Source organism: Motiliproteus sp. MSK22-1 (genome assembly GCF_001968815.1).
Lineage (GTDB): Bacteria > Pseudomonadota > Gammaproteobacteria > Pseudomonadales > Balneatricaceae > Motiliproteus.
Genome location: NZ_MIEQ01000044.1, coordinates 461374 through 576716, shown reverse-complemented (window position 1 = coordinate 576716; position 115343 = coordinate 461374). Strand labels below are relative to the sequence as shown.

At 47.4% G+C, this 115343-nt stretch carries 100 protein-coding genes and 4 tRNA genes (2 of these 104 only partly in view); 58 read left to right on the top strand and 46 right to left on the bottom strand.

Annotated features, from left to right (window positions below):
- On the bottom strand, positions 1-114 hold the start of the coding sequence (locus BGP75_RS13215) for a DUF2278 family protein (protein ID WP_076719170.1). It extends 657 nt beyond the left edge of the window; only the first 114 of its 771 coding nucleotides appear in the window; the start codon lies at positions 112-114; its stop codon lies off the left edge, out of view.
- A gap of 452 nt (positions 115-566) precedes the next feature.
- Between BGP75_RS13215 and BGP75_RS13210 the strand changes: the two genes are divergently transcribed.
- On the top strand, positions 567-1592 hold the full coding sequence (locus BGP75_RS13210) for a serine hydrolase (RefSeq protein WP_076719167.1): 1026 nt from the start codon (positions 567-569) through the stop codon (positions 1590-1592).
- 10 nt (positions 1593-1602) lie between these two features.
- On the opposite strand, the gene BGP75_RS13205 is transcribed toward BGP75_RS13210, so the two are convergent.
- Complete coding sequence (locus BGP75_RS13205) at positions 1603-2481, bottom strand: LysR family transcriptional regulator (protein ID WP_076719164.1); 879 nt, start codon at positions 2479-2481, stop codon at positions 1603-1605.
- A 342-nt stretch (positions 2482-2823) separates the two neighbouring features.
- Here BGP75_RS13205 and BGP75_RS13200 point away from each other — a divergent pair, with 342 nt between their 5' ends.
- The 8 genes from BGP75_RS13200 (at position 2824) to BGP75_RS13165 (ending at position 12626) form a co-directional block, all read left to right on the top strand.
- Complete coding sequence (locus BGP75_RS13200) at positions 2824-4008, top strand: acyl-CoA dehydrogenase (protein WP_076719161.1); 1185 nt, start codon at positions 2824-2826, stop codon at positions 4006-4008.
- Positions 4005-5216: a CaiB/BaiF CoA-transferase family protein gene (locus tag BGP75_RS13195; protein ID WP_076719159.1), complete on the top strand. Its 1212-nt coding sequence runs from the start codon at positions 4005-4007 to the stop codon at positions 5214-5216. The genes BGP75_RS13200 and BGP75_RS13195 overlap by 4 nt, the downstream gene beginning before the upstream one ends.
- 544 nt (positions 5217-5760) lie before the next feature.
- Entirely contained in the window at positions 5761-6792 is a 1032-nt protein-coding gene (locus BGP75_RS13190; RefSeq protein WP_076719156.1) for a TAXI family TRAP transporter solute-binding subunit, read from the top strand.
- Positions 6793-7056: 264 nt separating this feature from the next.
- Positions 7057-9195: a TRAP transporter permease gene (locus tag BGP75_RS13185; RefSeq protein WP_076719154.1), complete on the top strand. Its 2139-nt coding sequence runs from the start codon at positions 7057-7059 to the stop codon at positions 9193-9195.
- Positions 9196-9259: 64 nt separating this feature from the next.
- On the top strand, positions 9260-10474 hold the full coding sequence (lhgO, locus tag BGP75_RS13180) for an L-2-hydroxyglutarate oxidase (protein WP_076719152.1): 1215 nt from the start codon (positions 9260-9262) through the stop codon (positions 10472-10474).
- Between the two features lie 20 nt (positions 10475-10494).
- Positions 10495-11274 (top strand): SDR family oxidoreductase, encoded by a 780-nt coding sequence (locus BGP75_RS13175; RefSeq protein ID WP_076719149.1) that lies wholly within the window; start codon positions 10495-10497, stop codon positions 11272-11274.
- 280 nt (positions 11275-11554) lie between these two features.
- Positions 11555-12178 carry a LuxR C-terminal-related transcriptional regulator gene (locus BGP75_RS13170; protein WP_076719147.1) on the top strand — a complete coding sequence of 208 codons (624 nt, stop codon included), beginning with the start codon at positions 11555-11557 and terminating at the stop codon, positions 12176-12178.
- 172 nt (positions 12179-12350) lie between these two features.
- Positions 12351-12626 (top strand): hypothetical protein, encoded by a 276-nt coding sequence (locus BGP75_RS13165; RefSeq protein ID WP_076719144.1) that lies wholly within the window; start codon positions 12351-12353, stop codon positions 12624-12626.
- A 30-nt stretch (positions 12627-12656) separates the two neighbouring features.
- Here BGP75_RS13165 and cobT read toward each other — a convergent pair whose 3' ends face one another.
- The 8 genes from cobT to BGP75_RS13125 form a co-directional block, all read right to left on the bottom strand.
- The gene (gene cobT / locus BGP75_RS13160; RefSeq protein WP_076719332.1) at positions 12657-13754 is read right to left on the bottom strand and encodes a nicotinate mononucleotide-dependent phosphoribosyltransferase CobT; all 1098 of its coding nucleotides are present in this window, start codon (positions 13752-13754) and stop codon (positions 12657-12659) included.
- A 213-nt stretch (positions 13755-13967) separates the two neighbouring features.
- Complete coding sequence (locus BGP75_RS13155; RefSeq protein ID WP_076719141.1) at positions 13968-14732, bottom strand: alpha/beta fold hydrolase; 765 nt, start codon at positions 14730-14732, stop codon at positions 13968-13970.
- 110 nt (positions 14733-14842) lie between these two features.
- Entirely contained in the window at positions 14843-15466 is a 624-nt protein-coding gene (locus BGP75_RS13150; RefSeq protein WP_076719139.1) for an FKBP-type peptidyl-prolyl cis-trans isomerase, read from the bottom strand.
- A 157-nt stretch (positions 15467-15623) separates the two neighbouring features.
- A complete protein-coding gene (locus BGP75_RS13145; RefSeq protein WP_076719136.1) occupies positions 15624-16457 on the bottom strand; it encodes a M23 family metallopeptidase in 834 nt (277 codons plus the stop codon).
- A 138-nt stretch (positions 16458-16595) separates the two neighbouring features.
- Positions 16596-17939: an exodeoxyribonuclease VII large subunit gene (gene xseA / locus BGP75_RS13140; protein WP_076719134.1), complete on the bottom strand. Its 1344-nt coding sequence runs from the start codon at positions 17937-17939 to the stop codon at positions 16596-16598.
- A 108-nt stretch (positions 17940-18047) separates the two neighbouring features.
- Positions 18048-18722 (bottom strand): alpha-ketoglutarate-dependent dioxygenase AlkB, encoded by a 675-nt coding sequence (locus tag BGP75_RS13135; RefSeq protein ID WP_083704795.1) that lies wholly within the window; start codon positions 18720-18722, stop codon positions 18048-18050.
- Between the two features lie 3 nt (positions 18723-18725).
- Positions 18726-19610, bottom strand: coding sequence for a ribose-phosphate diphosphokinase (locus BGP75_RS13130; protein ID WP_076719132.1), 885 nt, complete (start codon positions 19608-19610; stop codon positions 18726-18728).
- Between the two features lie 158 nt (positions 19611-19768).
- Entirely contained in the window at positions 19769-21286 is a 1518-nt protein-coding gene (locus BGP75_RS13125; protein WP_076719130.1) for a thymidine phosphorylase family protein, read from the bottom strand.
- 182 nt (positions 21287-21468) lie between these two features.
- Here BGP75_RS13125 and purU point away from each other — a divergent pair, with 182 nt between their 5' ends.
- The 4 genes from purU (at position 21469) to BGP75_RS13105 (ending at position 25092) form a co-directional block, all read left to right on the top strand.
- The gene (purU, locus tag BGP75_RS13120; RefSeq protein ID WP_076719127.1) at positions 21469-22323 is read left to right on the top strand and encodes a formyltetrahydrofolate deformylase; all 855 of its coding nucleotides are present in this window, start codon (positions 21469-21471) and stop codon (positions 22321-22323) included.
- Between the two features lie 250 nt (positions 22324-22573).
- Entirely contained in the window at positions 22574-22987 is a 414-nt protein-coding gene (locus BGP75_RS13115; RefSeq protein ID WP_076719125.1) for a CBS domain-containing protein, read from the top strand.
- Positions 22988-23222: 235 nt separating this feature from the next.
- Positions 23223-24374 (top strand): DnaT-like ssDNA-binding domain-containing protein, encoded by a 1152-nt coding sequence (locus BGP75_RS13110; protein WP_076719122.1) that lies wholly within the window; start codon positions 23223-23225, stop codon positions 24372-24374.
- A 58-nt stretch (positions 24375-24432) separates the two neighbouring features.
- Positions 24433-25092, top strand: a complete 660-nt coding sequence (locus BGP75_RS13105; protein ID WP_076719119.1) for a replication protein P — start codon at positions 24433-24435, stop codon at positions 25090-25092.
- A 174-nt stretch (positions 25093-25266) separates the two neighbouring features.
- Here the strand turns inward: BGP75_RS13105 and BGP75_RS13100 are convergent, their stop codons facing one another.
- Complete coding sequence (locus BGP75_RS13100) at positions 25267-26310, bottom strand: DUF3549 family protein (protein WP_076719117.1); 1044 nt, start codon at positions 26308-26310, stop codon at positions 25267-25269.
- Positions 26311-26442: 132 nt separating this feature from the next.
- Between BGP75_RS13100 and BGP75_RS13095 the strand changes: the two genes are divergently transcribed.
- From BGP75_RS13095 to BGP75_RS13075, 5 genes are all read left to right on the top strand, one after another.
- Positions 26443-26742 carry a GIY-YIG nuclease family protein gene (locus BGP75_RS13095; RefSeq protein WP_076719114.1) on the top strand — a complete coding sequence of 100 codons (300 nt, stop codon included), beginning with the start codon at positions 26443-26445 and terminating at the stop codon, positions 26740-26742.
- Positions 26743-26867: 125 nt separating this feature from the next.
- The gene (locus BGP75_RS13090) at positions 26868-27569 is read left to right on the top strand and encodes a DUF1538 domain-containing protein (protein ID WP_076719330.1); all 702 of its coding nucleotides are present in this window, start codon (positions 26868-26870) and stop codon (positions 27567-27569) included.
- Positions 27569-28342 carry a DUF1538 domain-containing protein gene (locus BGP75_RS13085; RefSeq protein WP_076719111.1) on the top strand — a complete coding sequence of 258 codons (774 nt, stop codon included), beginning with the start codon at positions 27569-27571 and terminating at the stop codon, positions 28340-28342. The genes BGP75_RS13090 and BGP75_RS13085 overlap by 1 nt, the downstream gene beginning before the upstream one ends.
- 162 nt (positions 28343-28504) lie before the next feature.
- The gene (locus BGP75_RS13080; protein WP_076719108.1) at positions 28505-28855 is read left to right on the top strand and encodes a P-II family nitrogen regulator; all 351 of its coding nucleotides are present in this window, start codon (positions 28505-28507) and stop codon (positions 28853-28855) included.
- The gene (locus BGP75_RS13075; RefSeq protein WP_076719106.1) at positions 28852-29247 is read left to right on the top strand and encodes a CBS domain-containing protein; all 396 of its coding nucleotides are present in this window, start codon (positions 28852-28854) and stop codon (positions 29245-29247) included. Before BGP75_RS13080 ends, BGP75_RS13075 begins: the two co-directional genes overlap by 4 nt.
- A 119-nt stretch (positions 29248-29366) precedes the next feature.
- On the opposite strand, the gene BGP75_RS13070 is transcribed toward BGP75_RS13075, so the two are convergent.
- From BGP75_RS13070 to BGP75_RS13050, 5 genes are all read right to left on the bottom strand, one after another.
- Entirely contained in the window at positions 29367-29696 is a 330-nt protein-coding gene (locus tag BGP75_RS13070; RefSeq protein ID WP_076719103.1) for a YqcC family protein, read from the bottom strand.
- Positions 29686-31038 (bottom strand): class II 3-deoxy-7-phosphoheptulonate synthase, encoded by a 1353-nt coding sequence (locus tag BGP75_RS13065; protein WP_076719101.1) that lies wholly within the window; start codon positions 31036-31038, stop codon positions 29686-29688. The genes BGP75_RS13070 and BGP75_RS13065 overlap by 11 nt, the downstream gene beginning before the upstream one ends.
- Positions 31039-31301: 263 nt before the next feature.
- Complete coding sequence (locus tag BGP75_RS13060; RefSeq protein WP_076719098.1) at positions 31302-32228, bottom strand: LysR family transcriptional regulator; 927 nt, start codon at positions 32226-32228, stop codon at positions 31302-31304.
- Between the two features lie 276 nt (positions 32229-32504).
- Positions 32505-33419 (bottom strand): ornithine carbamoyltransferase, encoded by a 915-nt coding sequence (gene argF / locus BGP75_RS13055; protein WP_076719096.1) that lies wholly within the window; start codon positions 33417-33419, stop codon positions 32505-32507.
- A 91-nt stretch (positions 33420-33510) separates the two neighbouring features.
- Positions 33511-34722 (bottom strand): aspartate aminotransferase family protein, encoded by a 1212-nt coding sequence (locus BGP75_RS13050; RefSeq protein WP_076719093.1) that lies wholly within the window; start codon positions 34720-34722, stop codon positions 33511-33513.
- Between the two features lie 292 nt (positions 34723-35014).
- On the opposite strand from BGP75_RS13050, the gene grxD reads away from it, so the two are divergent.
- The gene (grxD, locus tag BGP75_RS13045; protein ID WP_076719329.1) at positions 35015-35344 is read left to right on the top strand and encodes a Grx4 family monothiol glutaredoxin; all 330 of its coding nucleotides are present in this window, start codon (positions 35015-35017) and stop codon (positions 35342-35344) included.
- 190 nt (positions 35345-35534) lie between these two features.
- Positions 35535-36137 carry a peroxiredoxin gene (locus BGP75_RS13040; RefSeq protein ID WP_076719090.1) on the top strand — a complete coding sequence of 201 codons (603 nt, stop codon included), beginning with the start codon at positions 35535-35537 and terminating at the stop codon, positions 36135-36137.
- A gap of 163 nt (positions 36138-36300) precedes the next feature.
- On the opposite strand, the gene rnt is transcribed toward BGP75_RS13040, so the two are convergent.
- Both rnt and pyrC read right to left on the bottom strand, forming a co-directional pair.
- Entirely contained in the window at positions 36301-36924 is a 624-nt protein-coding gene (gene rnt, locus BGP75_RS13035; RefSeq protein WP_076719328.1) for a ribonuclease T, read from the bottom strand.
- Positions 36925-37025: 101 nt separating this feature from the next.
- Positions 37026-38066 (bottom strand): dihydroorotase, encoded by a 1041-nt coding sequence (gene pyrC, locus BGP75_RS13030; RefSeq protein WP_076719088.1) that lies wholly within the window; start codon positions 38064-38066, stop codon positions 37026-37028.
- Between the two features lie 354 nt (positions 38067-38420).
- Here pyrC and BGP75_RS13020 point away from each other — a divergent pair, with 354 nt between their 5' ends.
- From BGP75_RS13020 to ald (BGP75_RS12965), 12 genes are all read left to right on the top strand, one after another.
- Positions 38421-39299 carry an OmpA family protein gene (locus tag BGP75_RS13020; RefSeq protein ID WP_076719083.1) on the top strand — a complete coding sequence of 293 codons (879 nt, stop codon included), beginning with the start codon at positions 38421-38423 and terminating at the stop codon, positions 39297-39299.
- Positions 39300-39574: 275 nt separating this feature from the next.
- Positions 39575-40798, top strand: coding sequence for an argininosuccinate synthase (locus tag BGP75_RS13015; RefSeq protein ID WP_076719081.1), 1224 nt, complete (start codon positions 39575-39577; stop codon positions 40796-40798).
- 126 nt (positions 40799-40924) lie between these two features.
- Positions 40925-42502, top strand: a complete 1578-nt coding sequence (locus tag BGP75_RS13010; protein ID WP_076719078.1) for a tetratricopeptide repeat protein — start codon at positions 40925-40927, stop codon at positions 42500-42502.
- A gap of 525 nt (positions 42503-43027) precedes the next feature.
- Positions 43028-43732: a response regulator transcription factor gene (locus BGP75_RS13005; RefSeq protein WP_158070109.1), complete on the top strand. Its 705-nt coding sequence runs from the start codon at positions 43028-43030 to the stop codon at positions 43730-43732.
- 316 nt (positions 43733-44048) lie between these two features.
- Positions 44049-45083, top strand: coding sequence for a hydroxymethylglutaryl-CoA reductase (locus tag BGP75_RS13000; protein WP_076719075.1), 1035 nt, complete (start codon positions 44049-44051; stop codon positions 45081-45083).
- The gene (gene fni, locus BGP75_RS12995) at positions 45083-46117 is read left to right on the top strand and encodes a type 2 isopentenyl-diphosphate Delta-isomerase (RefSeq protein ID WP_076719072.1); all 1035 of its coding nucleotides are present in this window, start codon (positions 45083-45085) and stop codon (positions 46115-46117) included. Before BGP75_RS13000 ends, fni begins: the two co-directional genes overlap by 1 nt.
- Positions 46118-46132: 15 nt before the next feature.
- Entirely contained in the window at positions 46133-47302 is a 1170-nt protein-coding gene (locus BGP75_RS12990; protein ID WP_076719069.1) for a hydroxymethylglutaryl-CoA synthase, read from the top strand.
- 27 nt (positions 47303-47329) lie between these two features.
- Positions 47330-48421 (top strand): mevalonate kinase, encoded by a 1092-nt coding sequence (locus BGP75_RS12985; RefSeq protein ID WP_143821049.1) that lies wholly within the window; start codon positions 47330-47332, stop codon positions 48419-48421.
- Entirely contained in the window at positions 48408-49337 is a 930-nt protein-coding gene (gene mvk / locus BGP75_RS12980) for a mevalonate kinase (protein WP_143821048.1), read from the top strand. Before BGP75_RS12985 ends, mvk begins: the two co-directional genes overlap by 14 nt.
- A 60-nt stretch (positions 49338-49397) precedes the next feature.
- The gene (gene mvaD, locus BGP75_RS12975) at positions 49398-50414 is read left to right on the top strand and encodes a diphosphomevalonate decarboxylase (protein WP_076719060.1); all 1017 of its coding nucleotides are present in this window, start codon (positions 49398-49400) and stop codon (positions 50412-50414) included.
- 47 nt (positions 50415-50461) lie between these two features.
- Positions 50462-52849 carry a DNA polymerase II gene (locus BGP75_RS12970; RefSeq protein ID WP_076719057.1) on the top strand — a complete coding sequence of 796 codons (2388 nt, stop codon included), beginning with the start codon at positions 50462-50464 and terminating at the stop codon, positions 52847-52849.
- A gap of 157 nt (positions 52850-53006) precedes the next feature.
- On the top strand, positions 53007-54128 hold the full coding sequence (ald, locus tag BGP75_RS12965; protein WP_076719054.1) for an alanine dehydrogenase: 1122 nt from the start codon (positions 53007-53009) through the stop codon (positions 54126-54128).
- Positions 54129-54228: 100 nt separating this feature from the next.
- Here the strand turns inward: ald (BGP75_RS12965) and BGP75_RS12960 are convergent, their stop codons facing one another.
- Positions 54229-54600, bottom strand: a complete 372-nt coding sequence (locus BGP75_RS12960) for a hypothetical protein (protein WP_076719051.1) — start codon at positions 54598-54600, stop codon at positions 54229-54231.
- A gap of 322 nt (positions 54601-54922) precedes the next feature.
- On the opposite strand from BGP75_RS12960, the gene BGP75_RS12955 reads away from it, so the two are divergent.
- Positions 54923-55354 carry a GFA family protein gene (locus BGP75_RS12955; protein ID WP_369832125.1) on the top strand — a complete coding sequence of 144 codons (432 nt, stop codon included), beginning with the start codon at positions 54923-54925 and terminating at the stop codon, positions 55352-55354.
- A gap of 62 nt (positions 55355-55416) precedes the next feature.
- Here BGP75_RS12955 and BGP75_RS12950 read toward each other — a convergent pair whose 3' ends face one another.
- Positions 55417-57546: a response regulator gene (locus BGP75_RS12950; RefSeq protein ID WP_076719046.1), complete on the bottom strand. Its 2130-nt coding sequence runs from the start codon at positions 57544-57546 to the stop codon at positions 55417-55419.
- Positions 57547-57967: 421 nt separating this feature from the next.
- Here BGP75_RS12950 and BGP75_RS12945 point away from each other — a divergent pair, with 421 nt between their 5' ends.
- The 3 genes from BGP75_RS12945 to BGP75_RS12935 all read left to right on the top strand — a co-directional run bounded on the left by BGP75_RS12945 (position 57968) and on the right by BGP75_RS12935 (position 62787).
- Positions 57968-59218 (top strand): TRAP transporter substrate-binding protein, encoded by a 1251-nt coding sequence (locus tag BGP75_RS12945; protein WP_076719044.1) that lies wholly within the window; start codon positions 57968-57970, stop codon positions 59216-59218.
- Between the two features lie 65 nt (positions 59219-59283).
- Entirely contained in the window at positions 59284-61743 is a 2460-nt protein-coding gene (locus BGP75_RS12940; protein WP_076719041.1) for an ATP-binding protein, read from the top strand.
- Positions 61744-61977: 234 nt separating this feature from the next.
- Positions 61978-62787 (top strand): ion transporter, encoded by an 810-nt coding sequence (locus BGP75_RS12935; protein ID WP_076719038.1) that lies wholly within the window; start codon positions 61978-61980, stop codon positions 62785-62787.
- A gap of 72 nt (positions 62788-62859) precedes the next feature.
- On the opposite strand, the gene ald (BGP75_RS12930) is transcribed toward BGP75_RS12935, so the two are convergent.
- The 5 genes from ald (BGP75_RS12930) to BGP75_RS12910 form a co-directional block, all read right to left on the bottom strand.
- Positions 62860-63978, bottom strand: a complete 1119-nt coding sequence (ald, locus tag BGP75_RS12930; protein ID WP_076719035.1) for an alanine dehydrogenase — start codon at positions 63976-63978, stop codon at positions 62860-62862.
- A gap of 485 nt (positions 63979-64463) precedes the next feature.
- Positions 64464-67214: an XrtA/PEP-CTERM system TPR-repeat protein PrsT gene (prsT, locus tag BGP75_RS12925; protein ID WP_076719033.1), complete on the bottom strand. Its 2751-nt coding sequence runs from the start codon at positions 67212-67214 to the stop codon at positions 64464-64466.
- A gap of 187 nt (positions 67215-67401) precedes the next feature.
- Complete coding sequence (locus BGP75_RS12920) at positions 67402-68322, bottom strand: PhzF family phenazine biosynthesis protein (protein WP_076719031.1); 921 nt, start codon at positions 68320-68322, stop codon at positions 67402-67404.
- Between the two features lie 108 nt (positions 68323-68430).
- A complete protein-coding gene (locus BGP75_RS12915) occupies positions 68431-69348 on the bottom strand; it encodes a DMT family transporter (RefSeq protein ID WP_083704793.1) in 918 nt (305 codons plus the stop codon).
- Positions 69349-69350: 2 nt separating this feature from the next.
- Positions 69351-69521 carry a DUF1127 domain-containing protein gene (locus BGP75_RS12910; RefSeq protein WP_076719030.1) on the bottom strand — a complete coding sequence of 57 codons (171 nt, stop codon included), beginning with the start codon at positions 69519-69521 and terminating at the stop codon, positions 69351-69353.
- Positions 69522-69789: 268 nt separating this feature from the next.
- Here BGP75_RS12910 and BGP75_RS12900 point away from each other — a divergent pair, with 268 nt between their 5' ends.
- Both BGP75_RS12900 and BGP75_RS12895 read left to right on the top strand, forming a co-directional pair.
- Positions 69790-71211, top strand: a complete 1422-nt coding sequence (locus tag BGP75_RS12900) for a PLP-dependent aminotransferase family protein (protein ID WP_076719025.1) — start codon at positions 69790-69792, stop codon at positions 71209-71211.
- Positions 71212-71472: 261 nt separating this feature from the next.
- On the top strand, positions 71473-73164 hold the full coding sequence (locus tag BGP75_RS12895) for a methyl-accepting chemotaxis protein (protein ID WP_076719325.1): 1692 nt from the start codon (positions 71473-71475) through the stop codon (positions 73162-73164).
- On the opposite strand, the gene BGP75_RS12890 is transcribed toward BGP75_RS12895, so the two are convergent.
- The 5 genes from BGP75_RS12890 to BGP75_RS27745 form a co-directional block, all read right to left on the bottom strand.
- Positions 73132-73722 carry a class GN sortase gene (locus BGP75_RS12890; RefSeq protein WP_076719023.1) on the bottom strand — a complete coding sequence of 197 codons (591 nt, stop codon included), beginning with the start codon at positions 73720-73722 and terminating at the stop codon, positions 73132-73134. The genes BGP75_RS12895 and BGP75_RS12890 overlap by 33 nt on opposite strands.
- An 11-nt stretch (positions 73723-73733) precedes the next feature.
- Entirely contained in the window at positions 73734-76022 is a 2289-nt protein-coding gene (locus BGP75_RS12885; RefSeq protein ID WP_076719015.1) for a marine proteobacterial sortase target protein, read from the bottom strand.
- Positions 76019-76243 (bottom strand): hypothetical protein, encoded by a 225-nt coding sequence (locus BGP75_RS12880; protein WP_076719007.1) that lies wholly within the window; start codon positions 76241-76243, stop codon positions 76019-76021. The genes BGP75_RS12885 and BGP75_RS12880 overlap by 4 nt, the downstream gene beginning before the upstream one ends.
- Complete coding sequence (locus tag BGP75_RS12875; RefSeq protein ID WP_076719005.1) at positions 76240-77037, bottom strand: OmpA family protein; 798 nt, start codon at positions 77035-77037, stop codon at positions 76240-76242. Before BGP75_RS12875 ends, BGP75_RS12880 begins: the two co-directional genes overlap by 4 nt.
- 220 nt (positions 77038-77257) lie before the next feature.
- Complete coding sequence (locus BGP75_RS27745; protein WP_076719003.1) at positions 77258-79540, bottom strand: NADP-dependent malic enzyme; 2283 nt, start codon at positions 79538-79540, stop codon at positions 77258-77260.
- Between the two features lie 420 nt (positions 79541-79960).
- On the opposite strand from BGP75_RS27745, the gene BGP75_RS12865 reads away from it, so the two are divergent.
- From BGP75_RS12865 to BGP75_RS12835, 7 genes are all read left to right on the top strand, one after another.
- On the top strand, positions 79961-81406 hold the full coding sequence (locus BGP75_RS12865; RefSeq protein WP_158070107.1) for a YcjX family protein: 1446 nt from the start codon (positions 79961-79963) through the stop codon (positions 81404-81406).
- Positions 81403-82440 carry a TIGR01620 family protein gene (locus BGP75_RS12860; protein WP_076719000.1) on the top strand — a complete coding sequence of 346 codons (1038 nt, stop codon included), beginning with the start codon at positions 81403-81405 and terminating at the stop codon, positions 82438-82440. Before BGP75_RS12865 ends, BGP75_RS12860 begins: the two co-directional genes overlap by 4 nt.
- Positions 82441-82626: 186 nt before the next feature.
- Positions 82627-82702 (top strand) — tRNA-Ala (locus BGP75_RS12855).
- 43 nt (positions 82703-82745) lie between these two features.
- Positions 82746-82821: transfer RNA gene (locus tag BGP75_RS12850), tRNA-Glu, on the top strand.
- Between the two features lie 113 nt (positions 82822-82934).
- Positions 82935-83010, top strand: a tRNA-Ala gene (locus BGP75_RS12845).
- Positions 83011-83066: 56 nt separating this feature from the next.
- Positions 83067-83142: transfer RNA gene (locus BGP75_RS12840), tRNA-Glu, on the top strand.
- A gap of 392 nt (positions 83143-83534) precedes the next feature.
- Positions 83535-84461 (top strand): TIGR00730 family Rossman fold protein, encoded by a 927-nt coding sequence (locus BGP75_RS12835; RefSeq protein WP_076719323.1) that lies wholly within the window; start codon positions 83535-83537, stop codon positions 84459-84461.
- Between the two features lie 78 nt (positions 84462-84539).
- Here the strand turns inward: BGP75_RS12835 and BGP75_RS12830 are convergent, their stop codons facing one another.
- Positions 84540-84893, bottom strand: coding sequence for a YkgJ family cysteine cluster protein (locus BGP75_RS12830; protein WP_076718996.1), 354 nt, complete (start codon positions 84891-84893; stop codon positions 84540-84542).
- 339 nt (positions 84894-85232) lie between these two features.
- Between BGP75_RS12830 and BGP75_RS12825 the strand changes: the two genes are divergently transcribed.
- Positions 85233-86393: a YHYH protein gene (locus BGP75_RS12825; RefSeq protein ID WP_198939355.1), complete on the top strand. Its 1161-nt coding sequence runs from the start codon at positions 85233-85235 to the stop codon at positions 86391-86393.
- Between the two features lie 89 nt (positions 86394-86482).
- Here the strand turns inward: BGP75_RS12825 and BGP75_RS12820 are convergent, their stop codons facing one another.
- Positions 86483-87013: a peroxiredoxin-like family protein gene (locus tag BGP75_RS12820; protein ID WP_076718990.1), complete on the bottom strand. Its 531-nt coding sequence runs from the start codon at positions 87011-87013 to the stop codon at positions 86483-86485.
- Between the two features lie 162 nt (positions 87014-87175).
- Between BGP75_RS12820 and BGP75_RS12815 the strand changes: the two genes are divergently transcribed.
- The gene (locus BGP75_RS12815; protein WP_158070106.1) at positions 87176-88021 is read left to right on the top strand and encodes an AraC family transcriptional regulator; all 846 of its coding nucleotides are present in this window, start codon (positions 87176-87178) and stop codon (positions 88019-88021) included.
- 110 nt (positions 88022-88131) lie between these two features.
- On the opposite strand, the gene BGP75_RS12810 is transcribed toward BGP75_RS12815, so the two are convergent.
- Complete coding sequence (locus tag BGP75_RS12810) at positions 88132-88800, bottom strand: DsbA family oxidoreductase (protein WP_198939354.1); 669 nt, start codon at positions 88798-88800, stop codon at positions 88132-88134.
- Positions 88801-89212: 412 nt separating this feature from the next.
- Here BGP75_RS12810 and BGP75_RS12805 point away from each other — a divergent pair, with 412 nt between their 5' ends.
- The gene (locus BGP75_RS12805; RefSeq protein WP_076718983.1) at positions 89213-91459 is read left to right on the top strand and encodes an NADP-dependent isocitrate dehydrogenase; all 2247 of its coding nucleotides are present in this window, start codon (positions 89213-89215) and stop codon (positions 91457-91459) included.
- Between the two features lie 314 nt (positions 91460-91773).
- Here BGP75_RS12805 and BGP75_RS12800 read toward each other — a convergent pair whose 3' ends face one another.
- From BGP75_RS12800 to BGP75_RS12790, 3 genes are all read right to left on the bottom strand, one after another.
- The gene (locus BGP75_RS12800; RefSeq protein ID WP_143821047.1) at positions 91774-92268 is read right to left on the bottom strand and encodes a hypothetical protein; all 495 of its coding nucleotides are present in this window, start codon (positions 92266-92268) and stop codon (positions 91774-91776) included.
- A 489-nt stretch (positions 92269-92757) separates the two neighbouring features.
- Positions 92758-92973, bottom strand: coding sequence for a helix-turn-helix transcriptional regulator (locus BGP75_RS12795; RefSeq protein WP_076718981.1), 216 nt, complete (start codon positions 92971-92973; stop codon positions 92758-92760).
- Positions 92974-92982: 9 nt separating this feature from the next.
- Positions 92983-93531, bottom strand: coding sequence for a DUF2975 domain-containing protein (locus tag BGP75_RS12790; protein WP_076718979.1), 549 nt, complete (start codon positions 93529-93531; stop codon positions 92983-92985).
- Positions 93532-93966: 435 nt separating this feature from the next.
- On the opposite strand from BGP75_RS12790, the gene BGP75_RS12785 reads away from it, so the two are divergent.
- The 3 genes from BGP75_RS12785 (at position 93967) to aroD (ending at position 97359) form a co-directional block, all read left to right on the top strand.
- Positions 93967-94821: a hypothetical protein gene (locus BGP75_RS12785; protein ID WP_076718977.1), complete on the top strand. Its 855-nt coding sequence runs from the start codon at positions 93967-93969 to the stop codon at positions 94819-94821.
- Positions 94822-95088: 267 nt separating this feature from the next.
- A complete protein-coding gene (locus tag BGP75_RS12780; protein WP_076718976.1) occupies positions 95089-95718 on the top strand; it encodes a LysE family translocator in 630 nt (209 codons plus the stop codon).
- Positions 95719-96579: 861 nt separating this feature from the next.
- A complete protein-coding gene (gene aroD, locus BGP75_RS12775) occupies positions 96580-97359 on the top strand; it encodes a type I 3-dehydroquinate dehydratase (RefSeq protein WP_076718975.1) in 780 nt (259 codons plus the stop codon).
- Between the two features lie 31 nt (positions 97360-97390).
- Here aroD and BGP75_RS12770 read toward each other — a convergent pair whose 3' ends face one another.
- From BGP75_RS12770 to BGP75_RS12750, 5 genes are all read right to left on the bottom strand, one after another.
- Positions 97391-98161, bottom strand: a complete 771-nt coding sequence (locus BGP75_RS12770) for an ABC transporter substrate-binding protein (RefSeq protein ID WP_076718974.1) — start codon at positions 98159-98161, stop codon at positions 97391-97393.
- A 61-nt stretch (positions 98162-98222) separates the two neighbouring features.
- On the bottom strand, positions 98223-98741 hold the full coding sequence (locus BGP75_RS12765) for a winged helix DNA-binding protein (RefSeq protein WP_076719321.1): 519 nt from the start codon (positions 98739-98741) through the stop codon (positions 98223-98225).
- 78 nt (positions 98742-98819) lie between these two features.
- Complete coding sequence (locus BGP75_RS12760) at positions 98820-100127, bottom strand: TRAP transporter large permease (protein WP_076718973.1); 1308 nt, start codon at positions 100125-100127, stop codon at positions 98820-98822.
- Positions 100127-100660 (bottom strand): TRAP transporter small permease, encoded by a 534-nt coding sequence (locus BGP75_RS12755; protein WP_076718972.1) that lies wholly within the window; start codon positions 100658-100660, stop codon positions 100127-100129. The genes BGP75_RS12760 and BGP75_RS12755 overlap by 1 nt, the downstream gene beginning before the upstream one ends.
- Positions 100661-101130: 470 nt before the next feature.
- Positions 101131-102105, bottom strand: coding sequence for a TRAP transporter substrate-binding protein (locus BGP75_RS12750; protein WP_076718971.1), 975 nt, complete (start codon positions 102103-102105; stop codon positions 101131-101133).
- A gap of 189 nt (positions 102106-102294) precedes the next feature.
- Between BGP75_RS12750 and BGP75_RS12745 the strand changes: the two genes are divergently transcribed.
- The 6 genes from BGP75_RS12745 (at position 102295) to BGP75_RS12720 (ending at position 109378) form a co-directional block, all read left to right on the top strand.
- Positions 102295-103029, top strand: a complete 735-nt coding sequence (locus tag BGP75_RS12745; protein ID WP_076718970.1) for a 5-oxoprolinase subunit PxpA — start codon at positions 102295-102297, stop codon at positions 103027-103029.
- Positions 103030-103040: 11 nt separating this feature from the next.
- Positions 103041-103724, top strand: coding sequence for a 5-oxoprolinase subunit PxpB (gene pxpB / locus BGP75_RS12740; protein WP_076718969.1), 684 nt, complete (start codon positions 103041-103043; stop codon positions 103722-103724).
- Positions 103724-104668, top strand: coding sequence for a biotin-dependent carboxyltransferase family protein (locus BGP75_RS12735; RefSeq protein WP_076718968.1), 945 nt, complete (start codon positions 103724-103726; stop codon positions 104666-104668). The genes pxpB and BGP75_RS12735 overlap by 1 nt, the downstream gene beginning before the upstream one ends.
- A 48-nt stretch (positions 104669-104716) precedes the next feature.
- Positions 104717-108073: an NAD-glutamate dehydrogenase domain-containing protein gene (locus BGP75_RS12730; RefSeq protein WP_083704790.1), complete on the top strand. Its 3357-nt coding sequence runs from the start codon at positions 104717-104719 to the stop codon at positions 108071-108073.
- A 230-nt stretch (positions 108074-108303) separates the two neighbouring features.
- Positions 108304-108849 (top strand): hypothetical protein, encoded by a 546-nt coding sequence (locus BGP75_RS12725; RefSeq protein ID WP_076718966.1) that lies wholly within the window; start codon positions 108304-108306, stop codon positions 108847-108849.
- 319 nt (positions 108850-109168) lie between these two features.
- The gene (locus BGP75_RS12720; RefSeq protein WP_076718965.1) at positions 109169-109378 is read left to right on the top strand and encodes a hypothetical protein; all 210 of its coding nucleotides are present in this window, start codon (positions 109169-109171) and stop codon (positions 109376-109378) included.
- A 239-nt stretch (positions 109379-109617) separates the two neighbouring features.
- On the opposite strand, the gene BGP75_RS12715 is transcribed toward BGP75_RS12720, so the two are convergent.
- Positions 109618-110514, bottom strand: a complete 897-nt coding sequence (locus BGP75_RS12715) for a LysR substrate-binding domain-containing protein (RefSeq protein ID WP_076718964.1) — start codon at positions 110512-110514, stop codon at positions 109618-109620.
- Between the two features lie 188 nt (positions 110515-110702).
- Between BGP75_RS12715 and BGP75_RS12710 the strand changes: the two genes are divergently transcribed.
- Positions 110703-111314 (top strand): LysE family translocator, encoded by a 612-nt coding sequence (locus tag BGP75_RS12710; protein ID WP_076718963.1) that lies wholly within the window; start codon positions 110703-110705, stop codon positions 111312-111314.
- Positions 111315-111367: 53 nt separating this feature from the next.
- On the opposite strand, the gene BGP75_RS12705 is transcribed toward BGP75_RS12710, so the two are convergent.
- The 4 genes from BGP75_RS12705 to nagB form a co-directional block, all read right to left on the bottom strand.
- A complete protein-coding gene (locus BGP75_RS12705; RefSeq protein WP_076718962.1) occupies positions 111368-112375 on the bottom strand; it encodes an ABC transporter substrate-binding protein in 1008 nt (335 codons plus the stop codon).
- Between the two features lie 372 nt (positions 112376-112747).
- A complete protein-coding gene (gene nagA / locus BGP75_RS12700) occupies positions 112748-113929 on the bottom strand; it encodes an N-acetylglucosamine-6-phosphate deacetylase (RefSeq protein WP_076718961.1) in 1182 nt (393 codons plus the stop codon).
- 2 nt (positions 113930-113931) lie between these two features.
- Positions 113932-114873 (bottom strand): BadF/BadG/BcrA/BcrD ATPase family protein, encoded by a 942-nt coding sequence (locus tag BGP75_RS12695; RefSeq protein WP_076718960.1) that lies wholly within the window; start codon positions 114871-114873, stop codon positions 113932-113934.
- Positions 114870-115343 carry the 3' portion of a glucosamine-6-phosphate deaminase gene (nagB, locus tag BGP75_RS12690; RefSeq protein ID WP_076718959.1) on the bottom strand. 315 nt of this gene lie beyond the right edge of the window, so the window shows 474 of its 789 coding nt (coding positions 316-789); its start codon lies beyond the right edge, outside the window; it ends in the stop codon at positions 114870-114872. Before nagB ends, BGP75_RS12695 begins: the two co-directional genes overlap by 4 nt.

Below are 115343 nucleotides of genomic sequence, written 5' to 3'. Positions count from 1 at the left end.
TTCACAAATTAAATTAAAGTGACTCATTCCCGAGTATTTAGATGTTTTCTCTCCTTCATCCTTTTTTATTGTTGCGTTTAAAACACCGTATATCTTATTTTCTGGAAATGGCATATCAATTCCTTTTTGATAAATTAGTTAAGCCAGTGAGTTCTGCATAAGGCCGCAGAGTATTAAAAATACTCCTGAATAAATCGCCTTCATTCCATTTCTCCTTGGCAGTATGAGGTATAGTTTAATAATCAACGAAACACAAAAAATATTGTTGCCGAGTGTTATTTACCCTGATTGAAAGCGAGACTTTCTGAGTTTTCATGGTGGCCAACGTTGTTGCTGAAGAACCTATAAGCAAATCCCTTGATCCCAAAGGGCGTCCCTGGAAAGGTTTTCTGCCGTACCATTAAAAATAAGCAGTCAGACAGCTTGGAAAGGACCTGTCACCTCGATACGATGTGTTGGGAACCTATGAACAAGTCCATTCGGCCTACAGAGAACACAATGGACTTATTTACAGAGTCCCAAGGTTTCTTGATAGAAAAGAAAACTGTTTATTTAGAGGGGCAAGAATGGAGTCGTCATTTCCAGACCTAACATGGAACATTCAGGGAGATCGAAAGGTGTCTGGTTGGTCTGGTGATAACCTGGATAAAGCAGAAGCGTTGGCGGAATCGATCGGATCAAATGCCTTGATGGTCATCCAGCATGGCCAAGTAATCCGCCAATGGGGTGATATCCAGTTCAAGTCCAGTATGGCTTCTGTACGAAAGAGTATTATGAGTGCGTTAATTGGAATTGCTGTCAACGAAGGGAGTTTGAGTCTTGAGGCGACACTGGCTGAGCTGGCTATTGATGACAAGCTATTGCTTACAGCGAGAGAAAAGTCAGCGACCGTTGCCGATCTGTTGAATTGCCGTTCAGGAGTCTATCATCCTTCTGTTTATGACAACCCGATAGGAAGACCAGCAAGAGCTGCTTACGCTCCTGGCGAGTACTGGTTTTACAATAATTGGGATTTTAATGTTTTGGGTTCTATTCACCGAAATGCGGTATCGATGAGTACCTCCGAGGCCATTGAAACTCATTTGGCGGCGCCATTACGGATGCAGGATTTTCAGCGTCCGGACTGTTTTCTGCTGGAAGGGGGTGAGTCTATCCATCCCGTCTACAAATTGAGAATGTCCTGCCGCGATCTTGCCCGCTTTGGGTTGCTTTATTTGCAGGGAGGAAAATGGAAAGGACGGCAGGTTATTCCAGAACAGTGGATTCTGGAAAGTACCTTTCCCCATACGGCTGATATCAGTAGTTACACCGATTTTGTTAAACACAAAGGTCGAGGTTATGGCTATATGTGGTGGACTGCGACGGTGGATGGTTTTGCAAAGGGGATTTATTCAGGTTTTTCCTGCTTCTATGCCAGTGGCTACGGAGGGCAGTTTCTGGTTGTTATTCCTGACCTTGATCTGGTTGTTGCTCATACGGTGGCTTGTGTTGATCAGGGCATAAGCCATGAACAAATGGGGCTTCTTTTGCAGCTGATCACCGCTGCGGCACCTCAACCTCATGGGCATTCTAATCACATCTCTGACTCTTAGTTAAGAGTTGTTATTGGAGTTTCAGGTTTTCTTGCAGGAATTCGGAAAATGCACGACTGGCTGCAGATAAATAGTGGCTTTTTTTCCACCCGAGTCCCAGCGGTAAGGGTATCCTCGGTTGAAATGGGATCGCGACCAAGCCTTCTTCCTCGTCGAGGATCATCGATAATCCGGTACTGATTCCTACTTTATTGAGAACCAGTGCTTTGAGTAGATCGATTAAATTGGTTTCAAAACGGATATCCAGGGAAATCTGAGCTTCTTTGGCATAGCGGCTGACGGCTTCTCGAAGGAAATAACCTTCGCGAAATAACACCAGAGGCTCTTTACAGAATGCTTCCAGCGTAATTGATCTGTGTTGAGCAAGGGGGTGCTGACTGGGTACACAGGCGAGGACTTCTTCTTCGAACAGCTCTACACAGCGTATCTGCTCGTGAGCCTTATCGGTTCTTACCAGGGCCAGATCAAGTTGTCCGTCCAGTAGCATTTGCTGTAATGATGCGGTTCCTGCCTCGATCAGATTAATGCGAACTCCAGGGTAACGCTGCTTAAATGCGGCCAGGACTGAAGGGAGGTAATAGGAACTCAGCATGCTGGACGCACCGAACTGGATCATCCCGGTCTCAATACCTTTTAAATCCTGAATCTCATGTTCGGCTTGTTGCACCGCTTCCAGGATAAGATTGGCATGTTTAAAAAGAACTTGCCCGTCAGCCGTTAAGGTCATCTGTCGTTCAGTTCGATTAATGAGTTTCAGGCCGACTTCTTCTTCCAGTTTTTTTATTGCCATACTTAAGGCAGGCTGTGCGATTCCAAGGCGGCTGGCTGCCTGGGTAAAGTTGCCAGCACTGGCGATTTCACAGAAGTAACGTAATCGCTTAATGTCCATAGGGGCCTCGTGCAGCGTCAAACAGCTATTGTCAGCTGTGGTCGCAATTGGTTGCTGCTATTTGTATGTATAGATCGTGTGTCGTTATTGTTCGTATGCAGTGATCAATGGTAGTAACTGGTCATTGTCGTTGTTATCAATAAAATTGATTGAAAATATAAAAACTATATATTGTATTTATTTTAAGCAATTAGCTACTGTTTAATCAGCTTTTGGTTTCCGATGGTTCACTTTGAGTCAATCTCGGTACAGTTGATACGTTAAGGTTAAGGCTCGATGCGGAGCCTTTTGAAAATAAAAAGTTTTCTAAATATACAGATATAACAATCACTGAGGTGCGATATGAGTAGTAGTCGAATCCCTTTCCAATGGGACGATCCTTTTTTTCTCGATCAACAACTGAGTGAAGAGGAGCGGATGGTTTGCGAGGCAGCACGGGATTATTGCCAGAATCAGCTGATGCCACGTGTTCTTGAGGCGAACCGCAACGAAATCTTTGATCCTGAAATCATGCGTGAATTAGGTGAGCTGGGCTTGCTGGGCAGTACCTTGCCAGAGGCCTATGGTTGTGCAAATGTGAGTTACGTTTGTTACGGTCTGGTTGCTCGGGAAGTGGAGCGGGTTGATAGCGGCTATCGTTCTGCCATGAGCGTACAGTCCTCCTTGGTTATGCACCCCATCTATGCTTATGGCAGTGAAGCTCAGCGTCAAAAATATCTACTCAAACTCGCTACGGGTGAGTGGATTGGTTGCTTTGGTTTAACAGAGCCAGACGCTGGATCTGATCCTGGTAGCATGAAAACACGGGCCGAAAAAGTGGCTGATGGATACCTGCTAAAAGGGTCCAAGATGTGGATTACCAATAGTCCTATCGCTGATGTTTTTGTTGTCTGGGCCAAGTTGGATGGAGAAATTCGAGGGTTTATTCTGGAAAAAGGAATGCAAGGCCTCAGTGCTCCGAAAATTGAAGGTAAATTCAGTTTGCGGGCTTCCATTACCGGTGAGATCGTGATGGATGATGTTCTGGTTTCTGAAGAACAGCTTTTGCCTAATGTTAAGGGTCTTAAAGGTCCCTTTGGTTGTTTGAACAAAGCTCGCTATGGGATTGCATGGGGATCTCTCGGGGCTGCTGAATTCTGTTGGCAAGCTGCTCGACAATACACACTGGATCGTAAGCAGTTTGGGCGCCCACTGGCAGCCACGCAACTGGTGCAAAAGAAGCTGGCTGATATGCAGACAGAAATTAGCCTGGGATTACAGGGTTGTTTGCGAATGGGTCGATTGATGGATGAAGATCAATGCCCGGTGGAACTAATTTCCATGATGAAGCGCAACAATTGCGGTAAGTCGTTGGAGATTGCGCGTGTTGCCCGGGACATGCATGGCGGTAATGGTATCGCTGACGAATTCCACGTTATTCGTCATGTGATGAACCTGGAGGCTGTTAACACCTATGAGGGCACTCACGATGTCCATGCCTTGATTCTGGGTCGAGCTATTACTGGTATTCAGGCGTTTAGCGGATGAGTGGTGCTTTAGATGGCTATCGGGTGCTGGATCTCAGCCGTATTCTAGCCGGTCCCTGGGCCGGGCAGATGCTGGCCGACTTTGGCGCCGAGGTCATCAAAGTAGAGCGTCCAGGCCGCGGTGACGATACCCGCGGCTGGGGGCCTCCGTATGTAAAGGGTGAAAAGGGGGAGGATACTCAGGAATCCGCCTACTTTCACTCGGCTAATCGCGGCAAACGTTCTCTCACCATTGATCTGTCTCATTCTGAGGGGCAGGCTCTGGTGCGCGAGCTGGTCGCGGAGTGCGATGTATTACTGGAAAATTACAAAGTCGATGGGCTGAAAAAATACGGTTTGGATTACGACAGTCTGCAGCAGATCAATCCGGGACTGGTTTATTGTTCAATTACCGGTTTTGGCCAGACAGGCCCTTATCGCCAAAGAGCGGGTTATGACTTTATGATTCAAGGCATGGGTGGCTTGATGAGTCTGACCGGAGAGGCTGAAGGAATGCCGATCAAAGTCGGTGTAGCATTAACCGATGTGATGACCGGTTTATATGCGGCCAATGCCGTTATGGCGGCACTGTTGAGTCGCGCTAAAACGGGGCAAGGCCAACATATTGATCTGGCTTTGCTGGATGTGCAGGTGGCGACACTTGCCAACCAGGCGATGAATTATCTGGTTTCAAAACAGACTCCGCAACGGCTCGGTAATGCGCATCCGAATATAGTTCCTTATCAGGCCTTTGCTACTCAGGATAGCCATATCATTCTGGCGGTGGGCAATGACGCCCAGTTTTCTCGTTTTGCTGAGTTGGTCGGCTACCCTGAGTGGGGGTCAGATGAGCGCTATAGGAGCAATAACGCCCGAGTCCTTCATCGAGAAAGTCTGGTGGCTCTGATAGCGGCCTGTTTACAGCGAAAAACGAGTGCAGACTGGCTCAAACAGCTCAATCGACTGGGTATTCCCTGCGGTCCTATCAACAGTCTGGATCAGGTTTTTAACGATTCTCAGGTACAGGCCAGGGGAATGGTGGTTCAGTTATCTCACCAACAAGCTGGCAGCGTCCCGTCAGTTGCTAATCCCATACGCTTTTCAAATACGCCGATCAGCTACCAGCAGGCTTCTCCCTTATTGGGAGAATACAGTGAACAGGTTCTACGGGATATTTTGAATAAAGATGATAAGGATATTAGACATCTCAAAGAATCTGGAATTATTTAGGACTCATCCTTCCTGGTTTTCCGATCGGTTGAGACAGGCAATGATCACCGGGTTTTGAGATTGTTTCCCCATCGTCAGTTTGAATTCTGTTATTGAGTCCCTTACCGGGTGCATCCTCCTGTTTTTGAATTTTAGGCAAGATATTGCCTATCCTGGCTATCATTTCACGAGTCTTTCTTTTTATTCCTGCTTAATCTAATGAGCTTGGCTGTTATTCGCCAGGAGTTCATGCCCGTTGTTGATAAAACTGGGAAGCATGGTAACAATTTCCAAAAAACACTCCTGAATGAGCAAAAAATTGCCGATCTGACGGGGTTTAGATAAGCAATAATTTGCTTGTTGCTTCGTTTACACACCTTCTTTTGTTTTTTAAATACTTTTTAATCAATGGATTAGAGTATATTTTCTATGTTGGCGCGAGTCTTGTAATGCCTTGAGGTGTAAGAAACCACAACACTAAAGGCGTCACTGAATCCAGTGATAGAAGCTGCTGGACATATTCAGTGATTACCTAATAAAAACAACTGAACTGAGGAAAAACCCGATGCATACAAGCAAGCGCAGATTTGTCAAAGGCCTGACCCTGGCTGTTACTTTAGGAGCGACGCTTGGCATGGCGTCTGTCAACCTGAAGGCGGCTGAAGCCAAATCCTATATTCTGGCCACTGCATCCACGGGTGGTACTTACTATCCTGTCGGCGTGGCCCTGGCAACATTATCCAAAATTAAACTGGAACCCAAGCACAAGATTTCCATGTCAGCCATCAGTTCTGCAGGATCGGGTGAAAACGTCAAGTTGCTGCGGGAAAATGAGGCACAGTTTGCCATTATGCAGGGACTCTACGGTGCCTGGGCGTGGAATGGCGAAGGTAAAGTGAAAAATAGCGGTCCGCAAAAGCAGCTTCGCTCTGTCACCATGCTGTGGCAAAACGTTGAGCACATTGCGGTACGTAGTAAGCACGCTAAAACCGGCACTGTTGATGATCTTCAGGCGATGAATGGCAAGAAATTCTCTATCGGCAAGCGCAACTCCGGAACTGAGGGGTCGGGCCGTCAAATTATGAATGGTCTGGGTGTTGATCCTGAGTCTTTTGATTTGGCCTATATGGGTTATGGTCCCAGTGCTGATTCTCTACAGAACGGTGCTATTGAAGGGATGAACACTCCTGCCGGTGTTCCTGTCAGTGCTGTTACTCGAGCCTTTGCTGCGCTGGGTGATGGCATAAGAGTGTTGGATTTTACTGATGAGCAGATGAAGAAGGCCAACAACGGCTATAACCTTTGGACCCGCTATGTCATCCCTGCCAACACTTACCCAGGGCAGACAAAAGACATCAATACTATTGCTCAACCTAACTTTCTGGCTGTCCGAGATGATCTGTCTGAAGATGATGTCTACATGATCACCAAGACTATCTACGAGAATCTGGCATTCCTCAACGGTATACACAAAGCAACCAAGGCGATGTCGATTGGAAAAGCGATTGACGGTTTACCCGTGCCTCTTCATCCTGGTGCCGCAAAGTATTACCGCGAAATGGGACATGTCATTCCTGAGCATCTAATTGCCGAGTAAAGGTCATTTGTTTTACGGGATACATTTATCGAATAGCCGCAGGCACAGGCGGCTGGTCTGGAAAAGCCAGGGAGGGCAAAGCGGTATTCTGAAGATCTCTCTTGTTGTAATGCTGCTATTGGCAGGGCTTCCGTACCGGCTATCAGCGCTGATTTTCAGTCAATGTTTATAAATTCCCACTGATTACAAGCATGATTAGAGACGATGATGTACTGCCAAGGTACGAAATGCTCATCCTGTTGAAGTGTCATAAGAGGTTACGATATGTCGGCCACTAATATAATCGATGATGAAACTCGGAAAAAACTCGACAGCTTTGAGTTGGCCACTCGCAGTGAAAGCAGTTTTTCGGGGAAGTTTGTTTACTGGTTAGGTGTTGGTTTTGCCCTGGCTCATGTGTATTTCAATACTATCGGGACTATGTCCGAACTCTGGGTCTCTGCCATTCACTTCGGTGGTTTCGCACTGATATGTGCTTTAACTATTCCGATGAAGAAGGGGGCTGCGCGCAGCCGTTGGGTACTGGGTATTGATCTGGTTATCGGTTTGATAGCTATAGGATGTGCTGCCTATCTGATCCTCTTTGAAAGCTCATTGTATGATCGGGGGGTGCATTTCAATAGCAGCGATTGGATCGCCGCCTGTCTGGCTATTGTTGTGGCGCTGGAGTTGACTCGTCGTACCACAGGCTGGTTTATCCCACTTCTGATAGTGGTGGCTCTGACCTATGTGTTCTGGTGGGGTAAGTATCTGGGAGGCGTTTTTAATTTCCCAGGATTGAGTTTGGAAACCGTCTTATTCAGGAGCTATTTTAGCGGCGAGGGGATGTTCGGTTCAATTGCGCGAATTTCCTGGACATTTGTTTTTATGTTTATCCTTTTTGGCGCCTTCCTGGTTAAGTCGGGTGCCGGGGACTTTATAATCGAACTGTCCCGGTGTGCTGCCGGACGCTTTGTTGGCGGGCCGGGTTTTGTGGCTGTATTAGGCTCCGGTTTAATGGGTTCAGTCTCCGGTTCTTCTGTGGCCAATACGGTATCTACAGGGGTTATCACCATTCCATTGATGCGTAAAGCGGGATTCCCCGCCTCTTTCGCAGCAGGTGTTGAAGCGGCTGCTTCTACGGGGGGGCAATTGATGCCTCCGGTGATGGGGGCCGGTGCCTTTATCATGGCTTCTTATACCCAGATCCCTTACCTGGAAATTATCGCCTATGCCGCGTTACCGGCATTACTGTACTTTTTATCCGTAGGTTTCTTTGTTCGCATTGAAGCTAAGCGCAGTCATGCGGGCTCTATCGAACTGAACACACCGCCCATTGGAGAAGTACTTAAGGGTGGCTGGCATTACCTGCTCCCCTTAGCAGTGTTGGTTGGTTTATTAATTTATGGGTTTACACCCACCTATGCCGCAGGCATCAGCATCGTTTCGGTTGTGCTGGCTTCATGGTTATCTTCAAAACCGATGAAGGCCAAGGATATTCTGGATGCTCTGTCCCAGGGTTCCAGGAATATGGCCAACACCGCAGTACTGCTGGTGTCTATCGGTCTTATCGTTAATGTCATTTCCACCACCGGCATCGGTAATACTTTCTCTTTGATGATTAATGACTGGGCGGGTGGCAGTTTGTTAATTACCTTGCTTCTGGTTGCCATCGCATCTCTGGTACTGGGTATGGGATTACCGGTTACTGCTTCTTATATTGTTCTCGGTACACTCTCTGCACCGGCACTGTATGGATTGATTAGTGAGAGCCATTTGCTTCAGATGATGGTGGATGGGAGCCTTCCAGAAGCGGCGAAATCTATATTCCTGCTGGCAGACCCAAGCCAGGCGGTGGCACTGGCTGAACCCATGGCCCGTGCTGATGCGACGGCCTTACTGGCTATGGTCCCCGGTGACTTCAAAGGTACTCTGATGGAAATGGCGCTTGATCCCAGAGTTCTGGCCATGGCGTTGCTGTCGGCCCATATGATTATTTTCTGGCTGTCTCAAGACAGTAATGTAACGCCTCCGGTTTGCCTGACTGCCTTTGCAGCAGCGGCGATTGCCAAGACTCCTCCGATGGCTACAGGTTTTACTGCCTGGAAGGTTGCCAAAGGGCTTTATATCGTACCGCTGCTATTTGCCTATACCCAGTTTATCGGTGGGACTGTTATTGAAATACTTGGCATCTTTACCTTCTCTTTATTTGGCATATATGCCCTGGCTGCGGCCATAGAAGGATTTCTGGAATCAAAACTGAATTTGATTTCCCGCGCAGTGGCGTTGGTACTGGGGGTTATCTTACTCTGGCCACATGAGCTATTGGTGTTGAACATATTGGCGTCGTTCATGTTTATTGGGCTGTTCTGGTACAGTCGTCGTGCTCAAGAGAGTTCGCTCGAAGCGCCGGAGACAGTCTGATTATTAATCGGTATCCAGGGCTGATCAGCTATAAAAGACATTTATCTATGAAAGATCTTTATCTATGACAACCACATACGATTATCTGATCATTGGGGGTGGCATTGTTGGATTGTCTACTGCCTGGCAGTTGCAGCAACGATATCCGGAGAAGAATATAGGGTTATTGGAGAAGGAGGCGGAGTTTGCCCAGCATCAGACCGGTCACAACAGCGGTGTGATTCATGCGGGGGTGTATTATGAACCCGGTAGCCTTAAAGCTCAGTTCTGCCGGCAAGGGGTTGATGCCACAATTGAATTTTGTCAGCAGCACCAAATTCCCTATGAACAATGTGGAAAATTGTTGGTAGCAACCACTCCCAGAGAATTGGAGCGCATGGAAGCGCTTTATAAACGGTGTCACGACAATCAATTGGATGTCACGCTTTTGGACCAGCAGCAGCTGGCAGAACGAGAGCCGAATATTCAGGGGTTGGGGGCCATTTTGGTGCACACCACCGGCATCGTAAATTACCAACAGGTATGTATTCAGATGGCTGAGTGTTTCAGGCAGCTGGGTGGTAAGACCTTTCTTAATACTGAAGTTAAATCCGCAACAGAACAGGACGACGGAGTCCAATTGGAAACTACTAAGGGGGCTTTTCACAGCCGCTTTCTGATTAGTTGTTCCGGTCTGATGGCTGATCGTATTACTCGAATGTTAGGGATAGAGACGGATTTCCAGATTATCCCTTTTCGTGGAGAGTACTACCGTCTTCCGGCGGACAAAAACAAGATCGTTAAGCACTTGATTTATCCTATACCTGATCCGGAACTCCCGTTTTTGGGGGTTCACCTGACACGAATGATTGATGGCTCGGTCACTGTTGGGCCTAATGCTGTTCAGGGGTGGAAGCGAGAGGGATATGGACGTATTAACTTCAGCATTCGTGACGTTCTCGACATGGTTTCATTTTCAGGTTTCTGGAAGGTCCTGAAAACCCATTTGAGAACCGGATTGATAGAAACCAAAAATTCCTGGTGGAAGCCAGGCTATTTGAAGCTGGTACAAAAATATTGTCCCCAGATCAAATTAGCAGATCTTCAGCCATACCCTGCCGGGATCCGAGCTCAAGCGGTGCTAAAAGATGGCTCTTTGGTGCATGATTTTCTTTTTGCAGAAAGTCCACGATCGCTGCATGTATGCAATGCCCCATCTCCAGCGGCAACCTCAGCGATTCCCATTGGAAATTACATCGTCGAAAAAATTGTTTCTCGACAGGATCACGATTCGGAATAAATTAGCTATCTGGAGGGTTTATGGATCTTGCTATTAAAGGCCGCAAAGCTATTGTTTGTGCTGCTTCCAAAGGGCTGGGACGGGCCTGCGCGTTTGCTTTGGCTCGGGAAGGCGTTGACCTGGTAATCAATGCTCGCACAGCAGGGCCGCTTGAAGCGACCGCAGAAGAGATACGCCGAGAGACGGGGGTAGACGTTGTTTCAGTCGCCTGTGATATAACCACTGAAGAGGGGCGTAATGCTGTGCTGAAAGCCTGCCCGGCTCCGGATATTCTGGTTAATAACGCGGGAGGCCCACCTCCGGGGGACTTTCGAGACTGGGAGGAAGAAGCCTGGAACAAAGCTTTGAATGCGAATATGTTGACGCCGATTTTCCTTATTAAGGCTGTGGTAGATGGGATGATGGAAAGAAAATTTGGCCGCATTATTAATATTACTTCAGCTGCAGTGAAAGCTCCTATTGCAGTGCTCGGTCTATCTAATGGGGCCCGAACCGGATTGACAGGGTTTGTTGCGGGGTTAGCGCGTGAAACCGTTGCTTCTAATGTCACCATTAACGGTTTGCTGCCAGGGCCTTTTGATACTGATCGGCTTAAGGTCACCTTTCAAGGGGCTGCTGATAAAACGGGCCAGACCATCGAGCAGGTTCGTGAACAACGCCGCCTGGGAAATCCTGCTCAGCGTTTTGGTGATCCTGAAGAGTTTGGAGCTACCTGTGCATTTTTATGCAGTGACAAAGCAGGTTTTCTTAATGGTCAGAATATTCTGTTGGATGGAGGAGCGTTTCCAGGAACACTGTAATCTTTTAGGCAAGTTGTCTGTAGGTCGCTTCAATGTCAAATGTGATCATGCGTGAGTACCCCGGAGGCTGTTGATGGGCTGGGTTATTTCACCAACCTTGGCTCTCCTTCTGGAATAATTGCGTGTCACCAAAGCGGGGCTTTGTCAGTGCTCAGTACATGGCATTATTATTGCCTAAGAGGATTGCATAGAGGGGGACACAGCAGAGCTGGTAACTCTGTTCTGATCCCATCCTCTGAATGCTATATCCGTCAGTAAATCTGGAGCTTAGATCTTTGCAATGAAAAATGCCCTTATAGTTGCTGAACACCCGTTATTCCGCCTGGCTATTGCGGATTTACTTAGAAAACAGAATATGCAGAAGATCTTTGAACAGAGTTCATTAGATTCTTGTAGTCCAGATATACCAATGGCTTATGATCTGTTGATTATCAGTGTTGAGCCTGGTGACAATTGTTTAATAGAACGCTTACTCCGGGAGCCTCGTCAATCTGGCGGACAGGTCGTGGTATTCAGCCAGGTCTTCGGTAAAAGGCATCGTTGTCTGCTAGCGGGTAATAAAGTTGATCTTTGTTTACCGGTGTCTGTGCACTGTGCTGTTGCAGAAAAGTATCTGGCAGAGATTATTGCACCTTCTGGATGCATAACCGGTATCAGCTCTTTACAGGATTCCCAGCTAACCGGGCGTTTTCTACCAGATCTTTATGACCTGACCAACAGTGAGCGGGTGGTGTTGTTTCACTTGCAGCAGGGCCTTAGTAATCGCGCTATAGCTGAGCGTATGAGTTTGTGTCTGAACACGGTCAAAGTGCATCTGTCCAGTGCCTGTAAAAAAGCCGGATTCAGCAATCGAACACAAGCGGCGTTGACGACTAATGATTTGATTAGTCTGGGGGCGCTGTAAATATCAGGCACTTATACCCGGGCTGTCATGAAGTGTTATGGATGGTCGATTGATACTTGATTCTGATCTGAGTTGCTATTGTGTTCTAATAGTGGAACTAACAGCAGTACGCTTTCCAGCAACACTGGGCAGTACAGAGCCTGATCTCGCACAATGACAAAAGAAGGTGGAGATGAAATCCAATCCGGATAAATTACTCAAAAAACATAGGGAGTTGGTACAATCTGACGGTCTTCGGGTGAACTCCCACGTGCAGAGAGAAGCCGATGACTGGTTTATTAATACCCTGATGATTGAAGGTTGCGATGTACCCTTTAAATACCGTCGTAAACAACGATACAAAAACCTGAAAGGTCAACGAGTCAATTTAACCTATTACCCTTCATCTGAAACCGTTGCCGGGTTTGAAATGGAAGTGATGAATATAGTCCGGATAAAAATTTCCTAGCGACGGTTACTGGCAGATCAAAGCCTGTGCTTAGGTGCAGCAAAGCTCTCGGGTAACTGTTTCAATTTCCTCCAGTAGACGATTGTGACTAACTCCTGCGGAGATAAAGGCGCTAAAGGCTGCGGCTCCAGCTCCTACTCCTTCTTTAACGAGTCCTTCTTCATAGCGCTGTAAGTTGGGTATTGAAGAGCGGTCAAAACTGAGGTTTGCGTAGAAGCTAGCCATTGGAAAGGGTAACTGATTTATTATTCCGGCAAGGTTGGCTGATGGGTCTTTAGCGACCCAGGCGGTAGTCGCCAGGGCAATATTGCTTAAGTTTCCTGAATGACCCTGCTCATACAGCCGCTGGATTAGCGCTGCAACAGCAGCCATTTGCGTTCCGCCACCTAAGACAACCGGCACTTTCAAGCTGGCCTCGAGGGCCATTAAGGCAATGGCAGGCTGCATCGGATCACCTATGGCCCTGACTATTTCCAGGGCCGGTTGGCTACTGCCTGTTAAAGTGGCTGCTTTCAGGGCTTGATCAACAACCGCTTCCTTTTGTCGATGGTTACCGCCTGGAAAAGAGGAGGAGACACTTCCACGAGCCTGGATTCCCAAACCTTCCAGCAAAGCGAGTGCTGTTGTCGTCCCGCCAGGAACGGATTCAGCAAGAATTAGCCATGGAGCCTGCTGGGCCAGCAGGCCGCCTGCTTGTTGGCAGTTTGTGATAAATTCCGCCTCATATGACAGTGCCCGACCGCTGGTTATGCAGCGCCCCGCACGTCCTGCCAGTGACAGAACAGGGGTTTTGGGTAAAATCTCGCATCCCGCGTCAATAATTAAAGGGTAACTTTGCTGTAACCTCAAGGCCGCAATGCTGATAACAACAGGACTAGGCGGTCCTTCGGGACTCTTGGGGATATCATCCAGGGATTTTGGTTGACCATGAATCAACGCTTCTCCATCCAGTGCTGCCGTATAGCGGCGTTTCTCTGGAGTGGCGCCAGCCGCTGAAATGCCAGGTATCTGTGCTGTTGCGGTTGATGCTAGAGTGCAGGTAAACAGTGGGGTTCCCTGCAGTTTACGGAGAAAGGTTTGGCAACTGTTTTGGTGAGCGACTATGCCTACACGTCTGTCACCTGGCATTTGAGTTGCTGAATTCATGTCTGAAGGCATTTTCGTCCTGTTTAACGAGGGAGTGGGTGTATCGTGCCAGAGATTATTACTCCACTCGAAGTGTAAGGAAATGCTTCTAATGCTAATTGCTTCAATGCGACCTGAATCGGCAGAGTCGCAGGAATGGTTATTTGAACGTTTAAACGTCGGGCCTGTGTGATAGGGTTTGAAAAACTGCTTATCTTAAGGCTGTTGCAAAAACCTCAGCAGTATTTTAGTAAAAACTGCCGGTTTTTCGGCATGAGGCCAATGTCCCACACCGTCTAGGATACGGGCGCTGGCATTGGGGAACAGGTGGGCGATAGTTGAACGGTGAGACTCCTGAATATAGTTGGAAACCCCGCCCTTAATAAAAAGAGTCTGCCCCTGGTACTTGCCTTTGCTTTGAGGCGCTTTGGCAAGTTGCTCATACTCTTTCTGCAGGCTGTCCAGATTCATTCTCCAGGCAAAATGGCTCTTGTCTCGATAAAGATTCTTTAATAAAAACTGCCGTACAGAAACTTCTTCTACATACTCTGCCAAGGCTGAATCCGCCTCTTTTCGAGAGCTGATCTTCTGTAGGTCTACGTTGAACAGTCCTTCAAAAACCTGGTCGTGGTGATGTGGATATTGCACCGGGGCAATATCCACAACCACTAGTTTACGGATTCTCCGGGGGTGGTCCAGAGCCAGTTGCATGGCTGCTTTTCCTCCCATTGAATGGCCTAGCAATAAAACCTGATCAAGTTGATGGTCGTCCAGAAACTCCAGTAAATCTGTGCTCATAGAGGGATAATCCATCTCGGAGCTCCAGGGGGAAAGGCCATGATTCCGCAGATCCACGGCATAGACGAGAAAATGTTCTGATAAGGCCTTAATTTGACCTCCCCAGTTTTCCAGTGTACCGAACAATCCATGGGCGATAACAAGAGGAGTCCCGCTACCGCTGACCTTATAGTGCAGTTTCATTCTGTGTAAACCAAATACTTAACTAGCAAGTTATATAACTAAAGCCACCTGATGCTGAACTCAGAAGGGGGGTTGAGTTCACAAAAGGCACTGAAACTATGGAATGCTGATTAAAGAATATCCAGCAGCTCTACTTCAAAAACCAGAGTTGAGTGAGGAGGAATGGCACCTTGAGCCCCTTGGCTGCCATAGGCCAGCTCAGAAGGAACGTGCAGCCTCCATTTAGAGCCAACATTCATCATCTGTAGCGCTTCTGTCCAGCCTGCGATAACACCGTTGACTGGGAATTCTGCTGGCTGACCACGGTCAACGGAGCTGTCGAAAATGCTGCCGTCTATAAAAGTACCGTGGTAATGGGTTCTTACTGTAGAAGAGGCTGTTGGCTTATCACCGTCACCAGCGACCAGAATTTCGTACTGCAGACCAGATTCTGTGATTTGAACACCTTCTTTCTTTGCATTTTCTTCAAGATATTTGATGCCTTCAGCGCCTGCAGCCTTTGCTTCTTCCGCTGCACGAGCCTGCATCTTCTCTTGTAGATCCTGAAACGCAGCTTGCAGCTCAGCTTCAGAAACAGGTGCCGCAACTCCTTGGAATGCATCAGCGAGACCGGTTTTTACCAGTTCGATATTCAGACCTTCAATACGGTTGCTTTTCAGCTGATCGCCCATCTGGCGGCCAATGCCGTAACTTACAATTTCTTCATTGGTGGTCGGTTTTAGCTGTTCGGACATGGAATCCTGCTCGTTAGTTTCAATTAAAACCGCGATTATATCAGTTTAAGATCTAATCATGGGGCTATAGTTTGTTTTTGACGACTCAATGTCATAGCAGAGATCAGCAACTGACTTGCTCATCTCTGACTTCAATTGATTGGGTTTGTGGTTAGAACTATTTGGATTCAACCATCAATAACGTTGGATCAATACGGGCGTTGTTAAGACTCACCCCCCAGTGCAGGTGAGGGCCGGTTACTCGACCTGTTGCACCAATGGTTCCTAGCTGGTCTCCTGTTTTCAGAGTTTCTCCCAGCTTTACGTCGATACGATTCATATGACAGTAAAGGCTGGTGAGGCCGTTACCGTGATCCAGAATGACTGTTCTTCCGTTAAAAAAGTAGTCACCGGTGGCGACTACCTTAGCGGGTGCCGGAGCGATTATAGGGGAGTTTTTAGGGGCGGCTATATCGAGACCGCTATGGGGTTTGCGTGGTTGATCATTAAAAAAACGCCTTAAGCCGAAGGGACTGCTGTGTGGCCCCTGGGCTGGCTTCAATAAGGTTGTAACCGGGGCATGGGTTTTGGGTTCTGACCAGCTCGCCAGAGCGGTCAGAATCTCTTTCTTCTCTTTGTTTATCCTGGTCATATCCAATGGGGTTGGATTGACTTTGCGTTTGTTTTTAATAACCAATCGTTGTTCTTTGTATTGCTTGCTCTCAATCTTAAAAGAGAGGTTATTGCCGTTAATGTTGACTGTTTCAGTACCGGCCTTGGCACTTAACGGAATACCCACCAGGGCAACCCAGTCCGCTTGGTCGGCGTAACGGGTTGCTGTCGCAGGCACTACCATGACCCGGTGTTTGCGATAGATGACCTTGGGTGATTCCTTACCCTGTAAGGGTAAATGAATGATCCCTCCTGGAACCGGGGAGTTCAGCGGTAATTCAAGGGCTGTCAGGTTAAAACTGGCAAGCAATAGCGGTAAGGCAGCCAACAGGTATTTCATCGAGTACAGCCTCTTATAGTCTTGTTGTTTAAAAGCACTGGTCTTTTTAAGGTGTTGCTACTTTAAATATGGGTGTTGATCGTTTGTTTCTGAATTGATTTCCAATTGTTAGCGGCAAGCGCTCAAGCTTAAGGTTCCTCAGTGATCCGCTTCGATTGTTTCGGTGACCTGGCATAGCAGACGGCCTTTGGCCAGACGAGTCTGCAAGGTATCTCCGATGCTTATATCGCTGGTGTTCCGGACAATATGTCCCTGCTGGTCTGAAACGATGGCATAACCACGACTTAGGGTGGCTAAAGGGCTGACGGCCTGCAGAGCATGACTCTGTGATGCCAGCTGCACTCGGCGCTTATCCAGTTGTAAACTCATTCCTCGTTTTAATCTCTGGTAAAGTTCTTGCTGCCGGGTTTGCAGGTAGTCAATTTTCCGATCAGGAGACTGCTGTGTTAAGCGATAATCCAAGTGAGACAATCGCTGTTGATAGAGGTTCAGGCTGTATTTGAGCTGGCGCTTTAGGCGAAGCTCAAGCTCATCTAATCTTTGAGCCTGTTCCTGAAGTCGTTGACCTGGATGTCGCAGGCGCTGGCTGGCACTCTTTAAGCGCAGGCTTAGTAACTCAATCCGGCGTTTAAACTGGCGGGCGAGTGCTTCTTCATAGTAGCGAAGCTGTCCGCCCAGGGTCTCTCTGTCCGGGCTTAGAAGCTCAGCGGCAGCAGAGGGTGTCGGAGCTCTTAAGTCGGCAACAAAATCAGAGATACTGAAATCAACTTCGTGACCAACAGCACTGACAATCGGAATGTCGCTGGCAAAGATAGCCCTGGCGAGTAATTCGTTATTGAATGCCCAGAGATCTTCCAGCGAACCGCCACCTCTGCCGAGAATTATTACATCACAACGGCCGTCCCTGTTGGCGAGGTTCAAAGCGTCTATCAATTGTTGTGGTGCTTCTTCGCCTTGAACGGCTACCGGAAATATACTCACAGGAATCGCCGGGAAGCGGCGTGCCAGAACGCTGACAATATCGCGCACTGCTGCGCCAGTGGGGGAGGTGATTACGCCGATATGCCTGGGTAAGGTCGGGAGCGGTCGTTTATGTTGCTGAGAGAACAATCCCTCCTGTTCCAACTTTATTTTCAGCGCCTCGAACGCTGCCTGAAGTGCTCCTGCACCGGCTTCTTCAAGGTAATCACCGATTAACTGAAACTCTCCACGACCTTCATAAAGACTGACTTTAGCTCGTAGTTTGACCTGGTCACCATTACGGGGTTTGTATTTGAGAAAACGATTGCGGTTTTTAAACAGAGCGCAGCGAACCTGAGCGCCTTGATCCTTCAGGGTAAAATACCAGTGTCCTGAACTGGGGCAGACGAAGTTGGATATTTCACCTTCGATATTCAGTACTGAAAAACCGCTTTCGAGTAACTGCCTGACCTGTCTGTTCAGTTCGCTGACGCTGAGTGTTTGTGTATTTTGTTGATGCACTAGGGTTTTTGTCCCGTTGGAGCTGTAAGCTGGTCGGTTATTAATATTGATTACCGGGGCTATGGTACACCTTGGGTGGCTCTGAACAAGTCCCATCCATAGCTGGAGTTAACGAGTTTGAACAATCTGCCGGAAGCTCAGGTTGATCCGTGGTGCAGTAGGTCTTTTGGTTTTAGGCAGAGCATGTAGCCAGTGTTGCTGTGTTTCTCCTGCCATTATCAACAAAGAGCCATGCTCCAACTGTAACTGATGTTGCTGATCTTTGTGTTTCTTATGACGTAAACAAAACCGACGCACAGCCCCCAGGGTCAAAGAGGCTATGATGGGGGAAGGGCCCAGTTCGGGTTCATTATCGGAGTGCCATCCAACGCTGTCCTGACCGTCCCGATAGAGATTTGCCAAAACTGAATTGAAGCAAACGCCGGTCTGTTCTTCGATCAAACCAAGCAGTTGGCAGAGTTCCCTTGTCCATGGTTGTGGCTGCAGGTTAAGGCCTGAATAACGGTAGTGAGCGTCTGTATCGCCGTACCAGGCTTGCAGTCTTGGAATAGGGACGGGGCGGCCGAACATCTGAATTTGATCCTGGCGCCATTCCAAGCTTTCTGTCAGTTGCTCCAGAAAGTGATCAGCTAAAGCCGACGACAAAAAACGGGCATCATAACTGACCACAGCATCAGTCAACCTGAGGTCGTTATGTTGCTGATGACTAGTCAGCTGAACAGAATCCGTCGGCCTTTCAGGATCTGCTGGTATTGGTGCTGATTTAGATGACGGTTGCTCCATCACTCAGTCTTTTGCCCATTGTGCCAGTGGAACCGCGAGCGCAGCGCTAACGTCAATTTGATTGGAAGGGTGAGGAATGGTGCTGGTACTGATGACTTCTGCCTCTTCTTGCAGCTCTGAATAGGCATTGTCAGCAAAGATGCCATGGACACCAATGCAGTATCCCCGATTCAAACCTGACTGGCGAAGTTGCATCAGGGTTGTCAGCATTGTCCGACCACTGGAAATAATATCGTCCACCAGTATAGGGGTGTGATCCTTCCAGGTTTTCAGTGAGGGCACATTGATCTCTACATCCCGATCGCCTTTACGGTTCTTTTCCATAACCAGAAAGGGGGCGTCGATCAGTTGCGCAACTTCACTGACCCATTGTTCGCTCTCGCTGTCAGGCCCCAAGAATAACGGTTGTTTGATGTGAGTGCCGACCCAGTCGGCAATCAGTGGGGCTGCTTTGACTATATGCGTCGGAATACTGTAGACCTCATCCAGAGAATGGATGCGGTGCAAATGTGGATCGATGGTTACCAGAAAATCCAGATAATTTGAGAGTAGCCTGGCAAACGGACGTGCATTGACACACTCTCCTGGCAGAAAACGTTTATCCTGACGCATATAGCTTAGATAGGGCGTTACCAGTGCGACTTTGCTTGCGCCAAGTTCTCTTAAGGTTTCTACCAGAAACAGCAGTGGCATGATCTTATCGTTAGGCTGGTATAGGTTACAGTAGACTATACAGGGGCGTTCCTGGCAATTGCTGTCGATACGCAGATAGGTTTCCTGGTCGGGAAAATATCGCTGGTTAATAACCCCTTCTTCAGCGTCGAGGTGCGCTCTTAGTTGTGAAGCCAGAACGGGATCGCTGTTGAGGTTAAAAAGCAGAGGGTTCATATATTTGATATCCTCGAAAGGGTAACTTTCTGTAATGCTAACTGTTTATCGTAAAACTGACAGTAACTTATCGTAAAACTAACAGTGACTTTGTTATGCCTGATCAAACGGGTCATAACAGGGAACCATTATTTCATCAGCCCGTGACCTTAACTCAGTCAGGGCGATACTGTAATCAGTTGTCTGTGGGTATTCAAATAGGCGACGGCATAGTCTAATTCACCCGGGCTTTCTGCATGGATCGTCAATAAGGTTTCACCTTTTTTTACTCGATTACCCAGTTTCGCATAAATCACCACGCCCGCTGCCGGGTCAGCTGGAGCTCCAGCAAGCTTTGCTGTCTGAGATAGTTGGCGGTTATCTATATTGCTGACCACTCCTGCTCGTGGACTGATCATATTGTAGCGGTAAGGGGCAACCGGTGGTTCTTGCAGACCTCCCTGGGCCTGACATATTTCCTGAAATTTCTTCCAGGCGGCGCCGGAATCTATAAGAGCGACAGCCATCTGGAAGCCTTTGTCTGGCTCTGCTTTACTGCACATTTCTAATAGTTCACCGGCCACTTCAGCGGCGCGAATTTTAAGGTCTTGAGGTGCATCTTTCTTGTTTTGTAAAACAGCCAGTATATCCCAGGCTTCCAGTGCTGGACCTATACCATTCCCCACCGGCTGGGAGCCATCACTAATCATGATACGTACTTTCAGCCCCAGGGTTTCGGCCACTGTTCGCAGTAGTGTTGATAATCGCTCTGCTGAGGCCTGATCTCTGATTTTGGCCGTAGATCCGACGGGTATGTCGATCAAAACATGTGTCGCACCTGCCGCCAGCTTTTTGGACAGCACTGATGCAATTAGCTGACCTTCACTGTCTATTTCCAGAGCTCTTTCCACCCGTATTAACAGGTCATCGGTTGGACTCAACCGCACTGATCCGCCCCATGCCAAACAACCTCCATGCGTTTTAACCAATACCCGGATCTGGTCGAGATCCAGACGAACATTGGTCAAAGTTTCCATTGTGTCTGCGGTACCGGCGGGGGAGGTGATTGCTCTCGAAGACGTTTTTGGCATACTAAGGCCTGCTGCTGCCAGAATTGGCACCAGGATCGGAGTTGTCCGGTTTCCAGGCAGACCACCGACACAATGTTTGTCTACAATCACCGGTAGATCCCATTCCAGTTTACTGCCGGCCTCCACCATGGCGCGAGTCAAATCAATAATTTCTTCTACATCGAGCTTTCCATCACCACAAGAGCTGATAAAAGCAGCCAGGTGGACATCAGCATAGCGTCCTTTCGCTATATCTCGAACAATGTCATCAATCTGGTCTCTGGTCAGCCTGTGACCAAATATCTTGGCACGGATGTGGGAGAGTGATTCCAACGGCTTGGGATGATATACCCAAACCTGATCACCGTCGGTCAATTCCATATGCGCCCAGGCTGATTCCGAAAACCCAATCTCCTGGTCCTGGAGTAAGCCATTGGTGACGATATGCAAGGTAGCAATAATTTGCTTGTCAGGTGACTCAACCCTGACTCTGGATAAAGCCGAGAAGCCTTCCGAATGACAAACGTGGCTGTCGGAGGGCAGGTAGATTGTTAGCTCCTGATGGGTGTCAATACCCATGCGGCGAGCTGCTAATGGTAGTAGGTGCTTACCTTTGCGATTGATCATAGCTGTCAGGTCACCGCTTTTAGCTCCTTCGTCTTTTTTGAGTATGCCTTAATTTTGCCGGTTCGCATATTGGTCTGCGGCAGTAGGTGTGATACGGATAATAAATTGTTAGAATCGCCGCTACTTTTTAGCGCAGGCTCTGGGCTGTTAATCACGTCCAGCTCCTTATAGAGAAGGATACTATGGAACCTAAATACAGACTGGTTATTTCTTGCCCCGACCGGCTTGGAATCGTAGCGATGGTCAGTAATTTTATTTCCAGTCACGGTGGCTCCATCGGTGATGCCAATCAGCATTCGGACAGCAGCACTGGCTGGTTTTTCATGCGGTACGAAGTTCGTGCCGGCAACATACCTTTTTCCATTGACCAGTTGCGCGAAGCTTTTGCACCGATTGCTCAGTCATTTTCCATGTACTGGCGGATTGAAGATTCTTCTCGTCCCAAGCGAGTAATGTTGATGGCCAGCCGTGAGGCACATTGTTTGTCCGATCTGTTATATCGGTATCACAGCAAAGAGCTGGATTGTGAAATTCCCTGTGTTGTTTCTAACCATGACGACTTACGTAGCATGGTAGAATGGCATGGTATTCCTTATCATCATATTCCCGTAGACCGTGATAACAAGGCAGAATCATTTGAGCAGGTTCGTAACAAAGTCAAGGAGTATGATATTGATACCATAGTCCTGGCTCGTTATATGCAAATTCTGCCGCCGGACCTATGTGAAGAATACGCTTCTCGAGTGATCAATATCCATCATAGTTTCCTGCCTTCTTTTGCCGGTGCAAAGCCTTACCACCAGGCCCATGAAAGAGGGGTAAAACTGACCGGCGCTACCTGTCATTATGTGACTCAGGATCTGGATGCCGGTCCCATTATTGATCAGGATGTCATTCGTATCAGCCATACCAATGAAATTGCCGATATGGTCAGGTTAGGCAGAGATGTAGAAAAAACGGTATTGGCGAGAGGGCTTCGCTGGCACCTTGAGGATCGTATTCTTGTTCATGGTAACAAAACCGTGGTTTTCAATTGAGTTAGGTTCTGTGGTCTTCGATTCAAAGTTACTATAGGCTGACCGCAGATACTGTTCCAGAGTACCATTGTTTGAATGGGATCTGATTTAGCGGAAATTTTTGGAACAGTGATTCTTGGTTAAGGGCGGTATTCAGGGATACTGAATCAGGGTACTAACGGCAGGTGACGGGTACCACTAATTTGAGAAGTATAAATCTTCATTCAGAAGTACGCTGGAATTTATCTGTTGCGAATAAGGAGCAGCAAGTATGTTGAGGTCTGTTAAAGTTCAGGACTACATGAGCACCCAGTTGATCACTTTCAAGCCGGAAACTGATTTGTTTCAGGCGATTAATATCTTTACTGAACATAATATTTCGGGTGCTCCAGTTGTCGATGATCGTGGTGAAATGATAGGAATGTTATCTGAAGTGGATTGCCTGAAAAGCATTCTTAGCTACACCTATCATGAAGAGGAAAAAGGTGGCAACGTCGGTGACTTCATGACCGATAAGGTAGATACCGTCAAGCATGATGAAGACATCGTTAATTTGGCCGACAAGTTTATTAATGGACCGCGCCGACGTTTTCCTGTCCTTAAAGATGGTAAATTAGTCGGACAAATCAGTCGCAAAGATGTGCTGCGTGCAGTTAAGGAGTTTGTGGGTCAGGAACAAAACTGACCCGAAAGGTTTCAAACAGACAGCTATAATCATCGAGGAGCAGGTTCTCCTCGATTTTTATTTGCCTGTCTGACCAGCTTGGCTCTTTCCTGGCTGTTGCCAGCCTGTTTGTCTGGTTCTCTTTTCTTGATCTGCGGTGGTGTATTAATTTCAGCAGCGCTCGGCAATATTCCCTGTGATGTGGTAAGCTCCAAACCAGTTATTTATCTTATTACTGGGGCCTTCTGAGTTGCTTATGAGTGCTCTTTTTCCTGAACAACCTATTCTGTTTTATCCGTCACTGGCAAAATTATATGGCACTGAAGAGGCTGTATTGCTTGCTATTTACCATGAGTTCGCCCGGCACCATGGTGCTGAGGATAGTGATGGAAGTCTCTGTTTCCTGGCTCGCAGGCGGGAATGGCAACAATTGGTTTCGTTTTGGGATGAAGATCGTTTAGCCGAGATTACCAATAGTCTCGTTTCTCAGGGTGTTATTGAAGCCGAATTTAATACTAATGGCAGTATTCGTATCACTATTGCTAATGTTGGAAGTTCTGATCAGACTGAATCTGCCAACGGTCAGCATACTGGGAGTGAGTCTAACATTCATGAGTCGGCAACTGAGCCTGTTGATTCTGAAAATAGTGCGTGTTTGGCCAGTGAATCAACAGAAGGCCGTTCGACCAACGCTGTTGATGAGAGAGTTCAGAGTTCTCCCCGATTCAAAGAATCTGTTGCCGGTAGTGCTTTGCAAACCCCCTCCTACCCTGGTGTTTCGGAGCCACAACTGGGTAGAAATCAGACCGGCGCTGTTGAAAATGCCGATTTTCCTGCTCAATCAAAGGCATATCAGGCAGTCAGGGAAACCCATCAGAGTGCTGCATCGAGTGTTCCGTCTCCGGAGCGGTTGAAAGCCTATAGTTCCCAGAATCAAGTTGCGGGCTCAATGTTGGAGCGAGGGCCTGCGCCGAGTTTTGGTGGCAGTGTTGGCTGGAGCCGCCCCAAGGATGATTTAGAGCATTTATTTGACCAACATGAAAAGCGTAATCAAAAACTGCATGAGATAGATATGGACTGGCGTCCCAGTCCAACAACCTATCAGATGTTGCAGCGGAAGAATATTTCAGCAGAGTTTGCTAACGGTCTTATTGATGAATTTATTGCTTACTGGATGCCGCAGGAAAAAAAGCGGGCTTCCTGGGATCCGTCATTTATTAAGCTGGCACATAGAGAATGGGCGAAAGAGCAAAACCGGCAAGGGCGTCTTGCCCGCCAGGAACAGAATAACCATGACAAGGTCGATACCGTAGAGGTTAGTGGTGAAAGATATCAATCAAATAATCGCGCAGAGAAACGCGAGCGGATTACAGAAGCAGTCATGGACATCAACAACATCGACTGGTGATACGTCGGAGCAACCACCTAAAGATCTTATTAGTCCAGAAACTAAAACACTGGTTAATATGATCTTTGCTCGTTTTATGACTATCTATGGTCATAAATTTAAAAGTGTTTTTGAAAATGAAAGTGAGATTCGAATTGCAAAGCGTGAATGGGCGCTGAGCCTGAGAGAGTACTCTGAGCAAGAGCTGGTTCTGGCGGTGACACGCTGTAAGGAAGAATTTGTCTGGATGCCGACAATCTCTGAGTTTCTTTCAGTCTTAAAGAAAGGCCTTGAGGATTTCGGATTACCTTCCACTTTGAAGGCCTATAATGAGGCCTGTCATCATGCAGATCGTCCGAGGGATCATACCTGGAGCCATGCCGCCGTTTACGTGGCCGGTCGTGAAACTGACTGGTATCGCCTGCGTGGAGAAGAAAAGTCTCAGGTTTACCCTGATTTTGAGTTCAATTACCGAAAAATTTGTCAGCGGGTTTTGGCAGGGGAGTCATTAGAAGTACCTTTGCCCAAAGGTCTGCCAGACAAATCCAGCAACACTCTTGCAGAATTTATCCAACAGTGGGAAAAGGATAACCCAGTGACACCGGAGCAGGCTGCGACCCTGCTCTATTATCTGCAAAAACCTAAGGGCAGTCCTGTTCGGGCGCATTTTAAGCAGCGTGCTGAAGAGCGGCTTGTCGATTGGGGTCTTAAGCTGGAATTGCCAGACGACTATCAATAGAGGACGCCGAGCAGACGACAAAGATCAGATGGCAATGCTGCTGGTAGCTCTGGTATTTCTGATAGTGATAATACTTAGCTTTCTTCCACCCCAGGTGCACCCATTTTTTCAGGTGGAGCAGAGGTGGAAGAAAAGGCCTCGTCAAGAATTAAAAAAACAGGCAGGTTGTTAACATTAGCCAGGTGCCTGAAAGAATGCGCCAATCGCACGGCTAAGATCGTCACTCCGTTTGGGATCGCGAAAACTCTCCATAATGATTCCGCGCATGCCGGGGATAAATACCAGGTCTCTAACCATCAGGTTAAAGCTTTGCTGTCCGGCAGAGTTTATAGACAAATTATTCATGAATGACAGGCGAATCTGACTATCTTGCAGATCCTTCCAGGCACGGCTTGCTATGGCAGCCAAGACCTCTATTTCCGGGCCGAAACGGCTGTTAAGTACGCGCAGCAATGCCTGTTGTCGCAATTCTTTGGAATGACTCTGGGAGATTGCCCGAAGTAGAGCCCCGACGGTATTAGGGCTGCTATCAGCTTGTTCTATAACCTGTAGCAGGCGGTCAAAAATTGCCTGGCTAATGGTATGGGACGGGATTTCATGTTCGAGGTTGGCACAAACGGCCTCTAATGGTGGAATGGGGAGCTTTGGAATCGCTTTTGTTACAAGTTCATCATTACCTCGTTCATCCAGTCTGGCTATAACATCGGCAATCCCCTGCAAACCAACCTGATCCCATTGGTCAAATCCTCTTAAGCCGCTTAGGTACTCCCGAGTCAGCTGATAGTATCCAGATGCAGATTGTTTCAGTATTTTACTGGCTCGGGCATGGAATGCCGCCATTTTTTCTTGATCAGGAGTAAAGGAAAAAGGGTTATCCTTGAGTGGGTCCTGCTCTCCTTCCTGATTGAGCAGCTGATTCCCCACTGTCTTGGCTAAGCGATTCAGAAAATCATCACGGGCTGCCTGTACCAGTAACCCTTGCTCGTCCAGAGGAAATTTTAAAAACCAGATCAGGTGTTGCTCCGGTTGTTTTGGGTTCCAGATCATAATGCCGATCCAGGCATGCATAACCAGCGGGAGCGGATAAGGGGTTTCTGCCATTTCAAACTTTAAGAACTGATCCTGAGATAGTTTGCTGATACGACGACCCATATCAAAACAGCGAAAGTTTGCGTCAGTCGAGCGAAGGAAGTCGGTCAGGGTTTGGATCTTATTCATAGAGGTGATTAACTAAGCCTTGTTTTTCCGAAACAATGATCAGAATGGTAAGATGGTCAGCTATTTTACCACTCCTGGATGACTATCGGGACTCCCCTTTTTGTATTAACAGCTTGAGTAGAGAAATAACGATTGAAGACAGCAAGCTCAAAACAGTCATCTACCTCACTTTGGTACCTCTATATCATCGAGACCGCAAAAGGGCGTCTTTACACCGGTATTACCACCAACGTACAGCGTCGGTTTATGGAACATTCCAAGGGTAAGGGGGCGAAATACTTCCGTCTTGATTCGCCAAAGCAGGTGATTTATCAATGTGAGTTTCCTGACCGCTCAAGCGCGACAAAAGAAGAAATTAGAATCAAAAGCCTGAGCCGGGGGCAAAAGTTGCTCTTGGTCAAGAATAGCGATGTAAATATTAGCAATCGCTAACGTCGAGGCTGCTAATGTGCCTATAATATTTGCCGCCAGCTATCGGTAGATAGTTTACCGGTCGCCAATGTTAGGACGAAAAGGATTCTGATTTGAAACAATCGTTACTCGCCCTTGCTCAGTCTATGCTTGGAAGCCTTCGGGATTTAGCACCGATTATCATTGTTATCGCCTTCTTCCAGCTATTCGTACTACAACAACCTTTACCAGACCTGATTGGTTTAATTACAGGCGTGTTGTTCGTCGTTCTTGGCCTGACTTTCTTTATCTATGGTTTAGAAATGGGACTCTTTCCGATAGGTGAGTCTATGGCGCATGCCTTTGCCCGAAAGGGAAGCGTTAAATGGCTGCTTGTCTTTGCCTTTTCGTTGGGGTTTGGCACAACCGTAGCAGAGCCCGCTCTGATCGCAGTGGCTGCTGAAGCTGCACAGGTTGCGGCTGGAGGTGGAGTTATTGAACAAAATGCAGAGGCCCAGGCCAGCTATGCCAACGGGCTGAGGTTTACCGTCGCATTATCCGTTGGCTTGGCCATTGTTATTGGGGTGTTGAGAATTTTGAAAGGCTGGCCGATTCAGTATCTTATTATTGGCGGTTACGTATTGGTCATGATCATGACTTTTATTGCTCCTGAGGAAATCATTGGTATTGCCTATGATTCAGGAGGTGTCACTACTTCAACTATAACGGTTCCTCTTGTGACTGCACTGGGGGTTGGCTTGGCTTCTTCGATTAAGGGACGAAACCCGATGATAGATGGGTTTGGCCTGATTGCATTTGCGTCGCTAACACCGATGATCTTTGTCATGGCTTATGGAATGGTTGTCTGATGGAACTACTCACAAGCTTACTGTCGATTTTATTTTCCACCATCAAAGATGTATTGCCGATAGCAGCAATAATATTTGGTTTTCAGTTTTTTGTTATTCGTCGACCTATTGCGAACTTACGTCGGGTTTTGATTGGATTTGGTTATGTGATTGTAGGGCTTGCTCTGTTTTTATTGGGTCTTGAAAAAGCATTGTTTCCTGTGGGTCGCTTAATGGCAGAACAGTTAACTGATCCTGCTTTTTTGCGGGATGGTGCTGCTGTTGTGGCGCTGCACTGGAGTGATTATTACTGGGTCTATATTTTTGCTTTCGCTATTGGTGCGAGTACAACTATCGCGGAGCCGTCCCTGATAGCGGTTGCTATAAAAGCCAATGAAGTCTCGGGCGGGAGTATTGGTGTCTGGGGCCTACGGATTGCTGTTGCGTTGGGAGTAGCCATTGGTATTTCGCTGGGCACCTATCGAATCGTTACCGGATTACCGATCCATTATTTTATTATTGCCGGATATTTTGTCGTTGTTATACAGACTTATTTTGCCCCCCGTTTGATAGTGCCACTGGCCTATGATTCAGGTGGTGTTACAACCTCTACGGTAACGGTGCCTCTTGTTGCAGCCCTTGGGCTGGGACTGGCAGAGACGGTGCCTGGTAGAAGTGCGTTGATTGATGGTTTTGGTTTGATTGCTTTCGCAAGCCTGTTTCCGATCATATCTGTTATGACTTATGCACAGTTATCCGAGTGGGTGCAGAAACGAAATCAAAAAAAAGCTTAAGGTTGATGATTGGGAAGGCAATAAAAGAAGCGACTGGTAGTCTCTGAAGGAGTCTTTCAGACGGCAGATGCTTTAAGCGAAGCAGGTTTTGAAGGGAAGAATTTTGGGGGCTAGGGTTTTGAGAAAGAGTGCTAATACGGGCGATGCCTTGGGGGGCAAGCTATGCATTTCAAATTAATTGTCGCTTTTGTTGATGATTCAAAGTCGGAGAAAGTGATGCAGGCGGCCAGGGAAGCTGGAGCTACCGGTGCAACCACGATTAATAACGCAAGAGGTGAAGGGTTAAATAGATCGAAAACGTTCTTTGGTCTAACACTCGAAACACAGCGTGATGTATTAATTTTTATTGTTGAAGAACATTTGTCTCGCAAGATCCTGGAAACGATAGCGGAAACAGGTCGGTTTGACACAGATCCAGGATCCGGTATCGCAGTGCAAATAGATATAGAGGATGCTGTCGGGGTTGCGCATCAGATGGAACAGCTAAGCCATTCGATTGAGGACAAGTTATGAGTAACAAAAAGTTGATTCAAGTGCGAGACATTATGAAGCCTCATTTCGCTATGGTGGATGGTCTGATTACCGTTCAAAAAGCGCTGGAGGACTGCAGAGCTAACAAGGTTACCGTTCTGTTGGTTCAAAAGCGTCATGACAATGATGAATTTGGTTTGGTGCTATTGTCAGATATTGCCAAACAGGTGCTCGCTAAAGATCGATCTCCCGACCGAGTTAATGTCTACGAGATTATGTCCAAGCCGGTGATTAGTGTTGCTCCGGATATGGATGTTCGGTATTGCGCGCGTTTGTTTGAAAACTTTGGTTTGTCAGTTGCGCCTGTCATTGATAATGGAGAAGTGTTAGGGATCGTCAGCTACGATGAAATCGTTTTGGAAGGATTGTTGTAAGGGTTTCGTTGTAAGGATTGAGGGATCGCTGTAAAAACATGAATTCTAAGCAGGTTCTGTGCAGGTTTTGGTACTGTTATCTGTGTTCGCTATTATTAATTGGTGTTCGGTACTGAAAATTAGTGTGGCAGCATCAGGGTTTCGTCAAATTGCTTAAGCAATACCAGAAGATGGCTGCAATCCTGACGCAGATCTTTAAAACTTTCTTCAGCAATCGCATGAATATTACAGTTACCGGGAAGTGGCAGACCGGTGTCCAGAAGTTCTTTCATTCTTGGAATCAGTATCCATTGCAGCCATTGATCCAGGCTTAGGGTGTCTATACAAAAGGGCTGAGTACTTGCCAATTCACGTTGATCCGGCTTTGATTCGCTCCAGAGATCGAGCAAGCGTAATGCCTGTTCGATCTCTGTTAGTTGTAACCGCAGCCTGTCGTGTCTATCTGCCACGAGAAGTTTTTAGCGTATCGGCAATCAAAAATGCCAGTTCCAAAGACTGATCAGCGTTCAGACGGGGGTCACAGTGAGTGTGGTAACGATCTGCCAGGCTCTCTTCTGTGATTTGGTAGGCGCCACCAATACATTCAGTGACGTTCTGTCCGGTCATTTCAAAGTGAACACCACCAGCACAGGTACCTTCGGCATTATGTACTTCAAAGAATCCTTTCATTTCCTTCAGAATGCTGTCGACAGCACGAGTTTTGTAGCCGCTAGAGGCTTTGATGGTATTGCCGTGCATTGGATCACAGCTCCACAACACCTGACGACCTTCTGATTTGACTTTTCGTGCCAGCGGAGCCAGATTTTCAATCACGTTCTCAGCCCCCATACGGGAGATCAGATTAAGACGTCCTGGCAGGTTTTCAGGGTTAAGGATATCAATCAAACGGATTAATTCGTCAGCCTGCATGGTAGGGCCAACCTTGACGCCAATCGGATTTTCAACACCACGAAGAAATTCGATATGAGCTCCGTCCAGTTGACGGGTACGGTCCCCAATCCATAGCATATGGGCAGAGCAGTCGTACCAACCGCCGTCTATGCTGTCTTCGCGTGTCAGAGCTTGCTCATAATTCAGCAGCAAGGCTTCATGAGAGGTGTACAGGTTAGTCTCTCTGATCTGAGGCGTGTTCGCTGAGTCAATGCCACAGGCATCCATAAATGCCAGGGCTTGGTCAATGTGGCTTGCCAGCGTCTGGTACTTTTCCCCGAGAGGGCTCTTATCGATAAAACTCAGATTCCATTTATGGACCTGATTCAGGTCTGCAAGCCCACCTTGAGCAAATGCACGAAGCAGGTTCTGCGTTGCAACTGACTGGTTGTAGGCATCCAGCAGGCGTCGTGGATCGGGTACTCGAGCCTCTACCGTTGGATTGATATCGTTAACAATGTCACCACGATAGCTTGGCAGTTCAAGACCGTTGATGGTTTCGGTATCTGCGGAGCGAGGCTTGGCAAACTGACCCGCCATACGTCCGACTTTTATAACCGGGCAACTGCCAGCAAAGGTTAAAACGACTGCCATCTGCAGCAGCACTTTGAAAGTGTCACGAATTTTATCAGGATGAAATTCTGCAAAGCTTTCGGCACAATCCCCTCCCTGTAACAAAAAGGCGCGACCTTCGGTGGCTTCTGCCAACTGTTCCCTGAGTGAGCGGACCTCACCGGCAAATACCAAGGGTGGACGACGAGCCAGAGTCGCTTCTACGGAGTCGACCACTGCTTGATCGGGATAGTTCGGTTGCTGAAGAATCGGTTTGCTGCGCCAGCTGTCCAGGGACCAAGTGCCCATATTATTAAACCTTATATTGTAAAACCTTAACCACTAAGCTTTCATGTTGCATTAAAAAATAAGCCCCCTAGTTTACGCATTGAGTTGCCAGATACAAGGCTGGGAGGGCTTTTGCCCTGAACTCCGGTTTTTTCTTCCGCTGGCCATAAGCGAACAGCTGGTTACTAAAGATTAAACCGGTATCAAAGAGTGCTCGTCAAAGACAGGGGGCTTTGCTTCTGGCTTTATTGAGCACCTGAAAGAGAAAAGAGTCGGGTCAAATCTTACAGGGATTTTACTGAAGTTCTGATACCCGCCAGATTTTTAAAAGATGTTTCTCGGGCGGTGGTCAGGAAATCACGCATGAATTCCGCATTTTTCTGGTCCTCACGTATGGCCGCGTGAAGGGTTGACCAGACGCCTTTGGCAGACAGCGGGCGAACGGCCACATAGTCTCGTTCAACATATTCAGTTAACGCCCAATTGGGTAAGGCGCTAACGCCTCGACCACTGGCAACCAATTGCAGCATCATCACCGTTAATTCCGCTGTCCTGATCTCATTGGGCTCAACGTCGACAGGATCTAGAAAACGAGTAAATACATCTAATCGATTTCGATCAACGGGGTAGCATATAAGAGTTTCAGAGATGAGATCCTGAGGCTCAATATGACTTTTGCGCGCAAGAGGATGTTTTTTCGAAATGGCCAGCTGGACTTCGTAAGCAAACAGTGGCTCATAAGTTATTCCATTGATTTCCTGTGGATCGGACGTGATAACCAAGTCCAGCTCTCCGCGGGCCAGAGCGGGTAAGGGGGAGAAGCTAAAGCCGCTGGCAAGGTCCATTTCAACCTCTGGCCAGTTTTCGCGAAAGCTGTCGATAGTCGGCATCAGCCACTGAAAACAGCTATGGCATTCAATCGCCATATTTAGCCGGCCGGTCTCGCCACCGGCTAGCCGTGCTATATCCCGTTCAGCATTACGCATCATGGGAAGGATGTCATCGGCAAGTAGCAACAGCCGTTGGCCTGCACTGGTAAAGCAGATGGGTTTGGTTTTTCGAATAAATAGTGAGCAGCCAAGACGTTCTTCAAGATCTTTGATCTGATGAGATAATGCTGATTGTGTTAGGAAAACTCGCTCAGCAGCCTCTACCAAGCTCCCGGTATCCCTCAGGGCTGCGAGTGTTTTTAGATGTCTTAACTCAATCATTTTAAATCCTCTTCGACCCGAACGTCTATTGTGATGTTGGCGGGGTTTTCATGCTGAACTGTCGATAGACGGCAAAATCAATATGAACAGAATTCAAGTATAGACTGATCGAAAGGTTTATCTACACTGAGGGTCGTGCAGAATTGCTTCTTAGAGCTGATTTTTTGATGCTAAGACTGAAAATAACTGCTGTGGAGTCTTTGGGGTTCTGACTATTGATCTCGGTGAGCTCATTTAGGAGAAAAGGCGGGGGGCAGCCCCGCCCTGGGGTTTGTATTAACTATTGTTGGCCGGTAACAGAAACTCCATCAGTGCTTTTTGTGCATGAAGACGGTTTTCCGCTTCATCAAAAACCACGGAGCGGGGATCGTCCAGCATATCCTCGCTTATCTCTTCTCCACGATGAGCTGGCAGGCAGTGCATAAAAATTGCGTCCTCATGAGCCAGATCCATTAGCGCAGGACTGACCTGATAGCCGACAAATTTCTCCATTCGCTCTTTCTGCTCTTCCTCCTGTCCCATTGAGGCCCAGACATCAGTTACGATTAAGTCAGCATCTTTAGCCGCTTCCTGAGGCGTTCGGACAATAGTCACTCGGTCAGCATTAGCTGCACAGAGAGTGGAATCAGGCTCAAAACCTTTCGGGCAGGCAACCACAAGCTGGAAATCAAGCTGGCGGGCTGCGTTAATATAGGAATTACACATATTGTTGCCATCACCAATCCAGACGACTTTTTTGCCTGCAATAGATCCACGGTGTTCGGTATAGGTCTGCATATCTGCCAAAAGCTGGCAGGGGTGATAGTCGTCAGTTAATGCGTTGATGACCGGTACTTTGGAATACCTGGCGAACAGTTCAAGTTTCTCATGTTCAAAAGTACGAATCATAATGATATCAAGCATGCTTGATATTACTCGTGCGCTGTCTTCAACTGGTTCGCCCCGTCCTAACTGAGTGTCCCTTGAGGATAGAAATATAGCCTGTCCTCCGAGCTGTGCCATACCGGCTTCAAATGAAACCCGGGTGCGAGTTGATGACTTTTCAAAGATCATTCCCAATACTTTATTTTTCATCGGCTCGTAGATTTCTCCGCTATTGCGCATAGCTTTGAGTACCGTGGCGCGGGCGATGACCTGCTGAAGTTCTTGCGGAGTAAGGTCCAGCAGCGTAAGGAAATGTCTGGTTTTCATAGAAAAGTACCTCGTCACCTCCGATATAATCGGAGGTGGTCTGATTTTTTTATTTGGCAGTATGTTTAGATATCTGGATAGTTTGTCTGAATTACGATCCCTGGGATCTAGGACTGTCGCGATCGTCTGCAGCAACAATTTTTATCAGCTTGGAAATAACACCGATGATAAGGTTTGCTTCGCTGTCGGTTAGGGTCAGAGGAGGTAACAGGCGAATAATATTACCTTCACCAGCAATGCTGATGAGGATCCCTTTTACCTTTGCCAAGACCACCAGCTCGCTGCAGGGGCGATCAAGTTCAATACCGATCATCAGTCCCTGACCTCGAATGTCACTGATGTAGTCTGCGCCAGCCAGTTCTGTTCGAAACCCATCCCGCATCAGGGCACCCAGCTCGGCTGCCCGCTGACAGAGTTTTTCTTTCTCGATGGTATCGATAACGGCAAGCGCTGCTGCACAGGCAAGCGGGTTGCCACCAAATGTTGATCCGTGATTTCCTGGTTTTAGCGTTTCAGCTGCCACTCCTCTTGCCAGGCAGGCGCCGATGGGGACTCCATTACCAAGCCCTTTGGCTGTAGTGACAACATCAGGAAGGATTCCGGTCTGCTGATAGGCGAAATAGCTTCCGGTACGTCCGTTCCCGGTTTGAACTTCATCAAGCATTAATAGCCATTGTTGCTCATCACAAACTTTGCGAAGTTCAGCTAGATAATTGTCTGCTGGAGTTCGTACACCGCTTTCACCCTGGATCGGTTCGACAAGAATAGCCACGATATTAGGATTGTTTTGAGCGATAGTACGAACAGCCTCAACATCATCAAAGGGTGCACGAACAAAACCTCCCACCAAGGGTTCAAACCCGGCATGAACTTTTCGATTACCTGTTGCACTCAAGGTCGCCAGGGTGCGTCCGTGAAAAGATCGTTCCATAACAATGATGGAGGGATTCTCAACACCTTTATTGTGCCCATACAGTCGAGCCAGTTTTATTGCCGCTTCATTGGCTTCCGCACCTGAGTTTCCAAAGAAGACGGACTCCATCTGAGAGAGCTTGCAAAGCTTTGTTGCCAGCTGCTCCTGTAGAGGTATGGTGTAAAGATTGGAGGTGTGCAGCAGGCGACTTGCCTGTTCGGTAATTGCTTGGGTTACTGCGGGGTGTGCGTGACCTAGCCCGCACACTGCGATTCCGCTGAGTGCGTCAAGAAATTTGTTGCCCTGAGTGTCGTACAGCCAGGAACCTTCACCTCTTTCAAAGGCAACCGAAAGTCTTGCGTAGGTGTTCATCAAAGGCGGTGAAGCCATAGAACCTGTCTCCCTTATAACGCAAAAAGGCAGCTGGTGCTGCCTTAAAAGCGCTTATTCTAGCGATTCTTGTCCGATGACGCAATCCAGCTTGTATGTCGGAAATTAGTTGAAAATCTCTCATCGTAAGATGAGTATAGACGGCCAGGATTGAAGCGGTAGTATAATTGCCTTGGAAAAAGGTAATTTTTACCTGACTAAAATGGTAGGTTTTGTATATAATTGGTGGTTTGCGGCTTTGCGTCAAAGGTTGCAATGCCCAAATTTGATATTGAAAGGCGTAGGTGAGCAAATGTCGACTGTTATCGAAACAATTAAAGACCAAATTGAAAGCAACACTATACTGCTTTACATGAAGGGGACTCCTAAGTTTCCCCAGTGTGGTTTTTCTTCCCAGGCATCCCAGGCGATAATGGCCTGCGGTGAAAAGTTTGCATTTGTTAATATTCTCGAGAATCCTGAGATCAGAGCAGAGCTGCCTAAATATGCAAACTGGCCTACATTTCCTCAGCTTTGGGTGAAAGGTGAGTTGGTTGGCGGCTGTGACATCATCGTAGAGATGGCGCAGTCTGGTGAGCTGGAAACTCTGATCAAGGAAGCTGCGGCGGCAACATCTGAATAAGACCGTTAGCAGTGCTGTGCAAAAGTCTTAGGGTGAACGGCTGAAAGGCTGCTAAGACTGGTTTAGGTTATATTTTATATAAGCTATGCTGTATATAAGTTGCATCGTGTGTCACTGTGTCGAGCATATATAGTACTGCGGCACAGCGTCATACTTCATACTATACATAATTGAAATGGAGAAGCTTGAAATGGGCGTACTCGTTGGTCAGGAAGCACCTGATTTTACAGTTCCAGCTGTGCTGGGCGATGGACAGATTGTTGATAGTTTTAATCTGAAAGAAGCGATTAGCGGTAAGTACGGTCTGGTATTTTTCTACCCACTGGACTTTACTTTTGTGTGCCCCTCAGAGCTGATTGCTCTGGACCACCGTATGGATGAGTTTAAAGCTCGTGGTGTTGAGGTTATCGGTGTTTCCATCGATTCTCACTTCACTCACAATGCTTGGCGTAATACTTCAGTTAATGAGGGTGGTATCGGGCCGGTTAAGTACACTTTGGCGGCTGATATCAGCCACTCAATCTGTAAGTCTTATGACGTTGAGGCTGCTGGTGGCGTTGCGTTCCGTGGTGCGTTTATTATCGATAAGAACGGCCTTGTGCGTTCTCAAATCGTTAATGATCTTCCGCTGGGTCGCAATATGGACGAGCTGTTGCGTCTTGTAGATGCGCTGCAATTCCATGAAGAGCACGGTGAAGTCTGCCCTGCTGGCTGGAATAAAGGCGATAAGGGTATGAATGCTTCCCCTGAAGGTGTTGCTGCTTACCTTTCTGATAACGCTGACAATCTTTAAAATTAGGCTCCTTGCTTAGTTGGAAAAGCCCGCATCAGCGGGCTTTTGTGTGTATGAGCCTGCCGTTCAGCGAAGGATAAAAGTCCAGAGCAGCCAGCGTGGGGGATGTCACCGGCGTTGCTCCGTCCACCGGAGTCCAGGAGAAGATTTTTCTTATCAGCTTTTAGGGTTCTTGGGTGCGAAGCACCATGTCCCAGCCTCCCAGTTCTTTCCATCGATTGACAATCAGGCTGAATAGCTCCGCGGTTTTTTCCGTGTCGTATTGGGCGGAATGGGCTTCTTTATTGTCAAAATCAATGCCCGCAACATCGCAAGCCCTGGCTAATACCGTCTGGCCAAAGGCTAATCCGGCTAAAGTGGCGGTGTCAAAGCTGGAAAAGGGGTGGAACGGATTACGCTTAATATTACAGCGTTCCACTGCAGCATTAACGAAGCCAAGATCAAAAGAGGCGTTGTGCCCAACCAGAATGGCTCGCTTGCAACCGCTGGCTTTTACCGCTTTGCGAATCGGCTTGAAAATGGCTTCGAGAGCGTCTTTTTCAGCGATTGCGCCCCGAAGAGGGGAGTAGGGATCGATACCCGTAAATTCCAATGCTGCCTTTTCAAGGTTGGCTCCTTCAAAAGGTTCAACATTCCGGGAAATCGCTTGCTCGGGGATTAGCATCCCTTCTTCATCCATATCCAGAATAACGGCAGCAATTTCAAGCAGTGCGTCTGTGTCAGCATTAAAGCCCGCTGTTTCAACATCGATGACGACTGGCAGGTAGCCGCGAAAACGCTGAGCCATCAATGGCTCAAAGGTGGGCGATTTAAAGCTCACGGAAATTCCTTAGTTCAGTTACTTATCACGGTTATTAACCACCAGGAGGACCACTCAGGCAATTCAGATTACTCTGGAAGGACCTGCCAGTGAATCGATTCGCCAGCTCGCAGTGGTACTATTCTATGATCACCAAAGGCCAGAGTGTTTTTCTGCGTCCATTGTTTTCTTTCCAGGGTGATCTGTTCTGTATTCCGGGGAAGTCCATAGAAGTCAGGACCATGGAAACTGGCAAAGCCTTCTAATTTATCCAGTGCTTGCATCATATCGAATGCTTCGGCATAGAGTTCGATTGCCGTGGTGGCGCTATAACATCCGGCGCAACCACAGGCTGCCTCCTTTGCGCTTTGAGCATGAGGGGCTGAGTCGGTACCCAGAAAAAACTTTTTATTGCCACTGGTTGCTGCTTCTAATAAAGCCTGCTGATGAGTGTTGCGTTTTAGAATAGGCAGACAGTAGAGGTGGGGCTTTATCCCGCCAACCAGCATGTCATTGCGATTATAGAGTAAGTGCTGTGGCGTAATTGTAGCAGCGATATAATCGCTTCCATTGGTCACAAACTCAGCAGCATCGCGGGTAGTAATGTGTTCCATTACTATTTTTAATTCAGGGAATCTGTCTGCCAGATTAATCAGATGGCGGTCAATGAACTGTTTTTCCCGTTCAAAAATATCGATCTCGGCATCTGTAACCTCTCCATGGACTAATAGAGGCATGCCTATCTCTTGCATGGCCTCCAGAGCCGGATGGATGTTTTCCAGTGCGGTCACTCCTGAGTCAGAATTGGTTGTCGCTCCTGCCGGGTAAAGCTTGGCCGCATGAACTATCCCGCTGGCCTTGGCGGCCTTTATCTCTTCCGGGCTGGTGCCGTCTGTGAGATAGAGCGTCATCAGTGGCGTGAAGCTGCGGCTTTCTGTTGGCATTGCCGACATGATTCTGTGTCTGTAGTCTTCGGCCTGCTTGGTATTAACAACAGGTGGCACCAAATTCGGCATGACAATCGCACGCCCAAAATAGCGAGCCATATCAGCTACCGTATTGCTAAGAACCTCATTGTCACGAAGATGGACGTGCCAATCATCAGGGCGGGTGATTTGTAGCCGTTGCATAATGATCCTTAGGTCGTAAACTTTAGCTGTCGTGATTGTATAGCTGGGTTTTACGATAATCAGAGTTTTACGACAGTATTGTCTTGTTACCTGAAACATTGCGGGTCGATGCAGTGTTTCATCTTCATTGTGTATTAAAATTACAGGGACCTTATATTGCCTTTCTCTGGAGTCAGGCTGATGAACGGCCGTTCTGTTTTATTCTGGGCGCTATTCTATCAGTGCTTGAATCAATGGGCTACAGGGGGAAACGGCGATTAAAGTTCAAGCTTGATTGGGCGATAATGTTTAAGGGCTCTTTGAATTTGGAAAGCCGCCCATTAACCTTGCCTCTTTAGATATTCTGTGTGGTCTATGAAGATACCTGCATTCACCTTTTTTCTTTTACAGTTTTTTACCGTTGTGGCAGGGCTGTTCTCGTTATCAGCGTCAGCTGTAACCTTTCGGGCATCGATTGATCAAACAGACTGGCAGTTGCAGTCTTCCAAGTTTGAGTGTCGATTGAGTCAATCTATTCCTGATTTCGGAACTGCTGTTTTTGAGCGTAAAGCAGGAGAGTCCCTGCAATTCGTGCTGGATTCCGCCCAGGCCAGTCTTCTTGGAAGGGAAACTCTGGTTGTGGCTGAGTCCCCTTCGTGGCTCCCCGGTAACTCCACCCGGGAAATCGGCAAGATTAAAAATAAGCCTAAGAGTCAGGTTAAGGTTGATCAGCAATTAGCCAATGACATTCTGGTTTCTCTTTACAAGGGACAGAGTCCTGCTTTTACCAATGCGCGTTGGCATGGTACAGAAGAACCGATAAAAGTTGCTATTTCTTCAGTGAATTTTCAGTCGGCCTATTCCAGTTATGTCGGTTGTGTTGCTGGGTTGCTGCCGGTGAACTACCGTCAGATAGCGCGATCAGCAGTTTTGTTTCCATCGGCCCAGTGGCGCCTTTCTGATGCAACCAAAAAACGCTTAGACCTTATCGCTCTTTATGTTAAGACAGACAAAAACGTATCTGCAGTCTTTGTGGACGGTCATTCCGATAATTTCGGACGCCGGTTGGCTAACCGGGATTTGTCGAGAAAGCGAGCTGAAGAAGTCATGCGTTATTTGGTCAAAGCCGGGGTTGATGAGGAAATGATGACTACTCGCTACCACGGTGAACGATATCCTGTCGTCAAGAATCGCGGTGAAGCTAATCGTGCCCGCAACCGTCGAGTAACTATCCGGCTTGAGCGAAACGACTAAATTCCTTTGAGGTTTCTGCTCCGCTCAACGTTCATGTTCTAGTCAGCATCCATGTTCTACTAGCGATAAGTGGTGCTTTTCAGTGTATAATCGCCCGGCTACGCTGTGATGACTATTGCCAGCGATGATCGTAATCGGTTGTTAGATCGGAGTTGCTATCGATCCCTGTTTTTGAGCAGTCGACAGTGGGTTGACGCTGTAAACGTCAATTTAACTGATGGCTGCCTGTGTTATTTATGCTGCTGATGCAGTGAAAGCCTGTTTCGGAGAATAGAATGTCTGATATCAATAAGGTTGTTCTGGCTTATTCAGGAGGCCTGGATACATCTGTAATAGTAAAGTGGCTGCAGGAAACCTATAACTGTGAAGTGGTTACTTTTACTGCAGATATAGGGCAAGGCGAAGAGGTCGAGCCCGCACGCGCGAAAGCTCAAGCGCTGGGTGTAAAGGAAATTTACATCGAAGATCTGAGAGAAGAGTTTGTTCGTGATTACGTCTTTCCAATGTTCCGTGCCAATACTATCTATGAAGGAGAGTATTTGCTCGGAACCTCCATTGCCCGGCCATTAATTGCAAAGCGTTTAGTCGAGATTGCTAACGATACTAACGCTGATGCCATTTCCCATGGTGCTACCGGAAAGGGTAACGACCAGGTTCGCTTTGAGTTGGGTGCATATGCACTCAAGCCTGGTGTTAAGGTGATTGCTCCCTGGAGAGAGTGGGATCTGAATTCCCGAGATAAGTTGATGGCTTACTGTGAGCAACACAATATTGCCGTTGATTTTAAGAAAGGTAAAAAATCTCCTTACTCCATGGACGCTAACCTGCTGCATATCTCTTATGAAGGTGGTGTGCTGGAAGATCCCTGGACCGAGGCAGAAGAAGATATGTGGCGTTGGAGTGTTTCTGCCGAATCAGCTCCTGACAAAGCAACCTATTTGGATCTGACCTACGTAAAGGGTGATATCGTAGCCATCAATGACGAAGCAATGTCGCCAGCTACGGTTTTGGAAACGCTTAACCGCATTGGTGGTGCCAATGGTGTTGGTCGTCTGGATATCGTTGAAAACCGCTTTGTCGGAATGAAATCTCGCGGTTGCTATGAAACACCCGGCGGCACAATTATGCTTCGTGCCCACCGTGCAATAGAATCCATTACTCTGGATCGTGAAGTGGCTCACCTGAAAGATGAGTTGATGCCTCGCTATGCGAAAATTATCTACAATGGCTTCTGGTGGTCCGAAGAGCGCAAGATGCTTCAGACAATGATTGACTACTCTCAGCGAAACGTTAACGGTAAAGTGCGGGTCAAACTGTACAAAGGTAACGTTGAAGTTGTCGGGCGTAGCTCAGATGACAGTTTGTTTGATGAGTCTATAGCCACTTTTGAAGACGACGCTGGTGCCTATGATCAGCAAGATGCGGCGGGATTCATTAAATTGAACGCACTACGCATGCGTATTGCTGCAGGCAAGGGGCGTAACCTCCTGGAAGACTAAAACTTTCATTGCCTGCTTAAATAAAAAGCCCTGAGGCATTCACCTCCGGGCTTTTTTTGTCTATTGTCAGTATGTTGAGACCTTAATTCGTACAAAATAAGTGGTAGGATCTCTAAGTAAATCAGAATGAGTGAAATTTTAGCTGGTAAGTCGGTTTTAATCGTAGCCAAGAAGTTGGATGAGCTGGGCACCTTGCGAGCGTTATTCTCTTCCCTTGGGTCGACAGACATCAGTGTGGCCTCTTCCGCCAATATGTCTCTTAACATGCTTCGAATTCGCCCTTATGACTTTTGCATTATTGAGTCAAAGCTGGGAGATAATGAAAAAGGAGGTCTGCAGGTCATTGAAGAGGCTGTCAGAGAAGGCTTAAAACCTGCTACCAGTGCATTTTTGCTAATCACTTCGGAATCCACGCAATCCCTTCCTAAAGATTCTATAGAGTTTGCTGCTGACAGTTTTATCAGCAAGCCCGTTGATCCGGAAAAACTGCGGCTACGAATGGAAAAGCTGGTTAAGTTAAAGCGAGCGGTTTATCCGGTTGAATCGGTGGTTGACCAAGGAGATTATGAAAAGGCGCTGTTGCTGATCCGTAAGTTGATTGCCAAATATGCTTCTTTGGAAGTTTACCTTGATCGCCTTAAAGGCCGTCTGCTGCTGGATATGAAAAACTACGATGAGGCCAGAAAGCACTTTAGGCGTGTAGCTGAAGACCGAAATTTGGACTGGTCATATCTGGGGATGGGAATCTGTGATCTCAATCAGGGATTTTATGGAGAGGCTCTTGCCCACTTTAATAGAGTACTGGAGTCGAATCCGGTCAGTATTGAAGCCTACGACTGGTTATCGAAAGTTTATCGGGGGGTTGGTAAAAACAAGGATGCTCAGGAGCTTCTGGAGAAAGCCGCCAGAGTGATGCCTACGGCGCCATTGATTCAATCGGGCCTTGGTAATGTTGCCAGTGAAAACAGCAGCTGGGAAGTGGCCATCGGAGCATTCAGAGAGGCCGTCAAATATGCCAAGCACTCCTGTCACCAGCACCAGAACAATTATTTTGGATTGGCCCGTTGCCTGCAGACCCGTCTGACCAGCGATGGCAGTGAACTGTCTTCCAGTGCTCAACAAGAAGCCGTTCGAACACTCGAAGACGTGGCTGAAGAATACCTGGATGATGATCACATCCGTTTCAGATCGCGCTTAATGACCTCCGAAACCTACAAACGTTCTGGAGATATTGCCCGCGCCAATTCAGCGGCTAAGCATGCTTTTGAAGTCTATAAGACTCTGAGTCAAGATCAGCAGGCGGAAGAATTGGACAATCTGATAGAGGGCGTTGAAGGAACTTCGATGCTCCAGACGGTTGAAGCATTCAAATCAGAATTTAATCGCAGGGTGTATACCGAAACAGAGTGGGGGAAAAATAACCTGAAAGGTATGGGTCTGTACCGTAAGGGACAGTTTTATGAAGCTTTCTGCTGTTTTGACAAAGCCCTGCATGCCTTGGATAACAGCCCGAGTATTTTACTAAACATGGTGCAGGCGGCCCATGAAATTATCCGTCAGGAGCCCGATCGTGCTCCTGAAGTGTTGTCACTCTGTAATGACAGACTGCTGAAAATGAGTATCGGTGCGCTGAATAGTAAGCAGCAGGAACGATATCGTGTACTTAGTGAGCGACGGGCTGAATTGATCTCTAAAAACAGTTAATACCGGTCGCTGGAAAGTTGATGATTGCCGGAGTTGTCACCCGGTAATTAAGAACTGCTGTTGGAATCTGCAGCTATCTATGCGTTGTTACAGGTACCGACATGATTGCCAGTGCCTGTCCCTGTAAAGCCTCTTAATAGCTAAATCCTTTCAATCTCTTTAGTCGTATTTTCAATCATATTTGCCGGTCATCAGTGTTTTTTACGGCATCACAGCCCGTGGGGTGTGATATAGTGAATTCACCGAACCATACAGCTGTCTACGGGTCATAGTTTCTGTAAGAATGTGATTGGGGGTGGCGCCTGTTCTATGCTTACGGGCATCTATGTGTGTAAATGATTATGTTTATAGCTGTCAAAAATTATAGATATTGGAGTTCAAGGATGAACTGATGCTTTGCCAGACAGTTGATGCTTAGCTTTTCGTAAGTATGGATGGGGTTGATGTATTGTTACAGCCTTGTTATTGCTAGCTGATATATTTATCAGCGTGTTGATGCGGGGTGTTAGATTTAAAGGAGATAGTGTGCTGCATATAGCTATCTTAGAACCAGGGCGAGTCCTGGCTGAGTCGTTGATGGACTGGCTTGAAGAAGCGGGTCACCGTTATACCTGCTGTTCAAATTTGCCTGAGTTTATGGCCTGTATCAGACAGCAGGGGTATGATTTATTGTTGGTGGATTTTCGCTGCCAAACGGCTGCTTGCTTTGAAGAAATAGAGGCTGGAGTCCTTAATAACGATCGGCGAATTCCTCTGTTGTTTATCAGTGAACCGGATTGTGAGGAAGAAATTGTACTTGCTCTGGCCCATGGAGCGGATGACTATATAGTCAAGCCACTTAAGCCCGAAGAGCTGGTTTCCCGTATTCATGTTTTGATTCGTCGTTTCGCCATTGTTGATGAGGAATCCAGAGCTGAGGTGCAGACCTACGGTCCATTTGTCGTAGATCACCAGCAATTGATTATTACTCGCGATGGAGAGCCCGTATCGTTGACCGGAAAGGATTTCAGGCTGGCGGATTTCCTGTTTCGTCACCAGAACCAGCTTTTATCCCGGCATCGTTTGCTTTCGGAAGTATGGGGAGTTAATCAAGACGTCAATACTCGTACTGTGGATATGCATATCAGTCGTCTAAGGAAGGCTCTGATGCTCTCAGGTACCGGCTATGAAATTCAAACAGTTCATCAGCATGGATACCGGTTGCAAAGCAATCAAAACCCACCGGAATAGATCTAGGTCATGCCTGTTAACGTCTTTGGGCGCAGGGTTGGTCCGAGCTGAGATTGCATTCGCTTTAGGCCACAGCTACAATCGCGGCTGCCTGCATTTTAGCAGAACGTACGCGCACAATAGTTGCTTTATTTAGTTACTGCTCCGCTCGATACTTTGGTGAGTATTTTGAAGCGGGGCTGTTCCGTCCCTGCATTGGTCGGGAAAGCTTTTGTCAGCAATTAGGCAAGTATGCTAAAAATCGAAGCCGATTTTAGCATCAGAGTTTTAACAACAGTTAGACCAATATTTTCCGTTGTTCCAGTATGCGAGTTTGATGAAAGCACATAAAATTACCACTGCTCCGGTTCCTATGCGTAATGTCGGTCCGCTAAAAATAGTGGGTGACGTTGTTAACGATGAAGTCATGGTGCCATTAGCGACCTACGAGTCCCCTCTATGGCCTTCTGTCGGGCGTGGCGCCCGGGTGACTAAGCTGGCCGGTGGCATCAGGGCCACTCTTGTCGATGAGCGAATGAGCCGCTCGATCTTACTGGAAGCGGATAATGCGACAGAGGCGTTGACTGCGCTCAACAGTATTAAATCCCGGCTTCCGGAAATGAATGAAGTGGTTTCCGGTTCCAGTCGTTTCGCTAAACTGATAGATATAAACAGTCAGATTGTGGCTAACCTTATCTATCTGCGGCTGGAGTTCACTACAGGGGATGCATCGGGTCACAATATGGTCACCCATGCGGCAGATCGGTTATTCCCATGGATTTTGCAGCAGTATCCACAGCTTCGCTATTCATCGATTTCAGCCAATTATTGTTCTGATAAAAAAGCGACGGCGGTTAACGGTATTCTTGGTCGTGGAAAATATGTCGTCACGGAAGTTATTATTCCCCGGGATCTTTGTCGGCGCCGACTTAAAACCACACCTGAAAAAGTGGTTGATCTGAATATCAAAAAGAATCTGATTGGTACCCTGATTGCTGGAGGGTTGCGTAGCGCCAATGCCCACTATGCCAATATGCTGCTTGCATTTTACATGGCCACGGGACAGGACGCTGCGAATATTATTGAAGGCTCTCAAGGGGTTGTTCACGCCGAAGTGCGTGATGGTGATCTCTACTTTTCCGCGACCCTGCCGAATTTGATTATGGGTACGGTAGGTAATGGAAAAGGATTGGCTTTTGTGGAAGATAACCTTCGTATGCTCGGTTGCAAAGAGAATAGAGAAGCGGGGGATAATGCCCGTCGTTTAGCTGTTATCTGCGGAGCGACAGTGCTTTGCGGTGAATTATCTCTGTTGGCTGCCCAGACTAATCCTGGAGAGCTGATGGAATCCCACTTGAAGCTTGAACGCTGATGTCTGATCCGACTAATAGCCGCAAGGTAGAGCATATTCGTGTTATTGAAAATGACAGCGAAACTGATCGCCATCAATATTACTTTGATCAGATACGGCTCAGACACCGGGCTTTACCACAGATATCCCTGTCAAATGTTGACCCCAGTTGTGAATTTTTAGGAAAGAAACTTGGTTTTCCTCTGCTTATCTCATCAATGACTGGGGGTGATCATGAGGTGCTTCGCCGTATTAATCGCAACCTTTCTTTGGCCGCTGAGGCGACCGGTGTTGCGATGGGCGTTGGATCACAACGGGTAATGTTTACCCATCCCGAGGCCGCTGACAGTTTCGATTTGAGAAAACAGGCGCCGACCACGCTGTTGATGGCGAATCTGGGAGCCGTTCAGCTCAACTGTGGATTTGGTGTAAAGGAATGTCAGGCTGCAGTTAACCAAGTAGGGGCTGATGCGCTTTTTCTCCACCTTAATCCTTTACAGGAGGCTGTTCAGCCTGAAGGCGATACCGATTTTTCGAATTTGGCTGAACGTATTGCGGAAGTGGCAAACGAACTCAGTGTGCCGGTTATTCTGAAAGAAGTGGGTGCCGGTCTTTCTCCTGAGGATATTAGTCTGGGGATGGCTCAGGGTATCAGGTATTTTGATCTGGCAGGATCAGGGGGGACATCCTGGAGTCGCATTGAGCATCATCGTAATCCTGCTGACAATGGTCTTGAACTAGGTCTAAGGTTCCAGGATTGGGGGATGCCTACGCCTTTGGCATTGAAGATGGCTAGATCCCATATGGAAAATGCAGTTTTTATTGCTAGTGGGGGAATCAGGACGGGCATCGACATGGTGAAATCTGTTATACTCGGCGGCTCGCTTTGCGGTCTGGCAGCACCATTTCTTAAGCCTGCCATGGAATCACCGGAAGCTGTGATTGAGGTTATTGAACAGCTCAAGCAAGAGTTTGTAACTGCTATGTTCTTGCTGGGAGTTTCGAATATCGAGGGTTTGCGCCTGAATGATGCGCTACTCTTGAGAGAGCAATAAGGACCATTTGAAAGTATGTCTGTTGGTATTGATGATATTAGTTTCTATACGTCGAACTTTTACCTCGATCTGAAGAGCCTCGCTGACGTACACAACATTGATGAAGAGAAATTCTACCTGGGTATTGGCCAGGAGAAGATGGGCATTGTTGCTGCTGATGAAGATGTTGTCACTATGGCTGCAAATGCTGCATTGCCACTGCTTGAGTCGATTGAGAAAGACAGTATAAGTACATTGATGTTTGCCACTGAAACCGGCATTGATCAATCGAAGGCAGCGGGAGTATACGTCCATCGTCTGCTTGGTTTATCTAACCGTTGCCGTGTGGTGGAGCTGAAACAGGCTTGTTATAGCGCAACCGCTGCGATTCAGATGGCTTGTGCTTTGGTGGCTCGTGATCCAGAGAAGAAAGTGCTTGTTGTAGCTTCGGATATTGCGCGTTACGATTTAAATTCGTCCGGAGAAGCTACCCAGGGCTGTGGTGCTGCTGCTATTTTGATTAGCGCTAACCCTCGCTTGTTGGAAATACACCCTGAATCGGGGCACTACACCGAAGATGTCATGGATTTTTGGCGGCCAAACTATCGTTCAACGGCGCTGGTTGATGGAAAATACTCAACCAAAATTTACCTGAAATCCCTAAAGCAAGCGTGGCAACACTATCAAGAAGTATCCGGTGCTGAATTTGAGCAGATGGATTACTTTTGTTATCACTTACCATTCACTCGAATGGCAGAGAAGTCACAATCTCAGCTCGCTCGCTATACCAAAAGTGAATGTTCAGCGGAGCAACTCAGCGCAAAAATCGACCCCAGCTTGCACTACAATCGTATCATCGGTAACAGCTATACTGCCTCGATGTATATAGGTCTGGTATCGCTGCTGGATAATGCTGAAGAAGATCTGTCGGGCAAGAGAGTGGCGTTTTTCAGTTATGGGTCCGGTTGTGTTGCAGAGTTTTATACCGGCACAGTTATGCCTGGTTATCAGCAGTTTCTGCATCGGGAGCAGCATCGACAGTTGCTTGATCAGCGTACCGAGTTGAGTTATCCCGAGTACCTGGAACTATACAACTTTGAATATCCGACAGATGGTGATGAGCATCATTTTCCTGAACAGACCAAAGGGCAGTTTCGCTTAGAGGGCATTAATCAACATAAGCGAATATATTCTGTCCGTGGGTAGTGGTCAGTAAATAATGGCCTGTAGATAGTGGCTCGTAGTTTAATATCGACAAGACCTGATTTGTCTGTTGTGGCGCAAGCTCCAGCCAAAGCGATTTTAAGTGGTGAGCACTCCGTTGTCTACGGGGCTCCAGCACTGGCGCTGGCTGTTAACTGCTATGCTCAAGCCAGGGTGCAGAGTATTGAATCGGCTGAGCTGGTTCTTCAGCTCACGGATTTAGACCGTTGTTTTCGCTACAACTGGCCTGAGGTGATTAAGCGTGCCGAAGACGCAGAGTCCCGGTATCAACGGTTTCTCCTGGGAAACTGTCCCATTACCGAAGTGCTTGTCGGTACGGATGACCTATATCTCTTTGCCATTGCCGCATTAATCAAAGATCTTTCTCTTAATCACTGTCCAGGAATCCTGCTTCAGTTGCGATCTGACATTCCGGTAGGGTCGGGTATGGGCTCCTCCGCTGCAACCGTTGCCGCTATGCTTATTGGCGTGGCAAAACTGATTGGGGTCGAGCTGACACAACAGCGGTTATATCAACTGACTCACCATGCTGAGCGTTTGCAGCATGGTCGTAGTAGCGGGATAGATCCTGCTGTCTGTTGCTATGGTGGGCTGATTCATTTTTCCGATGGTGTTATCGATCCGCGATCGCTGGAGTTTGGCGATGGGTGGTTCCTGCTTGACAGTGGCAAGCCTGCAGTTACAACCGGTGTTGGTGTCGAACAGGTCAGAAAGAACTTTGCAGGCAGTGATATTTGGGATGAGTTCTCACAGATTACCGGGAAAATGGCCACTGCCTTAAGAGAAATGAACCAAGGCCAACTGATTAAGCAGATACGTCTAAATCATCGGCTGTTATGTCGGATTGGTGTGGTACCAGATCCGATACAGCAGCTGGTCGCTGACATTGAGCAAGCAGGCGGAGCTGCTAAAGTCAGTGGTGCCGGTGCTGTGGCTGGTGATCAGGCTGGCCTGATTCTGGTTTATCATCCTCAATTATCTGAATCCAGCCTGAGCCATCTGGCATTACAACCTTTAAAGGTGGATTGCCTGGGCGCATGGGTACAGAATGCGGACTCGGTTGATGACCTAAGTTGTGATGGAGCAAATGATGATTATTAAGGCTTCTGCCCCTGGTACGTTGATGTTGATGGGTGAGCATTCCGTTCTAAAAGGCGAACTTGCAATTGCCTGTGCGGTAGAACAGCGTATTTTTGTCACACTTAAACCTATCGAGCAGAGGGAGCTGCAAATAACGTCGGTGCTGGGCGATTATCAGGACTCACTGGACTCTATTAAAGATAATACTGAACTGCGGTTTGCCCTACAGGCAGTCAGAGACGTTGCTGATCAGTTACCCAGTGGGCTCTCTCTAGTGATTGAGTCTGAGTTTTCTCACCAAGTCGGGCTCGGCTCATCTGCTGCTGTTACCGTCGCTATAACGGCAGCGATTGATCATTGGTTACGGGGTGCAGTAGATAAACAAGCGGTATTTGAACGTTCACTTGCCGCGATGCTGTCGGTGCAGGGACGAGGTTCGGGTACTGATATAGCGGCTTCTACCTATGGCGCTCTTATTGCCTATCGGGTAGAGCCGGTAGAAATTACCCCTCTTGCCTGTGTTCCTCAAATAGCACTATTCTATTGTGGTTATAAAACGCCGACACCCGAGGTGTTAGCCAGGGTAGAAAGTGAAGATCGGCGTTTTCCTGAGCTGTATGGGCAGCTGTACCGGTTAATGGGAAAGGTGACGCAGCAAGCAGTGGTTGCAGCCAGATCGCAGGATTGGCCGTTGCTGGGGCAGCTGATGAACTACTATCAGGGGCTGATGGATAGCCTTGGAGTTAATGATCGAAAACTGGCCGATATTATTTATCGGTTACGGGAATCTGACGGGGTTTATGGTGCGAAAATCTCGGGTTCAGGCTTGGGAGATTGTGTGATTAGCCTGGGGGAACTTCAACAGCTTGATATACCCTATGAGCAAATTCCCGTTCAGGTTGATTCCGATGGTGTGTTGGTCGATGTGATTGGGTGAATATTAAGTGGCCTGTTTTGAGCTTTATAGTTGTCTACATTAGGAGGAAGAGGTAAGAGTATGGATAAATCACAGGTTATTAAACGTTTTCTTCCTGCTAATACTCCCACCCCCGATGATCAGGCAGAGGCTTTTGCGGCCAGCAATATTGCCTTGTGCAAGTATTGGGGTAAACGTGATCGTGAGCTGAATCTTCCGATTAATCCAAGTCTTTCCGTTAGTTTGGCAGATTTGGGGACTCGTACCCGCTTGACTCCCATTGAAGGTAAGAAAGATAAAATCCGTCTCAATGGCAAGGTTGTGAACGGGAGCAGTTCATTTGCGACAAAGATTGTTGAATTCCTGGATTTATTTCGTTCTTCCAAAGCTGCTCGTTTGCAGGTCGATACCCATAACAGTATTCCCACTGCTGCAGGCTTAGCCTCCTCTGCGTCTGGCTTTGCTGCCTTGACCAAAGCGATCAATCAGCTTTATGGCTTTGATCTTGATCCCGCAATACAGTCGGCTTTTGCGCGGATGGGGAGTGGTAGCGCTTCGCGATCGATTTTTGACGGATTTGTTGAGTGGCAAATGGGGGTTCGGGAAGATGGTATGGACAGTCATGCCGTCCCTTTTGAAGAGTCCTGGCCCGAGTTTCGAATAGGATTGCTGACTCTGACTGAAGCTGAAAAAACAGTCGGCTCCAGAAGCGGTATGCAACGGACATTGGAAACGGCCCATCTCTATCAAAGCTGGCCACTGCAGGCCTGCGCCGATTTGGAAAAATTAAAGCAGGCCATCCGCGACCGGAATTTTGAGATACTTGGGCAAACGGCTGAGCAGAATGCCCTTTCGATGCATGCAACCATGATCGCTTCCTGGCCACCATTGCTTTACTGGCAACCGGAGTCAGTGGCTACCATGCAGCGTATTTGGCAGCTGAGAGAAAGCGGTGTATGCGTTTATTTCACCATGGATGCAGGCCCCAATATAAAGGTTTTATTCGAGGCAGGGCAGCAAGCAGTGATTGAACAGACGTTTCCTCAGGTGAAGGTTGTTTCTCCCTTTGCCTGCCAAACTCCTGTTGCTTCTGGCTAAGCAGTCCCGCATTTTTTTACTATTCCTATACGCCAGAGCTGTTGCTAATGCAGACCTTAGATGGCTTCGTGCTGACCCAGCATTATCATCAGAAGAAAGACGGACTGGAGTTGCAGTTCTGGCTTCATAGTGACAGTGGTCCTGTGCTTTACACCGTTGACTCCCAGGAAGCTGTCTTTTTTATTCGCCACTCGGATGTGTCTACTGTCAGAGAATTGTTAACGGGATTACGGAGCTGGCGTTATGGGGCTGTGGCGTTAAGATCGCTGGATTTTTCTGCAATTGAAGCCTTGTACTTTAAAGATATCGGCGAATATCGTGAAGCGATAAAGCGCATACAGGCCGCGTCAATAGATTGTTTTGAGGAAGATATTCGACCAACCGAGCGCTTTCTGATGGAGCGCTTCATCAATGGGGGTATCCAGCTTGAGGGAGCAGGCCATTCACGCTTTGGGGTGAGGCATTTTCATAACGCTCGTTGCCGGACTATCGACTGTACGCCGAATCTGAAAGTACTCTCTTTTGATATTGAAACCAGTATGCGAGGTCAGGAACTCTACTCGATTGGAATGGCCGGGCAGGTCGTGGCTGATAAGGACAGATCAAAGAGTCATAACTTTGAACTGGTATTGATGCGAGGTGAGGGAGATGAAAAAACCTGGCTCAAATACTATCAGGATGAACGACAACTACTGCAGGCGTTTATTGCCGCAGTGAGGGCATTTGATCCGGATTTATTGGTTGGGTGGAATGTTATTAACTTTGATTTGCGTTTTCTACAGAAAAAATCGGAGTCACTGGGTATACCGTTAATCTTGGGGAGAAAAGCTTCAAAGCTTCATTTGCGTGACACTAACACTAATTTTACCTTTGCTTCGTTGCCTGGCCGGGCGGTTATTGATGGTATCGACTGTCTTAAGGGAGCGACCTATCATTTTGAGAGCTACGCGTTGGATAATGTCGCTCGTGAGATGTTAGGACGGGGTAAGGATATCGATCATGTTGATAATCGTGGTGAGGAGATTACTCGACTATTCCGCGAGGACAAGCAGGCTCTGGCGCGCTATAACCTGGAAGACTGTCGTTTGGTTCTGGAGATTTTTGAGAAAGCAGGGCTAATCCGATATCTGGTTGCTCGTTCACGGATGACCGGTCTTCCTTTGGACAAAGTGGGCGGATCAGCGGCCGCTTTCGACAATCTCTATTTACCTCGTTTACACCGCCACGGTTTTGTTGCACCGGTTTACGCTTCTGGGGAAGGAGGGTTGGGCAGTCCTGGCGGTTATGTTATGGATTCATTACCAGGACTTTATGATCATGTTTTGGTGCTGGATTTCAAAAGCCTGTATCCGAGTATCATCCGTACTTTCAAAATAGATCCTATGGGGCTGGTAAAAGGCCTTGCCTGTGAGGATGAACAACAGCGGGTAGCAGGTTTTCTTCAAGCCCAATATCACCGCGACCAGCATATTCTGCCAGGGTTGCTGGAGCAGCTCTGGGTTCAGCGTGATTTGGCTAAAGCCGAATCCAACAGCTCTTTATCTCAGGCCATTAAAATCATAATGAATTCTTTTTATGGTGTTTTGGGCTCTAATCTGTGTCGTTTTTTTGATCAACGATTATCCAGCTCTATTACGCTGAGAGGACATCAAATACTGACGGAAAGCCGGGATTTTATTCAGCAATGTGGTTATACCGTTATCTACGGAGATACTGATTCCTTATTTGTGTGGCTTAATCAGAACTGCAAGCCGGGAGATGCAGATCAATTGGGACGGGGATTGGCTGACAGGTTAAATGTTTGGTGGCGAGAGCGGTTGCAGGATGAGTTTCGACTGCAGTGTTTCTTAGAAATCGAATATGAAACTCACTACCATCGGTTTTTAATGCCAACGATTCGTGGATCGGAGAAAGGCAGTAAAAAACGTTATGCCGGGATGATTGAGGATGAAGGGGGGGAGAAAAAACTTATTTTTAAGGGATTGGAATCGGTTCGCAGTGATTGGACTCCGCTTGCGCGTCAATTTCAACGGGAGTTGTACCGGCGTATTTTCGCTGGTGAGAGTTATCAGCAATATGTCAAGGATCTGGTTCAGAGCATGCTGGCTGGGGATCTTGACTCACTACTTGTTTACCGAAAGCGCTTACGGCAACCGTTGGAAGCCTATACCAAAAACCAGCCTCCGCATGTGCAAGCTGCACGCAAGGCAGAGAAAATCCGTTCACAACAGAACTTGCCGCCGCTTTATAAGCGGGGCAGTTCAATCGCTTATCTGTTGACGCTCAGTGGGCCTGAGCCGGTTGATTACCAGCAGTCGGTTATAGACTATGACCATTATCTGGAAAAGCAGATGGAACCGGTTGCAGACGGTGTACTACCCTTTGTTAACTGTTCATTTGCGGAGCTGACAGGGAAGCAGATTCAGCTTTTTTGATTGACCTTCTGGCTGAGCTGTTTCTGGAGAGTTCCGCTACGTCGCGCATTTTCTGGCCCAGATTGCTATTCCATTAAGCTGTTTTTCTGCATCTACTGGCAAGCTCGTTGTCTTTTCCTACACTTATTCATATTGGAAAAGGATAGGTGGAGACAAAATGCGCATCTCAATCCCCAAGGAAATAAAAAACCATGAATACCGAGTTGGTATGACCCCTGCTGGTGTTCGAGAGTTGGTTAGCCACGGGCATCAGGTGAAGGTCGGAGTGGATTGCGGTGCAATCATCGGCTTCTCCAACGATCTCTATCTAAATGCCGGAGCAGAGGTTGAAACGGTGGTGGAGGAGTTGTTTGATTGGGCTGAAATGATCGTCAAGGTTAAAGAGCCTCAGGTTGAAGAATATCAATTATTAACAAGCAACCACTGCCTGTTTACCTATTTGCATCTCGCTCCGGACCCCAAGCAAGCAAAGGGTCTGTTATCAAGCAACTGTACAGCGATTGCCTATGAAACGGTTACTGATGCTCTGGGGCGGTTGCCCCTCCTTGCACCCATGAGTGAGGTGGCCGGGCGTATGTCTGTACAGGCGGGAGCTCATTGCCTGGAAATTTCTCAAGGGGGTTGCGGTACGCTTCTCGGTGGCGTGCCCGGGGTATATCCTGGACGGGTAACCGTTATTGGTGGTGGTGTCGTCGGTATTAATGCTGCTCGTATGGCGTTAGGTTTAGGGGCTGATGTCACTATTCTGGATCGTAGCCTGGATCGACTGAAGGAGCTGGACGGAATCTTTGGTCCTCGATTAAAAACGCTGTACGCAACGGTGGATACCATTGAAGAAAGTGTTATCAGCGCAGATCTGGTCATTGGTGCAGTACTGGTACCCGGAGCTGCTGCGCCAAAGCTGGTAAATCGCCAGTTACTGACGAAAATGAAACCCGGCTCGGTTGTTGTTGACGTTGCGGTAGATCAAGGGGGTTGTTTTGAAACAACTCGGGCAACGACACATGCGGATCCCACCTATATAGAGGAAGGCGTGATTCATTACTGCGTTGCCAATATGCCGGGTGCTGTCGCACGAACCTCGACATTAGCATTAACCAATGCCACGTTGCCGTTTGTATTGGAACTCGCTGATAAAGGGGTAGAAGCTGCGTTGCTGGCGAACGAACCTCTAAGACAGGGTTTAAATGTATACCATGGCTCTATTACTCATCCAGGAGTAGCGGATTCACTGGGGTATCAGTATCTTTCACCGCTATCAGCTATTCAGAAAGATTAGAAACGCACTGAATGAGTTTCAGGTCTGCTCTGCATTCAGGCCGGCAGCACGGAAAATCCGAATGCTACCAGCCGTCTTGTAATCACTGAGCCTGACTTGATTAGATATTGCAGACCTGCCGTTCTATATGAGTTCGCAGGACTTCATATTCGCCAGGGCATTCCGGTAGGAAGAAGAGCTTGTAATGAGCGCGTTGGTTAACCATACGATTGCTGAGACCGGGTAAATCCTCCTGATAGCTGGAATATCTGTAGCTCATAGTTAGATGAATTACGCGAGTGCTTTTAGGGATGGTAATAGGCCCGTGCTCGATATTTTCACGGACTTTATCTTCTTTAATAGTATAGAAAGAGATTTCTGCGACTTCATTCAGGTTGAGCAAAAAATGGCTGGTGACCGGAATAACCATACCGGTTTCCATGCCATTGTGTTCCATTAAAATACCGCAGTTTTTCTTGATCTTAATAAACATGTAGATGTCCTTTGGATACACGACTTAGACGGGCGGCCCGACAGTTCCTATTCTGGCGCAAGTTCGCGCGCCTTGCCAGTACCAAAACAGATGAATTGTAATGACCAGAGATTCCAATTGATCTCAGTCTAGCTAACAGCATTTTGGGAATGTATGATCTTTGGGAACGTTTTGAGGTACTGAGGTAGTCTGCGAAAAAAGCGCTTTCGAATCCTGCGTTGTCGAAAACAGAATGGATATCATTTGCAGGCTCCCTGGTAACAGTGATACAGAATATTTCAGTGTATGATGCGTACAAGTATTACGTATGACTAAGGAGAGAATGATGTCGGAGACAGTTAAAGGGCATGGAAATTGCCTGTGCGGTGCGGTTAGTTTCACAGTAGGGGATATCAGCAAAAATATGGGGGCATGCCACTGTGATACTTGCAGAAAATGGGGTGGTGGCCCCTTTTTGGCTGTTGAGTGTGGGACTGATGTGACCTTTGGAGGTGAAGATAATATCTCCGTTTTCAACTCATCAGAGTGGGCACAACGGGGTTTTTGTAAACAATGCGGAACTCATTTGTTTTACCGGTTGCTGGAATCTCAGGAATACATATTGCCTGCCGGTCTGTTTGCTGATGACGAACAGTTCCAATTAGATCATCAAGTATTTATTGATCAAAAACCATCCAATTACTGTTTTTCCAACGATACAAAGAACATGACCGGTGCTGAAGTCTTTGCAATGTATGCGCCTCCAGCCGAGTAATGAGTAGCATTTGCTAAAGAGCTGGTGAACGACAGCAGAGAAAAATGTCTTATCTCAGATGTTCAGGCATTTTCTTTGCTGACTCGTTTAAATTCTTCAAATGTATCTTGGGATTCGGCCAGTAAGTCGACTACTCGTGGCCAATCAGGGATCTTTGATGCCTGATAGAGATCGGCGCTTAGACTGCACAAAGCGTTAGCGCCGACATTGGCTGAAGATCCTTTGAGCCGGTGGGAAAGTTCTGAAACTGTATTTTCGTTTTTCTCCGAGCTTGCCAAAGATAGCTGCTCCAATAATTTACCACTATCTCTGATATAGACCTGTAACACCGCTTCCATTAACGGTTTATCGTTATTCAAGCGGCCACTAAGCGCTGTTTTATCAAAGATTTGTTCTGTTTCGGTGTTGTCTTGAGTGTTTTTACTGGTTGTTTCTTCAGGTTCCTGTTCTTTTCGCGAAGCCTCAATTGCATGAGAAGCCTCAACTGCATGAAGTTTATGCGGGCTATGTTCTTTGCTATCTGCTGTAGAAGACTGGGAGGTACGGATGGAAGGTTTGGTTCTGGCCGATCCCCATTGCTTAACTATTCGGGAAAGCTCTTCCAGTTGAATGGGTTTAGAAATAAAGTCATCCATACCCGTATCAAGGCATCGCTGGCGATCACCGACCAGTGCGTGGGCGGTCGCTGCGACAATAGGAGGTTGCTTTATTTTATTTCCTAATGCTCTTATTTGCTGAGATGCTTCGTATCCGTCCATTACAGGCATCTGGCAATCCATTAATACCAGGTCATACTCCTGTGCCTGAACACAATCAAGCGCTTGCTGGCCATTTTCGGCTAATTCAACATTACAGTTCAGTTTTTGCAGCATGCATTGTGCAACCGTTTGGTTGACCGGGTAGTCCTCAACCAGCAGGACTTTTATCGGTTTGCCGGTATCGGTGTCGTGCCCCGTATTTTCGTTATCCGCAGCTGGCTTGCTATTGTTTTCACTGGCTATTATTCCAGCGTCTGTTTTAGAAAAATTACTGATGTCATGAATTTTAGAATATATGGAATTTCCTTCGTTACATATTTGCGCTATCAGCTCCTGTTGTTCGGGGGGAAATGATTGCTCTTTTAGGCGGTAGGTGGATTTCAGAATATTACTGAGATGAGAGCAGACATCGCGCGTTTTTCCGCTGATAAATTGCTCCCTGGCTTCATCTTTTGTTTCCAGTATTTGTTGCTTCTGAAGGAGTTCCTTGTTTCTCTGCTTGAGAATTGAGTTCATATGAACGGCCTGTTCTCCATGCTTTTCAGCCAGAACAAGCTCTTCCTTAAGCTTACTGAGCACTTGTTCGTGATGGTGCTCGGATAGCAGACTATTGCTAACTGATTTTTCGTACTGCTGGATAAGAATACCTAACTCATTATCTTGAATGGGACTGGTATCTACTGGTTTTTTGTTGGTCAGGCGATCCTGTAATGCCTGGATAGGCGTTTTCAATAAACGAGTAGCCTGGATATAAAGAATGACCACCGCAGTCAGAAATAACATCAGTACCATTAAAGTGGAAAGGGTTGCGATGTCGGTTATTTCGCCAGATGTACTCTTTGGATTAAAACTTAAAACTACAGCAGAATCACTTTTATCGGCCTTTTCTGTAAGAGTTGCAATAAACAGTTGACCACCGTCCAGTTGTCTTAAAGGGCTGATTGTTTGCTGGCTTAGCAAGGACCTCAGTGTTTCAGGGATAAGCCTGTTGCTGATCTCTGTAATTGGCACGCCTGCTAAATACTGTTGGCTGGAGTATTGAACCTTAGCGGGGTTTCCGCTAACGATCAGGATAAAATCAATTTCTTCAGACAGAGACAATTCGGTAACCAGTTTGTTCAGATTGCTATCGAATTTTGGCGTGTTAATGAGTGCCGAGATCGTTTCGATGATGCCACTGGCTTTACTGGATATGAGCTTTCCTTGGTTATGCTGATGCTCGATAAAAGATAACCATGCAGCAGAAAACAGGCTGAGGATCAACAACACCAGTAAGGGGGATATAAGTTTAAAGGGTAGTTGTTTGTAAACAGGGAACTGGGTTGGCAGAGGGGCTGTAACATCCATCTTTGTAGAATTATCCTGATTTTTATCGAAACCAGGGCTAGCTGAATTTTCCTGTTGCTCAGACGATCGGCCTTCTACCACATCCATCCATTCCACCTTGGAGTCCAGAGTATTTCTCAGAATAATCCTATGTAAATCTTCCTTCAGCCTAGTCGGGTTCGCAATTCTGTCAATTTCTGGCGTGTGGATTCTTAAAAGGATCATTTAAGCAACAACAGGATCAATCACAGTTGGTTGAGAAAGATATCTTGAACTAACCTTAACTGATGAGTTTGTGAATCCGTCTCTTGGGTTCCGGGGAGGGCTGGGGTTCAGAGTGAAAGGAGGCCGGCAGGCATCTGGTTAGCGGTCCGAAAAACCGTTAGCACAGAGAACGGATTGTTCTGAAAGTCCCGAAGAACTCGCTGAGTGCACAATGGAGTTAGTGCCGATTCCCTACTCTCTTCAATTCCATAGTGTGGTTCGAAAGCTTAATTGTGCAGGGTAGGGCGTGGTTTTGGAGGTGCGTATGAACTCTACTATCCCGGGTGATTTCTCACGAAGGGAATTTACAGCGTTAGTGGGACGCTATGGTTTAATGACGGTTGCCATGGCTGCGGCCGTGTTACCAAAACGGGGATACCCGGCGACGAATGAAGCACTGACAGCCACGGCAGGCTCTGTTTACAAGAAGCGTTTTAGTAAAACTGCGCGTCATTCATTGCGCTTTGGAGCTGCTCATTTCTCCCGACCGGGTTTGGCGATTATTCCGAATGGCTCGCTTCCTTTTGTGGCTGATCTGGAAGAGAGAACTGATGGAGAAATCCGGGTTGAGTATTTTGGCGGAAATCAACTTTGTCAGGAGCGTGCCTGTACTCGAATGGCGGTTCACGGTGAAGTAGATTTTTTTTCAGCTTCAACTCAGAATGCTTCTGCTGAAGCTCCTTATTTTAATATTTTCGACTTTGCTTTTCTTTGGCCCTCCAGAGCATCGTTATATTATTTCTTTTATCACCCTCGCAGCGAGGAACTGTTGCGAGCACCTCTGCGGAAGTATCATCATCTGCAGATGTTATTTTCTCATGCTGAATTGCGTGGTTTTATGATGGGGCTTAAACACAAAGATAAGCCCGATATTACTTCTGTCGATGGGCTCAAAGAGGCACGGGTTCGGGTAACTGGAACCCAATTAGGCCGGATTGCCATGAAACTGCTGGGTATGCAGCCTGTACCTGTTCCCTGGAGTGATACACTCCATGCCTTGAGAACGGGGGCTATCGACGGCGCTGAAACCTGGTCCAGCGCGGTGCCCTACGGCAGTTGGGGGCCTGTGATCAGTCAGGATGTCCAGAGCCGCTTTATGGCAGGTAACGCCATGACCTCAATGAACTATGACAGTTACTTGAGCCTGTCTGCAAGCTTGCAGGAAGCGGTGATGGAATCTGCTTATCTGACCCAGATAAATATCCACAAAACCAGTGAAGCCAAATTGCTTAGTGTGACCGGGATCAGCAACCCTCCTTTACCTGGTTCCTATTATCACCAGCATGGGATCCGTAATGTGATCTGGGGTGACGCGGAAATGGCCTATGCCCGGGAGCTGGCATCTCCGCTATCTAATCCGGAGCCCTGGCAGGCCTGGCGCGACAGGCTGAACAGGATGGCTGGAGGGATTGACATCTACAGCGAACTTTACAAAATTGCCAGGGAGTTGCCAGCCAATGTCAATGAGCTTGACGTGGAGCCGCGTCGTTGGTGGAAAAAGGCTGATGACTCCTGAGCAGTGCCTAAGCAGCACTCTTAACGGTTGACTATGAGTTGTTCTGACGATGACCGGGCCCGATTATGACCAGACATGTCCGTATATCGCCTTCGTTCCGTTGGTATCCGCTGCTATTGGTTGCTTTACCCTTATTTACCCTGCTGCTGGTTGTATTTTCCTTCCAGACAATTGAACAGACTCGCCATTTAGCGGTGGACTCTGCTACTCAAGTAGCAGATGAAGTGTCTCATATGATGCGTGAGCAATCTCTTTTGGTAGCGCAGGAACAGTTGACTGAAGTAGCGAAAACCACTGCATTGCAGGCTCAGGGAAAGGTGGAGCGAGCCATCAGCGTCGCATCGACGCTAGCTAAAGTACTTTCCGGTATGCGCCAGGCGGATGTTGCTGTAGACGTTGGGCGGGATTCTGTTAACAGTATTTTGAAGATACTACTGAAAAGTAATTCGGACTTTTTGGCGGCATACAGTATCTGGGAACCGGATGCGTTCGATATGTTGGATCTGGCTTATGCTAATGCACCGGGCCACGATGATACAGGACGGTTTGTACCCTACTGGTATCGAGATGAATTGGGCAGCATTGAACTGATTCCCACGCGTAATTACAGGGTCCCTCTTTCTAAGAGAGCGCTGCTTGATCCTGGTGTTATTGGCCCTGGAGATTTTTATCAGCGAGTGAAGAAGACACTCAGTCCCATCGTTCTAGCTCCCTGGTCTCGGCAACTGAACGAGAAGGATGTACTTGTGATCTCGGTTGTAATACCAATTCTTGTCGATCAGCGCTTTCTTGGTGTAGCCGGAGTAGATCTGCCAGTACAAATGTTACAGCAGTTAGTCGACCACCTGGCGTCGGAAATTCTGCCTGAGGACGGGCAGCTGACCGTTTTAAGTGATGCCGGCTCTGTCGTTGCCAAATCTGTCAGCGATAAAAATAGTAAGGATGCGACCGATGTCAGTATTCACAGTGACCATGAATTGGTGCAGAAAATCATTGCAGGGGTGCCGTTTCGGGAGTTGGATGAAGACACCCTAAGGGTTTTGCAGCCATTAAAATTTGGCGAGGGGTTTCTTTCCTGGGGGGTCTATCTTTCTTTACCCAGGAGTCAGGTGGAAGTTGGTGCCAGCTCCATTCACCAGAAAATGATGGCGGATGTCAGGCAGGTCGAGCAGTTTCTAAATGAAAAGAGTAAAACCGGTCTCTGGCGGCAGGCCGCAATTATCATAGCTTTGATACTGTTTGCCTTGCTTATTTACCGGCTAATGCGATCTCTGGAGCGTAAGGAGCGTGCTCTTCGCCAAAGTGAGGGGCGGCTGCAGGCGTTGTTGGATAATACGACGGCAGTGATCTATATGAAGGATCTTAATGGGCGGTACCTGATGGTCAATCGGCGCTGGTTAGAGCTATTTCATGTATCTACTGATCAAGTGCTCGGTCACACCGATTTTGAGTTGTTTTCAGCCGAAGTTGCAGAAAAGTTCAGAGCGAATGATATGTATGCCCTGAGACAGCAAAAAACAGTAGAAATAGAAGAGGCTGCCCCTCAGGATGATGGACTCCATACTTATATATCACTGAAGTTTCCGCTCTTCGATGCGAAAGGTCAGTGTTATGCCACCTGTGGTATTTCCACAGATATCACTGAGCGAAAAAAGGCGGAAGAAGTGGTTCAGCAACTGAATGCTGATCTGGAGCATCGGGTATTTGATCGCACTCAGGAATTGAGCGAGTCGCTGGCGTCATTGAAAAGCGCCCAGGCCCAGTTGGTTCAAAGTGAAAAAATGGCCGCACTGGGGGACTTGGTCGGAGGGATCGCCCATGAAGTTAACACCCCGCTGGGAAACGCGTTGACGGCTGCAAGTTCTTTGCAGGAAACTGTTGAAGGGCTATCCAGTCTCTATCAGAAGCAGAAGATGACTCGCTCCGATCTGGAATATTTTCTTGACCATAATAATGAGTCTGCTGAGATCTTGATGACTAATTTGCATCGGGCAGTAGAGCTTATCGAGAACTTTAAAGAGGTCTCTGTTGATCAATCTCACGTAGAGCTGCGCTCATTTGATGTGAAGGATTATCTTGAAAAAGTATTGCAGAGTTTGAAACCCAAGTTTAAACACACGAACCACGAGCTGGTCTTGGATTGCCCATACTCCATTGAAGTGACGCTTTATCCCGGCGCTTTTGCCCAGATTATCAGTAATCTGGTGATGAATTCCCTGATTCATGGTTTTGACGGGATTCAATCCGGTCGTGTTGATCTGAAAGTCAGAAGTGATAGTAACTATCTTCTGTTGGACTACCATGATAATGGCTGTGGTATCGAGCCAGATGTTCTATTGCGGATTTATGAGCCCTTCGTCACCACTAAAAGAGGGAAGGGCGGTAGCGGGTTAGGTATGAATATCGTCTATAACCTGGTGACTCGCTGCCCCGGTGGAGATATAGAATGTCGCAGTTCTCCGGGTGAAGGAGTGCATATTCGTATTCGACTGCCATTAGTTCTGCAAGATGACGAATACCGTTGACCGTCGATAAGGGTGATCCGAGCCCGGATGCATTCTCTTACGATTTCTATTAGCTATCCTGGCTCAGGTTTTTAGCGGATTGATGAGTTGTCCGGCGCTGTTGTGTTGATAACATTTGAGTGGCTGTGACAAAATAGCGACGCTTTGGTTGCTGGGGCTAATCGCGTTAATCGTAATCGTCTCAGACCCGCAGCTATTTTCTGTTATTAACTTTATGTTATGAAAAGCGGCATCATGAACTTTCAATCCCTGCAAAACTTCTCTCTTTCCCTTCGCAACAACAAGCTGTTTGAGCTTTTTGTTGTGGCAATAATCATTATCTCGGCACTATTGATTGGCGCTAAAACTTACCGGGTACCTGATCATTATCTATCGATCATTCGTATACTGGATTGGGTTGTTACGCTTATTTTCTTATTTGAAATTTGTATAAGATTTATTGCTGACGAAGAAAAGAAGCGTTTTTTTACCAAGGGCTGGAACATTTTCGACAGCCTGATCGTGATCATTAGCCTGATACCGATAGAAGACAGTGAAATGGCTTTTGTTGGTCGCCTGGTGCGAATTTTCAGAGTACTGCGAATGATCTCGATCGTTCCTGAACTCAGAGTATTACTGAATTCGTTACTCAAGGCTTTGCCACAGTTAGGCTATGTAGTGCTGCTGATGTTTATTATCTTTTATATCTATGCAGCAATCGGCAGTACCATTTTTGGAGCCATAAATCCTGAGCTTTGGAGAGATATTACTATTTCAATGCTGACTCTTTTTCGGGTGATGACCTTTGAAGACTGGACCGACGTCATGTATGAAACCATGGCTGTTTATCCATTTAGCTGGATCTATTATCTAAGCTTTATTTTCCTCACGGCCTTTGCGTTTCTCAATATGGTGATTGGTATCGTGGTCAGCGTGTTGGAAGATGAGCACGCCAAAGAGAGAGAGGAGAAAGAAGCTGCTGAGGGGAAGCCAACAATTGAGGATCTTTCCCGCCAAATAGAAGAATTGAAATTAATGATTAGTGAAAGCAGAAAAGTTGATTAGGCTAGCGAAAGCCGTTTATTTAAGCACAAAAAAGGGCACCTGATGGCGCCCTTTTTGGAATCCGTATTGGACTTAGTTGGCCAATACTTCTTCTGCAGGTGTGTAGTCATAACCTAGAACAGTGGCAACTGCTTCATAGGTAACCTGACCTTTGTGAACGTTGAGACCGTTACGCAGGTGAGCATTATCTTTTAGTGCCTGCTTGTAGCCTTTGTTTGCCAGCTGAATAGCATACGGCAGTGTGGCATTGGTTAAGGCGAAAGTAGAAGTACGCGCGACGCCGCCAGGCATGTTGGCTACACAATAGTGAATGACACCATCGACTTCGTAGGTTGGTTCTTGGTGAGTTGTTGCCTTGGAGGTTTCGAAACAACCGCCCTGGTCGATAGCAACATCAACCAGAACTGCACCTGGCTTCATCTTGCCCAGCATCTCGCGGGTAACCAGCTTAGGCGCTGCGGCACCAGGGATCAATACGGCACCAATAACCAGATCAGCATTAATGACACACTCTTCCAGAGCATCAAATGTTGAGTAAAGAGTCTTCAGGCCTGGACCATATAGATTGTCCAGCTCTTTCAGGCGATCCAGTGAACGGTCAAGAATCGTAACGTTTGCGCCCATGCCTAATGCCATACGCGCTGCATTGACACCAACAACACCACCGCCGATGACCACAACGTTAGCAGGAGCAACACCAGGTACGCCACCCAGCAAAGTACCGTTTCCTCCTTGAGCTTTTTCCAATGCGTGGGCGCCAGCCTGAATAGACATACGTCCTGCAACTTCACTCATTGGGGCGAGCAGAGGCAAAGCTCCCTTGTTGTCAGTAACAGTCTCGTAAGCAATAGCAATTGCTTTGGACTCAACCAGCAATTCAGTCTGCTTAGGATCTGGAGCCAGGTGCAGGTAAGTGAACAACAGCTGGTCAGGACGAAGCATCTGACACTCATTCGGCTGAGGTTCTTTGACCTTAACGATCATTTCTGCACGAGCAAAAATTTCTTCAGGAGTTTCAACAATCTCTGCACCAGCAGCCTGGTACATTTCATCAGTCAGGCCAATAGCCGTACCGCCATTCTTTTGAATCATGACCTGATGGCCATGGCCAACCAGCTCTCGCACACCCGCAGGCGTCATTCCGATACGATATTCGTGGTTTTTAATCTCTTTAGGTACACCGATGAGCATTGTTATTCTCCTGTGAATCGCTGTGTTTGTATATTTTCCATACTATCTAAAAATCATAAGAAATATTTTGCGTATTTGCTAAATATTCAGATGTATACTTTGGTTTTATTTTTAAAAGCAGCTTAATATACTGGTGCGCTGCATCAAACGCAGGTTGTTCAACTGTTTAAGGGTGACAAGGGTGTTGAGGGTGAGTGAAATGGCAGGCCGGAATATTCTGGAATCCTGTGGGCGGCTTTAATGGGCGTTTTGACCAAGGGCATTATATCGGGATGAAGGGGGCCTGATGAGTAGCCAAAAACCCGGAAGCGGGAAGGGTGAGCGCAATTCAATTGAAAAAAATCCTGTTGAAATCAGGTGCTTGTTTTTGCAGTTGTGGCTGCCGGATATGTATCTGGAGGTTTGCTGAACCTCCTCTCTCTGCTGTACAGAACCATCGGCGGAATTCCAACGGCAGAGGAGGAGGTTACATGGGGATGTTGAAGTTAGTTGGTTTCACTCAGCAGGGTTTTGGCCTGCTCTTTAAACGGACTGTTGCCAGCAATCAGCTTATTCAGTATTTGCTTAGCTTCCGAGAGCTGCTTCCCTTCGACGAGAGCTTTGGCCAAGTGGAAGCGAATTTCATCACTCTTGGGGGCTGCGAAGGAGGCTTCTTTTAACAAGTTCACTGCTTCATCAATTTCACCATATTGCAATAAAATCCAGCCAAGAGTGTCTTTGATATCTGCTCGATCCGGTGCCAATCGAAGTGCTTCTCGGGCATGTTCAATGCTTCTGTCGTCTTTCTGTTCCTGATAGAGCCAGGCAAGGTTATTCCAGGGCACTGGATTTTCCGGTTGCATTGTCAGTAATTTTTCATATTGCTGGATGGCTTCAGGAGCCTGATTCAGGCTCTGGTAAATTGTCGCTAGCTTAAATCGTACGCCAAACTCATCAGGGTACTTCTGTAGCCTGTCCGATAAGAGTTTAATGGCTTTTTCAGAATTCCCTTGCAGCTGATAAGCGCTGGCCAGAATTGATATAGTTTGCGGATCTCCGCCACCTTCTGTCGCCATTTCAAGAAACTTAACCGCATCATCGTGCTGTTTCAGATTCAGATGAATGTATCCGAGAAGTCTTGCAGTAACAGGGTTTTTTACAACCTCCCATAGTTTTTCAGCCTGGCTCAAGGCTTCTTCTAATTGTCGGTTTCTGAACAACAAGTCCGCATGTAACATTAAATTTGCAGCTTGATCAGGGGCGCGTTCGATTATCTGTTTGGATACTTCAAGCGCTTCTGCCTGTTTGTTCTGGTCTCGCAATGTTTCGGCGTACAGGCGTAGATAACTGGAGTTGTTAGGATAGGTTTTAGCCAACGAGCTGGCTATCTGTTCGGCTTTGACGAGTTCTCGTGTAGCCTTTAAGGTGGTGGCATACAGGGCAGCGGCATCCGGGTTTTGTTTGTGGCTTAAGTAGAAACTGTAGGCTTCATTCTTAGCTTTTCCTATCTCTCCTTGTTGAGTATAAAAACGAGCCAGGGTACTGATCGGCTGTATGGCGTCCGGCTTACGAAGTTTGGCTTTATTTAGCCAGGACAGCAGTTCTTTATCATCGTTCTGTTTGTCTGCAACAAAGGCCATGCCCATTAATGCTGCGAGATGATTTTCATCGTTAGTTAATATCTGCTGAAAGTTCTCACGTGCTTTATCCATCCGGTTTTGGCTAAGCTCAATACGTCCCAGCGCCATGTGTGCCATTGCATATCCCGGTTTTACCTCAATGGCCTGTTGGTAGCTTGCCCTGGCTTTGTCAGGATCACCTTGTCGAAGATTCACCATCCCCTGAAGTAAAAAGTAAATGGGTTGGTCAGGATTGGATTTAATGCGCTGTTCCAGGAACGAATGAGCGCTGGCAAAATCTTTCTGCTGAAGCAGAGCAACAACTCTCAAGGAATCATTCTGAAAATCACCTTCTTCCGTATCCCTTATCGCTTCCAGCGCAGAGTCTGATCTCCCCCCCATTATCTGGCTTCGAATCAGCTGTTTGCGAAGTGAGGAGAGGTTTGGATTTTTCTCCAGAGCACGAGATAAAAGCTCTTCTCCCTTATCCCATTCACCCAATGATAAATAAGAGTGGCCGGCAATGGCCATTGATCGGGCATCCGGGTCAGCCAGCTGCAGCACTGGCTGAAGCGTCTGCAGAGCTGCGTCAGGTTTTCTCAAGGCCTGTTGAGAGGCTGCCAACAGTCTTAAACCGTTGAGGTTGCCAGGAACCAGTTTGACGAACTCCAATAATTGCTTTTCGGCATTTTGATATTCTTTATCCATGTAAAGCGCGCTACCGGCTAACAACAGGGCTCTGGGGTGGTTAGGTAGCTGCTGTAGAATAGCTTCTGCACTTCGGTGGGCGGTTTTAAAATCACCCTCATGCATTGCAATCATTGCCGTTGAAAGTAGATATAGCGGAATTCCCCGATATTGTTCCGGTATATCGTTAAGATCCTCTCTTGCCTTTTCGTGCTCTTTCAGCATCAGATAGGCTCGGGCCCGGCTCAGTTTAAGGGCTTTAAACTCTGGCTTTTCCTCGATAATTTTATTGAGAATTGGGAGTGCTTCATCTGCTCTGTTGAGATCAAGCAACATACCGACTTTAAGTTGCTTTGCGTCCTGACCCACTTCGGGATTGTCTATGATGGGCTCAAGTATTCCGAGTGCTTCTTCCGGTGCCTGACGGGCTCTGGCGACCAGTGCCAGCCCCAGCGTTGATCTTGGTGTGTCGGCAATTTGCAGGGATTGATAGAAAGCCTGCTCAGCATCACTGAATTTACCTTTAGCTAGCTTTATGCTGCCAATTAATGACCAGCGAAGAGCGGGTTTGAGTGTCTCACTCCACTGCTGTTCAAGCAGAACCAAAGCTTGATCCAGTTTACGTTGTGCCAACTGGCTTTGGACTAACAGGGGAACCAGTTCATCGGAGTCAGCACCTAACTCTATGGCACGGGCCAGTTCTTTTTCCGCTGCGGAAAAATCTTTTTCGTCATAGAGAAGCTTTCCCAGTAGCGTGCGGCCTTGTTGATGTTCTGGTGTATCCTGCAACAGGTTTTTCAGCTGTATTATTGCAGCCTGGCTCTCACCACCGTTCTTGTAATCCAGGGCTTCTTGGTAAAGATCAAGCGCCATTAGCGGCATGCTTAGTGCCGATAACAACGATATGGCTGCCAACTTGGATTGCCAAGGATGAAATACTCCGTTTGCCATGTCCTATCCTTTAAATTGATGATTACGATCTTCTCGTGATAAACGATAAGAAGATAGTGCAGCGATTTAGCTGTGATCGCAACCATCAGTGTGGACAATGGGTTCAGCCTGGAAGGTAATTGATATCGAAGCTAAACTTCCAGCGCTATAATGTATGCCTGTTCTGACAGTTACTCTATATTCAGAATTAGTCAGATTGCAGCTGTACAAGAAAAGTTCCTTCGCTAACAAGTACGGCCTGGCCCGCCACATAGACGGCTTTTATGTCTGAGTTTTCGTAGAGCACATCCGTGTGAATGTAACTGGGGCGGCCCATTTCGACTCCCTGTTCAATACTGAGTTTTTGTACACCTTGACCGGGTAAGTTTCTGGCGATGATGCCAACCAAAGCTGAAGCGGCACTCCCCGTCGCCGGATCTTCCGAAATCCCGTGCATCGGTGCAAACATGCGCGCATGAATATCAGCTTTACGGCCTTCACGACAAAATAGATAAATATCCTGCAGGGTGTCGTTACCAAGATGCTGCTTGAGTGCAGCGCTATCAAGATCAGCAGCAGATACTGCGGCAAGGTTTTCAAGCTCTATCATATGGAAGGGTAAACCACAGGAGGCAATAAAAGGCTGGCTGACAATTTGTGCAGGCTGGACACTGAGTATTTGGGCGGCCGTTTGCTGAGTCAATGAGGAGGGCTGGCTTTCTGGTAGCTGTGCTGTTCGAAACCGAGCAACCGGTTCCTTTCGCAGACTTGAAGGTTTTTGGATCGTAACAGCAATGTCACCAACGCCTTCCTCCAAGATCAGCTCTATAGAGTTCGAGTCTTTTTCCTGTTCCGTCAGCATCCCCAGTTTAAACAGCAGCAAGGCTGTTCCAACGGTTGGGTGACCTGCAAATGGAATTTCTTCAGCTGGAGTGAATATCCTGACTGCATACCGATTAGGAGCTGTGGATTGGCCTATAAACACGGTTTCCGACAGGTTCAGCTCTTTGGCTAACTGCTGCATTAGTTGACTGTCGAGGCCTTCAGCATCAACAAATACAGCCAGGGGGTTGCCGCCAAAAGCGGTGTCTGTGAATACATCCAGTGTGTAATAACGTAATGAACTCATGATTGATCCTTGGTGATAGGGTTGCTGTCAGGCCGGGGACGTTGCTATCGCCGTAAATCGCCCCTTTGACATGTTTAATTTGTTGAAACATTGGATTCATATGTGGAATCAGCGTTTGCGGTAACCGACAAAAACTAATCCAACGACCAGTGCTGCGCAGAGTAGCGTGGACTTTTCCAGAATTTCGCCAAGCAACCAGCTGGAAGCGAGAAGAGTGATGAATGGCTGAATCAGCTGCACTTGACTGACACGGGTAACGCCACCTAAAGCCAGTCCACGATTCCAGGCAAAGAAACCGAGTAATTGGCTGATCAGGCATAGATACAGAAAGCTGCTCCAGCTCAGCACACTGATGTTTTCAAGCGCTGAAGGTCGTAACCACAATGAAACTGGAATCGTTATCGGTAGTGTCAGAACCAGAGCCCAGCAGATGACCTGCCATCCACCCAGCTGTTTAGATAATTGTCCACCGACAGCATATCCCCAGGCGGCAAGAATCACAGCTCCTGATAACCACCAATCTCCGGGTTTCCAACTGTCAAGACCGTTGCGTGCAGCGTAGGCAATCACTAGCAGACCTGCCAGCAAACTGCAGATCCAGAACAGCCGACTGTTCTTCTCACCTGTGATATAGGTGGCAATTGCGGCTGTCAATAGCGGCAGAATTGCCAGCATTACCCCTCCATGAGATGCTGGCAAAGTTTGCATGCCAAGGGCTGACATTAGTGGGAATCCTAACACGACCCCGATTGCAACCAGTGACAGCTGTAACAGTTGCGCAGTATTGGGGCGTTTGCTGGCGCTGGCCCACAGTAAGACGGCGGCAATAATCCCAGCAACCGCAGAGCGGCCAACACCGATAAAGATTGGGTCCAGTTCTGCTACTGCAATCTTTGTTGCTGGCAGGGTCAGGCCAAACGCCGTGACCCCGACCAGCCCTAACAACATCCCCTTTGTTTGATGTTGCTGTGCAGTCTTGGGTGTACTTCTGTGACTGGCTGGCTGCTGAGCTAGAATCTTTTCCATGATCAGGCTCTCCAGAACGGTTTGGTTGCTTCTAACAGGGCATCTGAACGGCTGATACCAATATCTTTTAGTTCGTGTTCACACAATGTTAGTAGTTGTTTACGTGTGCGGTACCTGCGGAGCAGGCGTTGCGCAAGTGCTAGCAAACGACGGAAAAATTCAATGCTTAACATGGCCTTGTCTCCTTGTTTATATTCCAGACAGGTTTTTATTAACAGTGACACCGTTAAAGAAGTGGTATCGGGTCTGGTTAATGGTGTTGAACATTTTAAAATTTATATTGATACCGTTACAGATTCAGAGAAATTAAATATCAAGCAGTACAGATTGAAAATCCTATCGCTGTCATGGTATTTTGCTCGTCATCTGTACTGTTTTCTGATTAGAGGCAGCAATCTGTACTCTAATTCCAGAAGCAAGAATCTGTAATGGCGATCTTTTATGGCTAGCAAACTGTATGAACAACTGGCTGGTGAATTAGCGACTCGTATTGAACAGGGCTACTACCAACCGGGAGATAAGCTTCCTTCCATTCGGGTGCTGAGCCAGGAACATGGTGTCAGTATTTCGACAGTACAGGAGGCTTATCGCCTTCTGGAGCAAAGTGGTATGGCCGAATCTCGACTTAAATCGGGCTATTACGTACTGGGGCGGATGAAAATGCCCAACCTACCGGATATCAGCCGTCCTGTTCAGCGCCCTCTTGAGGTGTCCCAGTGGGAGCTGGTGTTAAAACTTTTAGGCAGCCGGGAAGTCGAGGGGATGGTTGCTCTAGGCAAGGGGATGCCGGATGTCAGTGGTAGTACGCTCAAACCGCTATTACGTATCCTGGCCGATCTTAACAGACACAGTGATATCAGCAGCCTCTCTTATGACAATTTACGGGGTTCCTATGAGCTCAGACTCCAGATTGCACGACTGTCTGTTGATTCTGGGTGCCGAATGCATCCGGACGATATAGTGGTAACGACCGGCTGCCAGGAAGCACTCTCCTGCAGTATGAGGGCTGTGACTAAGCCGGGTGATATTGTCGCGGTCGATTCTCCCAGCTTCTATGGCTCTATGCAGACCATAAAAGCATTAGGTCTAAAGGCGCTGGAGATACCGACCCACCCGGAAACAGGCATTAGCCTTGAGGCCTTGGAACTGGTTTTGGATCAGTGGCCGGTAAAAACGCTTCAAATTACCCCTATTTGTAATAACCCTCTGGGGTATACCATGCCGGATGATCGAAAACGTCACCTGATCTCTTTGGCAAAAAAATATGATCTATCCATCATTGAAGATGATATCTACGGAGACCTTGCCTACCAGTATCCCCGGCCAAGAACGCTAAAATCCTACGATGAGGATGGGCGCGTGCTGCTTTGCTCTTCTGTTTCCAAAACCTTAGCGCCGGGTCTTAGAGTGGGGTGGGTGGCTCCCGGGCGCTATGGTGATGTATTACTGCATATGAAATACGTTTCCACGGCCGCCAGTGCTACGTTACCTCAGCAGGCTGTTGCTGAATTTATTGCTCAGGGCGGTTATGAGCGGCACCTGAGAAAAATGCGCGCGCAATACCAGCGCGGGCGTGATCGAATGATTGAATGGGTGGAACGTTACTTCCCTGAAAACACCCGCATCAGCTATCCGCAGGGAGGGTTCCTGTTATGGGTTGAATTACCCGAGGCCATCGATTCCGTAAAGCTTAACGATCGCCTTGAGTGCAAAGGTGTCGGTATTGCTCCAGGCGTACTGTTTTCGGCCTCTGGGAAGTACCGAAACTGTCTGCGGCTAAATTATGCCGAAGAATCTAACCGAAAAATTCAGCAATCGATTGAAGTTATTGGTGAAGAAATTACACAAATGTTGTCTGTGTAATAAGTCTCTGTTAACCCTTCAATCATTGTAAGCTGGTGTTGTTGCTAGACTTTTTGAGCCGGAATCAGCATGGAACAGGTCGTTTGATCTACACTTACACTATTAACCCTTTTTGTTCGTCGGATTTATCTAAAGCATAATCTGTCTGCAGTGGTGTAAGTGTGGTAATGGATCTCTAAGCTTGACTACTTAAATCTTAATATTTACAGCAATTTGAGGGTGAAGTACGGATTGTTCGAATCTGACAATGAGACTGTTGATATGAACACTCATGGACTTTTCTGGAAGATGGCACTCCCGGTTCTCGGGCTGTTTGTGATAGCAATATTATTTTTGATTTTCTATATCCCACAGCAGGTTGAGAAAAATGCTGTTGATAACGTGGTGCTGTCGGCTCAAAAAACGGTAGGTCAGTTTAAGACGTTACGTGGTTATTATACCAAGAGCATTATTAAAAAGGTGCTGGCTGGAAAAGAGATACGGCCTGCGATCGATCATAAGGATGAAGCCGGTAAAATACCACTTCCTGCAACGATGATTCATGACCTCAGTCAGTTGCTTGCAAAGGAAGGGCTTTCATTAAAACTCTACAGCGCCTTTCCGTTTCCTAACCGGGCTTCCAGAAAGTTGGATGAGTTTCAGGCCAATGCCTGGAAATCGCTGACGGCAGATCCCACGTCGGTGGTTGTCGGTGAACAGGAAGTCGGTGGTAAAAAAATAGTCAGTGTGGCCGTTGCCGATCTGATGGTAGCGCCTGGCTGTGTTGCTTGCCATAACGCTCATCCTGATACACCAAAGAATGATTGGAAGCTGGGGGATGTTCGTGGTGTATTACAGGTGGACTCTGATATAGCGGAGCAATTGGCCGCCGGTCGTGAAACCAGTCTTAAAATTATTGGCGTTTTAGTGGTGGTGTTGATATCGATTCTGGCGGCTATTTTTATTGTTTTCAAGAGAACCATTGGCTTGAAGCTGGGTTTGCTCAATGCGGCGATGGATGACATTGCTGAGGGGGAGGGGGATCTCACCCGGGAGTTGGAATTGTCGGGCAATGATGAAATCAGTCATTTGGCTTCCAGCTTTAATACGTTTGTTGCAAAAATCCGCGGGCTGATTGGCGAGGCTTCTGCGGTCAGTAGCCAGGTGGCCAGCATGGCTGATCAAATGACAGAATCGGCCAGTCAATCCAAGAATGCTGCATCTCGTCAGGATAATGAAACTGAAGTTGTGGCCACTTCAGTCAATGAAATGACCGCCACGATCCAGGAGGTTGCCCGTAGTGCTGTTGCAGCAGCGGATTCTGCGAAAGAGGCTCATGAAGCGACTTCTCAAGGTCAGCAGGTTATTGAGACTACAATGGAATCTATTGGCTCTCTTGCGGAGGAGGTTGAGAAAGCTTCTAACGTTATTGCAGCACTGAAAGGAGAAACTGAACATATTGGATCGGTAGTTGAGGTTATCAACAGCATTGCTGATCAAACTAATTTATTGGCACTGAATGCGGCTATTGAGGCTGCCAGGGCAGGTGAGCAGGGACGTGGATTTGCGGTTGTCGCGGATGAGGTCAGGTCCCTGGCGAGTCGGACTCAAGACTCAACCAAGGAAATTCAGGAAATGATGATGAAGTTGCAGCAGGGGACTGATGATGCTGTTTCTGTGATGGAGCGAGGCAGGGCAAAGGCCGCTGGTGGTGTTGAAACGGTAGGAGATGCCACGATTGCACTGTCCCAGATTCATACTGCAATCAGTCAGATTCTTGATCAGAACCGGCAGATAGCCAGTGCCACGGAAGAGCAGGGAGCGGTGTCTCAGGAGATACAGAATAGTATCCATAATATCAGCGAGGTAACCCATGAAACGGCTGAGGTTGCCCAGACAACTGCTCACAGCAGTAAGCAGTTGGCAGAGTTGGCGTCAAGGTTACAAGAGCTTATTGGGCGGTTTCGAATTTAGGTGATCAACTCCATCCGCCCAAACCAGATAACGTAAGGGGCCTCCACCAGCAATGCTGTCAAAGGGATAACAGGTCACCAACAGCAGGCCAGGGTCTTCGCTTCTGTCAGCTATGCTGGTCTGGGAGCTGTCCACAACTTCAACCCTGCTAACTTGATAATTGGCACTCCCTTCCTTGGTGTGCAGCTGAATATGGTGTCCTATCTCCAGCATTTGCAGAAAGCGGAAATGGGTATCCCTGTGGCCGCTGATGATCGACAGCCCTGCTGTCCCCGGAGATGCACTACCGCTGTTGTGGCCGGGACCGAAGGCAAGGGTTCGGCCGCTGTCTCCTGCCAGAACGATTTGATCAACCTCCAGACTGGGGACTCTTAATCGAGCGGTCGCATAGGTGTCAGCCCAAGGCCAGGGTTTCTGAGGTGTTTTACTTAAGTGCAGCTGTTGCCAGGAGTATTCCAATAATCGTTGCGCGAGCATTGCTTTTACCCAGATCCAGCTGCCGCTGGTTAGTTGCCATACACCAGTTATTATCAGTACCAGGATAAGTGCTCTCAACATCAGTTTATTCCCTATTCGCTGCGATATGGTGAAGCACTTGAAGAAGCCGCTGAAAAAATAACCAAGGGTGTTCGACCAGGTCGGTATTGTCCCAGCTTTATTAGCGCTGCAAGCACTAGCAAAATCGTTCCAATCAGCATATTTAATGGGGCTGGCGTTGCTGTTTTTGCCATCCTGAATACTTTTCCTTGAGTCCAGCCCTTAGGAAACTCTGTTTTGATGGATTGGCTATTGAGATCGGCATTGTCAGGTCGAATGGGAGTGATATCCACGGCAACAAGACTGGTGAATTTTGATACCAGATGGTGTTCCAGAGCCGTTTGAATGATTTCAGAACGGATATTTTCCCGCTCTTCGGAGGGGCTGAGTTGTCGGTAGTCATCCATCCGAGAGGCAATGCGCCTTCTGGCCCATAGAACCGATACCGCAGAGTTATCCTGATCCATGTGATGGGTTGTCTCAGAGGACTGCTTAAGAACTACGGTTTGTTGCCAGGTTTGTGCTCCCTGCTTACCACTTAACTGTAGTTTTTTGGGGAACTGGGTACCGCGAAAACTGATTAATAGCGGCTCACCAAGGTAAAGGTCAGGAATTCGATCTGGGTAGACCAGCATTTCAGGTCCGTTGATCTGAATATCTGTTAATTGCGGGGTCCCCAGTTTATTGAACAGTGTATCCATCTTTTTTTTCACCTCATCAGTGCTTCCTACGTAAGTGAAAGTCCCCTTACCTAATTGTGCGGCTTTATTCATAAAGTGACTATTGGGAGCGGAGCCTATTCCGACGGTAAACAGTCTTTGCTGTTTCAGACTGTTTTTGATCAGCTTGAACAGTGCGTCTTCATTGCCGACGGAACCATCGGTGATAAACAATACCTGTTCAACATAACCGGGCTGATCAGGTTGATTCAGTGCGCGTCTAATGGCAGCGGCCATTTCGGTACCGCCGTTGGCATTTAAGGAGTGAATAAACTGAATCGCTTTAGCACGGTTTTCTTTGGAGGCTGTCATGGGGCTGGGGTACAGGCTCCGTGTTTGGTTATTGAATACGATCAGGTTGAACCGATCCTTGTCGTTTAGGTGAGCAATCGCTCGAAGTATGCTGAGTTTGGCCTGTTCGATAGAGCTTCCGTGCATGGATCCTGAAATATCCAGAACCAGCGTCATTGATTTTGGTAAAACCTGCTGTTGGGTTTCATGTGATGGGGGCAGGACCATCAATAAGCCGTAGTGTTGTTTTTTCCCTGTGGGATCTTCCTTTTGTTGACTCAGCAGAGCAGCCTGAGGGCCGATACCCAGCTCTGGAGTCCAAATCAGTTCAAAGTCGCTGTCGGCAGGAACAGATTCTTGCGCTAACCGTATAGAGGCTTCTGAGGTGGATAAATGTACTGTTTTTATCGGCTGATAACTGCTGGATATGGCCTGTAGCGGAAATCCAGCTTTAATGTCCGCGCTGATCGTTACTCGATGAGGAATATACTCTCCTGGTTGCGCAACAGGAGGCGTAATACGATGGGCGTCAGGAACCTGATCCGTTGGTAGGCTCCAGCCCAAGGTAGTGCTTTCAATGACCCGGACTTTATTCTGATCCTGTAAGATAGTGGCTATTGATGAAGATGCTGTTGCCGAGGGTAGGGTTTCCCCCGGATTATCATTTCCGTTTAGGCCGTTGTGGTCGGCCTGGATACTGATAGGGGATTTTCCGGGGATGTAACGCGGTGCAACGACCATGGGAAACCGAAGCCTGAACTGGCCGCTGTCATAATGGGCCAGTTGCTGATACTCGATTTCAATTTCAACCGTTTCACCTGGACCGATATTGGCGACCGAGGTGGTAAATATATTGGGGCGCTGTTGCTCAATCAGGCTGGCTCGCTGGCCTCTTTGTTTGGCTTTATCGTAGGTTTTTCGAGCTTGGTTTCGCTCCTTAATCTGGCCTTCAATGATGCGTTCTCCCACTTTCATTCTTAAGTGGTCCACTGCTGCCTTTTCTGGCAAGGGAAAACTGTAAATTCCTTCCACCCAGGCATTGCTGTCATTCCTGAAGGACTGGCTCACGCTTGAGCGAACCAGCATGCCTGAGATTGAAAAATGTACCCTGGTTTGTTGTAACAATGCTGATTGGATACTGTTGTCCTGCCCCTGTAGCATTAGCTCGCCCAGATCAGATATCTGGCTTTGAGCAACCGCATGGATTGACAGCAACGCTATACCCAGCGACGCAACATAGGTTGTTATATGAGCTGTTGTCGAGCAAATAAAATACCTCAAAGCCTTTGATTGCTTGTTTAATCTGCTCATGGTTGAACCCTTTTCTGATTTTTGCGGTACAGGTGCTTCTCCTGATTGTTTTGTTGATTCTTGCTGTCAACCGTTCTGTTTTCGGGGTCTTTATTCTCCAAAATGTGGATATCTGCGTCCTTTAGATAGACATACTCGTTGTTGTAGGGCACTAATTGGTAGTGTTTCAGGTCATTGCTGTTGAACAGCATTTCGTCAGTGGCAGGTACGAAGCATTTCATAGGATCAGTCCTCTGCTGGCGATGGGGTGAGCGGTGGGAGCAAACCTGAATCTGATTTCCACTTTTCTATCGAAGGGTAATAACCCTGAATTTTGAGTGGATAGGGCATTTTCTTCCCCTTTTATTGAGAGGCTGATTTTTTGAGGGTCTAAGCCATGATTTATCAGTAAGGAGCTTAGGGCCCGGGCTCGATTCTCAGCCAGGGTCAGGTTGTATTGACGATTGCCCCGGTGGTCGGCATATCCGGTGAGATGCAGCTGAATTTCCGGATGGGTTTGTAGTTGAGCAGCCATCGCTTTCAGGCGTGGGTAGTAGTGGGGTTCAACGACCGCGCTATTGGTCTGGAAGTGAAAATCGATAGTGATGGTTTTCAGCAGAGCGCTTAATTGAGATTCATTGTTTTCATTGAATGGTTGATTTGCACGCTGTTCAGCAAGTTGAGGTTTTATTGGTTGACGATGGGCGTTTGCGTTGAGGAGCGCTGTCTGGGATTTTTTAAGCGCTGTCTGACTGCGCTGTAGCTGCGCTTTTTGCGCCCTTAATTCTGATTGGGAGCCTTGATAAGCTTGTTCCATGCCTGTTCCCCAACCTGCAACTCCACCAAACCCCGCTCCAATTACGGCGCCAACAGGGCCCGCAACAATGGCACCGACTACTGTTCCCAGCCCTAATCCCTGTTGCTGATTTTCTATTGCAGCAAGTGGTGCCGATTGAATGACCTCAGCGGCCAGAGCGGGGGAAGGGGCGATAACCAGTGATGCTGCGAACAGGCTGATGGCTGGCAAATTCTTCATGGCTGTATTCCTTAGGTGTCATCAGTTGATAACTGAATTACATCAGGATTCGGGCTTGAGGAATTGGAGAGAGAAAGGAAAGAAAGTGGAGAAATAATGGAGTTGAGAAAATATAGGCAAAAAAACACCGACTGCATCAACGGCAGTCGGTGCCTGTTTTTCTGCTAATTCAGCCAAACGATGGTTCGTTCACCTGAGCGAATAATCAGCGGGTAAAACCCTAAGCATGAATATCATCCAGCATTGACGCATCAGCAACGGCCACAGCGATCATGTTGAAGGTACTTCGGACACTGGTACTGGCCGTCAGTACGTGTACCGGCTTGGCTGCGCCGATCAGGATAGGCCCAACAGAAATTCCCCCACCCAAAGTCTTCATCAGACCGTAGGATATGTGTGCCGCCTCAAGATTAGGCATGATCAGCAGATTAGCCTGACCTTTTAATAGGGAGTCGGGAAAAACCCGTTTGCGTAGCTCTTCTGAGATAGCCGTATCGGCATGCATTTCACCGTCTACCAGCAGGCTGGGTTCCCGCTGTTGCAGCATCTGACGAGCAGTACGCATTTTTACTGATGAGTCCAGATCATTTGTGCCAAAGTTCGAATGGGATAGGAGTGCAACCTTAGGGTTGATTCCAAACCTGCGGGCCTCTTCTGCAGCCAGAATAGTCATTTCGACGATCTCTTCTGCCGTTGGATTGGGGGTGATATGGGTATCACCAACAAAGAACGTTCCTGTAGGCAAGCTGAGTACTGTGACCGTTGAAAGGTCGTGGATGCCCTCAGACATACCGATAATATCCCTGACATGCTTCAGGTGCAGCCTGAAACGACCATGGGCACCACAGATCATTGCATCAGCATCACCTCGTTGAACCATTATGCAGGCGATAGCGGTATTCTGCGTTGACATTATGCTTTTGGCTTCTGCTGGAGAAATACCCTTGCGGCCCATAATTGTCAGATAATCATGAACATAGCCGTCAAACCAGTCCCCACCAAGGGGGTTGATGACTTCGATATCAACGCCATCGCGAATACGCAGCTGTAGCTCTGTTGTTACTTCTTTAATGACATCAGGCCGGCCTACCAAAATCGGTTTGGCGATACCTTCGTCAACAGCTTGCTGTGCTGCCCTGAGTACGCGGGTACTTTCTCCTTCGGCAAAGACGACACGCTTAGGGGATTTTTTTGCCCGCTCAATTATTGGACCCATGACCTGACTGGAGCGGTAGGCATAACGAGCCAGACCATAACGATAAGCTTCCAGGTCATTAATCGGACGAGTGGCTACACCGGTTTCCATTGCGGCCTTCGCCACAGCAGGTGCCACAACACTGATTAATCGAGGGTCAAATGGTTTCGGAATTAAATAATCAGCTCCAAACTTAAGAGGTGCGCCACCGTAGGCCTTTTGTACGCGGTCGGTTGTTTCTGCCGTGGACAGGTCAGCTAACGCTTTGACACAGGCAACCTTCATCTCCTCATTGATGGTCGTTGCCCCTACGTCCAGAGCCCCCCTGAAGATAAACGGGAAGCAGAGTACATTATTGACCTGATTTGGATAGTCTGAACGTCCTGTGGCGATCACCGCGTCCGGGCGAACGGCCTTGACCTCTTCGGGTAAGATTTCTGGTGTGGGATTTGCCAGAGCCAGGATAATCGGCCTATCCGCCATTTTTTCAACCATTTCCGGCTTCAGTACACCGGGGGCGGACAGGCCAAGAAAGACATCGGCACCCTCAATGACCTCCCCCAGCGTTCGAGCATCGGTCTTTTGCGCATAGCGGGCTTTGTACGGATCCATGACCTCCGTTCGCCCTTCATAGACAACTCCGGCAATGTCTGTGACGGTAATATTCTCTTTGCGCACCCCCATATTGACCAGCAGATCCAGGCAGGATAGAGCTGCAGCTCCGGCCCCGGATGCCACCAGTTTGATATCGGCAATACTCTTGTTAACGACTCTCAGTCCGTTAAAGACAGCAGCACCTGCAACAATTGCCGTACCATGCTGGTCATCATGAAACACCGGAATATTCATTTGCTCTTTGAGCGCTTTCTCGATAATAAAACACTCAGGTGCCTTGATATCTTCAAGGTTAATGCCGCCAAAGGTGGGTTCTAAGCGAGCGACGGTCTCAATAAACTTGTGTGGATCAGTTTCGTCAATTTCGATATCAAAAACATCGATATTGGAGAATTTCTTGAATAAAACGGCTTTGCCTTCCATTACCGGTTTCGATGCCAGAGCGCCTATCGAGCCCAGCCCCAGTACAGCCGTACCGTTGGTAATCACACCGACGAGATTACTGCGGGCGGTAACGGTTGAGGCCTCTGCTGTATCGCGAACGATCTCCAGGCATGCTGAGGCTACTCCTGGAGAGTAGGCGAGAGCCAGGTCTTGTTGAGTGGCCATTGGTTTAGTGGCGACAATAGCGAGTTTTCCGGCTGGCGCAGTACGATGGTAGAGCAGAGCCTCTTCATCAAAGTTGCTTGCCATGGATTATTTTCCCCGAATTATGGACAGTTAACGTATTGAGTTAACGGCTGAACCAAGGGGCGGAAATGAATGCGCGTAACGAATAAGCGCAACCAAGTCCGAGCGTCTAGGCCCAGCTGAGTAACCCGCATTATCCGTTGTGTTGACAGGGTATGTTCTACGACATACTTCATCAGAATTGAAATCAGCCCGCTCAACCCCATAGAAGAGGGTAGGTAGCCAATTTCGAGCACATTATATAATGGTAAACCATACAGTTATATAGATCATTGGCGATTGCTGCAGATTTGTTTTGAGATATCAGCCCTTTTTGGTGTTAACTGATCGAAACCTCGGGTCGGCGTAAATATTAAACGGTTCAGTCAGTGGTGGTGTTCAAAATCTGAGCTGGTCACACTCTGAATGTTGATTGGGAAAGGGATGACTTTGAATAACCGATTATCGGCACTACTTAGTTCGGAAAACTTGGATAGGGCCAAAAGGCAGATCCGAGATGCGGTGAATACTGGACTTGATCGGCACATTCGCCTTGCGGTGACAGGGTTAAGTCAAAGTGGTAAGACTGTATTTATTACCGCGTTGGTTGATCAGTTATTGCAATCTCATGAATCCAGAGCGCTGCCTTTTTTTCACGCCTGTAATGACAGCCGTATTCTTGCCGTCAAGCAGCTGAATGCCGATACGGATACCCCACAGTTTCCTTATCAGCAGGGGTTGCAGGCCTTAAACAACGAGCCGCCCGGGTGGCCAGCTTCCACCTGTGATCTGTCTTCGGTTCGTTTGGCCATACGTTACCGGCCACGAAGCCGCCTGCACCGATTGGTTAGTGAGTCAGCCACTCTTTATCTCGATATCATCGACTATCCTGGCGAGTGGTTATTGGATTTACCGCTGTTACAGCTATCTTACCGAGAGTGGAGCCAGCAGCAACGGGAGTTGCTGGGCAAAGAGCCGAGAAAGAGTCTGGCGGTTAAATGGTTAGAGGCAGTTTCTTCTTTTGATAGCTGCGGGATTGCGGATGAATCCCGAATCAAGGCGTTGAGCGAACAGTACCGGGGTTTACTGAGTAGTTTCAGAGAGCAATCACAAAAATTAAGTCTGATACAGCCCGGACGTTTTATTCTGCCGGGGTCGCTGGAGGGCAGTGAGCTGCTGTATTTTTTCCCGCTGGTTATCGGTGATGAGACAACAACCGACAAATACCCCTCTGGTACGAATGCCGAGCTTTTGGAGCGACGTTACAACGCTTATCGGGACCAGGTTGTGGAGCGCTTCTATCAGGAGCACTTTTCACATTTTGATCGACAGGTGGTTTTGGTGGATTGCTTAAAGACCCTGAATCAGGGGCAAGCCTGTTTTGACGATATGCAACTGGCAATTACCCAGATTCTGCACAGTTTTAACTACGGTCGTGCTGGCTTTCTTCGCCGCCTGTTCAGTCCCAGAATTGATCGGGTTTTATTTGCCTCAACCAAAGCCGATCATATAACTGCTAATCAACATCATAACCTGGAACGTTTCCTTGAGTTGGTTGTGGATGAAGCGAAACGGGAAATTCTGTTTGAAGGAATAGAAACCCGAAGCATGGCGTTGTCGGCATTTCGCTCTACAGAGACTGCAGAAGCCATGGTTGATGGCCAGAAGCTTTCCTGCCTGAAAGGGTTCAGAAAAGGTAACCATGAACCCGTGGCATTGTTTCCCGGGGAGGTGCCGACGGAATTGCCCGGTGAGAAAGATTGGAGCGCAGAACGATTTAACTTTATTGACTTCGCACCCCCTCGATTAGCGCAGATAAAAGGAAAAGCCGCATCCCATATACGACTTGATCAGGCGCTGGAGTTTCTGGTGGGGGATAAATTCTTATGAGCAATCAACCCGATAATTGGACCAAAGCACGGGAAATTGATCCTGACCAGTTGATTGATAGCCGTGATGATCTGGAGATAACGGAGACACGCAATGCCCAGATGTTAGACCCCGAGGCGGTTATCGTTCTTCCAGAGACAGAAGAGCCACCTCCTGTGGTGGAAACCTCTGATGCTCCCCGGCGTGCTTCATTCTGGGGAAAGCTATTTGCCGGTTCCACTGCTATCGTGCTTGGTTCTGCCGTTATTGCTGAATGTTATCGATTGAGCAGTTGGGGCTACGAGCAGCACTGGCTTTTAGGAAGTTTGCTGTCGGCAGTGATGGTGACCTCGGTTATTGCTGGTGGAGTCTGGAGTCTCAAGAGTCTCAGGGGGTTGAGACAGCTTAAACAGCGAGAGGCTATTCGAGAGATGGCTGAAGAGCTTCAGCACAGCCATGGCCAGGGGAGCGCGGCTGGGCTGTTGGAAAAACTCTGTTTACAGACCCGGGGAACCCGGTTGGATGCGCCATTACAGCAGGCAATTACTGAAATTGACTCGGTCTACAAAGACGGAGAGATTGTGCGTTTTGTATCCAATCATGGATTTCAGGAAGCTGACCAGCGCGCGATGGAGCGAGTAAGCAAGCATAGTCTGGAGACAGCAGTGATGGTTGGGGTCAGTCCATTTGTTACTTTTGATATGTTACTCATTGCCTGGCGTAACCTGAAAATGATGAATGAAGTTGCTGATATTTATGGTGTTGCGCCAGGGAGTGCAACACAGTGGCGATTGATTAAGCAGGTTTTGCATAATCTGGCCTTCGTTGGCCTTACTGAGTTAACGATTGACGGTGGTGGTGCGTTGCTGGGCAGTTCCCTGACCACACAACTGTCAGCTCGTATGGGGCAAGGGTTAGGAGCAGGTTTAATGACTGGGCGGGTAGGAATACAAGCCGTTCGACTCTGTCGGCCATTTCCTTATGATACAAATAAACAACCAAGATTGGGGCATATCCAGAAACAGATTATGGCTCGGCTCAAAGACCGGTTATAAGTGCGTTTAGCCAATAGGATCAGGGTGTTATCACTGACTTGCGATAATTATCCGGCTCACAGCCTCTGGCACAGGATTTAGTTTGACGAAGGTTAAGGTGCTGCTACCTGACTCGGACTAAAAAAGCGAAAAAACTCCTTGATTCGAGATCCGGGAAGCCTATAGAATACGCCCACGTTTTGAGACGGGGCCTTAGCTCAGCTGGGAGAGCGCAACACTGGCAGTGTTGAGGTCAGCGGTTCGATCCCGCTAGGCTCCACCAAAACCTGAACCACTCAGGTAGCGGTATTCAAAACGGCTCTTGCGTCCCATTCGTCTAGTGGCCTAGGACACCGCCCTTTCACGGCGGTAACAGGGGTTCGAACCCCCTATGGGACGCCATTTCTGCTCTTTGAATGCAAGCGTATATTTTCAGAGCCAGGATTATGTTTTCAGGACATAGTTTGTGCACAAAAATAGTGCTTGTATCAAAAAGAGTTAAGTAAAGAGCATACGGGGCCTTAGCTCAGCTGGGAGAGCGCAACACTGGCAGTGTTGAGGTCAGCGGTTCGATCCCGCTAGGCTCCACCATAATCTGGATACTGTCCAGGTTAGTGATTTCGAATAAGTGTGATTTTAAATACAGTGTCCCATTCGTCTAGTGGCCTAGGACACCGCCCTTTCACGGCGGTAACAGGGGTTCGAACCCCCTATGGGACGCCACCTTTCCTGACTTAATTCCCTCAACATTTACCCTATACATACTCCCTTTGATTTTTTCGTAGTTACCGGCATTTGATTTTTATCCTTTCCTTTATTTTACGTGCCTGTCTGTGCAGAAAGGCCAGGCTCCAGGCTATAGAGTGATTAAGTCCGGTCTATCAAGTTTGATCTAAGGTTTCTGGCCTCTGCTGAATTACAGTCGCTAAATAACCTTGTTCAGGCTGTTGCGTTTAATAAGGCCTATACTGGTTACCAATTCAGAAAGTTTCAGCCTCCGATTTTTGTATTTATAAGTCGATAAATTATTGAATGCATTGACGAAGTGCGGTGCGTTATTGATGATCGTCAGTTGCCAGTGGGGTGAGGAAATGGTCAATTCAAAAGGTGACACTATGTCAAAAAAGGAAGAGACATCAAAGCAAGATGAAAACCCAGGCACGATTTTTCCCAGTGCTGCGGACGATGTGGCGATTGCCAGGCAGGTGGATAAGGGAGACCCGCATTTGGATTCTCCTGCTTATCGGTTAGCCTACGATGATCAGGAGTTTATTTTACGGGATGAAATGCGTCCGGTAAGGCTTCTGCTTGAACTCAGCAAGACCGAGTTAGCGCTCAATGCTCACAATATTAACAGTACCGTGGTTATTTTCGGCAGTGCTCGAACCGTTGAGCCTGAAGAGGCGGAAAAACAATTGTCGCAGGCGCAGCAGGCATTGCAGCTAGACCCTGACAGTCAGGCGGCCAAACGGTTGTGCCAGCAGGCGAAGGTTCGCCTTCGGCACGCGGGCTACTATGCTCAGGCCAGAAAGTTGGCGCAGCAGATTACTGAGCAATCACTGCTCGGTAAGATGCCGACCTTGCATGTGATCACTGGGGGCGGACCTGGCATTATGGAAGCGGCTAACCGTGGAGCCGATGATTGCGGAGGAGTGTCTGTGGGGCTCAATATTGTGTTGCCCCGAGAACAGCGGCCTAACCCCTATACCCCACCGGAACTTTGCTTTCGCTTCCATTATTTCGCTATGCGTAAAATGCACTTTTTGATGCGTGCCCGGGCTCTGGTGGTGTTTCCCGGTGGCTTTGGCACTATGGATGAATTGTTTGAAACCCTGACCTTAGTGCAGACAAAAAAAATAAAACCGATGCCCATCTTGTTGTTTGGTCGGGAATACTGGCAGCGCCTGTTGAACTTTGACGTGATGGTGGAAGAGGACATGATTGATGCTGATGACCTGAACCGTTTTCGCTATGTTGAAAGTGTCGAAGAAGCCTGGGACATTATTGAAAGCCAGGTAACCGATGGCGTAGCGGGAGTCTGAGGGTAAGAGTGATGAGCGCCATTTCCTTTTGCCAGTATCTTTAATCAGTACGGCTTAATCCACGCTTGTCAGGTATGACTAGAGAAGAACCTGCCGGGTTGTTTTATGGAAAGTATGAATCTGGCGTTCTATTTTGGGGTCGGTCATTTCTGAAGGTCCGCAACCATTAGGACAGGGCAGGCTTGCCGTTGTTCCAAAGAGACGGCAAATCAGGGGGCGTTCCTGATATACTTCGCATCCATTCTCACCGAGATATGGGCAGTTGAATTCGGACAATGCCTGATCATGTTCCTCATCGCTTTTAGTCGGTAGTCGGGCGACTTCATCAGACGATGCCGTGACTGGGCCGCAACAGTCATGGCAGCCGGGTGTGCAGCTAAAAGAAGGTATGCGTTCACGAAAAACCCGTATCTTTTGATCGTTTTTTGTCATTTAGGCGTCTCGTCCGGTTGTCGTAAAGTTGCTGGTTTGTATTTAGGCTGCAGTAGTGTCAGAGCGTACTGATAGAGAATATTGACAGGGCTTTTAGTGAACAATTTTCTTCAGCGGTATTGTACTTGTTTCTCCTTATTTAGACAGTCTGAAGACCCTGATAGGCTCGCAGAGAGGCTGATGGACTGATTCCCGGGTTAGTTGGGCCCTTTTTCATATTTCCCTCACAATCAGTATTCCATATTTGGCTATAGTCCCAGTAGTGGAGTGTTCTTAAAGTGCTTAAAAAGCTCTCTGTGTAATGCTCTGAAAACTATTGAATATTGTTGGAGCGGCTGAATGATGAAAGGAATAACTGCTACCCGTCTAAGCCTTTTTCTACTTGGTTTTTCCGGCGTTGTTGCGGCTCATCCGCCTCCGGAAGCTACCAGTGCATGTGCGAATCTTCAGCGCGGTAGCAGTTGTGTGCTAAAGCTGGGGCATTCTACTCTGGGTGGGCAGTGTCAGGCTCCAGCATTGAGCGCTCAGCTGGTTTGTGTTCCTGAAAACCGCCTGGCTTTTAACACTACAAAAAATTATCAGCATCAGGGGAATGGGTCTGAGCGGAGAGTCATGGCCAATCATGGGGAATTTCAATCGAGAAGCGGTTATCAGCGTAGGCGGGCAGTCAGAAAACACACCACTAATCAATCTCAACAGCCGCTGCAGACGATTGCTGCTGATTCTGCTCCGATAGCAAGCAGTCGGGTTTCCATTACCCTTGAAGGAGATTATCGGGTACTGCGGGCTAATGGCGTAGCAGCTCATACGACTGGAGCGTTTCCCAATCGAGGAAACCCCCACAGGATTCGAGAACAGAATTATGTTTACCGTATTCCCGCTAACCCCGAGTTGAGCGGAAAGATTACGCCGTTGGGATTGCATAACTTTGGGCTAGCTGTAAATGGTGTGCCATTTGATCCAGGCGCTGCTGAATGGTTTTTAGGTGACAGGAACGGTGATTGGCAATACGAGGCACTCTCTGGAGCCGTCCCGCTTGGAGTGGATGAAAACCATGCTCACGTGCAGCCGTCCGGAGCTTACCATTACCATGGTCTGCCGACAGGCTTGCTTTCAGAGCTGGATGTGTCAAGTCAGGCGCACTCTCCGATTGTCGGCTGGGCTGCTGATGGCTTTCCTATTTACGCTTTATATGGATACCAGAACAGGAAAGATAAAACCTCTGCTGTCGTTGAGATGACTTCAAGCCATCAGCTTCGCTCAGGCAGTCGTCCTGATCAGGGTTCCAATCCAGGAGGTCATTATGATGGCACTTTTCTGGCGGACTATGAATATATTGAAGGCTCGGGAACATTGGACGAATGTCAGGGGCGGATAACAGTGACGCCTGACTTTCCTGAAGGCACCTATGCCTATTTTCTGACCGAAGCCTGGGCAGTGATTCCGCGTTGCTATAAGGGGACTCCCTCCAAAGACTTCGTTGTTCAACGAGGCAGGTAGTTTTGTGTAGTAGGAAAATAGAGCCGGTTAGTTCGGTAACCGACTCGTAAACGCGGCAGATTCAAAGGGCTACAGTCCAGTCGATCCAGTTAAACCAGTTCTCCCCGAGCTGGATAGTCGTTTGCCAGTACAAAGCTCAGTGCTCCCAAAACTTCTCGGAAAAGAGGTCTTGCGAAGGGCATCGTGCTTATTTGACTCCAATAGAGTGTTTGGTCTGGACGGACTAAAAACAGGCCCGGTTCGCTAAACTCGGCAGGCTCTTCGATACCGATGGAGGTCTTACCCTTTCCAGCTGATCGATGCAGACCCCAGGCCTGGGCCTGCTCCGTGCTGACGCCGTAACCCAGGGTCAGATTTTTAAGTTCCCATTGTTGATTGGCTTCAATGGCACGCTCTTCCGTATCACTACTGAGGGCGAGAACAGAGACGCCGGCAGTCTGAAACTCCCCGGCTAATTTATCCAGCTCTTTAAGGTATTTGGCACAGATCGGGCAATGCAGGCCTCGGTAGAATACGATCATAGTAAAGTTTTTTGGTGTTTGTTCTGAAAGGGACCATGGACCTTGCAGCGTATTGACATCTAAAGAGGGGGTTGTCTGGCGAGGTTTAAGTACGTTCATCGATTTCTCCGGTTACTTAGTGTTTTAACACCATTCTTTTCCAGCTACGGAAAGGGATGTGAATGTAATAAGTCATTAATAAGAGTGATGTCTGGAAATGTAACCAAGAGAGATGTACGATTAGTACGCATAAACCCCTTTATATCTATCATATCGTACATTATGGATCGTTTATCTTCTTTACTGGATCTGTTCAGCCCTAAAGCACAACAAGTTGAGCTGATATCTGGAAAACAGTCTGGATTGCTGCTGCCGGGTGACTCAGCTATTGGATTGATTAATGATGGAGATGGTTTTATTAATCAGGGGCTTGGACAGGTTAATCCGAACCAGCAAGACAGAACCCGGATAAAACGGGGTGATCTTATCTGGGTGACCCAGGGCAGTCATCAACAGTTGTTTAGTGATGATGACCAGTTTCAGTTACTTTGTTGTCCTCTCTGTTTCGGTCCTGTCCGGCTTAATCCGCTTTTTGACATGTTGCCGCCAGTTGTTCGGATTCTGCAGGATGACCCGGCACGGCATGCATTAAATCCTGTTATTCAGCTATTGTTGCAGGAAAGTAGACAAAACCGGTGTGGACAGGAGACCGTTTTAAATCGATTGGCGGAAGTGCTGTTAGTACATGTTCTGCGTTTTTTAATGGAGCATCAGAAAATCGAAAAAGGGGTGTTGGCCGGGTTGTCTGATCTTCGCCTGGCCCGGGCGATCACTGCCATGCACCGCCAGCCTGAACAACGCTGGAGTGTAGAGTCTTTAGCGGCCGAAGCTGGCATGTCGCGTACCGCGTTTAATCAGCATTTTCGTGATACCGTCGGTTGTCCTCCTGGAGAATATCTGAGCCAGTGGCGTATGCGATTGGCTTGTCGGATGCTGGAGACCAATAAGTTGAGTATCAGTCAGATTGTTGACCAGCTGGGATACTTAAGTGAGACGGCGTTCTTCAGGGCCTTTCGGCGTCAGATCGGCGTGTCTCCTGGAAAATATCGTATGCAGGCGACTGCTTGAGGTTCAGGGCGTTTGTAAATAAATTGATCAGGTTCCGTCGGCCCTGTAGCCAAAGATCGGAGCAAGGGCTGTCTTCTGTTTTGAGAGGTTTATATTTGGCCAGTCGAGGATCAAAGTTCAGTCATGGATATTTCTATTTGCTCCTTAAGTACTTCTACTTCCTGAGCGCCTGAAAGTAGTCGTCGACCATTGAAGATAAATGCAGGAACTGCCTGAATACCATGGGCTAACCATGTGCTTTGTTCCTTTCTGACAATTTCAGCGAATTCCTGAGTTTCTAATACCGCAGCCGCCTTTTCTTCCTTAAGGCCGACTGATATCGCAGCTGTGATAAGTACATCATCCTGATCCAGTGCTTGCTGATCACTGAAATAGGCTTTAAAGAGCTGTTGCTGTAATTCGGTTTGCTTACCTTCTGAGTGGGCCCAGTACAGTAGCTGGTGGGCTTTAAAGGTATTGTAGATACGCATTTCGTCAAAGAAATTAAAGTTAAAGTTCAGCGAGGCACCGAGATCGGTGAGTTGCTGACGGATGCTCTTGCTGCCGTTGGAACTGGCCCCGTATTTCTCTGTCAGGTGCTCGCGCAGATTTTGTCCTCCCAGCGGCATCTTGCTATTAAGTTCAAAAGGCTGCCAATTCAAGTCGATGCTGAATTGTTCCGGGTAGCTGAGTTGCTCTTGATAGCGAGCCAAAGCTTGTTCGAGACGCTTGTATCCGATGACGCACCAGGGGCAGACAACATCAGAAACAATATCGATGTGCAGAGATTGTATTTTCACCACTCACTCCCTCAAACATTCATGCCAATCTTAAGCCGATTCGAACGGATTGATAGTACTCCCAGAAGATTTGCTTAGCTATCAAACGTCGATCTTTGATCGGCTATCGTTGCTTCTTTGGAAGGATAGCTCTGATTTATACTCTAAGTCTTGTTGTAAATTGACTACTCAATTATCATCTGTACCCTTATCAGATCCGGTTAATATTGGTCGAAATATAGTCTTTTAGTAGAATTTTTACAGAAAATGGCACTTTCGACTTTAGTGTTCACACCAAAGTGCAATACAATATGCCGCCGAATTTCCATTCCTTAGGCTTGATCTGTTGCTCTTAGGCTTTACAGCGGCAGTGGTAATCAAAAGTTACCGAATTCGAGTCCTTGGCCATCAGCCGGAAAACACAGGGGATACTATGACCACCAGCTCTCAGAATACAAACTCGCATACCATCTACTATACGCTGACCGATGAAGCGCCATCATTGGCAACCTGTTCTCTTCTTCCAATTGTCAGAACCTTTACCTCTGCCGCTGGCATAGGCGTTAAAATCTCCGATATTTCCCTGGGATCACGTATTCTGTCTGCATTTCCCGAATATTTAAGCGAAGATCAGAAAGTAGAAGATGGCCTGGCGTTTCTAGGCAAGTTGACTCAGGATCCGAGCGCAAACATTATCAAGCTACCGAATATCTCCGCGTCTGTGCCACAGTTGAATGCCTGTATTACTGAGCTTCAGGCGTCTGGTTACAAGTTACCTGATTTTCCAGAAGATCCTCAGACTGATGAAGAGAAAGCGATTCTGGATCGCTACTCAAAAATTCTCGGTAGTGCTGTAAACCCGGTGTTGCGTGAAGGGAACTCTGATCGTCGTGCTCCTTCCGCCGTCAAACAGTTTGTCCGAAAATTCCCCCATTCTATGGGTAAGTGGAGTATGGCTTCCCGTACTCATGCTGACTACATGCGCGGTGGAGACTTTTACTCCCACGAGCAGTCCGTCACTATGAGTGATGCGACGGATGTTCGAATTGAGTTCGTAGCAAAAGATGGTACGGTCACCGTTAAGAAAGAGCTGAGCCTGGAAGCCGGTGAAATCATTGACGGTATGTTTATGAGCGCCAAGGCTCTGTGTAAGTTTTTTGAAGAATCGCTGAACGATGCCAAAGAGTCTGGTGTTATGTGGTCCTTGCATGTTAAAGCGACGATGATGAAGGTTTCTCACCCCATTGTTTTCGGTCATGCAGTCACGGTTTTTTACAAAGATCTTTTTGAGAAACACGGTGCTTTGTTTGAGGAGTTGGGTGTTAATCCTAACAACGGTTTAAGCAGTGTTTACGAGAAGATAGAAGCTCTGCCTCGCTCCAAGCGTGAAGAGATCATGGAAGATATCCATGCCTGTTACGAGAACCGTCCCGAATTGGCGATGGTTGATTCTGTTAAGGGAATTACCAACCTGCATGTTCCCAGTGATGTGATTGTTGATGCCTCTATGCCAGCAATGATCCGTAACGGTGGCAAGATGTGGGGCCCTGACGGTAAGGCTAAAGATACCAAGGCCGTTATGCCTGAGAGTACCTACTCCACTATCTATCAGGAAATGATCAACTTCTGTAAAACCAATGGTGCATTTGATCCAACCACAATGGGTACTGTACCAAATGTTGGCCTGATGGCTAAAAAGGCTGAAGAATACGGTTCTCACGATAAAACCTTCGAAGTGGAAGAAGACGGAACCATGCGCATAGTCAAGGCTGATGGTACCGTGTTGATCCAGCATGAAGTTGAGAAGGGCGATATCTGGCGCGCTTGCCAAACTAAAGATGAGCCGGTTCGTGACTGGGTTAAATTGGCAGTTACTCGTTCACGCCAGTCGGATACGCCTGCTATCTTCTGGTTGGATCGTAACCGTCCGCACGATATTGAACTGATCAAAAAAGTAAATCTATACCTCCAGGATCATGACACCGAAGGTCTGGATATCCGCATCATGACTTATGTCGAAGCCATTCGCCGTAGCATGGAACGTATGATGCGTGGCAGAGATACCATTTCTGTGACGGGTAACGTATTACGTGACTATCTGACTGACCTGTTCCCAATAATGGAACTGGGCACTTCCGCAAAGATGCTGTCTATTGTGCCAATGCTGAAAGGTGGCGGTATGTATGAGACAGGAGCGGGCGGTTCTGCACCTAAGCACGTGCAGCAGGTCGAAGAAGAGAATCATTTACGTTGGGACTCTTTGGGTGAATTCATGGCCCTGGCCGTATCCCTCGAAGAGATGGGGATCAAGAATAACGATCCTCGTATTACTATTTTATCCAAGACTCTTGATCAGGCTACGGGCATGCTACTGGAGAATAATAAATCTCCTTCCCGCAAGACTGGTGAGCTGGACAACCGTGGTAGTCATTTCTATCTGGGAATGTATTGGGCACAGGCAGTGGCTGGACAAACGGAGGATGCTGAACTGGCAGCTCAGTTTGCACCTTTGGCTAAAGAACTGACTGACAATGAAGAGAAAATCATTGCTGAGCTAGCTGCTGCACAAGGTAAGCCTGCTGAGCTGGATGGTTACTTCCATGCCAAGCGTGAGACTGTTAAGAAAGTGATGCGCCCAAGTGCTACCTTGAACGCGATACTGGCTGCAGCCAATAGCTGATCTGATCAGCGGGTTGCTGAGGTATTGGCAGTCTGCGATCTATTGCTGTAACAAACGTTGTCGCGGCAAATAGAAAGCCCAAAGCAGTATAGCTGCTTTGGGCTTTTTCTTAACCCAGAGCCTGACATCGATCACCATGACTGCTGGCGGGTTGGGGCAGTAGTATTTCCGGAACGGAGACATTCGGTGATTGCTGGAAAGCGAAAAGGGTTGATCTGTTGGCTGGGGATTGTGATCTGAAAGACTTGCATTAATCTATGGTTTTCATCGGCGATACAGTCAGCAGCTTAAACAGATGCCTTTTAATTGACACTCTAGTGAACGGTCTGTCCAAAGCTTTCATCCAAGATAGTTTTATTACTGAGTTCTGATGTTGATAAGACAGGATCCTGGTGGGTTGAAAACAGCTTGAGATACGTTTTATCCAATATTGAAAGGCACTCAGCAGCGTATTTTCCAAAGGCGGTGTTTGGTGATTCATCGGTCAACCTTCCATGGATTCTGGTGCGTACTGATTGCATAATAGTTCTGCATAGGTCTGTTTGACCATCTTCATACAGAGATTTTGCTAGAACAATGCTTGATCCGGTAAGGTGATTGATGCTGATAGTGGAGCTAATCAATCGCTCTTCGAATAATATCTCTGCTGCCTCAAATGCGCCTCCAAATGACACAACGGCCTTGTTCAATAGAGCCAGATCATACTGTGTTTCGCCATCCTGCATTCCACGGTACCACAAGGTTATTGCTGCTTCGGGATTATTGCGTAGTTGATCACGGTGGTGATCACATAAGAATCTATGGTGCATAAAATTACCTCACTCATTGTATCGATACAGATATTCAGTAAATCTAAATGGTAACGGTAATTATTACAACAAATAAAGATAATGAGAATCAATAGCATTTGTTGGTATTGTCTGATTAAACCTTGCAGGAAGGGTTGTAACTGGTTAAAAATTTTGTGGGTAAGCAAAAAAAAGGCCGCTAATGCGGCCTAAAACTCAAACAAAGATAGGTTGGAATCGCTAGAGTAGCATATTCAACCTGATTTGTAATAGTAAATAATAATAATTCGTATTTGCGTGTGTGCTTGTTTTGAGGTACGCTGAACCTATAGATTTTACAGGTCTATGATTGAGTTTTTATGGGGCTGATACAGCCCCTTTTTAAGGGAATAAAATTAAAGGGGAGAGGAGAAAATGACCCAAAGTTTCTGGTACGGAATTGCTTTTATGGGAGTGCTTGCCTCACTAATGCTGACAGGTTTTGGATCTGTTATGTGAAGCAGTGAGAGCTTAGCTTTCAAACTCATGATCATATGCCAGAATATCGCCGGGTTGACATTCAAGAACCTGGCAAATTTTGTCCAATGTTGAGAAGCGAATGGCTTTAGCTTTCCCATTTTTCAGAACCGATAGATTCTGCTCGGTAATGCCCACCAATTGCGACAGCGTTTTCAAGCGCATTTTGCGCTTTGCCATCATTACGTCCAAATCGATACGGATGGTCATATCCTCTCCTTAAATCGTCTGGCTGTTTTCATCAGCAATTTGGTAAGCCTCTTTCATTACCCAGGAAATAATCAATACCAGAAAGCCAAGTACTATCGTCAGAAAATCAATGCCAGCAAAGCCCAGGCTTAGTATTCTTTCTCCCGGGGGGTTATTGAATGACAGAATTACGGAGATGGCTCCGCCGTATATAACTCCGCCTGCTACCCAGTAAAATAAACAGTAACCCAGTTTCTGGTAGTACCTTGCGTTTTCTTGAGTAAAAATATTTCCATTTTCGTAGTTTCGGAAAAGACGAATTAATATGCTTAATGCATACAGTACTATGCTCGCTACCAACAGACTGGCAAATGCAGCCAGTAATCGAGTGGTATAGGATAAATTCAGCTGTGTTAAAGAATCGATATTAAAACTGAGTTGGATAACACCTGCCTTGGTAAGGAGATCGAACTCAGTTTGCGCAGTCAACCAAAAGTAAACTACGCCAGCAGGAATGACAAAAAATAGAAGCTGGAGGAATAAACGCACCCTGCGGCTTTGCTTTTGAATGTTAGACATAGCTATCACCTCTTGTTTGGATAGCTGGAGTGTATGATATTAAATATAATTAATCGACAAAAAATTATCGTTTATCGATATTTTATTATTAATAATTAATTTTTATTTATCTCAATGTGGACCACCAGGCCAGGCTCTGTCTGGGTCACGGACATGGCCAATTGTCGATTCGGTCTCTTAAGGATGGCTCTTCGCAAGGCCTGAGAATAGCCTTTAATCTAAGACAAAATCTTTAATGTAGAACAGACAAGAATAGTCGCTGAGGGTTATCGACTGTACTCAGTTGGCTTCTAATCTAGTAAGCTGGATATTCAGGTTTAGAATCAGCTGGTATCAGGTCAGTTGTAGAAGTAAATTTGTGTAACGATTTCTGACTATATGCTGACGGAACCTCTAGAGTGGAAGTACTTGAGATGCTCATGCTAAGGAGCTCAAATGCAAGCAAACTTATTTGGTAAGTTTCTCCTGAGAAAGGGGTTGTTAAGCGAAAGTGAATTGCAGCATGCAATTGATCTTCAGCGGGCATCCCATCCGTTGCTGGGAGAACTGGCTGTCAGACTGAGCATGCTGAGTCCCGAACAGGTCGAACTGATTAATCAGAAGCAAATTCTTCAGGATAAACGCTTTGGGGATATCGCTCAGGGTGAAGGCTTGTTGTCTGCCATGCAAATGGAGGAGTTGCTGCGGCTGCAAAAGCAAGAACACAAGTATATCGGAACTATTCTGGTGGAAGAGGGTTATCTCGATTCAGAGCAGCTGTTGGTCGAGTTGGAACTCCATCAGCAGAGTTCGCAGGATGCTTTTAAAGCGCTGAACGCAGCCATCGAAGGCCACCCTCAGGCAGAGGTTTTGCTAAACAGTATAGACTTCTTTGGTAAGCTGTTTTTACGGATGCTTAAAGTCCACTGTCACCTGAAATGCCTACTGCGAAATGAAACTTTAGAAACCTTGGGTAACAGCGTCCATATTCCTGTTCAGGCGATCCCTCCCTTTGTAATCGGACTTGCCAGCAATGACCAGTCGCGGATCAATATCGCTAGTCGATTTATGGGGATTACCCCTGAAGAATGCGATTCCGTGCTGGCAGAAGATGGAATGGGGGAGTTGTTAAATATCATTCTGGGCCAGATGTTGAATGAGACAATGCCACAAGTATTGGAAGCGCAACGGATGGAACCCGATTTTTCTTGCAGTGCAGCAGAGTTGTTGCAAAGAGGTGAACAGTCATTGGCAGTAGAAATGAGTTCAGAATTAGGCAGTTTCGTCATTATTGTAGCTGGGAAGGCTTAGCCGTCAACTCTTTGATATACCTGATCTCTTGTGTTGACGCAGCAGTTCAGGTGAGTTCGTTCGGGGCGCAGTCCGATCGGCGACCGGGTTTAAGCTTCTGAAGATATCTGCTTAGTAAGTGGCTTGGCGTACTCACAGCGCTATGGTTGCTCGATAGTTATATCCTATAAACTTATTAAACTTAAAAAATGGTTTCTTAGATGTTGAATATGCGTAATATCTGAAGCTAATGGAAATAACGTTGATTTTAATGTAACAGAGGTGGACATGGATCTTTTTCAAGGGCTATTGCTAATCAGTTCTATTCATATACTTGCTGCCGCATCTCCCGGTCCCGACTTTGTGCTGGTATCACAACAAACGCTGACGAATGGTCGTCGATCGGGATTTCTGTGTAGTCTTGGCATCGCACTTGGCTTGTCTATTCATATCCTGTATTCCTCCTTTGGGCTTGCCGCAATTATCGCAAATTCAGCGGCAGCACTTTGGGTTATTAAGTTGCTGGGTGGTGGCTATCTTATTTACCTTGGAATCAAGGGGCTTAGGGCCAGGCCTTCGGTCAATTCTGAACCTATTGCTAAAACGATAGAACGCAACTCTGCGGCAAAAACAGTGGGTATTGGTTTTTTGTGTAATGCGTTAAACCCCAAAGCGCCAATCTATTTTGTCTCGCTGTTTACAGTGGTGCTATCGCCTGATATGCCGCTGTATCAGATTGCCATCTATGGTGTATGGATGATGTTAATTCAGCTGGGCTGGTTTTCGATGGTTGTTATCCTTCTTTCCAATCCATCGGTCAGTCGGCGGTTTAACGCTGTTGGTCATTGGATTGATCGTGTTCTTGGAGGGGCCATGGTGGCTATCGGCTTGAAGGTGATTGCAACGCGAACAAACTGAGTGTGATTAACGAGGCATGAGGTTGGTGAGCTGTTCAGGCATCCTGGTGTTTCTATTGGCTAGAAGGTCCTGCTATTGGCCAGAAGGTCCTGCGGGCTTGCAGGTTCTGGGATCAAACAGCTTCTGAAACCAAAAAAACGGCCTTTTCTGTGGGGAAAGAGGCCGTCCTGGTTTTTTGGCTGGTAGCGGTGCATAGTGAGCAGATCGGCGTAAGAGTCTACTCAATATGGCAGGCCACGGTATAAAACCTATTGTTACCTGAACTCCATTTCAGTCTGCTATGCAGAGATCCTTGATTACCTCTCCTTCTGGTTGTCTCTTCCGTAAGTCAGTGTGCTGTGGGTTAGGCAGCAACGGTTGTATCCAGTTGGTACAGGGCCATGGCGGCTCACGATAAATGGGCCCAGATTAACGTGCTCCGCATGGTCCTGCAGGAGTAACAAAGCAGCTTTTCAGCGCTGTATCAGGGCAACTGATCCTTCGACGCTTCCGTGCATCGGTTAACCACCTCCGGCCCATCCTGGAGCGGGGATGACTACTATCTATCCTGGGAGGAGATAGTGGATCAAAGCGCTTAACTAATATATTGCCTGTTGCTTCTTTGTTAAGGCTATTCTACACAATATTTATGCTAATGCAAACAATAATGATTCGTATTTATGATATTTTATAAATACTGCTTGATTCAGATGTTTCTGGAGTGGTTTATTGATGTTACCTCTGGCTGGAAGGTAGAAGATAAGTGAGTAAATGGCTTAGAGTAGGGCCTTTGATTGGCTTTAGTTGACTTTCATTCTTGAGAATATATGCTCTGGCGCTCACACTGTGAGACTCGTACCAACCTACTTTCCGGATACTATCTTGAAAACTGAAAAACAGATCAAAATAAAGGGTCAAGCTGTCAGTAAGGGTAAGCAACCTTTGGTTTGTTGTCCTTTAGTGGCCAGTAATATTAGTGATTTGTTAGAGGAGGCTCGGGCGATAATCGTCAAAACTCCAGATCTGATTGAATGGCGGGTTGATTTTTTTACCGATATTTCCGATACCGATAAAGTGGTTGAAGCGGCTCGTCAGATTAAATCTGTAATCGCAGATATTCCGTTATTGTTTACCCGTCGAGCGGAGCATGAAGGGGGGCAGAGGATACCCCTTTCGGAGGACGAAGTGGTACAGATGTATACTGCTGTCTGCGCAAGCCGAAGTGTGGACCTGATCGATTATGAGCTTAGTAATCCTGCAGATAATCTGGACTATCTGAGAGCCTTGTGCCAGCAGCATCAATTGGGTCTGGTTGTCTCCTATCATAATTTCAGCTGTACTCCTTCTGAAGATGATATTGTGCAAAAATTGCTGGATGCTGAAGCTGCGGGAGCTGATATTGCCAAGGTGGCGGTGATGCCTGATGGGCTGGATGATGTACTTCGTTTACTGAGCGCGACGCTCAAGGCTAATCAGGCGTTACAGATACCGCTGATTACCATGTCGATGGGGGCTTACGGCTCATTAAGTCGAATGATCGGTGGGGTTTTTGGGTCCGCCGTTACCTTTGCTGTAGGACGGACAAGTTCGGCGCCAGGGCAGATGAATATCGATGAGGTTAACACTGTTTTGGAGATCGTTAGTAAGCAGCTATCCGAGTAGTGTGAGAATCGCTGTCCAAAAATATACACCGTTAAAAACGCAGCTCTGGCGCAGATGGTTTGCCGGAAGCAAGGCTGCGCTTGTTTATTTGATGCAACTGGCCGCTGCTTTTAAATCGATTCAATACCTGTTCGAACCTTTCAAGCAATGCCCTATGCTTTGGACTTCGGGTTAAAGCAAGGTAACTGGGAACTGACTCCAGGGCGGGAGTGAGTCTGCGAAACTTTCCGACCAGCCCCAGCTTTTCAATATAGTATTCGGCTGCATCCTGATTGCTGATTAACAGCTCTGTGCGTCCTATTGCCAAAAGATCGAATTTGGAGATTTCGTCGTTGACCGTAATGCTGTTAACAAAGTTCTGCCTGGAGGCATCAAAAACACTGCCATAACTGACGGAACGAGTCAGGGCGATACGGTGTGGATATAAAGGTTCCAGATCTCCGCTGAATTCTATGCTGGAGTCTTGACGGACATAAATTGAAATACGCTGATCGATCAGGGGCTGGTTGGGATAGTCCAGAAACGCTAAGCGTTCCTTTGTCTTGAAAATGGTGAACACGCCATCTGCAGTTTTATACTTGAGTGCTCGTAATGCTCGCGCCCAGGGTAACACCTCTATGTCTATTTCCACTTCCAGTTCGTCAAAAATCGCTCTAATCATCTGAGTGGCGATACCCTTTATTTCCCCTTCCTCGGCATAGACATAAGGGGGGTATTGCAGGGCAACCAGCTTTAGAGGATCAGCATGGGCTGAGTAGCTGAACAGATTCCATAGCAATAAGATAAATAAGAGTTTTTTCATTAGTAACCTCAAAAGGTCAGGCTGTGATCACTAAAGAACTCCTTTGTAATATCCAGCCTTTTTAAAGTGAAGCCGCTGCCCTGGAAGCTTGGTCGTAAATACCGGAAAGCGTGCGTAACGCCTTAGCCACTTCGCCTATTTCCTCGTTGGACAAGCTTAGAGCCGTCAGGGATTCAACTAAACATGCCTCACGGACTTCCCGATATTTTCTACAAAAATTCTGACCTTGTTCAGTTGTCCGATAGAAGGTTTCTTTACCCTGCTTCGATCCTTTGATCATACCCTGGCCAACCAGTTTTCTTACCGAATAAGCGATGGTATGGGTATCTTCCTGATTCAGTATAAAACAGATATCTGACACCTTTTTGGGCCGTTCTCTATGATTGATGTGATGTACTACAAGGACATCCAGCGGCGTAAGTCCTTCCACTCCGCTGCTGCTGGAACAATGCAGCATCCAGCGTTGAAAAGAGTTGTTTGCAATTGTTAATCCATATTCAAACTCACTGAGTTCGCTACTGAGTTCTGAAACCAGATGGGACGAAGAGACGATAGTACCGAAATCTTGCTCGTCGGACATGGTATTACCTTGTATTTGAGACTGCCGAATGCCGACTTGTTGCATACACGGACAGTCTCGTTGTGTTATTTAGGCTTCTTAGTTTGCCGTCATTTGCTCCGGTAAGAAGGTGACTATCCCTGGGAACAGAATGATCAAAAAAACCGCCAGTAATATTAAAAGAAAAAATGGTGCCGCAGCCTTGGCAATATACCACAGATCCTTCCCGGTCAGACCCTGGATTACGAACAGGTTGAAACCTACAGGGGGAGTTATTTGTGACATTTCTACCACGAGAACGATAAAGATACCGAACCAGATAAGATCGATACCCGCTTGAGAGACCATTGGCAGCACCACTGAGGTTGTCAGTACTACCACCGAGATACCATCCAGGAAACATCCGAGAAAAACAAACAGGACCGTGAGGGCAATCAGCAGCATAAAGTTGGATAGCTGCATATCGGCAATCATTTCTGCCAGCATCTGCGGCAAACCGAGAAATGCCATGGCAGTGGTCAGGAATGCAGCACCGGCCAATATCAGAGCGATCATGCAGGAGGTCTTGGTCGCGCCCATCAAGCTGTCCATAAAGGTCTTGAAATTCATGCTACCTGTCAGTGAAGCCAGAACCAGTGCACCGGCAACCCCAAAAGCGGCAGCTTCGGTAGTGGTGGTCAAACCGCCATAGATGGAACCAAGCACAAATATAATCAGCAGCATCACCGGAATCAGGGCTGCGGATTTTTTTACCTTGCTGATAAAAGGGATTTTCTCGATGGTTTCATCAGCCGATTTATTGCCGCTGATAGCAAACCAGATCATGGTGAAACCCATAAACAGGGAGACCAGTAGCAGGCCAGGAAGGACACCAGCAATAAACAGCCGGGCAATGGATATCTCCGCTGCGACGCCATAAACAATGAGGATGATGGAAGGTGGAATCAGCAACCCAAGAGTGCCGGACCCAGCTAAGGTACCTATCGCCATTTTATCGGAATAGCCGCGCTTTTTTAGCTCCGGCAAAGTCATTTTACCGATGGTGGCTGCCGTTGCCGCCGATGAACCTGAAACTGCAGCAAATATTCCACAACTGACGATATTGACGTGCAGTAATCGTCCTGGGACTCGCCCTAACCAGGGGGTCAGCCCCTTGAACAGGTCTTCTGCCAAACGTGTTCGGAAGAGAATTTCTCCCATCCAGATAAACAGTGGTAAAGCCGTTAGTGCCCAGCCGGAAATAGCTCCCCAGGTTGTCGTGGCATAGATGTAGCCAAAAGAGTCGTTTCCGTAGAGATACATCCCGACCAGCGCTGCCGTGAACAGTGACAGCGCAACCCACATACCGGCTGCGAGAAAGGCAAACAGGCCGATGATTACAATAATTGATATCGTTAAGGATTCCACTAGCACCCCTCCTCGGTAATAATCTCTAACTTGTCCAGTTCTTCAGCAGCAAGGAAGGCTGGTTTTTCACCTCGCAGCGCCGTTATAAATTCATCAAGCAATGCAATGGTGAATACCAGCAGGCCAAAGGCCGGTGTGCTCTGGGGTATCCATAGCGGAACAGGGATATATCCTGAGGATACTTCTTCAAAAATAAAGGACTCGTAGGCCATATAGGACATGTGATACGTCATAAAAGCCACCAGCAGAGTGGCCACTAGCAGTATACAAAGTTCAAGCTTGTGACGAACCGGGCGAGGGAAGTTCTTATAGACCAGGTTGACGCGAATATGAACGCCGTGTCTGAATGTATAGGCAAGCCCAAGGAAGCTGGATGCTGCCAGTAAGTATCCGGAGAAATCTTCGGTAGAAGGAATGATGATTCCAAACCATCGGCCGATGCTCTGGGATAGAATGATAAGGGTGATAATCAAGATGCAAATCCCTGCCAGTACACCCGATGCATCGTAGAGAAAATTAAGCGACTTACGCATCACGGCTCTCCAGTAGGAAGGTGGATGGTTTGCTAAAACAACAGTGATTAAAAGATACCCTGCCAAAACAATACTGTTCTGTCTTAAGGATTAGGGGCTGTAGGTTGCAGGTGCCGACTGATTGGGATCTGCTTGTTATATGTGTGCGCATTGCGGGTACCGCCTGGTAAGAAAAGACCCGAAAATTGTTATTGTTTTTGCTTTATTATGAACGGCGCGAAATTCTTTAACGTTACGCCTCTGAGGCTATACACCAGCAGAGGCAACCGGTTGAACTTCACGCTAATCTTACTACCCGTAAAGGTAAAAGCACCGCTTGGCTTACTGCTGAGCATAGAACAAAGGGGTTGATTCATTTCCTGTGATGTCAGTGGATGCTGTTGTACGGACTCTCACAGAAATGACCACACCCCTTCTTCAGGGTTGCTCGGGCCTGTTACGCCTCCCGGGTTTTCAGTTGCTGCTTTTGTTTACTTAAAGTATGCATCCAGAACTTCACCGGCTTGACTGCCAGCTGCCTTAGCCCACTCTTTGGTCATAATCTCACCGAGGCCGGCCAGATCTGATTTTAGTTTGGAATCAGGCTCGGTAACCTGGATGCCGTTCTTGGTCAGGGTTTCGGTTTTTTGTGCAGTTTCCTTACGGGCCATATCCCATCCACGTTTTTCTGCTGTGGCGGCTGCACTCATAACGGCTTGCTGTACGTCCTTAGGTAGTCGCTTGAAGCTGCGGCTATGGACAATGACCATATTTTTTGGAATCCAGGCCTGAGCATCATTGTAATAGGAGACGTAGTCCCATGCTTGACTGCTTACGCCGGTAGAGGGAGAGGTGATCATGGCGTCGATCATCCCGGTACTGAAGGCTTGTGGAATCTCGGGTGTCTGTACTGTTGTTGGGGTTGCTTTCAGCAGTACGGAAAGACGCGACAATGTCGGGCTGTATGAACGCATTTTACTGCCCGCCAGGTCATCAATATTTTTGACTTCTTTCTTGCTGTAGATTCCCTGTGGTGGCCAAGGCACGGCATAAAGTAGCTTCAGTCCGTCTTTGGCAAGACTCTTCTCAACAGCTGCTCTTGAGCTTTCCCAGAGTTTTTTCGCGGCAGTGAAGTCCGTGGCCAGGAAAGGGATGTTGTCAACTTTATAAATCTCATCGTGGTTGCCCAGAATCCCCATAAACAGCTCACCAACCGGGACTTGTCCGGTGCGGACAGCGCGATGAATTTCGCCATGCTTAAACAGTGAAGCACCGGAGTGGACTTTTATCTGCAACTCTCCGTTGCTCAATTTGTTTACGTCTTCAGCAAACGCCAGAACATTCTTAGTGTGGTGAACACCATCACCATATGGTGTCGGCATATCCCATTTGGTAGCAGATAGCGCAGGAGAGCTTGCTAGCAGTAGGGCTGTCGCAGCGGCCGCCGCTTTTACAAGGTTGTTCATTGCAGTAACTCCGATTGAGTAATTTTTTTTATGGGGTGTGCACTATCTAAGTTATAGCAAATATTTTTTGAAGTCAATACGCATACAAAACGCTTGTAAAATGCATTTGAAATGGATATTTTGTTTTAAGACGACGCAAACGAGGTTCTTCTGGCCCGTGTCAGGAGAAAAACCTTGAGGAAAAAAATAATGAAATTGAATTGCGATATGGGTGAAAGCTTCGGTAGCTGGAGCAAAGGCATGGATGCGGAAGTGATGCCTTATATAGACATGGCTAACATTGCCTGCGGCTTTCATGCCTCAGATCCAATGACAATGGATCTGACGGTGCGAATGGCTTTAGACAATAAGGTGGAGATCGGTGCACATCCAGGTTATCCGGATTTGCTAGGGTTTGGTCGGCGGGATCTCACTTGCTCAGCTCAAGAACTAAAAATGATTGTGACTTATCAGATCGCTGCACTGGATGGTATCTGTCGGGTTAATGGAACCCGGATTTCCTACGTTAAACCTCATGGCGCTCTATACAACAAGATGATGCAGGATGCCGATGTCCTGACAGCAGTGATGGCAGGGGTTGCAGACTATAACCGGGAACTGGCGCTCGTTGTCCTGGCCAAGTCTGACCGTGATGCTGTCGAGCGTCTGGCTGATGCCAAGGGCCTGCAGCTGCTCTTCGAAGCCTTTGCGGACAGAGCCTATGATGACAATGGCAACCTGGTGAAACGCAATCAGCCGGGCGCAGTACTCCAGGATCAGCAGCAGATAGAACAACAAGTGCTGGAGATTGTCCGGCAAGGCAAAGTGACCTCTCTTGGAGGGCTGTCAGTTCCTTTAAAGGCAGATACCATCTGTGTTCATGGTGACAATGAGCAGGCTGTTTCAGCTGCCCGCCATATTCGTGAATCTATTGGCGTACTTTAGTCGGGGGATATATGAAAATTCAGCCCCTTTCTGAAGATTCGTTGATTGTTTACATGGGCGATGGTATCGATCGTTTGGTCGCCCGGAAAGTAAAGGCTGCCACCTATCGAATACGACAGGACCTGTTCAGCTATGTGGTGGACATTATTCCCTCCTATAACTCCATTCACCTGACTTACGATCTCACTCAGGCTGATTTTTTCTGGTTTCATTCACAGCTGAGAGGTTTGCTGGCTGACATTGATGGCATGACTTTCAGCGATCAAAAGGGTGCCGTTATAGAAATACCGGTTTATTACGGTGATGAAGTGGCGTTGGACATCGCAGATATTGTTGAACGGTGCCATCTGAGTCGCGATGAAATTGTAACTATACATTCGCAACAGCTGTACACGGTTTACGCCATTGGCTTCAGTCCTGGTTTTGCGTATTTGGGTAATACCGATCAACGAATTGCCATGCCGAGAAAAAATACCCCAAGACTCCGAGTACCTGCCGGCAGCTTAGGTATTGCTGATACTCAAACGGCTATTTATCCCAGCGATTCTCCTGGAGGTTGGCAGATTCTGGGACGTACTCCCATTGAGTTATTGGATTTTCAAAAAAGCTCTCTTACACCTATGGATATGGGGGATCTGGTTAAGTTTGTTGAAATTGACCGGAAAGAATATCTGTCTCTGGGAGGGCGATTGTAATGGCATTTAAAGTGATCAATCCGGGGCTAATGACTGTTACTGAAGACTTTGGTCGCTTTGGTTACCAGCATATTGGAGTGACCACCGGTGGACCCATGGATGAACATGCCTTTCTTTGGGCTAACCGCCTGCTAGGCAATTCTTTTGATTCTGCGCAACTGGAAATCACCATTGGTCAGCTCAGCCTGGAAGTTCAGCAGCCGACGACAATAGCGATCACCGGAGGAGATCTCGGAGCCAGCATTAATGGTAAGCGAATTAAACCCTGGTTCAGCTATCCGGTTGATAGTGGTGACCTTATTGCTTTCAATACCGCTGTTAATGGTTTAAGGGCATATCTGGCGGTAAAAGGGGGATTTGATTTCCCTCAGCAGTTAGGCAGCGCATCAACGGTGTCCAGGGAAAAGATAGGAGGGTTGCGCTCTGATGGGAAGAAGTTAGCGCCTGGAGATCTGCTTAATTACAAACCGACACATCCACTTCCTCATACCAGTGTGCCGAGTCAGTTTATTCCTGATTATCAGGCACCTATTACGCTGGGCGTCATTCCAGGTTATCAATGCGACAGTTTTTCTAAAGCTGAGATAAGCAAGTTCTTTAGTAGTGAATATGAAGTCAGTGCAGATATTGACCGTATGGGATATCGACTATCGGGTGAACCCGTTCACAGCTCTCTTGATGGAATAATCTCGGAAGGTATTTCATACGGTGCGATACAGATCCCTAAAGATGGACAGCCGATCATCTTGCTGCGAGACCGCCAGACCATTGGAGGCTATCCAAAGATTGGCTGTGTCACATCGCTGGATGCTGCACGGATATCGCAGCGAGGTCCGGGGACGAAAGTTCGCTTCGCCCTCAAAGACATCCACGAGGCCGAAGCTGATCGTATGATTTACAACAACTTTTTTGGTATTGGCCGTCGTATAGCGCCGGTTAATTAAATACTGCTGCAACGATCTGTTTAACAGCGCTATGACATCTGGGTGATCATGATGGCACGTATCGAAACGAATAATAATAAAGACAGTGAGAATCCTTCTACCGACAAGCTGCAAGGCAAGGGTTTACAATTACCTACTGTCAGGGGGTGCCGATTTTCCCGGGGGGGTAACGAGGGAGATCAAATTGTTTTTTGTGTCCGGGGCAATGGAGAGGTTTTGTCCTTATCTGAGGTTCTGCCGGTATTGGAGAATATGGGCGTCAGCGTACTTTCCGCCAGTACATTGCTGACGGAATCGGAGGGGACCAAGAGCAGCTCTTCAGCTGACTCAGTTGCCAATCCGGTTGAAACAGAAAGTGTTGAAACAGAAAGCAGTGTAGAGAAGGGGAGTTGTGTTGAAGGTCATTCATGGCAAATTAACTTCTTGTTACACAATGCTGTTGGTGATCTGGCATCCAACAGCGAACTGCAGACCAATTTTCGACAGCTGTTTGTCGCGGTTATTGATGGCCTGGTTGAGAATGATGGATTTAACCGACTAATCTCTAAAGCTGAAATGAATATCAGCGAGTTAGTTTTACTTAGGGCGATTGCTAAATATCTATCCCAGATTAAGGTGCCTTTCAGTCAAATATATATGGCTGAAACTCTGACCAAATATTCGTTGATTGCCAGTTCAATAGTCGCCCTTTTTTCGGCTAAATTCGCCCCGGGGTCATCTACTGAAGAAAAAAAGCGCCTTGATAGTATCAAGCAGCATCAGGCCAAGGTGCTGGAGCAACTGGAACAGGTTGTTTCTCGAGATGAGGATCGTATTCTGCGCAGTTATTTGTCGGTTCTTAATGCAATGTTGCGAACCAACTTCTATCAGTTGAATGATTGTTGCCAGCAGCAAAGAGGACTCAGTTTTAAGCTTTCTCCTGCTGATATCGAGGGCATACCACAGCCGGTTCCTAAGTTTGAAGTGTTTGTTTATAGCCCTCGAGTAGAAGGGGTTCATCTACGTGGCGGTAAGGTCTCTCGTGGCGGTATTCGCTGGTCTGATCGTAAAGAGGACTATCGCACGGAGGTCTTGGGATTAGCTAAAGCCCAGATGGTAAAAAATGCCGTTATCGTACCTGTCGGGGCAAAAGGTGGATTCGTTGTTAAAGGTTCTGCTGTTGCAGGCCGCGCGGTAAACAATGCTGAAACAACGAAACAACAGGTTGTTGATTGCTACTCTGAGTATATCCGCAGCTTGCTTGATATCACCGATAATTTAAAAGGCGGCGAAGTCGTTCCGCCGATAAATGTAGTTCGTTACGATGACGATGATCCTTATCTGGTTGTTGCAGCAGACAAGGGGACCGCTGTTTTCTCGGATGTTGCCAATGCAATCGCCAAAAACTATGAGTTTTGGTTGGGGGATGCTTTTGCCTCCGGCGGAGCCAATGGTTATGACCATAAAAAAATGGGAATTACTGCTTTAGGTGCCTGGGAGTCTACCAAGAGACTGTTTAAAGAGCTGGGTATTGATAGTCAAAACCGTGATTTTACTGCCGTCGGAATTGGTGATATGTCGGGTGATGTGTTTGGCAACGGGATGCTGCTGTCGGAACATATTCGCCTTATTGGTGCTTTTAACCATTTACATATTTTTATCGATCCAAATCCTGATGCCAGCACCAGCTATCTGGAACGAAAGCGGTTGTTCGAGCTGCCGCAAAGTAGCTGGGAAGATTATCAGACAAGGCTTATATCGGCTGGAGGTGGAGTTTTTTCAAGGCGAGCGAAAAGTATTGAGCTTAGTCCGGAGATTATGGAGCTGTTGCGGATACCAACCTCACAAAGCCGTATATCCCCCGATCAATTAATCCAGTACCTATTAAAAGCGCCGGTCGAGTTACTCTGGAATGGAGGGATTGGAACCTATATTAAAGCCAGTGATGAATCTGATCTGGATGTCGGTGATCGTGCCAATGATGCAGTTAGAGTCAGTGCTGATCAGCTACATACAAAGATTGTGGTTGAAGGTGGAAATTTGGGACTTACTCAGAAGGCCAGAATTCAGCTTGCGACAAATGGGGGACTGGTTACCACCGATGCGATTGATAACTCTGGTGGTGTTGACTGTTCTGATCATGAAGTCAATATCAAGATTCTGTTACAGCAGCTGCTTGCGGATCAGCTGATTGATGACAATCAGCGAAACCAGTTACTGGATTCAATGACTGCAGATATTGCTGAGTTGGTTCTGAAAAATAACTATCAGCAAAGCAAGATGCTCAGTCAGTCTAATTACAGTAGCCGGTCATTTATTGATAAGCATCTGCAATTGATTCAGCTTCTGGAAAAGGAGGGGACGCTTAACCGGCAGCTGGAGTATCTACCTGATGATGCGATAGTGGAGGAGCGGATAAAATCCCAGCAGGGGCTGACTCGCCCGGAGATTGCTGTGTTATTGGCTTACAGTAAGACTCATCTGTACGGCAAGTTGGTGAATTCGGATATTATTGACGATGATCTGATCCGTGAAGAGCTGTATAGTTACTTTCCCAGCCTTATACGACAGCACTACCCCTCATATATTCAAAATCACCCGTTAAGAAAAGAGATTCTGGCCGCTCAAATCACCAATCAGGTGGCGAATAGAATGGGGGCCACATTCTGTAACTATCTGCTCGAAGAAAATAAAACGGATACTGCGCGCTGGGTAAAATCCTATACAGCCGTTCGTCGTATCTTTGGTATTGCGGATATCGTGAAGAAAATTGAAGCATTGGGAATGGCGGTCTCTAACAGTTTGCAGATGGAATTGCATCTGAAACTGCATTACCCCGTAGAAAAAGCAGCATACTGGCTTCTTAATCATGCAGATGAAGCCTTCAATACCCGCGCTGTCATTGAACGTTATCAAAGTACCGTTGATTATGTACGGGATCATTTGCAGCAACTGCTGACGGAAGAGGAAGTTGGGTTATACCACCAGAACGTCACGAACCTGACTCACCGAGGGGTACCCTTGGAAATTGCAGAAGCAATCTCTTCTCTGGATTACCTCTATCACGGTCTTGATATTGCTGAAATTTCAACTGAAAAGAACCTTGATCCCAGCACGGTAGTTGCCACTTACTACAGGATTAATGGCGAACTGGATCTTTTTTGGCTTCGTCGATCACTGGATTCTCTGCCGTTGTATGACAAATGGTACAGGAAGGCAAAGCAGGCATTGTCGGTAGACATGGATCTACTGATAAGAGAACTCGTGCAGCGGTTACTGCAGAAGTCCGGCAATCAAATTACGATCAGTCGCTGGTCCATGAATAAACTCAGATATCAGGAGTTGCTGGCTGAAATCAAAGCCCAACCAAACCAGCATCTGGCGATGATAGCCGTGGCTATCGAACGTATTGGCGAGCTGGCCTGAACGTTGAGTACTTTGCCGGTTTCCGTGCTGAGGCGGAGAGCTGGGTTGAGCCGCAGCATACAAAGCTCAAGTCAGTGTTACTGATGGACAAAGCACAGGTACTTATCAGCTTGGATATAACTGGCGGGATAAAGACCTGGCGGCGGTCATGATGAATATGGCTGTTTTGAAAACCTTAGGCTTGAACGCCGCAGTTCGCTAAATAATAGAGACCAGAGGTGCTTTAAAGAATGTTGGATGGAATTACGAAAACTCATAAGGCTTTAGTTAGAAACTATATTCATGCCAAAGATGAAAACAGACCTCATTTGATGAAAAATGTCTTTTCTGACTCCGCAATTCTGAAAATGGAGCTGAAAACTGAAAATATTTCTTTCCCATCAGAAGTTGTTGGGCTTGATGCTATCACTGATGTACTGGTCAGAAACTTTAGTGGCTCCTATGAAAATGTTTACACCTATTGTTTGACGGATTCACTGGAAGATTACGATCAGGAGTTGTTTTGCAAATGGTTGGTGGTAATGAACGATAAGGAAAATGGAGATGTTCGAATCGGCTGTGGGCGATACCACTGGCATTTTGTCGGTGATTCAAGTTCACGGGTAAGTCAGTTAATCATTTCCATTGAGCATATGGCTGTACTGCCCGCTGAGACACAGTCACTGATGTTTGCAGGGCTGAGTCGGTTGCCGTACCCCTGGTGCGATCTGAACTCTGTTCTGGAGTTTATTCCCTTGTCTATCTCTCTGAAACCTTTACGAGAATTCTTTCGCTAGTATTTTTCATGACAGCTCGGCCTCTTCATCTATATTTTTCAGTAAAAAAGTTACTTAATCCACATGAGGTGGTTAGTTTTATGATAAATTTAAAGTTATTCAGAGTTATTAATTGGTTTTTTTAAAAATATCAGTGCTAATTTCTTTTTCAATATTGGTGAGTTTTTCTCATCAATATGTTGAAAAAGCTTCGTTTGTTAATGTCGGTATTCATTACTAAAATCCTCTCATATTCTGATTGCTGTGCTGCACAATACAGGTGGCACGGTAAAGCAAGAATCTATTTATAACTTCTTTATAAACTTTTGAGGATCTAAAAATGATCAACTATGACGAGTACTGGAAAATCAGCGAGCCTGCACTGGGTGAGTCTGAGAAAGAATTCTTTCTGCGTTTATCCGCTGAATATAAGCAATTGAAGAAAGCTGAAGCGCGTAAGCTTCGCAAGCAGCTTTGGGTCAGCCGTTTATCTGCTGTTTCTAAATTTTTGGTTGTTGAGCCTAATCTGCGATCCACCAAGTCCGCTTGATTTTGGAGTTGTATACTGCAACCTCAAATGTGAATCGCGATTCACGCATGGCGCAATGCCAACATGGTTTTTGTTGTGCTGCAGGGTTAATTCTGAGTCTATAGTTGACTGACGATACAGCCCGTTCCGACAACAAAACCATTTTTTGTTCTGATCTATCCTGGTCGTGACTTATCCTGGCTGCAACCAGTGTTGATACTCGCTTCGATCAGATATTTATTGTTGTAGAAGAAGTGCTATCACGAATGGCGTGAGGCAATAGTGCTAATCCAATCTGAAAAAGCACCCATAACCCATTTCGCATCTTTCTGGCCCCTTGGCTCTGGTGGTTTAATCAATGAGTAACTGCCTGTATTCAGGGCTTTTGAACCAGGCACCTCGATAAGAGCTCCTGACTGAATATATTCATCGACAAACAATGCCGGAATAAGCGCTACTCCGAGTCCTTCCAGAGTGGCCTGGATTGCCAGAATTGTATTATCAAAAATGACTCGCTGTTTAACGGCATTAATGTCCAGTCTGTTTCTTTGAAACCATTTATCCCATAAATCGATACGTGAGCGAATGACTATCAGCGGTAAATCTGGGATTGTCTGCTTTCTAATAGTGCCCTGTTGCCTGGCATATGAGGGGCTGCAGACCAGCAAGCTCTCTTCTGACATAAACTCTTTTCCTTCGAGGCCGGAAAACTGGGCAGGATCCCTCCGAATATAAATTTGGGTGTCTTTGTGCAGAATGATCGGGCCTGAGGAGGTTTTGAGCTGCAATTCTATTTCCGGGTGAAGGGTTTGAAAGTCAGTTAATCTGGGGATCAGCCAGTGCATTGCAAATGTTGGGGTTGATTCAATCTGTAAAGGAATGCGTTCAGAAGCTGGCTTAATATTCTCTGCTGCCTCTTCAATCGCGGTCAAAGCCGGAGCTACTCGGGAGAAATATAACTGACCCGGATGAGTTAACAGCACCTTTCTGTGCTGGCGGTCAAATAGTTTAAATCCCAGAAAATCCTCCAGTCCTTGAATCTGACGGCTTATTGCACCGGGAGTTACGCAAAGCTCTTCTGCTGCCAGTTTAAAACTGCCTAATCGTGCGCAGACTGCAAAAACGTAAACGGCATTCAGAGGTGGAGGTCGGTTCATTAGTTATCGCTTCGATTGAGAAATACTCAACTAAAGCTAGCATTTTAAATCGTTTGAGGCCATTGCTTTCAGAGGGTTAACTAGTTGCTCTGGGTTGCAGGAAAGTAAGCATCCTCCAGCCAGTATTTGTATTGGGGACGGGTGATGACCAACGCTGCGTATTTGCCAACTAATTCGAAGAGAGTGTGATGGAGTCTTATCTGTTGTTCCTGGTTATTGCCCTGGTAACGGTCCTGAGTCCCGGGCCGGGTGTTATTCTTACTTTAACCAATACTTTACGTGGGGGTGTGATTGCTGCAATTGGAGGTATTTTAGGCATTTCAATAGGGACATTTGTGGTTGCCGCTGTATCGGCATCAAGTATCGGATTGATACTCAACACCTCTTTACTGGCGTTTACTCTTATGAAATATGCAGGAGGTGCCTACCTTGTCTATCTGGGTGTGAAACTATGGAAGTCGCCTTCAGTTGTGATTCATTCCGTTGACGGGAGGGGAAAGAGAAAAAGAGTGCAGTTTCTGGAAGGCCTGACGCTTCAGATAACAAACCCCAAGGCAATATTTTTCTTTATGTCAGTGCTTCCTCAGTTTATTGATTACTCCTCAAGCTATGGTGGGCAGTTTGCCATTCTGGTAACCACATACAGTATTCTGGTTATTATTATCCACTTGTTATATGCCAGTTTGGCCAAAGTCGCTTGTCAGTGGTTTATATCTCAGAAAGGAGGACGCGTGCTGAATCAGTTTGGGGGAGCGATATTCATATGTTTCGGCATTGGACTGGCTTCAGCAAATAGATAGTGTTTGGCGTTAATGGGTTTGTTCCTAGGTTTCCTGGCCGGGAAAGGTTTTTTCTATTCAGGTTCCAGGCCTGGTACTGAAAAGTTGTAGTGGGTTATATCTGGGTTTAGTGCTTTAGAATAAAGGCGAAAGTTCACTTTTTCCCATATCCGTTGGTGAAGGAGCTGCTTGATTGTTTCAGATTGGGTTATCCCCAGTGGTAGCATAGGCGTTAGTATCCGCACTGATTCCTGTTTAAAATCCCGACCGTGAAAATAGTCATAGAGCATTACTGCGGCCCATGCTCCATTGAAATAATGCCCACCCAGGCTGAAACTCAGCTCGCCTTGGATAATTGATTCCAGCCCCTGTTGAGTCCAGTCTACACCACCGGTAATAACCGTTCTTTGTGCTGTGGAGGCTTGGTCCAGGACTCCGAGTGCCATCAGGTCACTGGCAGTCCATACTACTGTATTGTTCGGATAACGCTGGTGGAGTCTGTGGTACATCTGGGCAGCAGTTTTACGGTTCCAGTTGGCATGTACTGTTTGTAGCAGCTGTAATTGAGGGTGTTCCTTTACCGCCTGTTCCATTCCCTTCAGACGATTAATGGATGAAAAATCGGCAAGATTACCGCCGATTGCCACCATGGTTGTGGCGGGATGGTCCAGAGTTTTTTCTGCCTCTTTGAGCAGGTTCTCCGCCAACCGATATCCGGCTTGTCGTTCGTCGGGGACTATCGTACCAATCCAATAGTTAAAGTGTTCTCTCGGGAGCCCCATTTCGAGTTGTCGGTCAGCGCTGATTTCAGAATTGAACAACAATAAAGGAACTTTGTATTGCTCGGCTGCCTTAATATTTCGATGGGCCGTTTTCTTAAAGTTCGGGACTACAATTGCATCGAAGCGCCGGGGAGATTTTAGCGCCGATTCGACCTGTTCAATCAGCGTAATATGATTGCCACCCGCGTAAAATACTTCAAGCTGGATACCCAGATCCCTGCAGGCGGCTGACATAGCAGCTGTAACTTGCCCCCAGTAGGCATCATCAGCCTGACGGGTGGTAAAAAATGCAATTTTCAAAGGGGTGTGATGTGCCTGTAGCGGTGTGCTGATCAGGCAAAAACACAGTAACCACAAGCCGAGTGATATGCTATTTATGCTGCGAGCAGAATCATCTGGCCTGTCATGACAAGCGCGGGTACTCTGATAAAGGGCTCCCTTGAGCTTTCTATAAGCTGAACTAATGCACTTTCTACAAAAAGCATTTGGGTTGCATTGCTTCATGAACAAAGTCTCAGAAGGTCGTTACTTCAAATGATACTTTGTTCACTATAGTTGCTTTGTGATTGCTTTGTGGGCTCTTTATAGTCCGCTGGCAGGGAGAGTCGAGCCTGTATCCCTTAATGGTTCAGCATGGTTCAACGGTTTGTTCAGGCTGTCGGCGTTCGTGGGTTAAGTCACTTCCTTGCTGCTGACGCCATCTATCCAGGTTTCACGTACTCGAAGGTCTTTATCAAGCAACACCATGCTGGCCTTGAATCCTTGCCCTATACGACCATAATCACTGGCCAGTCCCAGGAATCGAGCGGGATACAGCGAGGCCATGCGCAGGCTCTCTTCCAGCGTTAAATCCAGGATCTGCACACAGTTTCTTACGGCACTGGCCATATCCAGATCGGATCCTGCCAAAGTACCTTCGGCTGTGGATACTCGGCCATCCTGGCGGACAATTTTCTGGCCTAAAAGCTCAAAATCATTGTTCTCGGACCCCACTGTCTGCACGGCGTCTGTGACAAGCATCATGCCGCCCCTGGGCTTGGCGTTGATGGCTATTTTCAGAGTGGCAGGATGAACATGGTGATTATCGACGATAAGTCCGCACCAACTCTTGTTATCTTCCAGAGCGGCTCCGACAGCCCCAGGTTCACGACTGTTCAAAGGGGGCATCGCGTTAAATAAGTGGGTGAATCCCGTCAGTCCCTCACTCAGCGCATGACGGACCTGGTCATAGGTTGCGGCTGTATGCCCTGCTGCGACTATGACTCCCGACTCCACCAGGTTGTGAATGAAGCCATCAGGAATCTGTTCCGGGGCGAGTGTAACCAGTGTTTTACCCCGTTTAAGGCTGGTCAGCAGTTGTTGCGCATCAGCCTCAGGGCGCCTGATCATTGCTTCAGGATGCACTCCCTTACGCTGTAGATTGAGAAAGGGGCCTTCGAGATGGACGCCGAGACAGCCGGGTACCTGTTCAGTCATGGCCTGGTTGGCTGCTGCCAGTGCTGCTTCCATTTTCTCCCGACTGTCACTGATCAATGTTGGCAAAAAAGCGGTCGTTCCAAAACGTCGATGTGCAGCACCAATAGCTCTGATACTGTCCACACTCGGGGCATCATTGAACAGAACGTCAGCACCACCATTGACCTGGGTATCGATGTAGCCTGGTGCCAGCAATTCTCCATTCAGGCGATATACCCGCAGAGAGCTGTCCGTGCCCGGGCTGTTGTTGAAGTCTGACGAGTCGAGATCTGAAGAGGGAAGCAGCTTGTTGATCCGGCCGTCTTTGATGATTACTGCATGGTCGTCCAGAATGCACTCACCGGTGAATATTCTGCATTCTGTTAATGCAAATGCCATTACTAGGACTCCCCTTGTGAGTTATCTGAAAATGTTGATTGTCGTTTATCTGGTTGTCGTATTAATAACAGGGCACCGTCCATTGCATCCCCCTGGGGTGCCACTAGACAGGATTGGTCTTCTACGGGTAACAGGGGCTTAACAATAGAACTAACCCCACCCATTAAGCTGATGCGAGTTACACCGCAGGCTCTTAATGCCGCCAGTAATTTGCACGCTTCTGCGGCAGCCTGACGTAAAAGTCCGCGGGCCAGCGCATCATTCTGTTCAGCATATTCGACGACCAACGGCATAAAAGAGCCGTAGTCGCGGGGAGAGGATTGGTCCATCCAGGCGACGATTTCTGCTGGGTTATTATTGAATTGGTTTATGAGTGCAGAGCTGAGGGCTGTGGATGGTACCACTTTGTCATGAGCCTGCAAGGCATATCGCAGCAGCTCCAGACCAACCCAGGCGCCACTGCCCTGATCGGAGATAGGAAAGCCCCAGCCGCCTATGTTATGAAAGTGACCATCAACCAAAGCAACACCACAGGAACCCGTTCCCAGAATCAAAATACCACCGTTTTTCCCCTGATGAGCACCGAGGCATGCAATATGAGCATCTGTCTCTACTGCAACACTTGCAAAAGGGTGTGGATAGTTGATTATTTCACTGCAAATAGCTGGGGATATGGCCCCGGCTAATCCCATTCCTGCGTGGGTTTTGATAAGAACTCCCCGTTCAAGGCCTGCATTCGACACAGCATGATGAGTCGCTTCCAGAATCGAACGGTAACTGGTTTCTACACCGAGTCGGACATTGGCGCTACCTGAATAGCCTTCACCAAGAGTGTTTCCTTCTGAGTCGCAGAGGCGTACCCGGCAACTGGTGCCACCGCCATCAACCCCCAGAAAGTACGGCTGCTTTTTTGACTGCTGAATCAGAATCGGCTGTTTGCTCATTGATAGTGTTCCATTGCCAAAAGGTCAGTTTCAGCTCTGACCCTGTGATAGTAGTCATGGTGTGTCAGTAAGGCGCCAGCCTCCGGGTCAACGACCACAACAGCATGGGGGTGCATTTGCAGCGCAGAGGCAGGACAGCTTGCGGAAAGAGGTCCCTCAACCATTTGTTTGACCGCTTCTGCTTTTGCTTTTCCGGTTGCCAGGAGCAGGGCCTTACGCGCCCGGTGAATAGTGCCTATTCCCATCGTAATCGCAAGGGTTGGTTGAAATTCGTCACTGGAAAAAAAACGACTGTTATCTCGAAGTGTCTCTGGTGTGAGGGTTTTTATTCGAGTGGCAGAGCCAAGGCTGGAACAGGGTTCGTTAAAGCCAATATGGCCGTTTCTTCCCAGCCCCAATACCTGTAAATCGATACCTCCAGCCTCTCTTATCTGAGCTTCGTAGCGCTCCGCCTGAAGTACCGGATCGCC

Coding starts and splice junctions, on each gene's coding strand:
- BGP75_RS13210 (WP_076719167.1), top strand. CDS start 567: ATGGAGTCGTCATTTCCAGACCTAACATGGAACATTCAGGGAGATCGA.
- BGP75_RS13205 (WP_076719164.1), bottom strand. CDS start 2,481: ATGGACATTAAGCGATTACGTTACTTCTGTGAAATCGCCAGTGCTGGC.
- BGP75_RS13200 (WP_076719161.1), top strand. CDS start 2,824: ATGAGTAGTAGTCGAATCCCTTTCCAATGGGACGATCCTTTTTTTCTC.
- BGP75_RS13195 (WP_076719159.1), top strand. CDS start 4,005: ATGAGTGGTGCTTTAGATGGCTATCGGGTGCTGGATCTCAGCCGTATT.
- BGP75_RS13190 (WP_076719156.1), top strand. CDS start 5,761: ATGCATACAAGCAAGCGCAGATTTGTCAAAGGCCTGACCCTGGCTGTT.
- BGP75_RS13185 (WP_076719154.1), top strand. CDS start 7,057: ATGTCGGCCACTAATATAATCGATGATGAAACTCGGAAAAAACTCGAC.
- lhgO (WP_076719152.1), top strand. CDS start 9,260: ATGACAACCACATACGATTATCTGATCATTGGGGGTGGCATTGTTGGA.
- BGP75_RS13175 (WP_076719149.1), top strand. CDS start 10,495: ATGGATCTTGCTATTAAAGGCCGCAAAGCTATTGTTTGTGCTGCTTCC.
- BGP75_RS13170 (WP_076719147.1), top strand. CDS start 11,555: ATGAAAAATGCCCTTATAGTTGCTGAACACCCGTTATTCCGCCTGGCT.
- BGP75_RS13165 (WP_076719144.1), top strand. CDS start 12,351: ATGAAATCCAATCCGGATAAATTACTCAAAAAACATAGGGAGTTGGTA.
- cobT (WP_076719332.1), bottom strand. CDS start 13,754: ATGCCAGGTGACAGACGTGTAGGCATAGTCGCTCACCAAAACAGTTGC.
- BGP75_RS13155 (WP_076719141.1), bottom strand. CDS start 14,732: ATGAAACTGCACTATAAGGTCAGCGGTAGCGGGACTCCTCTTGTTATC.
- BGP75_RS13150 (WP_076719139.1), bottom strand. CDS start 15,466: ATGTCCGAACAGCTAAAACCGACCACCAATGAAGAAATTGTAAGTTAC.
- BGP75_RS13145 (WP_076719136.1), bottom strand. CDS start 16,457: ATGAAATACCTGTTGGCTGCCTTACCGCTATTGCTTGCCAGTTTTAAC.
- BGP75_RS13135 (WP_083704795.1), bottom strand. CDS start 18,722: ATGGAGCAACCGTCATCTAAATCAGCACCAATACCAGCAGATCCTGAA.
- BGP75_RS13130 (WP_076719132.1), bottom strand. CDS start 19,610: ATGAACCCTCTGCTTTTTAACCTCAACAGCGATCCCGTTCTGGCTTCA.
- BGP75_RS13125 (WP_076719130.1), bottom strand. CDS start 21,286: ATGATCAATCGCAAAGGTAAGCACCTACTACCATTAGCAGCTCGCCGC.
- purU (WP_076719127.1), top strand. CDS start 21,469: ATGGAACCTAAATACAGACTGGTTATTTCTTGCCCCGACCGGCTTGGA.
- BGP75_RS13115 (WP_076719125.1), top strand. CDS start 22,574: ATGTTGAGGTCTGTTAAAGTTCAGGACTACATGAGCACCCAGTTGATC.
- BGP75_RS13110 (WP_076719122.1), top strand. CDS start 23,223: ATGAGTGCTCTTTTTCCTGAACAACCTATTCTGTTTTATCCGTCACTG.
- BGP75_RS13105 (WP_076719119.1), top strand. CDS start 24,433: ATGATCTTTGCTCGTTTTATGACTATCTATGGTCATAAATTTAAAAGT.
- BGP75_RS13100 (WP_076719117.1), bottom strand. CDS start 26,310: ATGAATAAGATCCAAACCCTGACCGACTTCCTTCGCTCGACTGACGCA.
- BGP75_RS13090 (WP_076719330.1), top strand. CDS start 26,868: ATGCTTGGAAGCCTTCGGGATTTAGCACCGATTATCATTGTTATCGCC.
- BGP75_RS13085 (WP_076719111.1), top strand. CDS start 27,569: ATGGAACTACTCACAAGCTTACTGTCGATTTTATTTTCCACCATCAAA.
- BGP75_RS13080 (WP_076719108.1), top strand. CDS start 28,505: ATGCATTTCAAATTAATTGTCGCTTTTGTTGATGATTCAAAGTCGGAG.
- BGP75_RS13075 (WP_076719106.1), top strand. CDS start 28,852: ATGAGTAACAAAAAGTTGATTCAAGTGCGAGACATTATGAAGCCTCAT.
- BGP75_RS13065 (WP_076719101.1), bottom strand. CDS start 31,038: ATGGGCACTTGGTCCCTGGACAGCTGGCGCAGCAAACCGATTCTTCAG.
- BGP75_RS13060 (WP_076719098.1), bottom strand. CDS start 32,228: ATGATTGAGTTAAGACATCTAAAAACACTCGCAGCCCTGAGGGATACC.
- argF (WP_076719096.1), bottom strand. CDS start 33,419: ATGAAAACCAGACATTTCCTTACGCTGCTGGACCTTACTCCGCAAGAA.
- BGP75_RS13050 (WP_076719093.1), bottom strand. CDS start 34,722: ATGGCTTCACCGCCTTTGATGAACACCTACGCAAGACTTTCGGTTGCC.
- grxD (WP_076719329.1), top strand. CDS start 35,015: ATGTCGACTGTTATCGAAACAATTAAAGACCAAATTGAAAGCAACACT.
- BGP75_RS13040 (WP_076719090.1), top strand. CDS start 35,535: ATGGGCGTACTCGTTGGTCAGGAAGCACCTGATTTTACAGTTCCAGCT.
- rnt (WP_076719328.1), bottom strand. CDS start 36,924: ATGGCTCAGCGTTTTCGCGGCTACCTGCCAGTCGTCATCGATGTTGAA.
- pyrC (WP_076719088.1), bottom strand. CDS start 38,066: ATGCAACGGCTACAAATCACCCGCCCTGATGATTGGCACGTCCATCTT.
- BGP75_RS13020 (WP_076719083.1), top strand. CDS start 38,421: ATGAAGATACCTGCATTCACCTTTTTTCTTTTACAGTTTTTTACCGTT.
- BGP75_RS13015 (WP_076719081.1), top strand. CDS start 39,575: ATGTCTGATATCAATAAGGTTGTTCTGGCTTATTCAGGAGGCCTGGAT.
- BGP75_RS13010 (WP_076719078.1), top strand. CDS start 40,925: ATGAGTGAAATTTTAGCTGGTAAGTCGGTTTTAATCGTAGCCAAGAAG.
- BGP75_RS13000 (WP_076719075.1), top strand. CDS start 44,049: ATGAAAGCACATAAAATTACCACTGCTCCGGTTCCTATGCGTAATGTC.
- fni (WP_076719072.1), top strand. CDS start 45,083: ATGTCTGATCCGACTAATAGCCGCAAGGTAGAGCATATTCGTGTTATT.
- BGP75_RS12990 (WP_076719069.1), top strand. CDS start 46,133: ATGTCTGTTGGTATTGATGATATTAGTTTCTATACGTCGAACTTTTAC.
- mvk (WP_143821048.1), top strand. CDS start 48,408: ATGATGATTATTAAGGCTTCTGCCCCTGGTACGTTGATGTTGATGGGT.
- mvaD (WP_076719060.1), top strand. CDS start 49,398: ATGGATAAATCACAGGTTATTAAACGTTTTCTTCCTGCTAATACTCCC.
- BGP75_RS12970 (WP_076719057.1), top strand. CDS start 50,462: ATGCAGACCTTAGATGGCTTCGTGCTGACCCAGCATTATCATCAGAAG.
- ald (WP_076719054.1), top strand. CDS start 53,007: ATGCGCATCTCAATCCCCAAGGAAATAAAAAACCATGAATACCGAGTT.
- BGP75_RS12960 (WP_076719051.1), bottom strand. CDS start 54,600: ATGTTTATTAAGATCAAGAAAAACTGCGGTATTTTAATGGAACACAAT.
- BGP75_RS12955 (WP_369832125.1), top strand. CDS start 54,923: ATGATGTCGGAGACAGTTAAAGGGCATGGAAATTGCCTGTGCGGTGCG.
- BGP75_RS12950 (WP_076719046.1), bottom strand. CDS start 57,546: ATGGATGTGGTAGAAGGCCGATCGTCTGAGCAACAGGAAAATTCAGCT.
- BGP75_RS12945 (WP_076719044.1), top strand. CDS start 57,968: ATGAACTCTACTATCCCGGGTGATTTCTCACGAAGGGAATTTACAGCG.
- BGP75_RS12940 (WP_076719041.1), top strand. CDS start 59,284: ATGACCAGACATGTCCGTATATCGCCTTCGTTCCGTTGGTATCCGCTG.
- BGP75_RS12935 (WP_076719038.1), top strand. CDS start 61,978: ATGAACTTTCAATCCCTGCAAAACTTCTCTCTTTCCCTTCGCAACAAC.
- ald (WP_076719035.1), bottom strand. CDS start 63,978: ATGCTCATCGGTGTACCTAAAGAGATTAAAAACCACGAATATCGTATC.
- prsT (WP_076719033.1), bottom strand. CDS start 67,214: ATGGCAAACGGAGTATTTCATCCTTGGCAATCCAAGTTGGCAGCCATA.
- BGP75_RS12920 (WP_076719031.1), bottom strand. CDS start 68,322: ATGAGTTCATTACGTTATTACACACTGGATGTATTCACAGACACCGCT.
- BGP75_RS12915 (WP_083704793.1), bottom strand. CDS start 69,348: ATGGAAAAGATTCTAGCTCAGCAGCCAGCCAGTCACAGAAGTACACCC.
- BGP75_RS12910 (WP_076719030.1), bottom strand. CDS start 69,521: ATGTTAAGCATTGAATTTTTCCGTCGTTTGCTAGCACTTGCGCAACGC.
- BGP75_RS12900 (WP_076719025.1), top strand. CDS start 69,790: ATGGCTAGCAAACTGTATGAACAACTGGCTGGTGAATTAGCGACTCGT.
- BGP75_RS12895 (WP_076719325.1), top strand. CDS start 71,473: ATGAACACTCATGGACTTTTCTGGAAGATGGCACTCCCGGTTCTCGGG.
- BGP75_RS12890 (WP_076719023.1), bottom strand. CDS start 73,722: ATGTTGAGAGCACTTATCCTGGTACTGATAATAACTGGTGTATGGCAA.
- BGP75_RS12885 (WP_076719015.1), bottom strand. CDS start 76,022: ATGAGCAGATTAAACAAGCAATCAAAGGCTTTGAGGTATTTTATTTGC.
- BGP75_RS12880 (WP_076719007.1), bottom strand. CDS start 76,243: ATGAAATGCTTCGTACCTGCCACTGACGAAATGCTGTTCAACAGCAAT.
- BGP75_RS12875 (WP_076719005.1), bottom strand. CDS start 77,037: ATGAAGAATTTGCCAGCCATCAGCCTGTTCGCAGCATCACTGGTTATC.
- BGP75_RS27745 (WP_076719003.1), bottom strand. CDS start 79,540: ATGGCAAGCAACTTTGATGAAGAGGCTCTGCTCTACCATCGTACTGCG.
- BGP75_RS12865 (WP_158070107.1), top strand. CDS start 79,961: ATGACTTTGAATAACCGATTATCGGCACTACTTAGTTCGGAAAACTTG.
- BGP75_RS12860 (WP_076719000.1), top strand. CDS start 81,403: ATGAGCAATCAACCCGATAATTGGACCAAAGCACGGGAAATTGATCCT.
- BGP75_RS12835 (WP_076719323.1), top strand. CDS start 83,535: ATGTCAAAAAAGGAAGAGACATCAAAGCAAGATGAAAACCCAGGCACG.
- BGP75_RS12830 (WP_076718996.1), bottom strand. CDS start 84,893: ATGACAAAAAACGATCAAAAGATACGGGTTTTTCGTGAACGCATACCT.
- BGP75_RS12825 (WP_198939355.1), top strand. CDS start 85,233: ATGATGAAAGGAATAACTGCTACCCGTCTAAGCCTTTTTCTACTTGGT.
- BGP75_RS12820 (WP_076718990.1), bottom strand. CDS start 87,013: ATGAACGTACTTAAACCTCGCCAGACAACCCCCTCTTTAGATGTCAAT.
- BGP75_RS12815 (WP_158070106.1), top strand. CDS start 87,176: ATGGATCGTTTATCTTCTTTACTGGATCTGTTCAGCCCTAAAGCACAA.
- BGP75_RS12805 (WP_076718983.1), top strand. CDS start 89,213: ATGACCACCAGCTCTCAGAATACAAACTCGCATACCATCTACTATACG.
- BGP75_RS12800 (WP_143821047.1), bottom strand. CDS start 92,268: ATGCACCATAGATTCTTATGTGATCACCACCGTGATCAACTACGCAAT.
- BGP75_RS12795 (WP_076718981.1), bottom strand. CDS start 92,973: ATGACCATCCGTATCGATTTGGACGTAATGATGGCAAAGCGCAAAATG.
- BGP75_RS12790 (WP_076718979.1), bottom strand. CDS start 93,531: ATGTCTAACATTCAAAAGCAAAGCCGCAGGGTGCGTTTATTCCTCCAG.
- BGP75_RS12785 (WP_076718977.1), top strand. CDS start 93,967: ATGCAAGCAAACTTATTTGGTAAGTTTCTCCTGAGAAAGGGGTTGTTA.
- BGP75_RS12780 (WP_076718976.1), top strand. CDS start 95,089: ATGGATCTTTTTCAAGGGCTATTGCTAATCAGTTCTATTCATATACTT.
- BGP75_RS12770 (WP_076718974.1), bottom strand. CDS start 98,161: ATGAAAAAACTCTTATTTATCTTATTGCTATGGAATCTGTTCAGCTAC.
- BGP75_RS12765 (WP_076719321.1), bottom strand. CDS start 98,741: ATGTCCGACGAGCAAGATTTCGGTACTATCGTCTCTTCGTCCCATCTG.
- BGP75_RS12755 (WP_076718972.1), bottom strand. CDS start 100,660: ATGCGTAAGTCGCTTAATTTTCTCTACGATGCATCGGGTGTACTGGCA.
- BGP75_RS12750 (WP_076718971.1), bottom strand. CDS start 102,105: ATGAACAACCTTGTAAAAGCGGCGGCCGCTGCGACAGCCCTACTGCTA.
- BGP75_RS12745 (WP_076718970.1), top strand. CDS start 102,295: ATGAAATTGAATTGCGATATGGGTGAAAGCTTCGGTAGCTGGAGCAAA.
- pxpB (WP_076718969.1), top strand. CDS start 103,041: ATGAAAATTCAGCCCCTTTCTGAAGATTCGTTGATTGTTTACATGGGC.
- BGP75_RS12735 (WP_076718968.1), top strand. CDS start 103,724: ATGGCATTTAAAGTGATCAATCCGGGGCTAATGACTGTTACTGAAGAC.
- BGP75_RS12730 (WP_083704790.1), top strand. CDS start 104,717: ATGATGGCACGTATCGAAACGAATAATAATAAAGACAGTGAGAATCCT.
- BGP75_RS12725 (WP_076718966.1), top strand. CDS start 108,304: ATGTTGGATGGAATTACGAAAACTCATAAGGCTTTAGTTAGAAACTAT.
- BGP75_RS12720 (WP_076718965.1), top strand. CDS start 109,169: ATGATCAACTATGACGAGTACTGGAAAATCAGCGAGCCTGCACTGGGT.
- BGP75_RS12715 (WP_076718964.1), bottom strand. CDS start 110,514: ATGAACCGACCTCCACCTCTGAATGCCGTTTACGTTTTTGCAGTCTGC.
- BGP75_RS12710 (WP_076718963.1), top strand. CDS start 110,703: ATGGAGTCTTATCTGTTGTTCCTGGTTATTGCCCTGGTAACGGTCCTG.
- nagA (WP_076718961.1), bottom strand. CDS start 113,929: ATGGCATTTGCATTAACAGAATGCAGAATATTCACCGGTGAGTGCATT.
- BGP75_RS12695 (WP_076718960.1), bottom strand. CDS start 114,873: ATGAGCAAACAGCCGATTCTGATTCAGCAGTCAAAAAAGCAGCCGTAC.